This window comes from Streptomyces glaucus (assembly GCF_039533365.1).
Classification (GTDB): domain Bacteria; phylum Actinomycetota; class Actinomycetes; order Streptomycetales; family Streptomycetaceae; genus Streptomyces; species Streptomyces glaucus.
Map to the genome: position 1 here is coordinate 56,541 of NZ_BAAATK010000008.1, position 114,483 is coordinate 171,023.

The 114,483-nt window shown below is 74.8% G+C and carries 95 protein-coding genes and 1 pseudogene (1 of these 96 cut by a window edge); 47 read left to right on the forward strand and 49 right to left on the reverse strand.

What is annotated here, in order from left to right:
• The 4 genes in view from ABD363_RS08435 to ABD363_RS08450 are tightly spaced (each overlapping or abutting the next) and all read right to left on the reverse strand, a layout consistent with a single transcriptional unit that may run on beyond the window.
• Window positions 1–317: the 5' portion of a GTP-binding protein gene (locus ABD363_RS08435; protein ID WP_344601249.1), read on the reverse strand. It extends 274 nt beyond the left edge of the window; 317 of the gene's 591 nt are visible here — the first part of the coding sequence; its start codon is at window positions 315–317; the stop codon falls past the left edge of the window.
• Window positions 298–699, reverse strand: a complete 402-nt coding sequence (locus ABD363_RS08440; protein WP_344601250.1) for a DUF742 domain-containing protein — start codon at window positions 697–699, stop codon at window positions 298–300. Before ABD363_RS08440 ends, ABD363_RS08435 begins: the two co-directional genes overlap by 20 nt.
• Window positions 696–1,142, reverse strand: a complete 447-nt coding sequence (locus ABD363_RS08445) for a roadblock/LC7 domain-containing protein (protein WP_344601252.1) — start codon at window positions 1,140–1,142, stop codon at window positions 696–698. Before ABD363_RS08445 ends, ABD363_RS08440 begins: the two co-directional genes overlap by 4 nt.
• Window positions 1,139–3,445, reverse strand: a complete 2,307-nt coding sequence (locus ABD363_RS08450) for a sensor histidine kinase (protein ID WP_344601254.1) — start codon at window positions 3,443–3,445, stop codon at window positions 1,139–1,141. Before ABD363_RS08450 ends, ABD363_RS08445 begins: the two co-directional genes overlap by 4 nt.
• 824 nt (window positions 3,446–4,269) lie before the next feature.
• Here ABD363_RS08450 and trpA point away from each other — a divergent pair.
• A complete protein-coding gene (gene trpA / locus ABD363_RS08455) occupies window positions 4,270–5,109 on the forward strand; it encodes a tryptophan synthase subunit alpha (protein ID WP_344601256.1) in 840 nt (279 codons plus the stop codon).
• A 146-nt stretch (window positions 5,110–5,255) separates the two neighbouring features.
• Here the strand turns inward: trpA and ABD363_RS08460 are convergent, their stop codons facing one another.
• The 4 genes from ABD363_RS08460 to ABD363_RS08475 all read right to left on the reverse strand — a co-directional run bounded on the left by ABD363_RS08460 (window position 5,256) and on the right by ABD363_RS08475 (window position 16,335).
• A complete protein-coding gene (locus tag ABD363_RS08460) occupies window positions 5,256–6,362 on the reverse strand; it encodes a diiron oxygenase (protein WP_344601258.1) in 1,107 nt (368 codons plus the stop codon).
• Between the two features lie 22 nt (window positions 6,363–6,384).
• Complete coding sequence (locus ABD363_RS08465) at window positions 6,385–7,758, reverse strand: hypothetical protein (protein WP_344601260.1); 1,374 nt, start codon at window positions 7,756–7,758, stop codon at window positions 6,385–6,387.
• The gene (locus tag ABD363_RS08470; protein ID WP_344601262.1) at window positions 7,755–15,158 is read right to left on the reverse strand and encodes an SDR family NAD(P)-dependent oxidoreductase; all 7,404 of its coding nucleotides are present in this window, start codon (window positions 15,156–15,158) and stop codon (window positions 7,755–7,757) included. The genes ABD363_RS08465 and ABD363_RS08470 overlap by 4 nt, the downstream gene beginning before the upstream one ends.
• 304 nt (window positions 15,159–15,462) lie before the next feature.
• Window positions 15,463–16,335 carry a short-chain dehydrogenase/reductase gene (locus ABD363_RS08475; RefSeq protein ID WP_344601264.1) on the reverse strand — a complete coding sequence of 291 codons (873 nt, stop codon included), beginning with the start codon at window positions 16,333–16,335 and terminating at the stop codon, window positions 15,463–15,465.
• Between the two features lie 588 nt (window positions 16,336–16,923).
• On the opposite strand from ABD363_RS08475, the gene ABD363_RS08480 reads away from it, so the two are divergent.
• The 3 genes from ABD363_RS08480 (at window position 16,924) to ABD363_RS08490 (ending at window position 22,864) form a co-directional block, all read left to right on the forward strand.
• On the forward strand, window positions 16,924–19,737 hold the full coding sequence (locus tag ABD363_RS08480; RefSeq protein ID WP_344601265.1) for a SpoIIE family protein phosphatase: 2,814 nt from the start codon (window positions 16,924–16,926) through the stop codon (window positions 19,735–19,737).
• 111 nt (window positions 19,738–19,848) lie between these two features.
• Complete coding sequence (locus ABD363_RS08485) at window positions 19,849–21,144, forward strand: glycosyltransferase (RefSeq protein WP_344601267.1); 1,296 nt, start codon at window positions 19,849–19,851, stop codon at window positions 21,142–21,144.
• A gap of 346 nt (window positions 21,145–21,490) precedes the next feature.
• Complete coding sequence (locus ABD363_RS08490; protein ID WP_344601269.1) at window positions 21,491–22,864, forward strand: MFS transporter; 1,374 nt, start codon at window positions 21,491–21,493, stop codon at window positions 22,862–22,864.
• Between the two features lie 59 nt (window positions 22,865–22,923).
• On the opposite strand, the gene ABD363_RS08495 is transcribed toward ABD363_RS08490, so the two are convergent.
• The 6 genes from ABD363_RS08495 to ABD363_RS08520 all read right to left on the reverse strand — a co-directional run bounded on the left by ABD363_RS08495 (window position 22,924) and on the right by ABD363_RS08520 (window position 29,482).
• Window positions 22,924–24,870, reverse strand: a complete 1,947-nt coding sequence (locus ABD363_RS08495) for a helix-turn-helix domain-containing protein (protein ID WP_344601271.1) — start codon at window positions 24,868–24,870, stop codon at window positions 22,924–22,926.
• Window positions 24,871–24,943: 73 nt separating this feature from the next.
• Window positions 24,944–25,744, reverse strand: coding sequence for a 3-hydroxybutyrate dehydrogenase (locus ABD363_RS08500; protein WP_344601273.1), 801 nt, complete (start codon window positions 25,742–25,744; stop codon window positions 24,944–24,946).
• A gap of 54 nt (window positions 25,745–25,798) precedes the next feature.
• Window positions 25,799–26,278 carry an NUDIX hydrolase gene (locus ABD363_RS08505; protein WP_344601275.1) on the reverse strand — a complete coding sequence of 160 codons (480 nt, stop codon included), beginning with the start codon at window positions 26,276–26,278 and terminating at the stop codon, window positions 25,799–25,801.
• A gap of 68 nt (window positions 26,279–26,346) precedes the next feature.
• Window positions 26,347–27,957, reverse strand: a complete 1,611-nt coding sequence (lnt, locus tag ABD363_RS08510; RefSeq protein ID WP_344601277.1) for an apolipoprotein N-acyltransferase — start codon at window positions 27,955–27,957, stop codon at window positions 26,347–26,349.
• A 103-nt stretch (window positions 27,958–28,060) separates the two neighbouring features.
• Window positions 28,061–28,606, reverse strand: coding sequence for a hypothetical protein (locus ABD363_RS08515; protein WP_344601279.1), 546 nt, complete (start codon window positions 28,604–28,606; stop codon window positions 28,061–28,063).
• Window positions 28,607–28,696: 90 nt separating this feature from the next.
• Window positions 28,697–29,482, reverse strand: coding sequence for a glutamate racemase (locus tag ABD363_RS08520; protein WP_344601281.1), 786 nt, complete (start codon window positions 29,480–29,482; stop codon window positions 28,697–28,699).
• Between the two features lie 39 nt (window positions 29,483–29,521).
• Between ABD363_RS08520 and ABD363_RS08525 the strand changes: the two genes are divergently transcribed.
• A complete protein-coding gene (locus ABD363_RS08525) occupies window positions 29,522–30,715 on the forward strand; it encodes a glycosyltransferase (protein ID WP_344601283.1) in 1,194 nt (397 codons plus the stop codon).
• 19 nt (window positions 30,716–30,734) lie between these two features.
• On the opposite strand, the gene ABD363_RS08530 is transcribed toward ABD363_RS08525, so the two are convergent.
• Window positions 30,735–32,003: a TerD family protein gene (locus ABD363_RS08530; protein WP_344601471.1), complete on the reverse strand. Its 1,269-nt coding sequence runs from the start codon at window positions 32,001–32,003 to the stop codon at window positions 30,735–30,737.
• Between the two features lie 317 nt (window positions 32,004–32,320).
• On the opposite strand from ABD363_RS08530, the gene ABD363_RS08535 reads away from it, so the two are divergent.
• The 3 genes from ABD363_RS08535 (at window position 32,321) to ABD363_RS08545 (ending at window position 36,385) form a co-directional block, all read left to right on the forward strand.
• Window positions 32,321–32,785 (forward strand): DUF6643 family protein, encoded by a 465-nt coding sequence (locus ABD363_RS08535; RefSeq protein WP_344601285.1) that lies wholly within the window; start codon window positions 32,321–32,323, stop codon window positions 32,783–32,785.
• A gap of 39 nt (window positions 32,786–32,824) precedes the next feature.
• A complete protein-coding gene (locus ABD363_RS08540; protein ID WP_344601286.1) occupies window positions 32,825–33,652 on the forward strand; it encodes an MOSC domain-containing protein in 828 nt (275 codons plus the stop codon).
• 294 nt (window positions 33,653–33,946) lie between these two features.
• The gene (locus ABD363_RS08545; RefSeq protein ID WP_344601288.1) at window positions 33,947–36,385 is read left to right on the forward strand and encodes a right-handed parallel beta-helix repeat-containing protein; all 2,439 of its coding nucleotides are present in this window, start codon (window positions 33,947–33,949) and stop codon (window positions 36,383–36,385) included.
• Here the strand turns inward: ABD363_RS08545 and ABD363_RS08550 are convergent.
• Window positions 36,355–38,739 carry a hypothetical protein gene (locus ABD363_RS08550; protein WP_344601290.1) on the reverse strand — a complete coding sequence of 795 codons (2,385 nt, stop codon included), beginning with the start codon at window positions 38,737–38,739 and terminating at the stop codon, window positions 36,355–36,357. The two genes, ABD363_RS08545 and ABD363_RS08550, sit on opposite strands and share 31 nt — an antisense overlap.
• 325 nt (window positions 38,740–39,064) lie before the next feature.
• Here ABD363_RS08550 and ABD363_RS08555 point away from each other — a divergent pair, with 325 nt between their 5' ends.
• On the forward strand, window positions 39,065–39,889 hold the full coding sequence (locus ABD363_RS08555) for a DeoR/GlpR family DNA-binding transcription regulator (RefSeq protein WP_344601291.1): 825 nt from the start codon (window positions 39,065–39,067) through the stop codon (window positions 39,887–39,889).
• A 262-nt stretch (window positions 39,890–40,151) separates the two neighbouring features.
• On the opposite strand, the gene cds1 is transcribed toward ABD363_RS08555, so the two are convergent.
• Window positions 40,152–41,312, reverse strand: a complete 1,161-nt coding sequence (cds1, locus tag ABD363_RS08560; RefSeq protein WP_344601292.1) for an L-cysteine desulfhydrase Cds1 — start codon at window positions 41,310–41,312, stop codon at window positions 40,152–40,154.
• A 400-nt stretch (window positions 41,313–41,712) separates the two neighbouring features.
• On the opposite strand from cds1, the gene ABD363_RS08565 reads away from it, so the two are divergent.
• From ABD363_RS08565 to ABD363_RS08585, 5 genes are all read left to right on the forward strand, one after another.
• Window positions 41,713–42,036 carry a hypothetical protein gene (locus ABD363_RS08565; protein ID WP_344601294.1) on the forward strand — a complete coding sequence of 108 codons (324 nt, stop codon included), beginning with the start codon at window positions 41,713–41,715 and terminating at the stop codon, window positions 42,034–42,036.
• Window positions 42,037–42,219: 183 nt separating this feature from the next.
• Complete coding sequence (locus tag ABD363_RS08570) at window positions 42,220–42,762, forward strand: ATP-binding protein (RefSeq protein ID WP_344601296.1); 543 nt, start codon at window positions 42,220–42,222, stop codon at window positions 42,760–42,762.
• 254 nt (window positions 42,763–43,016) lie between these two features.
• Complete coding sequence (locus ABD363_RS08575) at window positions 43,017–43,604, forward strand: TetR/AcrR family transcriptional regulator (RefSeq protein WP_344601298.1); 588 nt, start codon at window positions 43,017–43,019, stop codon at window positions 43,602–43,604.
• A gap of 9 nt (window positions 43,605–43,613) precedes the next feature.
• Window positions 43,614–44,198: a DUF4865 family protein gene (locus ABD363_RS08580; RefSeq protein ID WP_344601300.1), complete on the forward strand. Its 585-nt coding sequence runs from the start codon at window positions 43,614–43,616 to the stop codon at window positions 44,196–44,198.
• Window positions 44,195–45,124, forward strand: a complete 930-nt coding sequence (locus ABD363_RS08585) for a phosphotriesterase family protein (RefSeq protein ID WP_344601302.1) — start codon at window positions 44,195–44,197, stop codon at window positions 45,122–45,124. The genes ABD363_RS08580 and ABD363_RS08585 overlap by 4 nt, the downstream gene beginning before the upstream one ends.
• 398 nt (window positions 45,125–45,522) lie before the next feature.
• Here the strand turns inward: ABD363_RS08585 and ABD363_RS08595 are convergent, their stop codons facing one another.
• Both ABD363_RS08595 and ABD363_RS08600 read right to left on the reverse strand, forming a co-directional pair.
• The gene (locus ABD363_RS08595; protein WP_344601304.1) at window positions 45,523–46,761 is read right to left on the reverse strand and encodes an ROK family protein; all 1,239 of its coding nucleotides are present in this window, start codon (window positions 46,759–46,761) and stop codon (window positions 45,523–45,525) included.
• A gap of 37 nt (window positions 46,762–46,798) precedes the next feature.
• A complete protein-coding gene (locus ABD363_RS08600; RefSeq protein WP_344601306.1) occupies window positions 46,799–47,449 on the reverse strand; it encodes an alpha-ketoglutarate-dependent dioxygenase AlkB family protein in 651 nt (216 codons plus the stop codon).
• 68 nt (window positions 47,450–47,517) lie between these two features.
• Here ABD363_RS08600 and ABD363_RS08605 point away from each other — a divergent pair, with 68 nt between their 5' ends.
• The 3 genes from ABD363_RS08605 (at window position 47,518) to ABD363_RS08615 (ending at window position 51,458) form a co-directional block, all read left to right on the forward strand.
• The gene (locus tag ABD363_RS08605; protein WP_344601308.1) at window positions 47,518–48,651 is read left to right on the forward strand and encodes a methyltransferase; all 1,134 of its coding nucleotides are present in this window, start codon (window positions 47,518–47,520) and stop codon (window positions 48,649–48,651) included.
• Between the two features lie 95 nt (window positions 48,652–48,746).
• Window positions 48,747–50,570 (forward strand): glycoside hydrolase family 15 protein, encoded by a 1,824-nt coding sequence (locus ABD363_RS08610; RefSeq protein WP_344601310.1) that lies wholly within the window; start codon window positions 48,747–48,749, stop codon window positions 50,568–50,570.
• Window positions 50,571–50,798: 228 nt separating this feature from the next.
• Entirely contained in the window at window positions 50,799–51,458 is a 660-nt protein-coding gene (locus tag ABD363_RS08615; protein ID WP_344601312.1) for a phosphatase PAP2 family protein, read from the forward strand.
• A 43-nt stretch (window positions 51,459–51,501) separates the two neighbouring features.
• Here ABD363_RS08615 and ABD363_RS08620 read toward each other — a convergent pair whose 3' ends face one another.
• From ABD363_RS08620 to ABD363_RS08630, 3 genes are read right to left on the reverse strand one after another with little or no spacing between them, the layout of a single operon-like run.
• A complete protein-coding gene (locus ABD363_RS08620) occupies window positions 51,502–52,275 on the reverse strand; it encodes a cupin domain-containing protein (RefSeq protein WP_344601314.1) in 774 nt (257 codons plus the stop codon).
• Window positions 52,269–53,192 carry a DUF6807 domain-containing protein gene (locus tag ABD363_RS08625; RefSeq protein ID WP_344601315.1) on the reverse strand — a complete coding sequence of 308 codons (924 nt, stop codon included), beginning with the start codon at window positions 53,190–53,192 and terminating at the stop codon, window positions 52,269–52,271. Before ABD363_RS08625 ends, ABD363_RS08620 begins: the two co-directional genes overlap by 7 nt.
• The gene (locus ABD363_RS08630) at window positions 53,189–54,301 is read right to left on the reverse strand and encodes a Gfo/Idh/MocA family protein (protein WP_344601316.1); all 1,113 of its coding nucleotides are present in this window, start codon (window positions 54,299–54,301) and stop codon (window positions 53,189–53,191) included. The genes ABD363_RS08625 and ABD363_RS08630 overlap by 4 nt, the downstream gene beginning before the upstream one ends.
• Window positions 54,302–54,622: 321 nt before the next feature.
• Between ABD363_RS08630 and ABD363_RS08635 the strand changes: the two genes are divergently transcribed.
• Window positions 54,623–55,195, forward strand: a complete 573-nt coding sequence (locus ABD363_RS08635; RefSeq protein ID WP_344601318.1) for an AMIN-like domain-containing (lipo)protein — start codon at window positions 54,623–54,625, stop codon at window positions 55,193–55,195.
• Between the two features lie 11 nt (window positions 55,196–55,206).
• Here ABD363_RS08635 and ABD363_RS08640 read toward each other — a convergent pair whose 3' ends face one another.
• Window positions 55,207–55,986, reverse strand: a complete 780-nt coding sequence (locus ABD363_RS08640; RefSeq protein ID WP_344601320.1) for a response regulator — start codon at window positions 55,984–55,986, stop codon at window positions 55,207–55,209.
• Window positions 55,987–56,315: 329 nt separating this feature from the next.
• On the opposite strand from ABD363_RS08640, the gene ABD363_RS08645 reads away from it, so the two are divergent.
• The 3 genes from ABD363_RS08645 to ABD363_RS08655 are packed head-to-tail and all read left to right on the forward strand — an operon-like array spanning window position 56,316 to window position 59,318.
• Complete coding sequence (locus ABD363_RS08645; RefSeq protein ID WP_344601322.1) at window positions 56,316–57,299, forward strand: Bug family tripartite tricarboxylate transporter substrate binding protein; 984 nt, start codon at window positions 56,316–56,318, stop codon at window positions 57,297–57,299.
• Entirely contained in the window at window positions 57,296–57,823 is a 528-nt protein-coding gene (locus ABD363_RS08650) for a tripartite tricarboxylate transporter TctB family protein (protein ID WP_344601324.1), read from the forward strand. Before ABD363_RS08645 ends, ABD363_RS08650 begins: the two co-directional genes overlap by 4 nt.
• Window position 57,824: 1 nt before the next feature.
• Entirely contained in the window at window positions 57,825–59,318 is a 1,494-nt protein-coding gene (locus ABD363_RS08655) for a tripartite tricarboxylate transporter permease (RefSeq protein ID WP_344601325.1), read from the forward strand.
• Between the two features lie 52 nt (window positions 59,319–59,370).
• Here the strand turns inward: ABD363_RS08655 and htpG are convergent, their stop codons facing one another.
• From htpG to ABD363_RS08670, 3 genes are all read right to left on the reverse strand, one after another.
• The gene (gene htpG, locus ABD363_RS08660; RefSeq protein WP_344601326.1) at window positions 59,371–61,290 is read right to left on the reverse strand and encodes a molecular chaperone HtpG; all 1,920 of its coding nucleotides are present in this window, start codon (window positions 61,288–61,290) and stop codon (window positions 59,371–59,373) included.
• A 358-nt stretch (window positions 61,291–61,648) separates the two neighbouring features.
• A complete protein-coding gene (locus tag ABD363_RS08665; protein WP_425577955.1) occupies window positions 61,649–62,344 on the reverse strand; it encodes a class F sortase in 696 nt (231 codons plus the stop codon).
• Between the two features lie 118 nt (window positions 62,345–62,462).
• Window positions 62,463–63,227: a hypothetical protein gene (locus tag ABD363_RS08670; RefSeq protein WP_344601327.1), complete on the reverse strand. Its 765-nt coding sequence runs from the start codon at window positions 63,225–63,227 to the stop codon at window positions 62,463–62,465.
• 496 nt (window positions 63,228–63,723) lie between these two features.
• Here ABD363_RS08670 and ABD363_RS08675 point away from each other — a divergent pair, with 496 nt between their 5' ends.
• From ABD363_RS08675 to ABD363_RS08685, 3 genes are all read left to right on the forward strand, one after another.
• Window positions 63,724–65,178, forward strand: coding sequence for a glyceraldehyde-3-phosphate dehydrogenase (locus ABD363_RS08675; RefSeq protein ID WP_344601329.1), 1,455 nt, complete (start codon window positions 63,724–63,726; stop codon window positions 65,176–65,178).
• Window positions 65,179–65,353: 175 nt separating this feature from the next.
• On the forward strand, window positions 65,354–66,520 hold the full coding sequence (locus ABD363_RS08680; protein ID WP_344601475.1) for an MFS transporter: 1,167 nt from the start codon (window positions 65,354–65,356) through the stop codon (window positions 66,518–66,520).
• 382 nt (window positions 66,521–66,902) lie between these two features.
• Window positions 66,903–67,766 (forward strand): AfsR/SARP family transcriptional regulator, encoded by an 864-nt coding sequence (locus ABD363_RS08685; RefSeq protein WP_344601330.1) that lies wholly within the window; start codon window positions 66,903–66,905, stop codon window positions 67,764–67,766.
• A 29-nt stretch (window positions 67,767–67,795) separates the two neighbouring features.
• On the opposite strand, the gene ABD363_RS08690 is transcribed toward ABD363_RS08685, so the two are convergent.
• Entirely contained in the window at window positions 67,796–68,524 is a 729-nt protein-coding gene (locus tag ABD363_RS08690; protein WP_344601332.1) for a TetR/AcrR family transcriptional regulator, read from the reverse strand.
• Between the two features lie 404 nt (window positions 68,525–68,928).
• On the opposite strand from ABD363_RS08690, the gene ABD363_RS08695 reads away from it, so the two are divergent.
• Window positions 68,929–69,378, forward strand: coding sequence for a nitroreductase family deazaflavin-dependent oxidoreductase (locus ABD363_RS08695; RefSeq protein WP_344601334.1), 450 nt, complete (start codon window positions 68,929–68,931; stop codon window positions 69,376–69,378).
• Here ABD363_RS08695 and ABD363_RS08700 read toward each other — a convergent pair.
• A complete protein-coding gene (locus ABD363_RS08700) occupies window positions 69,368–70,600 on the reverse strand; it encodes a geranylgeranyl reductase family protein (RefSeq protein WP_344601336.1) in 1,233 nt (410 codons plus the stop codon). The genes ABD363_RS08695 and ABD363_RS08700 overlap by 11 nt on opposite strands.
• Before the next feature lie 242 nt (window positions 70,601–70,842).
• On the opposite strand from ABD363_RS08700, the gene ABD363_RS08705 reads away from it, so the two are divergent.
• The gene (locus tag ABD363_RS08705) at window positions 70,843–72,198 is read left to right on the forward strand and encodes a dipeptidase (protein ID WP_344601338.1); all 1,356 of its coding nucleotides are present in this window, start codon (window positions 70,843–70,845) and stop codon (window positions 72,196–72,198) included.
• Window positions 72,199–72,261: 63 nt separating this feature from the next.
• Window positions 72,262–72,966 (forward strand): MBL fold metallo-hydrolase, encoded by a 705-nt coding sequence (locus ABD363_RS08710; protein ID WP_344601340.1) that lies wholly within the window; start codon window positions 72,262–72,264, stop codon window positions 72,964–72,966.
• 28 nt (window positions 72,967–72,994) lie between these two features.
• Here the strand turns inward: ABD363_RS08710 and ABD363_RS08715 are convergent, their stop codons facing one another.
• The 3 genes from ABD363_RS08715 to ABD363_RS08725 form a co-directional block, all read right to left on the reverse strand.
• Window positions 72,995–74,038: an NUDIX hydrolase gene (locus ABD363_RS08715; RefSeq protein WP_344601342.1), complete on the reverse strand. Its 1,044-nt coding sequence runs from the start codon at window positions 74,036–74,038 to the stop codon at window positions 72,995–72,997.
• Window positions 74,039–74,182: 144 nt separating this feature from the next.
• A complete protein-coding gene (locus tag ABD363_RS08720) occupies window positions 74,183–74,389 on the reverse strand; it encodes a hypothetical protein (RefSeq protein ID WP_344601343.1) in 207 nt (68 codons plus the stop codon).
• A gap of 168 nt (window positions 74,390–74,557) precedes the next feature.
• Window positions 74,558–75,511, reverse strand: a complete 954-nt coding sequence (locus ABD363_RS08725) for an ROK family protein (RefSeq protein WP_344601345.1) — start codon at window positions 75,509–75,511, stop codon at window positions 74,558–74,560.
• A gap of 261 nt (window positions 75,512–75,772) precedes the next feature.
• On the opposite strand from ABD363_RS08725, the gene ABD363_RS08730 reads away from it, so the two are divergent.
• Window positions 75,773–76,849 (forward strand): LacI family DNA-binding transcriptional regulator, encoded by a 1,077-nt coding sequence (locus tag ABD363_RS08730; protein ID WP_344601347.1) that lies wholly within the window; start codon window positions 75,773–75,775, stop codon window positions 76,847–76,849.
• A 163-nt stretch (window positions 76,850–77,012) separates the two neighbouring features.
• Here the strand turns inward: ABD363_RS08730 and ABD363_RS08735 are convergent, their stop codons facing one another.
• The gene (locus tag ABD363_RS08735) at window positions 77,013–78,302 is read right to left on the reverse strand and encodes a DUF6986 family protein (protein WP_344601349.1); all 1,290 of its coding nucleotides are present in this window, start codon (window positions 78,300–78,302) and stop codon (window positions 77,013–77,015) included.
• A gap of 222 nt (window positions 78,303–78,524) precedes the next feature.
• Here ABD363_RS08735 and ABD363_RS08740 point away from each other — a divergent pair, with 222 nt between their 5' ends.
• Window positions 78,525–79,424, forward strand: a complete 900-nt coding sequence (locus ABD363_RS08740; RefSeq protein ID WP_344601351.1) for an endonuclease/exonuclease/phosphatase family protein — start codon at window positions 78,525–78,527, stop codon at window positions 79,422–79,424.
• 65 nt (window positions 79,425–79,489) lie between these two features.
• On the opposite strand, the gene ABD363_RS08745 is transcribed toward ABD363_RS08740, so the two are convergent.
• From ABD363_RS08745 to ABD363_RS08760, 4 genes are all read right to left on the reverse strand, one after another.
• Complete coding sequence (locus ABD363_RS08745; RefSeq protein ID WP_344601352.1) at window positions 79,490–80,452, reverse strand: electron transfer flavoprotein subunit alpha/FixB family protein; 963 nt, start codon at window positions 80,450–80,452, stop codon at window positions 79,490–79,492.
• Window positions 80,453–80,502: 50 nt separating this feature from the next.
• Window positions 80,503–81,291 carry an electron transfer flavoprotein subunit beta/FixA family protein gene (locus ABD363_RS08750; RefSeq protein WP_344601354.1) on the reverse strand — a complete coding sequence of 263 codons (789 nt, stop codon included), beginning with the start codon at window positions 81,289–81,291 and terminating at the stop codon, window positions 80,503–80,505.
• A gap of 218 nt (window positions 81,292–81,509) precedes the next feature.
• Window positions 81,510–82,019 carry a flavin reductase family protein gene (locus ABD363_RS08755; RefSeq protein ID WP_344601356.1) on the reverse strand — a complete coding sequence of 170 codons (510 nt, stop codon included), beginning with the start codon at window positions 82,017–82,019 and terminating at the stop codon, window positions 81,510–81,512.
• Between the two features lie 208 nt (window positions 82,020–82,227).
• Window positions 82,228–82,638, reverse strand: coding sequence for a TlpA family protein disulfide reductase (locus ABD363_RS08760; protein WP_344601358.1), 411 nt, complete (start codon window positions 82,636–82,638; stop codon window positions 82,228–82,230).
• Window positions 82,639–82,971: 333 nt separating this feature from the next.
• On the opposite strand from ABD363_RS08760, the gene ABD363_RS08765 reads away from it, so the two are divergent.
• The gene (locus ABD363_RS08765; RefSeq protein ID WP_344601360.1) at window positions 82,972–83,700 is read left to right on the forward strand and encodes a lysophospholipid acyltransferase family protein; all 729 of its coding nucleotides are present in this window, start codon (window positions 82,972–82,974) and stop codon (window positions 83,698–83,700) included.
• Between the two features lie 126 nt (window positions 83,701–83,826).
• Here ABD363_RS08765 and ABD363_RS08770 read toward each other — a convergent pair whose 3' ends face one another.
• The 4 genes from ABD363_RS08770 to ABD363_RS08785 form a co-directional block, all read right to left on the reverse strand.
• A complete protein-coding gene (locus ABD363_RS08770) occupies window positions 83,827–84,420 on the reverse strand; it encodes a transglutaminase domain-containing protein (RefSeq protein WP_344601362.1) in 594 nt (197 codons plus the stop codon).
• An 83-nt stretch (window positions 84,421–84,503) separates the two neighbouring features.
• Window positions 84,504–85,574 (reverse strand): threonine aldolase family protein, encoded by a 1,071-nt coding sequence (locus tag ABD363_RS08775; RefSeq protein ID WP_344601364.1) that lies wholly within the window; start codon window positions 85,572–85,574, stop codon window positions 84,504–84,506.
• Entirely contained in the window at window positions 85,571–86,329 is a 759-nt protein-coding gene (locus tag ABD363_RS08780; RefSeq protein WP_344601366.1) for an SDR family NAD(P)-dependent oxidoreductase, read from the reverse strand. Before ABD363_RS08780 ends, ABD363_RS08775 begins: the two co-directional genes overlap by 4 nt.
• A gap of 38 nt (window positions 86,330–86,367) precedes the next feature.
• Entirely contained in the window at window positions 86,368–87,765 is a 1,398-nt protein-coding gene (locus ABD363_RS08785; RefSeq protein WP_344601368.1) for a DUF6421 family protein, read from the reverse strand.
• A 260-nt stretch (window positions 87,766–88,025) separates the two neighbouring features.
• On the opposite strand from ABD363_RS08785, the gene ABD363_RS08790 reads away from it, so the two are divergent.
• Entirely contained in the window at window positions 88,026–88,709 is a 684-nt protein-coding gene (locus ABD363_RS08790; protein ID WP_344601369.1) for a glycerophosphodiester phosphodiesterase, read from the forward strand.
• Window positions 88,710–88,837: 128 nt separating this feature from the next.
• On the opposite strand, the gene ABD363_RS08795 is transcribed toward ABD363_RS08790, so the two are convergent.
• Window positions 88,838–89,377: a GNAT family N-acetyltransferase gene (locus ABD363_RS08795; RefSeq protein WP_344601370.1), complete on the reverse strand. Its 540-nt coding sequence runs from the start codon at window positions 89,375–89,377 to the stop codon at window positions 88,838–88,840.
• 81 nt (window positions 89,378–89,458) lie between these two features.
• On the opposite strand from ABD363_RS08795, the gene ABD363_RS08800 reads away from it, so the two are divergent.
• The gene (locus ABD363_RS08800; RefSeq protein WP_344601372.1) at window positions 89,459–89,860 is read left to right on the forward strand and encodes a VOC family protein; all 402 of its coding nucleotides are present in this window, start codon (window positions 89,459–89,461) and stop codon (window positions 89,858–89,860) included.
• Between the two features lie 98 nt (window positions 89,861–89,958).
• Here ABD363_RS08800 and ABD363_RS08805 read toward each other — a convergent pair whose 3' ends face one another.
• Both ABD363_RS08805 and ABD363_RS08810 read right to left on the reverse strand, forming a co-directional pair.
• Window positions 89,959–90,504 (reverse strand): MarR family winged helix-turn-helix transcriptional regulator, encoded by a 546-nt coding sequence (locus ABD363_RS08805; RefSeq protein WP_344601374.1) that lies wholly within the window; start codon window positions 90,502–90,504, stop codon window positions 89,959–89,961.
• Complete coding sequence (locus tag ABD363_RS08810) at window positions 90,501–92,198, reverse strand: FUSC family protein (RefSeq protein ID WP_344601375.1); 1,698 nt, start codon at window positions 92,196–92,198, stop codon at window positions 90,501–90,503. Before ABD363_RS08810 ends, ABD363_RS08805 begins: the two co-directional genes overlap by 4 nt.
• Window positions 92,199–92,371: 173 nt before the next feature.
• Between ABD363_RS08810 and ABD363_RS08815 the strand changes: the two genes are divergently transcribed.
• The 4 genes from ABD363_RS08815 to ABD363_RS08830 all read left to right on the forward strand — a co-directional run bounded on the left by ABD363_RS08815 (window position 92,372) and on the right by ABD363_RS08830 (window position 95,484).
• Window positions 92,372–92,923 carry a DUF5134 domain-containing protein gene (locus tag ABD363_RS08815; protein WP_344601377.1) on the forward strand — a complete coding sequence of 184 codons (552 nt, stop codon included), beginning with the start codon at window positions 92,372–92,374 and terminating at the stop codon, window positions 92,921–92,923.
• Window positions 92,924–93,063: 140 nt separating this feature from the next.
• Window positions 93,064–93,735: a phosphatase PAP2 family protein gene (locus ABD363_RS08820; protein ID WP_344601379.1), complete on the forward strand. Its 672-nt coding sequence runs from the start codon at window positions 93,064–93,066 to the stop codon at window positions 93,733–93,735.
• A 52-nt stretch (window positions 93,736–93,787) separates the two neighbouring features.
• On the forward strand, window positions 93,788–94,477 hold the full coding sequence (locus ABD363_RS08825) for an HAD family hydrolase (protein ID WP_344601380.1): 690 nt from the start codon (window positions 93,788–93,790) through the stop codon (window positions 94,475–94,477).
• Window positions 94,478–94,797: 320 nt separating this feature from the next.
• Window positions 94,798–95,484, forward strand: coding sequence for a TetR/AcrR family transcriptional regulator (locus ABD363_RS08830; RefSeq protein WP_344601382.1), 687 nt, complete (start codon window positions 94,798–94,800; stop codon window positions 95,482–95,484).
• Here the strand turns inward: ABD363_RS08830 and ABD363_RS08835 are convergent.
• A complete protein-coding gene (locus tag ABD363_RS08835; protein WP_344601384.1) occupies window positions 95,472–96,974 on the reverse strand; it encodes an LVIVD repeat-containing protein in 1,503 nt (500 codons plus the stop codon). The two genes, ABD363_RS08830 and ABD363_RS08835, sit on opposite strands and share 13 nt — an antisense overlap.
• Window positions 96,975–97,170: 196 nt before the next feature.
• Here ABD363_RS08835 and ABD363_RS08840 point away from each other — a divergent pair, with 196 nt between their 5' ends.
• Window positions 97,171–97,824, forward strand: coding sequence for a DUF305 domain-containing protein (locus tag ABD363_RS08840; protein ID WP_344601386.1), 654 nt, complete (start codon window positions 97,171–97,173; stop codon window positions 97,822–97,824).
• 10 nt (window positions 97,825–97,834) lie between these two features.
• Here ABD363_RS08840 and ABD363_RS08845 read toward each other — a convergent pair whose 3' ends face one another.
• The gene (locus tag ABD363_RS08845; RefSeq protein ID WP_344601477.1) at window positions 97,835–98,281 is read right to left on the reverse strand and encodes a DUF6214 family protein; all 447 of its coding nucleotides are present in this window, start codon (window positions 98,279–98,281) and stop codon (window positions 97,835–97,837) included.
• 248 nt (window positions 98,282–98,529) lie between these two features.
• Here ABD363_RS08845 and ABD363_RS08850 point away from each other — a divergent pair, with 248 nt between their 5' ends.
• Together ABD363_RS08850 and ABD363_RS08855 are read left to right on the forward strand one after the other, a co-directional pair.
• Window positions 98,530–99,873 (forward strand): FAD-dependent oxidoreductase, encoded by a 1,344-nt coding sequence (locus ABD363_RS08850; RefSeq protein ID WP_344601387.1) that lies wholly within the window; start codon window positions 98,530–98,532, stop codon window positions 99,871–99,873.
• Between the two features lie 127 nt (window positions 99,874–100,000).
• Complete coding sequence (locus ABD363_RS08855) at window positions 100,001–101,401, forward strand: nucleobase:cation symporter-2 family protein (protein WP_344601389.1); 1,401 nt, start codon at window positions 100,001–100,003, stop codon at window positions 101,399–101,401.
• On the opposite strand, the gene ABD363_RS08860 is transcribed toward ABD363_RS08855, so the two are convergent.
• Window positions 101,321–101,680 carry an ArsR/SmtB family transcription factor gene (locus ABD363_RS08860; RefSeq protein WP_344601391.1) on the reverse strand — a complete coding sequence of 120 codons (360 nt, stop codon included), beginning with the start codon at window positions 101,678–101,680 and terminating at the stop codon, window positions 101,321–101,323. The genes ABD363_RS08855 and ABD363_RS08860 overlap by 81 nt on opposite strands.
• 121 nt (window positions 101,681–101,801) lie before the next feature.
• Here ABD363_RS08860 and ABD363_RS08865 point away from each other — a divergent pair, with 121 nt between their 5' ends.
• Window positions 101,802–102,881: an NADH:flavin oxidoreductase/NADH oxidase gene (locus tag ABD363_RS08865; RefSeq protein WP_344601393.1), complete on the forward strand. Its 1,080-nt coding sequence runs from the start codon at window positions 101,802–101,804 to the stop codon at window positions 102,879–102,881.
• 47 nt (window positions 102,882–102,928) lie between these two features.
• Here the strand turns inward: ABD363_RS08865 and ABD363_RS08870 are convergent, their stop codons facing one another.
• Window positions 102,929–104,242, reverse strand: a complete 1,314-nt coding sequence (locus ABD363_RS08870; RefSeq protein WP_344601395.1) for an extracellular catalytic domain type 1 short-chain-length polyhydroxyalkanoate depolymerase — start codon at window positions 104,240–104,242, stop codon at window positions 102,929–102,931.
• Window positions 104,243–104,948: 706 nt separating this feature from the next.
• On the opposite strand from ABD363_RS08870, the gene ABD363_RS08875 reads away from it, so the two are divergent.
• From ABD363_RS08875 to ABD363_RS08895, 5 genes are all read left to right on the forward strand, one after another.
• A complete protein-coding gene (locus ABD363_RS08875; RefSeq protein ID WP_344601397.1) occupies window positions 104,949–105,752 on the forward strand; it encodes a pectate lyase in 804 nt (267 codons plus the stop codon).
• 245 nt (window positions 105,753–105,997) lie between these two features.
• On the forward strand, window positions 105,998–107,152 hold the full coding sequence (locus ABD363_RS08880) for a WD40/YVTN/BNR-like repeat-containing protein (RefSeq protein ID WP_344601399.1): 1,155 nt from the start codon (window positions 105,998–106,000) through the stop codon (window positions 107,150–107,152).
• Window positions 107,153–107,276: 124 nt separating this feature from the next.
• Window positions 107,277–107,954, forward strand: a complete 678-nt coding sequence (locus tag ABD363_RS08885) for a uracil-DNA glycosylase (RefSeq protein ID WP_344601401.1) — start codon at window positions 107,277–107,279, stop codon at window positions 107,952–107,954.
• Entirely contained in the window at window positions 107,951–108,952 is a 1,002-nt protein-coding gene (locus ABD363_RS08890) for an N-acetylglucosamine kinase (RefSeq protein ID WP_344601402.1), read from the forward strand. The genes ABD363_RS08885 and ABD363_RS08890 overlap by 4 nt, the downstream gene beginning before the upstream one ends.
• A gap of 232 nt (window positions 108,953–109,184) precedes the next feature.
• Complete coding sequence (locus ABD363_RS08895) at window positions 109,185–110,108, forward strand: sirohydrochlorin chelatase (RefSeq protein ID WP_344601404.1); 924 nt, start codon at window positions 109,185–109,187, stop codon at window positions 110,106–110,108.
• A gap of 160 nt (window positions 110,109–110,268) precedes the next feature.
• Here ABD363_RS08895 and ABD363_RS08900 read toward each other — a convergent pair whose 3' ends face one another.
• A complete protein-coding gene (locus ABD363_RS08900; protein ID WP_344601405.1) occupies window positions 110,269–111,300 on the reverse strand; it encodes a lactonase family protein in 1,032 nt (343 codons plus the stop codon).
• A 283-nt stretch (window positions 111,301–111,583) separates the two neighbouring features.
• Window positions 111,584–112,855, reverse strand: a pseudogene (locus tag ABD363_RS08905) (FUSC family protein); the annotation flags it as partial.
• 303 nt (window positions 112,856–113,158) lie between these two features.
• On the opposite strand from ABD363_RS08905, the gene ABD363_RS08910 reads away from it, so the two are divergent.
• Both ABD363_RS08910 and ABD363_RS08915 read left to right on the forward strand, forming a co-directional pair.
• A complete protein-coding gene (locus ABD363_RS08910) occupies window positions 113,159–113,635 on the forward strand; it encodes an Lrp/AsnC family transcriptional regulator (protein ID WP_344601407.1) in 477 nt (158 codons plus the stop codon).
• Between the two features lie 64 nt (window positions 113,636–113,699).
• On the forward strand, window positions 113,700–114,386 hold the full coding sequence (locus ABD363_RS08915; protein ID WP_344601409.1) for an HAD family hydrolase: 687 nt from the start codon (window positions 113,700–113,702) through the stop codon (window positions 114,384–114,386).
• The last annotated feature ends 97 nt before the right edge of the window (window positions 114,387–114,483 follow it).

Sequence of the window (114,483 nt, forward strand, 5' to 3'; positions counted from 1 at the left end):
CCCAGGGCGCCGTGCACCAGGTCGTTCCACATGAACCAGAAGCGTTCCTGGCCGGGGGTGCCGAACAGGTAGACCACCAGGTCGTCGCTGATGGTGATCCGCCCGAAGTCCAGGGCGACGGTGGTGGTGGTCTTGGCGTCGATGCCGACCAGGTCGTCCACGCCGACGCTGGCACGGGTCAGGTATTCCTCGGTGTGCAGGGGGGCGACCTCGCTGACCGCGCCGACCAGGGTGGTCTTGCCCACGCCGAAACCGCCGGCGATCAGGATCTTCACGGCCTGGGCCGTCTGCGCCGGATCAGAGCCCGCGAAGCCCATCTCTCACCGCCTCAAGGATCGTCATGTCGGGGAGGGCGCCGTTGTGCGCGAAGGCCAGGGGCGGCCGGGCCCGTACCCGGCCGGCGTCGATCAGGTCGCCGACGAGGATCTTGGTCACCGACACCGGCAGGTCCAGCCCGGCGGCGATCTCGGCCACCGCGACGGGCCTGCGCGCGCACAGGCGCAGGATGGTGCGGTGTTCCGGCTGCAGGGCGGACCGGCCGGCCGCGGTGTCCGTGCCGGGCGCGGTCCGTGCCGTGATCAGAGTGATCAGGGTCAGGTCGTCGCGGCCGGCGGTGGTACGGCCGCCGGTGATGGTGTAGGGACGGACCAGCGGTTCGTCGGCCTCGTCGTCCTCCAGGTCCTCCGTCCAGTGCCTCATGCGCCGGCCCCGGGGGCCGCGGGCGGGGACGGGTCGGACCGCGGGATGCGCGCGTCGGTGCCCAGCTTCTGGCCCACCTGCTGGACCAGGGTGTGCATGGCGACCGCCATCACTTCGGCGTCGACCTCCTGGGAGGCGACCACGGCCAGGTGGGTGCCTCGGCCGGCCGCGGTGACGAACAGCCACAGATCGGCCATCTCGACGATGACCTGGTGGACCGGTCCGCCCTGGAAGAGCTGTCCGACGCCACGGGCCAGGCTCTGCTGGCCGGTGGCGATCGCGGCCAGGCGCTCGGCGTCGGAGCGCTCCACGGTCCTCGAGCGGCTGATCACCAGGCCGTCGTCGGACAGCACGATGGCATGCCGGGCGCCGGCGACCTGGTCGACCAGTCCGTCGAGGAGCCAGTCCAGGTCTGCGTCGGTGGCGGTGGTTCGCTGAGTCATCCTCGGTCTTCCGTCGTGAGCGGTTCGGGCTGGTCGGTGCCGGGCGCGGGCGGCCGCGCGCCGGCGGCGCGGTTCTTGCGGGACTGCCGCTGGAAGGCGCCGATGGTGGCGCCGGAGCGGGCCGGGGCGCCGGGCGGGGCCGGGGCGGCCGTGGGGTCCGGCGGGGCCGGCGCGCGCAGTTCGGCCACCAGGCTGGCCTGGCGCGTCCGGCGGGGCAGCGGTGCGGGCCCGGTCTGCGGGTCCGGGGGGCCCGCGGGGGCCGGTGCCTGCGCGGTGACGTCGGCCATCGCCTGTCCCCGCGACCGCACCGGCAGGCCGTCCGGGCCGTCCGCGGGGCGGGGGCCGTCCGCGGGGCGGGGGCCGGCGTGCCGGTGCCGCGGGGAGGGGGGAGCGGCGTCGTCCGGCGGCGGGCCGCCGGCCGCGTCCGGCACCGGCCGGGGCCGCTCGGCCACGAGGTCCTGCGGGACGAGGACGATGACGCGGGTGCCGCCGAACGCCGACGGCCGCAGTTCCACCTGCAGGCCCAGGGTCTTCGACAGGCGGGCCACCACGTACAGGCCCAGGCGCACGTCGTCGGCGCGGGTCATCACGTCCATCTGCGGGGGCGCCTGCATCAGGGCGTTGGCGGCCTCGTACTGCTCGGCCTCCATGCCCAGCCCGCGGTCCTCTATCTCCACCGCGATGCCCCGGCTGACCGGCGTCGCCTTGATCTCGACCGGAGCCGGCGGCTTGGAGAACGCGGTCGCGTTCTCCATCAGCTCGGCCAGGATGTGGATCAGCGGTCCCACCGCCCGCTCGGAGATCCACGGCCGGCCCTCGACGTCGATCTCGATGCGCCGGTAGTCCTGGACCTCGCCCTGCGCGGCGCGCAGGACGTCCAGCAGCGGCACCGGTCTGCGCCAGCGGCGCCGGGGCTGGCCGCCTGCGAGGATCACCAGGTTCTCCTCGTAGCGGCGCAGCCGGGCGGTGAGGTGGTCCAGGTCGAACAGGCCCTCCAGCACCTGCGGGTCCTCGTGCCGGCGCTCCAGCTGGTCCAGCTTCTTCAGCTGCAGGCCGATCAGCAGCTGGGTGCGGCGCGCGATGCGCTGCAGCAGCCGCTCGAAGCCGCGGTGCTGCTCCGCCTGGCGCACCGCGGTGTGCACCGCGGTGCGGCTGGCCAGGTTCAGCGCCCGGCTCAGCTGGCCGAACTCGTCCCGGGCCGGGGACAGTTCCGGCACCTCGGCGTCCACGTCCACGTCCTCGCCCTGTTCGAGCCGGGCGACCACGCGCGGCAGCCGCTGTTCCAGGTCCTGCGCCTGGCCGTGCACGGCCAGGATGCGCCGGCGCAGGAGCGTGGTCAGCCGCCAGGTGACCAGCACGACCAAGGCGACCGCGAGCAGGCCCAGGGCGGCGGTGGAGTACAGGTACAGCCTCAGTTCCTGCACGGCGGCGGCACCGGCGGCGTTGGAGACCTGGCTGTGCACGCCGATGAGCTGTTCGAGACGGGCGAGCGAGGCGTCCGTCGCGGTCCGCCACTGCCGGGCGCGGGCCGGGGACAGCGCGATGCCGTCGCCGTCGGCGGCCTGCAGCCGCTCCTCCAGCGCGACCCGCGTCTTCCACGCCTCGCTCCGGGTCATCGCCGTGTACAGCCGGCTCTCCTCGGCGCTCAGGTTCGGCGCCACGCGCGACTTGAGCAGGTACTCGTGGGTGCCGACGGCGTCGACGACCAGGTCGTAGTCCTCGGCGGACAGCCGGCCCGAGGCCCAGCCGCGAGCCAGCACCGCGTCCTCACGGCCGATCATGTCCACGACCCCGTTCAGGTCGAGCAGGACCTCGGACAGGCCGGTCACCTCGCCGTTGGCGCCGTGGGAGATCGCCGCGAAGACCCTGGTGCCGGCTTCGATGGCCTCGGTGTAGTAGGCGAACGCCCGGTCCTCGTCGGCGGTCCCGGTGTCCACCGCGCGGCGCTCCTGCGCGAGCCGGCCGGTCACCCGCACGGTCCGGGAGATCGCGGCGGCCAGGCCGCGCTGGCCGTCCCTGGTGTCGGCGGAGGTCAGCGGCTCGAAGGCGCGCAGGGCGCGGTCGGTGACCGCGCGCTGCCGGATCAGGGCGGTCCGGGACGCCCGGGGGGAGGCCAGCGCCTCCTGGGTGAGCCGCCGTTCCCGCTCCAGGGAGTTGAACAGCGCCGCGTTCAGCGGGCCCACGGTCGTCTTCAGGTCGTGCTGGACGGACTGCTCCCGGTACTCGCCGCCCAGTTCGTACGTGGCCAGGCCCCACAGCGAGACCAGTGCCACGCTCGGCACGAGCAGCAGCACCAGCAGCACCGTGCGCAGCGGCAGACGCCGTTCGCCGGCCGGCCGCGGCCGCCTGTCCGCCGCACCCCTCCGTCGGCGGCCGGTCCGCGCACCGCCCGTTCCGCGCCGTCCGCCCCTGTTCGATCCGCTCACCCGCAGGACACTCTCCTCGTCACTGGTCAGCCGCACCTGTGACGAAAAAGCGCCAGACAGTAGCGGTTGGTGGCCTGATATTAGCCATACAGCGCACGGACGCCGAAAATGCATTCGATGCGACAAGGGAATACGGCCTGCAGAAACGGGCTTATCGCCCGGTAACGGAAGATCCACTCCCTGCATTTCTCGCCACACCGGCCGACCCGGCCGGCACCGCCCGAGCGTCGACGCCGGCCCGTGCGGCGACGGGAGGGGCGACCCCTTCGGACGGCGCCCGCGGCACGGCGGCCGAGCGGGCCGCCCGCTCGCCGGGGACCCGCCGCGCGGGCACGTGCGCGGGCCTTCCGGGGGGCGCCGCCCCTCCACACGCGGCGGAGGAGCACGCCCGAAGCCGCATCCGGTTCGCCGCGCCGTCGGCGCCCGCGCCGGCGACGAGACGCCCGCGCCGGGGACGAGACGGCCACGGCCCGCCGCGGCCCGCCGGCCGGATCCGCGACACGGCCGAAGTCCTCCGGCACGACCGGCGCGCGGCCCGGCGGACCGCGCCCGCCAAGCCGTCGTCACGCGGTCGCGCGCCCCCGTCGATACCGGCGCAGGGCCCCATTCCGGGCGGCACCGCCACGCACACCCCCGTACCGCCGTTAGTGCGGTGCCGCCCGCTTTCCGGCGGCCCAGCATCGTCGGACACGAAAGACACCATGCCCACCCCTGCTCAAGCCCTCCAGAACGTCCTCGGCCGGCCGCACTGCGGCCTCGGCGTGTTCGTCCCCGCCGGCCTGTACCCGCCGGCCGCCGAACGCCGGACCCTCGCCCGTCTCGCCGCGGCCGGCGCCGACCTGTTCGAAGTGGGCCTCCCCCACCACACGCCCTTCCTCGACGGACCCGTCATCCGGTCCGCCTACCGCCGCGTCCTGGACGGAGGAGCCGTGCTCGACCGCACCCTCCACGCGGTCGAGCACGCCGCCGGCCACGCACCGGCCGTGGTCATGACCTACTGGGAACCCGTCCGCCGCCACGGCCCCGAGAGACTGGCCCGCTCCCTGCGGGAAGCCGGCGCCGCCGGCGTGATGGTCGTCGACCTGCCCGACGAGGAAGCCGGCGCCTGGCACCGGCTCACCGCCACGCTCGGCCTCACCGCGCCGCGCCTCGCCCTGCGCACGACTCCCCCGCGGCAGCTGGCCGCGATCGCCGCGCACGCCTCCGGCTGGCTCTACGCCCCCGCCAGCGCCGCCCCCACCGGCTACCGCGGCCCGCTCGACGTGCCGGCCCTGGCCGCGGCCGTGCGGCGCCTGCGCCGGGCCGGCCCGCTCCCGGTCGTCTCCGGCGTCGGCATCTCCACGCCCCGCCGCGCGGCCGACGTCGCCCCCCTGGTCGACGCCGTCGTGATCGGCACCCCCGTCGTCCGCGCGCTCACCCAGGGCCCCTGCCAGGCGGGCGAACTCGTCGCCTCCTTCGCCCACGCCCTCCGCCCGACGCCCCGCGCGTACCCCGCCGTCCACTCCCCGCACCGCCGGGTCCCCCAGCCGGCTCCGAGCTGACGCCGCCCGCCGGCGCTCCCCGCGGACCGCCGGCGGCGAGGACCCCGCCCGCCTCGGCGAACGCACCACCGCCGGCCGGGCCCGGCCGCACGGACGCCGTCCCGCCGTCCCCGGCGCCGGCGCCGTGCCGCCGGGCCCACCGGCGGTCACCGGTCCGTGTCCTCCCCCAGGGCGATCATCTCGGTGATCTCCGCGGCGCGCGCCGCCTCCTCGGCGGCGAACCGTCGCGCGTCCAGCGCCTCGGCGATCTCGTCGTCCTGGCGCATCAGCCGGTCCAGGTCGCTCTCCCGTACGTCCCCGTCGCACAGTTCGGCGAACGCCTCCCGGACCTCGGGGCTCCACAGCCCGATGTCCCTGACGCAGGGCGCGATCCGGGAGAACAGCGCCCGGCGGAAGGCACGCAGGCCACCGCTCTCCTCCGTGATGCGGACGGCCGCGGCACGGGGCACGCCGAAGTTCTCCAGCACCTCGGTGCCGCGCAACCGGTTCCGCATCAGGTGGCAGCCCTCGATGACGAACTCCTCGCGCTCGGCCAGTTCGCCCGCGCTCAGGCCGCGGTAGTGGTCCCTCAGGGCCATGCGGCCGAAGGCCACGTGGCGGGCCTCGTCCTGCATGACGTAGGCGAGCAGGTGCCGGGGAAGGGGCTGCCGGGTGGTGTCCCTGAGCAGTCCGAACGCCGCCAGCGCCAGCCCTTCGACGAGGACCTGCATGCCCAGGTACGGCATGTCCCAGCGGGAGTCGCGCAGCGTGTCGTCCAGCAGCGTGCGCAGGCTGTCGCCGACCGGGTAGCTCAAGCCGATCTTCTCCCGCAGGAAGCGGGAGAAGATCTCGACGTGGCGGGCCTCGTCCATGGTCTGGGTCGCCGCGAAGAACTTGGCGTCCAGGCCGGGCGTGGTCTCCACGATGCGGGCCGCGCAGATCATGGCGCCCTGTTCGCCGTGCAGGAACTGGCTGAACTGCCAGGCGGCGAAGTGCCGCCGCAGTTCGCCTCGCCGCTCGGGTCCCAGGCGCTCCCAGTACGGGGTGCCGTGCAGCGGGAGCGCCTCGTCGGGGGTGCCCAGCGGGTCGTCGGGGTCCACGTCGAGACGCCAGTCGATCCGGCGTACGGCGTCCCACTGCCGGTCCTTGCCGCGCTGGTAGAGCGCGAGCAGTCGTTCGCGGCCGTCGTCGTACTCCCAGGAGAAGGTGCTCGCCGCGCCGGCGGGCACGGTCCAGTGGCCGGCGGCGGACGGGGGCGGGGCGGGAGAGGTCACGAGCGCGGTCCTCCTTCCGGTGTCACAGCGGCTGGTCGACGTGATCGGGGGTGTAGCGGACGGCGTGGGCGTAGGCGTCCAGCAGTCCTTGCAGCGGGCGTTCGGGCAGGCCGGGCTTCCACAGTTCCACCGCCATCTCGCCGTGGTAGAGCATCGGCCAGCGGACGTACAGCCGGGGGTCCGCGGCGTCGTTGACGGCGCGCGACCGGGCGACGGTGTCGGCCGCCACGTCGGCCATCAGGTCCGTCCCGCAGCCGAAGCCGTACGGGTACAGCTCCCGGTTGGGCGGTACCGACTCGATGACCGCGGCGTCGGCCCGGTCGACCCCCACGTGGGCGTGCACGCCGCCGCGGATGAGCGGGGCGGTGCGTTCGCCGTCGGGGTCCACGACCCAGTGCCCGCTCGCCGACCGGCCCAGACGGACCGTGGGCACGGAGGAGAGCAGGGCGCACACCTCCCATGCCTCCACCGAGGGCCCCTTGGGGACGAGGCCCTCCGGGGCGAGGACCCGCAGGCGGTCGCCGCGGCTGCGGGGGTGGAGCACGGTCACCTCGTCCTCGCGCAGGTCCCGCTTGTCGACGTCCCAGCTGCCGGAGGCGGTGACCACGACGGCGTCGAGGCCGGGGTCGTAGAGGAACAGCATGCCCTCGCTGAGGCGCTTCCAGCCGAGGTACTCGCGGTACAGCGAGGCGAGGCCGGCCGAGACGTAGCGGTCGATGCGGACCGGTTCGGGGAGCAGGCCGAGCCGGCCCATCCGCCGCCCGGCCGCCGCCAGGTGTCCCGGTGCCTCGGAGGCGGCCCAGGCGGTGGCGGGCAGGGCGTCGCGGACCACGTCGTAGCGGTCGCCGACGTCCCGGGCGCAGGCGGCGGTGACCAGCCGGTCGCGGATCCGGTCGGCCGGCTGTCCGGTCTCGGTGGGATGGCCTCCTTCCAGGGTGAACAAGGTGGCTTCCCGCCCGTCGCGGCTGACCAGGACCGCGCGGGGGGCCGCGGTCCGCGCCATGACGGTCCGCCCGATCCCGACCGCCTCGGTGTGCCGCAGGCCGGCGAGGCGTTCGGGAACCTGGGCGATCACCACCGTCCGGCGCGAGCCCACGCGCAGCCCGAGTTCGCCGCAGGTCCGGGCGCTCAGCGGTGGGCTCTGCTCGGGAACCCGGTCGGGCAGGGGCCGCGGGCCGGCGGGGATGTGCGTGACGATCAGCAGCAGGTCGACGTCGCCGTGCGACGATTCCACGACGGCGTGTCCCTGTTCCTCGAAGGCCGCGGTGAGCTGGCGGACGAAGACGCCCAGCGCGGTGTCGTCCGGGTGGGGCCGCCCGGCGACCTGCACCACCAGCGGCCGCCACCACGGCAGTTCGTCGAGCCGCACCGCCGGGCGGTCCTGCGGCCCGGTCATCGGGCGCCTCCGGCGACCAGCGGCAGGACACGGCGCGCCAGGTCGTCGAGGCAGCTCGCCGCCATCAGTTCCAGCGCGGGGATGTTGCATCCCAGCGCGCGGTCCACGGCGACGGAGAGTTCGACGACCATGAGCGAGTCGAGTCCCAGCTGGTCCAGCTTGCAGGTGCGGTCGACCCGCTCGGGGGTGGTCTGCGCGACCTCGGCCACCAGCGCCGCCAGCTCCGCGGAGACCGCCTCGACCGCCTCGTCGCCGGAGAGCGCGGCGAGCCTGGAGCGCAGCGCCTCGGCGCGGCTGACCCCCGCGCGGCCGGCGGCTTGCCGGCACGCGGCGAAGGCCGGCCGGTTCAGCCCGGCGAGCAGCTGTCCCATCCTCTCCCAGTCCACCCGGCCGAACACCCCCACGTGGGGCCCGTGCCCGAGCTGCCTCTCGAACGCCTGCCAGATCTCCGCCGGCGTGACCGAGCCGAACCCCATGCGGTGCAGCGTCTGTTCGAAGCCGGTCCGGACGACGAAGCCGGTCTCGGCGACGCCGCCCAGGGCCTGGGCGGACCCGGGCAGGCCCTGGGCGCGCCGTCGCCGGACCAGGGCCTCCAGGTAGGCGTTGGCGGCGACGTAGGCGCTCTGGAGCTTGTTGCCGCCGAGGGCGGCCACGGAGGAGCACACGTGGAAGAAGTCCAGCTCGCGGTCGAGGGTGAGGTCGGACAGGACGGCGGCCCCGCGCACCTTGGGGTGCAGGACGGCGTCGAAGCGTTCGGCCGTCAGCTGGGCGAGCGGGGCGTCGTCGAGGACCATCGCCGCGTGCAGGACGCCCCGCACCGGATGTCCCGCGCCGTCCGCGTCGGCGATCGCCTGCCGCATCGCCTCGCGGTCCGCCACGTCCGCGGCGAGCGCCGTCACCCGCGCCCCGGCCGCCGCGAGCCGCTTCAGCAGCGCCGGCGCCTCGGGGGAGTCCGCGCCGCGCCGGCCGACCAGGACGAGGTGCCGGGCCCCCCGTCGCACCAGGTGCTCCGCCAGCGCCGCCCCGAGTCCGCTCAGGCCCCCGGTGACCAGGTAGCTGCCGGTGGCGTCCGGGGCGGCCGGCGACACCGGCTGTTCCACCGGGACCGGCTCGCCCAGTTCGATGACGATCTTGCCCAGGTGGTGGGAGTGGCGCAGGGAGCGGAACGCCTCGGGCACCGCGTCGGCGGGGTGGACCTGGTGGGGCAGCGGCCGGTAGCGGCCGTCGGCGACCCGGCGGCACAGTTCGGCGAACTCCTCGGCCGCGACCTGCGGCAGCTGCTCCGGCAGGGCCGCCACGTCGACGCCGAAGTAGGCGATGTTGCGCCGGAAGGGGCCCAGCAGGAGGGGGGTGTTGGCGTAGAGGTCGCGTTTGCCGAGTTCGACGAACCGGCCGCCGGGGCTCAGGCACTCCAGGCCGCGCGCGATGGCCTCGCCCGCGAGCGAGTTCAGCACCACGTCGACGCCGCGGCCGTCGGTCAGCTCGCGGACGTCCTCGGCGAAGCGCAGGTCCCGCGAGTTCAGGACGTGCCGGACACCGAGCATCCGCAGCAGGTCGCGCTTGGCCGGGGCTCCCGCGGTCGCGATGACCTCGGCGCCCGCGGACCACGCGTACTGCAGGGCGGCCAGGCCCACTCCGCCGGCCGCCCCGTGGACCAGCACCCGCTCTCCGGCGCGCAGGCGGGCCAGCCGCTCCAGCCCGTACTGGACGGTGAGGAAGACGGCGGGCAGGGTGGCCGCCTCGGCGAAGGACATCCGCTCCGGGACCCGGCCCAGCTGCTCGGCCCGGACGACGACGTGCGAGGCGAACCAGCCGGCCCCGCTGCCGAAGACGCGGTCCCCGGGGGCGAGGCCGGTCACTCCCGCTCCGACGGCGACCACTTCGCCGGCGCCCTCCAGCCCGAGGGCGGGGCCCCGGAGACCGGGTACCGGCCGGTCGTCCGGGATCAGCCCGGTGGCGAGCATCACGTCGCGGTAGTTCAGGGCGGCGGCCCGTACGGCGACCAGCACCTCGCCGGCCGAGGGAACGGGGACGTCGTACGGTTCCCAGACCAGGCGGTGGGCCATGCCGGGGTCGCGCAGGCTCAGCCGGTATCCGTCGGCCCGCCGGCAAACCGGCGGCGCGGCCGTGGTGAGCCGGGGGACGAAGCGGCCGCCGCCGGTCAGGACGATCTCCCGTTCGGCCCCGGGGTCGTCCAGCTCGGCGAGCAGCCGCGCCGCGTCCCGGCCGGTGTCCCCCGAACGCTCCAGCGAGATCATCCGCACCTCGATCGCGGGGTGCTCGCCGGCGACGGTGCGGCCGAGCGCCCAGAGGGCGGCGGCCTCGGGCGCCCGGGGGCGCTCCGGGGCCGGGAAGAGACCGGTCGGGGGCAGGACCAGCCACAGCGAGGCCTCCCGGCAGGTGCCGAGGGCGGCCACCACGTCCCGGACGCGGCAGGCGGCACGGGTGATCGCGGCGGCCGGGTCGGGCGCCGGGGCGGCGGAGCCGGCCGGTCCGGCCTGGTCCGCGGGATCCAGCAGCAGGACCGCGCGCACACGGTGGTCCGGCCCGGACGGCACGGTCGCGGCCCAGTCCGGCCCGTCGAGCGGCAGGGACCGGGTGCCGAGCGCCTCGGCGAGCCGGCCGGAGAGCGCGTCGGGGCCGTCCGCCGCCACCAGCCACCGGCCGGCCGGCGGCGGCGTGGCGGGCGGCGGGCAGGGGGACGCGGGTGCGGTCGCGCGCCGGGCGAGGATCACCGAGTCGCTCGCGCGCTCCACGTCCGGCGCCTCCCCGGTGCAGGCCACGGCGTCGAATCCGTGCGCGCCGAGCAGCGCCTTCCACTGCTCGCGGGTCAGCAGGGGGGAGTCCTGCCGCAGGTCGGTGTCCGTGTAGTCCCAGTAGTCGTCCAGCACGCCGAAGAAGGTGGACACCCAGTCGCTGTCGTGGCTCTCCAGCGCCAGCAGCACGCCCCGGTCGGCGAGCAGCACGGCGAGCCGGTCGACGGCGGCGCCCAGGTCCTTGGCGGTGTGCAGCGCGTTGGCGGCGACCACCACGTCGAACTGGTTCGCGTGCATGCCCTGCCCGGCGGAGTCGTGGTCGAGATCGAAGGTGGCGTACTCGACGAAGTCGTACGCGGCGAACCGGGCCTTCGCCTTCGCCAGGAAGCCGGCCGAGCGGTCGGTGAACAGGTAGCGGGTGCGCTCGGGAGGCAGGACGGGCAGCAGCGCGCCGGTCATGCCGCCGGTCCCGGCGCCCACTTCCAGGACGCGCAGCGGCCGGTCGGCGGGCCACTGCTCGGCCATCGCGCCCAGCAGCTTCCCGGCGTAGGCGTTGTGCAGGCGCAGGTGGGGCGCGGTGCCGTAGAGCTGGGTGAGGAAGTGCTGGTCGGCCTCGCCGAAGAGGACCTCGCGGGGATCGTCCGCTCCGCGCAGCAGGCGGGTGAGGCGCAGCCCGCAGCGCAGCCCCGGCAGGGTCAGGGTCAGCGCGTCGGGCAGGTCGGCGAGAAGGGGGCGGATCCGGTCCAGCGGGTCCGCTGCGGTCGTCCCTCCGGTCAGCCGCCAGCGGTCGTGAGCGGTCCGTTCGGCGAGGCCGAACGCGCACATGGTCGTGGCCAGCCGGCGGAGGTAGGGCCGGTACTTCGGCAGCGCGCCGGCTTCGCACAGGTCGTCGAGCCCGAAGTCGGTCCTGCCCGGCAGGAGCGTCTCGACGGCGCGCCGGGCGAACAGCGCCGCGATCTGGCCGGTGCGGGCCGTCACCTGCTCGTAGCGGTCGTCGACGCGGTCGCGCAGGCGCGCCCGGGCGGGGGCCGTCCGTGCCATCAGCTCGGCGGGAGCGGGCAGCCGCACCGGGGCGGCGGCGCCCCGTGGCGCCGCCCGGAGCACGAGTTCCTGCAGTGCGGCGGGGGTGCCGCCGTGCTGGTCGAACCGACGCAGCCGGCAGCCTTCCAGCTCCATGCAGACCCGGCCGTCCCGGTCCGTCAGCGACACGTCCCAGACGGCTTCCCGGCCGGTCGCCCCGACCAGCCGCAGGTGCAGGTGGCCCTCGGGGGCCGGCGGGTGCCACAGGCGCACGGCCGCCAGCTGGACGGGCAGGAAGAGCGCCTCCCCCGCCGCCCCGGCCAGGAGCGGGGCTCCGGCCTGGAGGGCGCCGTCGGTCACCACCGGGTGGGCGAGGTAGCCGTCCGTGCTCTGGTCGGTGCGGTAGGAGGCGAGCAGTTCCCCCTCGCCGAGCCGGAACTCGGTGAGGACCTGGAAGGCTGGACCGTGCGTGATGCCGCCGGCGGCCAAGCCCCGATAGTGCGCGGCGGCGGGCACGGGGTCGGGGTGGAGCCGGTCGCGCAGCGCGGCCAGGTCGAGGGGGGCGGGCGCCGGCCGCAGCAGGCGGCGTACCCGTCCTTGCGCGTGGTGCTGCCAGGGCGCGTCCGGTCCGGTGCGGCCGGCGATGGTCACGGTCCCGGTCCGCGGTTCCAGGCCCGTCTGGAGCAGCAGGTCGTCGGTGCTGTCCTCGCCGGGCAGGACGCAGGCGCTGGTGAGAGAGAGGTCGGTGACTTCCAGCACGGTCGTGTCGAGGAGGTGACGGCCTGCGGCGAGCGCGATCTCGAGGTGTCCGGTGGCCGGCAGCACGGTGGTCCGGCCGACCCGGTGCTCGGACAGCCACGGGCTGCGCACCGTGCTCAGCACGCCGTGCCAGGCGGGTCCGGCCGTGACGGCGCGCTGGCCGAGCAGCGGGTGCAGGGACACGCCGTCGCCGGCGATGCCGGACCACCAGCCGGGCTCGGCCTCCCAGTACCGCTCCCGCTGCCACGGGTAGGCGGGCAGTTCCACCGGCGGGACCGGCCGGGGGAAGTGCCCGTCGGTGTCGACCGCGGCCCCGGCGGCCAGCAGGTGGGCGACGGTTCCCCTGAGGGCCGCCGGGCCGTCGGCCCGGCGGGAGCCGGTCTTCACCACCGCGGCGGGCGGGGAGCCGCCCCGGGTCAGCCGGCGCAGGTAGGGGCCGAGGACGGAGTGCGGGCCGATCTCGACGAAGACGTCGAAGCCCTGGGCGGCCAGCGCCTCGACGGCCGGCGCGAACCGCACCGGCTCGCGGACGTTGCGCCACCAGTACTCGGCGTCCAGCGGGCCGGCCTCCAGGACGCTGCCGGTCACCGTGGAGGCGAACGGCAGCGTGGGTTTCGCGGACGTCAGGCCGGCCAGGCCGGTGAGCAGCGCCTCCCTGATCGGGTCCATCGCGGCGCTGTGAAAGGCGTAGTCGAGATCCAGTTCGCGCGCGAACACCCCGCGCTCCTGCACGTGCCGGCTGAGGAGCGCCACGTCGGCGCCCGGCCCGGCGACCGTGGTGTCGGTCCTGCTGTTGACGCCGGCCAGTTCGAGCCGGCCGCCGTAGGGGGCGAGTTCGGCCGCCAGCTCCTCCTCGCCCAGTCCGACGGCCGCCATGCGCCCCGTGCCGGCCGTGGTCTCCTGGGCCCGGCTTCGCGCGGCGACCACGCGGGCGGCGGACGCCAGGTCGAGCGCTCCGGCCACGCAGGCCGCGGCGATCTCCCCGACGCTGTGACCGACGACGGCCTGGGGCCGCACTCCGTGCGCGCGGAGCACCTCGACGACACCGAGCTGATAGGCGAACAGCAGCGGCTGGGCCGTTCCGGTGGACTTCAGCCGCTGCGCGTCGCCCGCCGCGAGCGCGTCGACCACCGACCATCCCAGCAGGTCGTCGAGGACGCCCGCGGCCCTCTCCACGGCCTGCCGGAAGACGGGGTCGGCGCGCAGCAGCTCGGCGCCCATGCCGGGCCACTGCGATCCGTTCCCGGTGAAGGCGAACGCCACCCGGCCGTGCGCCACCGTCCTGGCCGTGGCCGAACCCGGCGCCGGGCGTTCGCCGCGGGCGGCCGCCGTCAGGGCGGACGCCGCCTCCTGCGCGGTCTCGGCCAGCACCACGGTGCGGTGGTCGTGCCGGGCCCGGCGGCGCGTCGTGGTGTGGGCGATGCCGTAGAAGGCGCCCGGGTCGGCTTCCTCCAGGCGCTCGGCCAGCCGGCCGCACGCCTCGGCGAGGGCGCTTGGGCCCCGGGCGGTGACCATGACGGGCAGCGGGCCCCCGGCCGCCGCCCGCGGGCCGGGGCCGGGGCCGGGGCCGGACGGGGCGGGGCCCAGCAGCACATGCGCGTTGGCGCCGCCGAAGCCGAACGAGTTGACACCGACGACCGCGTCGGGGGACACCTCGACGCGGTGCGGCCGGACGGTGGGGGCGAGGTTGAGCTCGTGGAAGCCGATGCGCGGGTTCAGCGGCTCGGCGTGCAGGGTGGGCGGCACCAGGCCGTGCCGCAGCACCAGGATGGCCTTCAGCAGGCCGGGCACCCCGGAGGCCGGTTCCAGGTGGCCCAGGTTGGTCTTCACCGAGCCGATGGGCAGGGGCCCGACGGTGCGCCGGGTCCCGAGTGCGCGGCCGATGGCCTCGCACTCGACGGGGTCGCCGATCGCGGTGCCGGTCCCGTGGGCCTCCATGTAGACGAGGCGGTCCGGGTGCACCGACGCCGCGGCGTAGGCGGCCGTCAGGAGGCTCTGCTGCGCCTGCCCGTTCGGCAGGGCGATGCCGGGGGTGCGGCCGTCGTTGTTGGCGCCGCTGCCGAGGATGACCGCGTGGACGCGGTCGCCGTCGGCCAGGGCGTCGGGCAGCCGTTTGAGCAGCAGCAGGCCGCCGCCCTCGGAGCGGACGTAGCCGTCCGCGTCCGCCGAGAAGGCCCGGCACCGGCCGGTGGGCGACAGCATGGACGCGGCGGAGAAACCGGCGAACACGCGGGGGTCCAGCAGGATGTTGATGCCGCCCGCGAGGGCCATGCGGGTGCGGCCGGCGCACAGGTGCTCGTAGGCCCGGTGGACCGCGGTCAGGGCCGAGGAGCAGGCGGTGTCGAGCGCGAAGCTCTCCCCGTGCCAGTCCAGCAGGTGCGAGATGCGGTTGGCGGTGTTGGCCAGGGCGATGCCCGTCATCGAGTGGACGTCGCCCCGGGCGGGCCGGGCCTGCGCGAGACGGCCGAAGTCGTGGCTGGAGCAGCCGACGAAGACCGCGCCGTCGGTGCCCGCGCAGTCGGCCGGGTCCACACCGGCGTCGTCCAGCGCCTCGACCGCCAGCTCCAGCAGCATCCTCTGCTGCGGGTCCATGTGCTGTGCTTCTCGCGGGGAGATGCCGCGGAAGTACTCGCAGTCGAAGCCCTGGATGTCCGGCAGGAAGCCGCCGGCCACGGTGTAGGACCGTCCGGGCCGGCGCCGGCCGCCGTCCAGGAAGTCCGCCGCGTCGAACCGGTCCGGCGGGGCCTCCCCGATCAGGTCGTCCCCCTTGACCAGGGCGGTCCAGAGTCCGTCCAGGTCACTGATGCCGCCCGGTAGTCGGCAGGCGGTGCCGATCACGGCGACGGCTTGAGCCAGCTCGGCCATGGAACTCCTCACGGTGAAGGTCGGAAGGTCGGAAGGGGGCCGCCGGGTGTGTCCGGCGGCCGGCCGGCCCATCGGGAACCCGTGCGCTCGACCGGTCCGCACCGCCGCTTGCGCGTGGGGCGTGCCGGCCGGTGTGCTCGGCGCCGAACACGAGGGAGGCGGTGTTCCGGCGGGTGCGCCGCCACTCCTCCGCCGTGCGGAGGACGAGGAGGACCTCGTAGTCCCCGCAGGGGACGGACGCCGGGGCGGCGGCGAGCAGCGGCATGGTGATCTCCAGCACGCCCTCGCCCGGCCGCGGGGGGCCTCATGCGTCGTCCGCGGGAGCGGCCCCGGACAGCCCGTCCTCGAGCGCTCGCAGCAGCGGCCGGAATCCGGGGTTGCGGATCAGGAGGCGGTCGCAGAGGGGGTTGACCACGCCGCGCAGGATTCCGACCGGCTGCCAGCGACGGGGCACCGTGATGCTCGCGGTACGCCGCTCGATCCCCGTCACCACGCGTCGCGCGACGGCTTCCGCGGGAATCGCCGCGGCGAAGGAACCGGGAAAGCAGGCCTCGCGCATCCTGGTGGCCAGGTCGTCCCCGCCGAAGGCCGGGCGGGCCATCCCGGTCCGCACCCACCCCGGGTAGAGGACGCCGGCGGTGGCCCCGTGGGGGCTCAGCTCCACGCGCAGAGCACGGGCGAGCTGCTCGACCGCGGCTTTGGAGGCCGCGTAGGCGGAGTTCACCGCGCCGTTGACGTAGGCGTAGACGGACGCGTTGACCAGCACATGACCGCGGTGGGCGATGATCTGGGGCAACGCCGCCCGCACGGTACGCCAGGCGCCCAGGAGGTTCACCTCGATCACGCGCTCGAACACCGCCGGGTCGACGGTGGCGATGGTGGCGGGGCGCGCCGGGGCGATCCCCGCGTTGGCGAACACGACGTCGAGCCTTCCGAAGCGGTCCACCGTACGGGCCACCGCGTCGTCCAGCGCCGCCCGGTCCGTCACGTCCACGCCCAGGGACAGCGTTCCCTCTCCGCCCAGTTCGCGCGCGAGCGCCGCGACCGAGGAAGCAGTGCGGCCGGCCAGCGCCAGGTTCGCGCCCCGGGCCCGCAGCGCCCTCGCACAGGCCGCGCCGATGCCGCCGGCGGCGCCGGTGACGAGCACGGTCCTGCCGGCGAGTGGGTGACGAGGCACGGGCGACGTCCTCATCCGCGCAGCCGGCGGTCCGCGCCGGAGGCCGTCGGCGCCGTGGCCCCGGGACGGTCCGGCAGCGCCCCGTGCCCTCGCCGCCGCCGTGCGGCGCCCGCCGCCCCGCGAACCAGCGGGTGCTGTTCCTCGTGCGGAGTCGGACGCATGCCGCCCCCCTGCCCTTTTCGTCGCTTCGCCTGGACTGCGGCCCGCGTGACCCGGGGAGCACCGAGGTGGCGGCCGCTCCGCGCCGGTCACCGTCCCATCGTCGAAGGGAGGAACCGGCCGTCGTGCGGCGATCGGCCCCTTCGGCCCCGATGGGATGAATCGGGGGCACAGGGGGGCACAAGGCAGCACAGCCGGGCGCACGTCGGCCGCCCCTGCCGGATCCGGCCGAGGGCCGGCGGACACGCGCGCGCTTTGCCCGCCGTCCCGCGGAGCCGCCGGCCGGCGCCGCCCGCGGCCTCGCGCCCCGTTCGACGGGCGCGTCCCCGGAGCCGGGCCCGGCCCCTTCGTCCCCGTCCGCTCCGGAACACGCGCGGCCGGGCGCTCCCACCGAAGCGGGCATCCCATTTGTCCGATTATCCTGGCTCTGTGGGGTCGTATCCAACGTCTTCGGGCAACGATCACGGCGAGCGGGCGCTGCCGGTCACCGCGGTACGTCCGGAGATCCTCGCTTCCTGGCGGCGCTCGCAGTCCCTCGGCATCGACCGCGAGCGGGCGGCCCTGCCGATCGACCGCGACCTGGATCCCGACTCCCGGCTGATCAGGGCCGCCGCGCCGGTGCTGGACCGCCTGTGCGAACGCTTCTCGGGCATACCGGTGACCGTGGCGCTGGCCGACTCGCGGGCGAACATCGTGGACCGGTGGGGCGACCCGGTGGGGCTGGAGCTGATGGACGCCGCTTCCCTGGTGCCGGGCGCCAACGTCGACGAGCGGTTCATGGGGACCAGCAGCGTCAGCATGGTGCTGAGCACCAGGGCGCCGTTCGTGGTCGTCGGCCACGAACACTTCCTGCACGACCTCAAGGAGCTGACCTGCATGGCCGCGCCGGTGCGCGACCCGGTGGGCGGCGCCGTGCGGGGCGCGGTCAACCTCTCCGTGCCCCGGGAGCTGGCCGAGCCCGGCATGGCGCTGGTCCTGCAGCAGGCCACCGAACGCATCGAGGAGCGCCTGCTGGAGCTGAGCACGGCCCGCGAGCTCGAGCTCATGCGCTCCTTCCGCCGGGCCAGGGAACGCGGCGGGCACGCCGAGCTGGAGCTCGGCTCGGGGAAGCTGTCCCGGCTCGGCGGACCGGCGCCCCGGCTGGCCGCGCAGGAGCGGCTGATCCTGCTGGAGCGTGCCGTCGAGCTGATCTCCTCGGCGGACGAGACATTCGCCGAGGTGCCCCTCGCGGGCAGTCGCACGGCGGTGCTGCGCCGCCGGGAGCTGCACCACGGCGACGCCGAGGGCGCGGCGGTCGAGGTCAGCTTCGAAGACACCCGCGGCACGGGCGCACCGGGCCCGGCCACCGCGACCGCCCCCGACGGCCGCCGTGTGCCGCTCCTGCACCGTCCCGCCGGGACGGCGGGGGCGGACGCCCCCGGCGCACCGGGGGGAGCGCACGCCGCCGGACCGGCCGACGCGTGGCTGCTGCTCGTGGGCGAGCCCGGCGTCGGCCGGCTCGCCGCCGAGGCGCGCGGGCGGCTGTCCCTGCTGAACGAGGCGGGCGTCCGGCTCGGCACCACCTTGGACATGCGGCGTACCGCCGAGGAACTGGCGGAGATCGCCGTGCCGTGCTTCGCCGACCTGGTCGTCGTCGACCTGGTGGAGAGCGTCCTCGCGGGCGAGGAGCCGCGGCCCGGACGGCTGCGCCCCGGCGCGGCGCTGCGCCGGGTGGCCGCCTGGCCGGGCCGGGACTTCCGCGACACCGCGGCCGGCGGCGTGGACGAGCCGGTCGGCTACCCCGCCGGCACGCCCCAGGCCCGGTGCCTGGAGACCGGGCAGCCGGGCACGGACTCGGTGGTGACCGCCGCCCTGGCCGACCGGGTGCACCCCGTCGACCTGCTCGGCGAGGGCGAGCACTCCTACCTGGGCGCTCCGCTGTCCGCGCAGGGCTCCGTCCTGGGCCTGGCGGGGTTCTACCGCCGCGGCAGGACGAGGCCGTACGAGGAGGACGACCTGACGCTGGCGGGCGAGCTGGCGGCCCGTGCCGCGATCAGCGTGGACAACGCCCGCCGCTACCGCCGGGAGCGCCACGCCTCCCTCACCCTGCAACGCAGCCTGCTGCCGCACGTCCTGCCCCGGCTGAGCACCGTCGAGCTGGCCTCCCGCTATCTGCCCGCGGACGCCAGGGCGGGCGTGGGCGGGGACTGGTTCGACGCGATCCCGCTGTCCGGGATGCGCGTGGCGCTGGTCGTCGGGGACGTGCCCGGGAACGGTCTGCAGGCGGCGGCGACCATGGGCCGGCTGCGTACGGCGGTGCGGACGCTGGCCGGGCTGGACCTGCTGCCCGAGGAGGTGCTGGCCCATCTGGACGACCTGGTCAGCCGCACCCCCGACGAACCGGCCGGCGAACAGGACCCCGCGACCGGGGCGACCTGCCTGTACGCGATCTACGACCCGGTGTCCTGCAGCTGCACGGCCGCACGGGCCGGTCACCCGCCGCCCGCCCTGCTGACGCCCGACGGGACGGCAGAGCTGCTCGACCTCCCCGCCGGTCCACCGCTCGGGCTCGGCGGGATCCAGCCGTACGAGTCCGCCACCGTCGGCCTGCCCGCGGGCAGCCTGCTGACGATGTACACCGACGGCCTGCTCAAGGAGAGCCGCGGCTACGGGGACACCGACGCGCGCACCGGGCAGCTGCTGGCCCTGCTGAACCTCGCCGGCCCGGCGCTGGAGGACATCTGCGACCGGGTCGCGGACACCTTCCCGCCCGGCGGCCCGTACGACGACGTGGCCCTGCTGCTGGCCCGGGTGCACGCGCTGCCCGAGCAGCAGGTGGCGTCCTGGGAGCTTCCGTCCGAGCCCTCGGCCGTGGCGCGGGCCCGGGCGCTCACCCGTGCCCAGCTCGCCGCCTGGGGCATGCCGGAGCTGGACTTCAACACCGGGCTGGTGGTCAGCGAGCTGGTCACCAACGCCGTGCGGTACGGCGGTCCGGGGCCGGTGGGCCTGCGGCTGCTGCGCGACGACTCGCTGATCTGCGAGGTCTCCGACCGCAGCAACACCTCCCCGCGCATCCGGCGGGCGGCCACGACCGAGGAGGGCGGACGCGGCCTGTTCCTCGTGGCGCAGTTCACCAAGAGCTGGGGCGCCCGCTACATGCCGCAGGGCAAAACCGTGTGGGCCGAGCAGATCCCGCAGCCGGAGCAGCCGGCGCCGGAGACGGACGAGCAGGCGCTGCTGGCCATGTTCGACGACCCCGGCTGACCCGCCGGCCGGCACCGCGGCCGAAACCGGACGGCGGTTCCGGCGGTCTTGCCCGGCGTCCGGGCCCGGTGCGAGACTTCGGAACCGCTTTCACCGGTAAAGGAGTCGGACTTGTCACCCGCGGAAAGAGCGTTACGGCCCCTGACCGTCCTCTTCGCGCCGGAGAGCGCGTACGGGCCGACGAACAACTGCGTGGGGATCGGGGACGTCCTGCGCCGCCGGGGGCACCGGGTGGTGTTCGCCGCGGAGACGTCCTGGAAGGGCCGTCTCGCACCGCTCGGCTTCGAGGAGGAACTGGTCGACCTGGCCCCGCCGCCCGCACAGCCCCAGGACGCGGGCCAGTTCTGGAAGGACTTCGTCCGCGACACCGCGCCCGAGTTCCGGAAGCCGACCATCGAGCAGCTGGACACCTGGATCAAGCCGGTGTGGGAGGAGCTAATCTCCGGCGCCCGGTACTGCGAACCGCGGCTGAAGGAGATCATCGACCAGGTCCGGCCGGATGTGATCGTCGAGGACAACGTCGTGTGCTTCCCGGCATTGACCACGGCGGGCGTCCCTTTCGTGCGGATCGTTTCGTGCAACCCGCTGGAGATGAAAGGCGAGCACGTCCCGCCGCCGTTCTCCGGGTACCCGACCGGGGACCGGAGCGGGTGGGAGGAGTTCCGCGCCGCGTACGACCGCACTCACCGGAGCCTGTGGAGCGACTTCAACGCCTGGGTGACCGAGCAGGGCGCGCGCCCGCTGCCCGACCTGGAGTTCATCCACGAGGGCGACCTGAACCTGTACGTCTATCCCGAGGCGGCCGACTACACGGACGCCCGTCCGCTGGGCCCCGCCTGGCACCGGCTGGACTCCTCGGTCCGCGAGACGCGGGAGAGGTTCGCGCCGCCGCCCGGCCCGGCCGGCGGCGGCGCGCTGATCTACTTCAGCCTCGGCTCGCTCGGCTCGGCCGACCTGGACCTCATGCGCAGGGTCATCGCCTCGCTCGCCCGCACCCCGCACCGCTACATCGTCTCCAAGGGCCCGCTGCACGAGGAGATCGAGCTGCCGCCGAACATGTGGGGCGAGGAGTTCCTGCCGCAGCCCCGGATCCTCCCGCTCGTCGACCTCGTCATCACGCACGGCGGCAACAACACGACCACCGAGGCCCTCCACTTCGGCAAGCCCATGATCCTGCTGCCGCTGTTCTGGGACCAGCACGACAACGCCCAGCGCATGGCCGAACTGGGCTACGGCGTCCGGCTGGACCCGTACCGCTTCACCGACGCCCAGCTCCACGGCGCGATCGACCGCCTGCTCGGCGACACGGCCCTGCGGCGCGCTCTCACCGAGGTCGGCGAGACGATCCGGGCCCGCAACGGGCTGCACGAGGCCGCGGATCTGATCGAGCGGGCCGCCACGGGCTGACCCCCACCGGCCCCCGCGCGCCCCGGGCCCCACACCCCGGCCGCTCACGCCCCGCGCACCGCGCACCGGCGGGCGGCGTCCCCCGGCCGCCCGCGCCCTCGCCCAGGGACCCGAGGCCGTCCTCCCGGACGGACCGACCGCGCCCCCTCCCCGGCCACACCTCCCGAGCAGCGCGCGTCCCGGCCTCGCTCGGGTCCCTGAAGCGCCCTTCCCCGAGCCGGCATGGTGGCCGCGCGCATACCCGGTCCCCGAACTGTGGTGCCCCGCCACATGTGAGCCTGACCTGCGTGTTCCTACGGTGTGCCGACACGTACCCGTCCCCACCGCACACGAGGAAGTGGCGCACATGGTCTCCCCGGCAACCGCTCCCCCGCCCCCCGGCAACCTCAAGCGCATCGTCGCCGCGTCCCTCATCGGCACCACCATCGAGTGGTACGACTTCTTCCTCTACGGCTCCGCCGCCGCGCTGGTCTTCAACAGGCTGTTCTTTCCCGAGTCCGACCCGCTCGTCGGCACGCTCCTGTCGTTCCTGACGTACGCCGTCGGCTTCGCCGCCCGGCCGCTCGGCGCGCTGGTGTTCGGGCACTACGGCGACCGGCTCGGCCGCAAGAAGCTGCTGGTGCTCAGTCTGCTGCTGATGGGCGGCGCGACCTTCGCGATCGGGCTGCTGCCCACGCACGCGGCCATCGGGACCGCCGCGCCCGTGCTGCTGACCGTGCTGCGGCTGGTGCAGGGTTTCGCGCTCGGCGGCGAATGGGGCGGGGCCGTCCTGCTGGTGTCCGAGCACGGGGACGCGCGGCGGCGCGGGTTCTGGGCGTCGTGGCCGCAGACCGGCGCGCCGGCGGGGCAGTTGCTGGCGACCGGCGTGCTGTCGCTGCTGACCGCCGTCCTGTCGGACGCCGCCTTCGGCAGCTGGGGCTGGCGGATCCCGTTCCTGCTCTCCGGTGTGCTGGTGGCCGTCGGTCTGTGGATCCGGCTGTCCGTCGACGAGTCGCCCGTCTTCCGGCAGGCGCTGGCGCAGGCCGAGGCGCGCACGGCGGGTGCCGAGCGGACGCCGCTGGTGTCCGTGCTGCGCCACCACTGGCGCGACGTGCTGGTCGCCATGGGCGCGCGCATGGCGGAGAACATCAGCTACTACGTCATCACGGCGTTCATCCTCGTCTACGCCACCGCGTCGGCCGGCGTCTCCGAGCAGACCGCGCTCAACGCGGTGCTGATCGGCTCGGCGGTGCACTTCGCGGTCATCCCGGCGTGGGGCGCGCTCTCGGACCGGATCGGCCGGCGTCCGGTGTACCTGCTGGGCGCGGTCGGCGTCGGGCTGTGGATGTTCCCGTTCTTCGGGCTCGTCGACTCCGGGAGCTTCGGCGGCCTGCTCGTCGCCGTGACCGTGGGCCTGGTGCTGCACGGGGCGATGTACGCGCCCCAGGCCGCCTTCTTCTCCGAGATGTTCGCGACGCGGATGCGCTACTCCGGGGCCTCCATCGGCGCCCAGTTCGCCTCGGTCGCGGCCGGCGCCCCCGCCCCGCTGATCGCCACCGCGCTGCTGGCCGACCACGGCAGCTCCACCCCGATCGCGCTGTACGTGATCGCCGCGGCCGTCGTGACGGTGATCGCCGTGGCGGCGGGCCGGGAGACCCGTCACCGGGACCTCGCCGCGGTCGGCCCCTCCGCCGCCGGAGAGCCGGGGGCCGCCCGGGCCGCGGACGCGCGCACCGTCTGATCCCGCTCGCCCTGATCCTGCGCGCCGCCCGGCCCCCGTGCGCGCGTGGCGCGGCGGGGTCAGTGCCGTGCGGGGGCGGCCAGCCGGTGCAGGCGCAGGGCGAGCTGTATCTCCAGGGCGCGGGCGGGGTGCTGCCAGTCGGCGCCGAGGAGGCGGCCCACGCGTTCCAGGCGCTGGGCGACCGTGTTGACGTGGACGTGCAGCGCGTCCTTGGTGCGGGCGGGGCTCATGCCGCAGGCGAAGTAGGCCTCCAGGGTGCGCAGCAGCTCGGTGCCGCGGCGTTCGTCGTAGGCGGCGACCGGGCCGACGGTGCGGTCGACGAAGCCGGTGATGTCCCGGTCGCCGGCCAGCAGCAGGCCGAGGAAGCCGAAGTCCTCGGCGGCGGCGCCGTCCCCGGACCGGCCCAGCAGCGGCAGGACGTCGAGGCAGCGCCGGGCCTCCGCGTACGCGGCGGCCACGGTGTCGGGCCGGGCGGCGAGGTCCTCGACGGGGGCGGAGGCGCCGACGGTGACCGGTTCGTGGACGGCCGTGCCCAGCTGGCGGGCGGTGCGGCGGGCCACGGCGGTGGCGGTGTCGCCGGGGTCGAGGGGCAGCAGCAGGACGGTGCCGCCGTCGCGGGCGGCGGACAGGCCCTGCCGGGTCGCCGCGAGGTGGGCGGCGGCGGCCCCCAGGCGTCTGCGGGTGTCCGCCTCCTGGCCGGCGTCGGCGGCGGTCCCGTCCAGGCGGGCGGCGAGCACGACGTGGGTGGCGTCGAGATCGGCGTGCAGCCGCGCGGCGCGGTCGCGCAGCAGGCGCGGGTCGCGGTCGCGGGCGTCGAGGAGGTCGTCCAGCAGTTCGCCGCGGACGCGCTGTTCGGCCTCGGCGGCCGAGCGCCGGGCGAGCAGCAGCAGCGAGGTGACCATGGCGGCGCGTTCCAGGGTGCGCTGGTCGACGGGGTCGAGTCCCGGGTGGCCGCACAGCACGAGCGCGCCGAGGAGCTCGCCGCCGGCGGCGACGGCGGCGATCCAGTCGTCCCCGTGGCGCACCGCGTGCCCTTCGGCGCGGGACGCCTCCAGGGCCCGGGCCGGTGCGGCGGTGGCCTCGGCGAACTCGACGGTGCCGTCGAGGACCTGGGAGACGGCGGCGGCCACGTCGTGCACCCCGCCGCCGCGCAGGACGAGTTCGGCGAGCCGGTCGTGCACGTCGGAGGCCCGCTCGATGACCGCGCTGCGGTCACGGATGATCTCGTTGGCCCGTTCCAGGCCGGCGAGGGCCGAGCGGGTCTCGGCCAGCAGGTTGGCGGTGTCGATGGCGGCCGCCGCGAGCGCGGCGAACGAGCCGAGCAGGGCGATCTGCTCCCGCTCGAAGACCCGGGCCCGCCGGTCGGCGGCGAACAGCACCCCGATGACGTGGTGCCCCAGCATCAGCGGCACCCCGAGGATGGCCACGAGCCCCTCGTCGCGCACGCCCGCGTCGATGGTGCGGGTGTGCCGGAAGCGGTCGTCCTGGAAGTAGTCCTCGGTGACGTAGGGGCGGGCGGTCTGCGCGACCAGGCCGCCGAGCCCCTCGCCCATGCCGAGCCGGAGCTGCTGGAAGCGGGCCGCGACCGAGCCCTCGGTGACCCGCATGTAGGTGTCGCCCCTGGCCGGGTCGTTCAGGCTGAGGTAGGCCACGTCCGTGCCGAGCAGAGACCGGGCGCGCTGCACGATCGCCCGCAGTACGGCGTCCAGGTCGCGCAGTCCGGCCAGGTCGTGGGCGGTCTCGAAGAGCGCGGACAGCTCCGCCTCGCGCCGGCGCCGTCCCTCCAGTTCCGCGCGCACCCGCAGCGCCAGCAGCTTGGCGTCCTCGAGCGCGGCGATCCGCTCGGCCGGCCGGCCCTCGGCCCGGGCGAGCAGCACCGGCTGCTCGTAGGCGTCGGCGGACGCGCCGCGGGCGAGCAGCTCCAGGAACGGCGTCTCGGCGCTGCCGGCGGGCGCCGGGGCGCCGGCGGCCGGGCGCCGGGCGGACTGGACGTGATCGCGGGACATGTCCACAGGATCGCTCACGAGCGCACCGCTGCGTCAGCCTTGTGGACGACTCGGCGGACCATCGCGGGCTCGTTCAGTGCGCGGTCCAGCCGCCGTCCAGGACCAGGGAGGCGCCGGTGACGAAGGACGCCTGCGGGCTGCACAGGTACGCCACGGCCTCGGCGACCTCGGCCGGCTCGATGAGCCGTTTGACGGCGCTGTCCCGCAGCAGCACCTCCGTCAGGACGCGCTCCTCGGAGATGCCGTGCGCCCGGGCCTGGTCGGCGAGCTGCCGCTCCACGAGCGGGGTGCGCACGTAGGCGGGGTTCACGCAGTTGGAGGTGACCCCGTGCGGGGCGCCTTCGAGGGCGGCGGTCTTGGACAGTCCTTCCAGGCCGTGCTTGGCGGCCACGTACGCCGCCTTGTAGGCCGAGGCGCGCAGGCCGTGCACGGAGGAGATGTTCACGATGCGGCCCCAGCCCTGCCCGTACATGTGCGGCAGGGCGCTGCGGATGAGCCGGAACGGCGCCTCCAGCATCACGGTGAGCACCGTGTGGAAGACGTCCGGCGGGAACTCCTCGATGGGCCGCACCAGCTGCAGCCCGGCGTTGTTGACCAGGATGTCGGTGCCCGCGGCGGCGAGCTCGGCGGCGTCCAGGTCGGTGAGGTCCAGCACGTGCGGTTCGACGGCGCCCGCCAGGCCCGCGGAGTGCGCGGCGAGCGCGTCGAGGCCGGCCGTGTCCCGGTCGACGGCTCTGACCTCGGCCCCGGCGGCCGCCAGCCGCAGCGCGCAGGCGCGGCCGATGCCTCCGGCGGCGCCGGTGACGAGGGCGGTGCGGCCGCCGAGGTCGAGCGGGGCAGCGTGGGGGGCCGGGGGGACGCTGGGCGAGGTCATGGTCCGACCCTAGGCGGCGACCGCGCCCCGCCCCATGTGGTCGGGCCCCACAGTTCAGCAGGATCCAGTGGGGTCGAACCATGCGGGTGCGTCGGTCAGGGCCTGCTTGATCCGGAAGAGCCCGGGCTCGTTCAGCTCCGGCAGGGCGTCCACCGCGAACCAGCCCACCTCCAGCGACTCGTCGTCGTTGACCCGCGCCTCGCCGCCGACCGCCCGGCAGCGGACGGTGATGTCCATGTACTGGCAGACGTCGCCGTTGTCGTAGGTGATCGGGTCCAGGGCCTGGACGAGGACGATCCGCTCGGCGGCGCAGCGCACCGCGGTCTCCTCGTACACCTCGCGCACGGCGCAGGCGGCGGGCTGCTCCCCCGGTTCCGGGATGCCGCCGATCACCGACCACCTGCGGGTGTCGGACCGCCGGTGCAGCAGTACTCTGCCCGCCTCGTCGAAGACGAGGGCGGTGACTCCGGGGAGCCACAGCAGCTGGTGTCCGGCGGAGGCGCGCAGTGCGCGGATGAAGTCAGGAGTGGCCATGGCCCCGACCCTAACGGGCGGTCCGCGCGGCCTCCGGCGACTTCGGGGGACGTGCGGCGGGCGTACGGCTACGCGTCACCGGCGCGTCGCCCGCGCATCCCGGCGGCGACGGCCAGGCCGAGCCCGCCCGCGGCGAGCAGCACCAGGGCGGTCTCGGGCAGGACGCCCAGCTGCGTGGCGGGTGTCCTCGAGGAGCGCAGCGGCACCTCCTGGACCAGGGAGTCCGCCACGAACATGCCGGTCCGCCGGGTGATCGTGCCGTCCGGCAGGATGATCGCGCTGACCCCGCTGGTCACCGGCACGGTGACGGTCCGGCTGTGCTCGACGGCGCGGACGCGGGACATGGCGAGCTGCTGGTAGGTCATCTCGCTGCGGTCGAAGGTGGCGTTGTTGCTCGGCACCGAGATCAGCTGCGCGCCGTCGGTGACCTCGGAGCGCACGGCCCAGTCGAAGGCGGCCTCGTAGCAGGTGACCAGCCCGACCCGGGCGCCGGCCATGGTGAACACGCCCGGTTCGGTGCCCCGGCTGAAGTCCTGGCGGACCATCGACGTCCACGTGTCGTTGATCGCCCCGATGAGCGGGCGCAGCGGCAGGTACTCCCCGAAGGGCTGGATCTGCCGCTTGTCGTAGGTGTCGACGGGGCCCTCGGCCGGGTCCCACAGGATCTGCTCGTTGAGCAGCCTGCCGTCGCGCTCGACGACGGCGCCGACCGAGATCGGCACACCGATCGCCTTGGCCGCCGCGTCGATGACGGCGCGCGCGTCGGCGTTGGCGAACGGGTCGATGTCGGAGGAGTTCTCCGGCCAGAGCACGAAGTCGGGCCGGGCGACCCTGCCGGCCCTGACCTCGGCGGCCAGGCGTTGCGTCTCGCGCGCGTGGTGGTCGAGCACCGCGCGGCGCTGGGCGTTGAAGTCGAGGCCCGCGCGGGGCACGTTGCCCTGGACGACGGCGACGGTCACGGAACCGTCCTCCGCCCGGTCGCCGACCAGCGGCCGGGCCGCCACGGCCCCCGCCACCGGCACGGCCGCGGCGCACAGGGCGAGGGCCGCCGCGCCCCGCCGTACGGCCCGGGTGCGCCGGGCCCCGACGGCGAGGCGCACGCACTCGTACAGGCCGAAGCCGCACAGGACGACGGCGAAGCCGAGCACCGGGGTGCCGCCCACCGCGGCGAGCGGCAGGAAGACGCCGTCCGCCTGGCCGAACGCGATCTTGCCCCAGGGGAAGCCGTGGAAGGGCACGCGTGCGCGTGCCGCCTCACCGGCGATCCACATCCCGGCCGCCCACACCGGCCAGGCAGGCAGCTTCGACACCGCGGCGATGCCCGCGCCGGCCAGCGCGACGAAGAGCGCCTCGATCGCCACCAGCGCGAGCCACGGCCCCGGGCCGACCTCCACTCCGGTCCACACCAGCAGCGGCAGCAGGAAGCCGAGGCCGAAGAGGTAGCCGAGGCCGAGGCCCGCCTTCCAGCCGCGGCCGCGCAGCACCCGGCCGAGGACCGCGAAGGCCGGCAGGGCGAGCCACCACAGGGTGCGCGGCGGGAAGCTGAGGTAGAGCAGCGCTCCGGAGAGCGCGGCGGCGACGGCGGGGACGAGGCGCAGGAGCCGCGCGCCGCGCGCGGTGGGCACGACCCGCGGCTGCAGCCGGTCCGACTCGCCGGCGGAGGTTGCGGTGACGGTCACTCCGGGAGTCTACGGCGGGCGGTCTCACCGCGGACAACGCGGTCCGCGGGGCCCGCGCCGCCCGCCGGCGCGGGCATGACGGACGTACGGCCGCGCGGCGGCCTCAGCGGGCGGGGCCGGGCGTCCGCGGCCGCAGCCGGTCCCGGATCACGCGCACGGCCGCCTCCGCGTCGTCCACGGTGATGGTGAAGGTGTGGCCGTCCCACAGCTGGAGGGCGACGCCCTCGCCGCGCCGGACGACGACCGCGGTGCCCCTCTCGGGCCGCCAGCGGTAGCCCCAGCCGCCCCAGTGGCGCGGGGTGACGTGCGGGACGAACTCGGCGCCGGCGACCTGGGACAGCGGGATGCGGCGGCGCGGCACGCCGATGTGGCCGCAGCGCACCTCGAGGCACTCCCTGTCCACCCGCAGGGCGACGTGCACGAACGCCAGGGTGCCGAAGAGGACCAGCAGCCCGGCCGCGATGCAGCCGACGACGGCCATGACGAGCGGGGCCGCGCCGGAGGTCCACGCGGGGTCGACGGCCAGCTCTATGCCCAGCGCCATGCAGCCGGCCCCGGCGAGCGCCGGCAGCCACTGGATCCGGTTGGTGGCCCGTCCGGTCCAGACCTCGGGGTCCGGGGCGTGCGGGCCGTGACGGCGGTGCCTCATGCTTACGAGGTTACTCAGCTTTCACCGCGTCGGCGCATCGTCACGCGGAGTGATCACGTCCGGGGTGCGGCGGCCGGGGCGGTCCGCCGCTCACCGGGTCGCGGCGGTCTCCCCCAGGAGCCGGCCTTCCGCGTAGGCCAGGGCGGCCGCGGGCAGCGCGCCCTCCCGGCCGCTCAGCAGCACCGTGAGCGTGCCCGCGGCGCCGGCGTCGGGGGCGGGCTGCGCGCCGATGCGGCGCAGCGCCTGGGCGGCGACCGCGCCCGCGGAGCCGTGCAGCACCAGGGGCGGGCGGCCGGGGCGCTGGACGGCGGCCCGGATGCGTTCGGCGACCAGCTCGTAGTGGGTGCAGCCGAGGACGACGGTCGTGACGTCGTCGGGGGTCAGGGCGGCGGCCGCGGCGACGGCCTCGGCGACGGCCGCCTCGTCCGCGTGCTCCACGGCCTCGGCCAGCCCCCAGCAGGGCACCTCGGTGACGGTCACGCCGGCGGCGAAGTCCCGGATCAGGTCGCGCTGGTACGGGCTGCCGGTGGTGGCGGGGGTGGCCCAGATCGCGACGGGGCCGCCGCCGGCCGCGGCGGGCTTGATCGCCGGGACCGTGCCGACGACCGGCAGGCCGGGTTCCAGGCGGGCCCGCAGCGCGGTCAGGGCGTGCACGGTCGCGGTGTTGCAGCCGACGATCAGGGCGTCGGGCCGGTGCGCCGCGGCCGCCTCGGCGACGGCGAGGGCGCGCTCGGTGAGGTCCTCGGGGGTCCTCGGCCCCCAGGGCATGCCGTCGGGGTCGAGGGAGAGGACGAGATCGGCGTCGGGGCGGAGACGCCGTACCGCGGCCGTGGCCGCCAGCAGACCGATTCCGGAGTCCATGAGCGCGATCTTCACCCGGCCACGATAGACGATGGGGCCTCTCGGGCCGCTCCCGTGGGGCAGACTGCGCACGTGAGCGCCGTTGGGTGGACCGCCGCCGTATCACTCGCCTCCTGGCTGTGGCTGCTGCTGTGCCGGGGCATGTTCTGGCGCACGGACGTCGGGCTGCCGCCGCGGCGGGAACCCGACGGCTGGCCACCGGTGTGCGTCGTGGTCCCGGCCCGTGACGAGGCGGCCGTCCTGCCCCGGACCCTGCCGACGCTGCTCGCGCAGGACTACCCGGGGCGGGCGGAGGTCTTCCTGATCGACGACGGCAGCTCGGACGGGACCGGACGGCTGGCGCGCGAGCTGGCGCGGCGCCACGGCGGGCTGCCCCTCACCGTGGACTCGCCCGGCGAGCCGCCGGCGGGCTGGACCGGCAAGCTCTGGGCCGTGCGCCGCGGCATCGCCCTGGCCCGCGCGCGGTCCCCCGAGTACCTGCTGCTGACGGACGCCGACATCGCCCACGCCCCGGACAGCCTGCGGCAGCTGGTGGCCGCGGCCCGCACCGGGGGTTTCGACCTCGTCTCGCAGATGGCCCGGCTGCGGACGCGGAGCGGGTGGGAGCGGCTCCTCGTGCCGGCCTTCGTCTACTTCTTCGCGCAGCTGTACCCGTTCCGCCTGATCGCCAGGGAGACGGCGCGGACGGCGGCCGCCGCGGGCGGCTGCGTGCTGCTGCGCGCGGCGGCGGCCGAGCGGGCGCGGATCCCGGACGCCGTCCGGGGCGCCGTCATCGACGACGTGGCGCTCGCCCGCGCCGTCAAGGACGGCGGCGGCCGTATCTGGCTGGGACTGGCGGACCGGGTGGACAGCCTGCGGCCCTGTCCCCGGCTGCGCGACCTGTGGCGGATGGTCTCCCGCAGCGCGTACGCGCAGCTGCGGCACAGCCCCGTGGTGCTGGCCGGGACGGTCGCGGGGCTCGCGCTGGTGTACCTGGTGCCGCCGCTGGCGGTGTGCGCGGGCGTCGTCACGGGCGGCGCGGCGGCCGCGGCCATGGGCGGCCTGGCGTGGCTGGTGATGGCGGGGACGTACCTGCCGATGCTGCGCCACTACCGGCAGCCGCCGTGGCTCGCCCTCCTGCTGCCGTTCACGGCGCTGCTGTACCTCCTGATGACGGTCGACTCCGCCGTGCGGCACCACCGGGGGCGCGGTGCGGCCTGGAAGGGCCGCACCTACGCGCGTCCGGGCGCCGTGCCCGACGAGAGCTGACCGTCCGCCCCGGCGGGGGTCACTTGCGGCCGGGCGTCCAGGTCATGCCCCAGCCGTAGGCGCGGTCGACGGTCCGCTGCGGGCTGACGCCGCGCTCGGGCACCAGGTAGCGGGCCTCGCGCCGGACCACCAGGTCGGTGCCGGTGCTGGTGATCAGCGCGAGGGCGCACACCGTCGAGGGGACGGTGCACTCGTCGAGCGAGAACTCGATCGGGGCACCGTACTGCGGCCGGAGGGTGACCGTGGCGTGCAGGCCGGCGAAGGAGCGGGCGCCCTCGTAGAGGGTGACGAAGACGAGGATGCGCCGGAACGCCTGCCGGTGGTCCAGGTTGACGGTGAGGTTCTCACCGGTCGCCACGGCACCGGTGCGGTCGTCGCCGTCCAGGTGGATGTACGGGGGGTGGTGCAGTGCCCCGAAGGCGTTGCCGAGGGCCTGGACGACCCCCTTGCTGCCGTCCGTCAGTTCGTACAGGGCGCACAGGTCGAGATCGAGGTCGCTGTGCGGCGCGGCCGAGCGGCCCAGCTTGGCGGCCCAGCCCGGGAACTGCCTGCGCGCCTGCCAGTCGAGGTTCACCCGCAGGGCGCCCGCGGTGCCGCCCTGCCCGGTCAGCGAGACCGACGGGGCCGCCTTGGTGAGCGTCACCTTGGTGAGGCGGACCGGTTGCGGGGGCGGTGCGGCCGGCGGCGTCGCCGGAGGCGCCGGCGGTGTGGCCCGCGGGGGCGGGGCCGCCGCGGGCGAGGGCGGCCCCGCGGCCGGGGCGGCGTGCCGGGGTCCGTCCACCGTGATGCCGTAGTCCGTGGCCAGGCCCTCCAGGCCGCTGTCGTAGCCCTGGCCGACGGCGCGGAACCTCCAGGCGCCCTGCCGGCGGTAGAACTCGCCCAGCACGAAGGCGGTCTCCACGGTCGCGCCCGGGTTGTCGAAGCGGGCCGCCACCGTGCCCCGGGCCGCGTCCCGGACCTCGATGTACAGCTCCGGGACCTGTCCGAACGCCCCGCCGTCCGCGGAGGCGGCGAGGATCACGGTCCCGACCGCCGGCTCCACGCGCGCGAGGTCCACGAGGAGGCTGTCGGTCACCCGGCCGTCCGCCGTGCGCTTGCCCTCGTGCCGGACCGCGCCGGAGGGGTGCACCGGCTGGTCGCAGAAGACGAAGTCCCCGTCGGAGCGGACCCTTCCGCCCGTCAGCAGCAGGGCGGAGGCGTCCGCGTCGGGCACCCCCGGGCCGGTCCGCCAGCCCAGTTCCACCCGCAGTGCCGTAGCCGGCACCGGCGTGTTCGATCCTTTCGGCATCGACATGACCGCCCCCTCGCGTGTCACCGCGCCGGGCCATCCGGCAGCCCGGCGCTCCAGTCGCCCGGCACGTACCCGCGGACAGCCCGGTGCCCGCGGCGGCGGACTCCCACGGGGAACGCGCGAACGCGCCGGAACATCCCCGGCCGACCGCCGGTAACCCGCCCGGAACTCGGCCTTTACACGACAACTGATCTGCGTGTCGTCCCTTTTCACCGAATTCGCTCACATTGGGGGTTCCACGTCATCACGGACACGGAAAACAACCCTCTTATCGGTCTCCCCAACCAGCACATCGTGGGCTTAACTTATGTGCCATGACCTCCCCCCGCTCCACCTATGGTGGCGGCTACTACTCCGCCTCCTTCCCGGACACCCCGATCTACGACTCGCTCGTGGCCGAGCGGGGCACCCCGCAGATCGCCCCGATCCGGGTCCCCGCGCCGTACGACACGCCGAGCAGCCAGCTGCCCGCGCTCCCGTCGGCACTGCCCGCCCTCCCGGCGGCCCCGGCCCAGCCCTCCTACGGCTATCCGCAGCAGGCTCCGCAGCCCGCGCCGCCGCAGCAGGCGCCCGCCGCCTACATCCCGCAGCAGGCGACGGCTCCGCGCGGCTACCCCGGCCCGCAGCAGCCGCAGCAGCCGCGTCCGCCCGCCGCCGCCCCCGCGGGTTACGCCGCCGCCCCCGCGGGCTACGAGGCGATGCGCCCCGCGGCTCCCCGGCCGGCTCCGGCGCCGTACCAGGATCCGTACGGCAACCAGCAGCAGTACCGCGGCTACTGAGCCGCTCCGGGTCGTCGTGCCGCCTGACACGATGACCCCATGGGGAACGCGCGACTGCGGTCGATCCACGTCCATCCGGTCAAGGCGCTGCGGGGCCCGGCGCTCCGGGAGTGCGCCGTGGAGCCCTGGGGACTGGCCGGAGACCGGCGCTGGGCGCTGATCGACGACGGGGGAAGGGTCGTCACGCAACGCCGGCAGCCGCGCCTCGCCCTGGCCGCCGCCGAGCCCCTGCCCGGCGGCGGCGTGCGGCTGTCCGCTCCCGGCATGCGGCCGCTGACGGTGCCGGTTCCCCGGCCGGCCGGCACGGTGCCGGTGGAGATCTTCCGCGACAGGATCGAGGCGGTGCCCGCCGAGGACGCCGCCGCGCACGCCTGGTGCAGCGCCTGTCTCGGGACAGGCGTGCGGCTCGTGCACCTGGACGACCCGGCCGTGCGGCGGCCCGTCGACCCGCAGTACGCGCTGCCGGGCGAGACCGTCTCCTTCGCCGACGGCTACCCGCTGCTGCTCACCACGACCGCCTCCCTCGACGCCCTCAACTCCCTGATCGCGCAAGGGAGGCACGCGGACGAGGGCCCGGTGCCCATGAACCGCTTCCGGCCCGGCGTCGTCGTGGCGGGCACCGCGGCGTGGGCCGAGGACGGCTGGTCCCGCGTCACCATCGGCGAGGTCGCCTTCCGCGTCGCCAAGAGGTGCGGGCGGTGCGTGGTGACCACGACCGACCAGGGCACCGCCGAACGCGGCCGGGAGCCCCTGCACACCCTCGGGCTGCACCGCCGCCTGGACGGCGCGCTGGTCTTCGGGCTGAACCTGGTGCCCTGCTCCCGCGGCACAATCCGGGTCGGCGACCCGGTCACGGTCCTCCCGTAGCCGCCCGGCGAGGCGGCGAGGCACGCCGTCCTCGACACAGCCGGCGCCGGGCCCCGCCGCCGGCTGCGTCGAGGCCGTCCGGCGGCTGATCGTCCGGCGCACGGTCCGCCGCGGGTACGCCCGCGGGGACCGGGCGCGGGACCGCGCGGGACCGGACCGGGGCAGGACGGGCACCGGCAGCCGGCGACCTGCCGCCTCCGGTCAACCCGCCGCCCGTGCGCACGCTACGGTGGACCGGCCGAACCGATCGGCGACAACTCGCGCAGTACGACGAGGTGGGGGCACAGCAACGCCATGGCACAGGGCACGGTCCAGGTGACGCACACCGGCACGTCGCGGTGGCGGCGCCGCACGGGTGAGTACGCATCGCTCGCCGCCGCTCTGGAGGCCGCGGCCGACGGTGACGTGCTCACCATCGCCCCCGGCACCTACCGGGAGAACCTGGTCGTCCAGCGGGCGGTGACCCTACGCGGCCCCGAGGGCTCCCCCGGCTCGGTGCGCATCGCGCCCGTGGACGGGGTGCCGCTGACGGTGCGCGCCTCGGCGGTGGTCCACGACCTGCACGTGGAGGGCCAGGACGCCGCCGCGCCGGCCGTGCTCGTCGAGGAGGGGACGCCGGAGCTGACGGACGTCCGCGTCGTGACGCGCTCCGCCACCGGGATCGAGGTGCGCGGCAGCGCCCGGCCGACCGTGCGGCGCTGCACCGTCGACAACGCGGGCGGCATCGGCATCGCCGTCCTGGACGGCGGGGGCGGGGTGTTCGAGGACTGCGAGGTCGTCGCCGCCGGCCAGGCGGGCGTCGCGGTGCGCGGCGGCGCCCACCCCCGGCTGGAGCGCTGCCGCGTGCACCACGCCTCGGGCTCGGGCCTGACGGCGACGGGCGAGAACTCCGCGCTGGAGGCCGTGGGGTGCGAGGTGTACGAGGTGCGGGGCAGCGGCGTCCAGGTCACCGGCCGGGCCACCGCGCACCTCACCGACTGCGACGTGCACCGCACCACCGCCGACGGCGTCACGCTCGACACGGACGCCGTGCTCACCCTCGCCGACTGCCGTATCCACGACATCCCGGAGAACGCGGTCGACCTGCGCTCCCGTTCGGTGCTGACGCTGACCCGCACCAGCGTGCGGCAGTTCGGCCGCAACGGCCTGTCGGTGTGGGACCCGGGCACGCGGGTGGACGCCAACCAGTGCGAGATCTTCGACAGCACCGGCGACTACCCCGCCGTGTGGGTCAGCGACGGCGCGACCGCGGTCCTCGACTCCTGCCGGGTGCACGACGTGCCGGACGCCCTGTTCGTCCTCGACCGCGGTTCCCGCGCGGACGTCGTCGACAGCGATCTGTCGCAGGTGCGCAACACGGCCGTGTCGGTGAGCGACGGCGCCACCGCGCAGCTCGACGACTGCCGCATCCGGGACGCGGCGACCGGCGCCTGGTTCCGCGACCACGGCAGCGGCGGCACCCTGAACAACTGCACCCTGGACGGCACGCAGACCGGCGTGATCGTCACCAAGGGCGCCGACCCCACCGTCGAGCGCTGCACGGTCGACTCCCCCGCGGAAGCCGGCTTCTACGTCTCGGCGGGCGGCCGCGGCAGCTTCCTGCACTGCCGGGTGACCGGCAGCGGCGGCTACGGCTTCCACGTGATCGACGGCTGCCGCACCACGCTGCGCAAGTGCCGGACCGAGCGGTGCGCGCGCGGCGGGTACGAGTTCGCGGACGGCGGGCCGGACGCGAGCCCGGACGCGGGTCCGCTCGTGGAGGACTGCACCAGCGACGAGAGCGGCGGCCTCAGGCCGCCCGCGGCGCGCGAGACGGCCGTGCAGACGGTGAACCGGTCGCCGGGGCTGCTGGGGGTGATCCCCGGGCAGCGCAGCACCGAGCAGGAGCCGCTGCTCACGCCCGCCGAGCCGGAGAAGCCGGTGCGGACGCCGCAGGACGTGCTGGGTGAACTCGACGCGCTGGTGGGCCTGGAGAGCGTCAAGCGCGAGGTGCGCGCCCTGACCGACATGATCGAGGTGGGCCGGCGCCGGCAGCGGGCGGGTCTGAAGGCGGCCTCCGTCAAGCGCCACCTGGTCTTCACGGGCTCCCCCGGCACCGGCAAGACCACGGTCGCCCGCCTCTACGGCGAGATCCTCGCCTCCCTCGGCGTGCTGGAGAAGGGCCACCTGGTGGAGGTGTCCCGCGTCGACCTGGTCGGCGAGCACATCGGCTCCACCGCGATCCGCACCCAGGAGGCGTTCGAGAAGGCGCGCGGCGGGGTGCTGTTCATCGACGAGGCGTACGCGCTGTCGCCCGAGGACGCGGGCCGCGACTTCGGCAAGGAGGCCATCGACACGCTGGTGAAGCTGATGGAGGATCACCGGGACGCGGTCGTGGTGATCGTCGCGGGCTACACGGCGGAGATGGAACGGTTCCTTTCGGTCAACCCGGGTGTCGCCTCCCGCTTCTCACGGACCATCACCTTCGGCGACTACGGCCCCGAGGAACTGCTGCGGATCGTGCAGCAGCAGGCGGAGGAGCACGAGTACCGGCTCGCGCCGGGCGCGGACCGGGCGCTGCTGGAGTACTTCGCGGCGATCCCCAAGGGCCCCGCGTTCGGCAACGGCCGCACCGCGCGGCAGACCTTCGAGGCGATGGTGGAGCGGCACGCGAGCCGGGTCGCCCAGCTGGACGACCCCAGCACGGACGACCTGACCCTGCTCTACGCCGAGGACCTGCCCGAACTGCCCTGAGCGCCGTCGGCGTCCGCCTCGGACCGCTGCCCGGTGCGGCGCGGGGCGGGCACGCCGGGGCGCAGCCGGGCCAGCAGCCGCTGCCGCTCCTCGGCGAACGCCGGGTCCGCCTGGTAGTCGGAGTGGCCCAGGATCGGCGCGGGCAGCGGAAGGCGCTCGGTACGGCCGTACGCCAGCGGGTCCTTCAGCGGTGCCCGGTCCACTTCGGGGCCGCGGTCGCCGGGCAGGCGCACCGGGCCGCCGATGGGGTCGGTGAGCCGGTACAGGTTGCGCCAGCAGTCGACGTCGTGGTGCAGGGAGGTCAGCGCGGCCGGCCCGAAGTGGGCCGGGAACCAGCGGCCGTACAGGCGCTCCAGCGGGGAGCCGTAGGTCAGCAGGGCGACGCGTTTGCGGTCGGGGGCCGCCAGTTGCCAGGCCGCCGCGGCGGCGAGCACGCTGCCCTGGGAGTGCCCGGAGATCACCAGCCGGCCGCCGGTGGCGCGGGTCCAGGTCGCGATCCGCCAGGTCAGGTCGGGGACCGCGCGCTCGGCGTAGCAGGGCGGTGCGAAGGGGTGGGCGGCGCGCGGCCAGAAGGTGCCGACGTCCCACAGGATGCCGATGGTGCGGCGGGCGGAGGCGTCCTTGTAGGCGCGCCTGCCCCAGGTGACGAACAGCAGGAAGCCGAGGCCGACCAGCCAGGAGCCCAGTGCCTGCGCGGTCTCGGCGGCGCCGTGCGCGAAGGCGTACGTCCCCTCGGCGGCCTCGGCCGGCACCTCGTCGGTCGTCAGGGCGCCCACCAGTGCCGCGGTGCCCAGCAGCAGGGTCGTGGCGGAGGTGACGGCGACGAGGAGGGGGCCCCGGTCGGTGAGCGCGGCCATCGCGCGGGCGCGGGCGATGCTGCGGGTGCGTCCCGGGTCGCCGGGCTCTCCCTCGAGACCGGCCTCCACGGCGGTGCGTTCGGCGCGGGCCAGCCGCACGGTGCGCCGGGCCAGGACGCCGCACAGCACCAGCAGCACCGCCAGCAGCAGCGGGATCACGGATGCCTGCCAGGTCAGCAGGACCGGTGGTCCGTCCAGGGACGCGCCGGTGCCGTCCAGCCAGTCGGACACCCGCTGGGCGACGCCGCCGGACATCACGCCGCCCAGGGCGCAGGCCAGCAGGGCGACCGCGGGTCCGCCGAGGCCCCGCATCGCGGCACGCGGGTCGGGACGGGTGCGGTGCAGCGCGTGGGCGACCACGCCGAGGGCGACCACGAGCAGCCCCTGCGCCAGGGCGAGCGCGCCGAAGGCGGCGTCCCCCGGCAGCCGGCCGGCCGACTCCCAGCCGGGGCGCGCCCATCCGGCGTACACCAGCGCGAGCAGGAGCAGGCCGAGCGCGGCGAGCGGCAGCCGGCGCACGAGCCGCTCGTCGAGTTCCCGGTCCAGGCGCCGCTCGCTGCGGCCCCGGCGGGAGACCACCGCGACCACGGCGACCGCGCCCGCCGCGAGCGCCGCCGTCAGCAGCCACCCCAGCGTGTCGAGGACGGCCGGGCCGCCGGGCCGGCGGTCGAAGCGGGCCGCCGCCGAACCGACCGCGGCGGCCACCGTCAGCAGCCCGGCGGCGGTGTGCGCGGCGCGCAGCCGGGCCACCAGGCGGCGGCCGTACCAGAAGCCGGGCCGGCCCAGTGCGGTGCGGCCGGTGTCGTCGTCGGGCTCGTCGCCGCGGTCCATCGGCTGCTGGGACTCGTACGCGTTCCAGGTGCGCAGGGAGAGGTACCACAGCAGGCCGGTGAGCGCCGCCGGCACCAGGGCGGCGAGGGCGAGCCTGCGGCCGGGCGGGCTCCACCAGCCGCCGCCGGAGACCTGGGGCGACAGGAAGCCGAGCCAGGAGTGCCGCTCGGCGCACGCGAGCGTGCCCGCGCACTGCCAGGCGGTGAGGTCGAGGGCGACCTCGCAGGCGGCCGCGACCAGCAGCACCGTCAGGGACAGCCCGGCGAGCCGCACCAGCAGCCCGTACAGGCGGACCGCGCGCCGGCGGCCGTGGGCGGCGGGCCGCATCCAGTGGGCGAGGTTGACCACCATGAACGGCAGCAGCAGCAGCCACAGGGCGCGCGAGCCGTTGCCGGAGGTGAGGTTGCACCAGACGTAGGCCTCGGGCACCGGTTCGCCCCGGTGGTCGCCGGGCCGCTGCTCGGCGTCGGCGTCCTCGGCGCGCCGGAAGACGGCCGCCGTGTCGTCGCCGGTGATCCGCACGGTGCGCGGGTCGTTCAGCATCTCCTGCGGGGTCGTCCCGCCCACGCCGTGGACCAGGAGTTCCAGCGCGGTCCCGGCTTCCCGGTGCTCCGGGGCGGGCTCCTCCGGGCCGCCCGCCGCGGCGCGTTCCTGCGTTCGTTCCACTGCTTCCTCGTCCCCCGTGACGCCCCGTCGGCTGTGTGGTGCGCGCACAAGGATCTCCGCCGGCGGCGGCCGCGTACACCTGTCGGCACCGAATCTCCCCGATCCGTGTGACAAGTGAGACAGGGATGTTGCACGGGTGTCATGTGCGCGTCGGGCGGCCGGTGGCGCGGCCCGTGGCGGGGCGTGCGAGGATGGGACGTCCGCGCACCGGGGCCGGGAGCGAACGCCCTCGCCGACGGGGGTCCCCCGCCCGGGCGGAGCCGGGTCCCGGGGAAGGTGCGCCGGGCGTGTCGGACGGCTGTGAGGCGAAAGGACCGGAGCGTACGTGAGCGAGAATCAGAACCTCCTCGCGGAGCAGCGGCGCGCCCTGATCCTCGACGAGGTCCGCCGCCGGGGCGGTGTCCGGGTCAACGAACTGACCCGCAAGCTCGGCGTGTCGGACATGACGGTGCGCCGCGATCTCGACGCCCTCGCCCGGCAGGGCGTGCTGGAGAAGGTGCACGGCGGCGCGGTGCCGGTGGTCGAGGCGAGCACGCACGAGCCGGGCTTCGAGGCCAAGTCGGGTCTGGAGCCGACCGCCAAGGAGGACATCGCGCGGGCCGCGGCCCGGCTGGTCGCGCCGGGCGCGGCGATCGCGCTGTCGGGCGGGACGACGACGTACGCGCTGGCGCACCGGCTGCTCGACGTGCCGGACCTGACGGTCGTGACCAACTCGGTGCGGGTCGCCGACGTCTTCCACGCGGCGCAGCGCAGCTCGGGTCCCCGGCAGGGCGCGGCCACGGTGGTGCTGACCGGCGGGGTGCGCACCCCGTCCGACTCGCTGGTGGGGCCGGTGGCCGACCAGGCGATCGCGGCGCTCCACTTCGACCTGCTGTTCCTCGGGGTGCACGGGATATCGGTCGAGGCGGGCCTGTCGACGCCGAACCTCGCGGAGGCGGAGACCAACCGGCGCCTGGTGCAGTCGGCCCGGCGGGTCGTGGTGGTCGCCGACCACACCAAGTGGGGCGTGGTGGGGCTGAGCTCGTTCGCGAAGCTGGAGCAGGTCGACACGCTGGTGACCGACGCCGGTCTGGAGGCCGCGGCGCGCGAGGAGATCGCGGAGCATCTGCGGGTGATCGTGGCGGGCGAGCCGGAGGCCGGGCAGGACTGACCCCGGGGGCCGCGGGCCGGGGACCGGCCGCGCGGCCCGGCGGCTGACGGTCCGTCATCCAGGGTGGCCCGGGGCCGTGGGTCCGTGAGGGGTCCGTCCATGAGTCACCGTCTGCGCCCGGTGGGGCCCGGCTTCGTCCGGGCCGCTCCCGCACGGCTCGTCCTCGCCCGCCCGGTCCCCGCCGTCCCCGGGGCGGCCTTCCGCGCGCTCGCCGACGACGTGCCGGGCCGGGCGGGGCCGGAGCGCGCCTTCCGGGACGCCGTCACACGCCTGGACCGGCGCCTGGGCGGCCGGTGGGCCGGCCGGGCCAGACGCCTGTGCGCAGCAGCGACTCGATCGTCGCCGCGTAGGGACCGATGTCCAGGCCCTGCGCGGCCAGCCACGTGTCCGAGTAGTACTTGTCGAGGTACCGGTCACCGGGGTCGCACAGCAGCGTCACCACGCTCCCTGTGCGCCCCTCGGCCACCATCTCGGAGACGATCTTCAGCGCGCTCCACAGCCCGGTGCCGGTCGAGCCGCCCGCCTTGCGGCCGATGGCCCGCTCCAGGGCCCGCACCGCGGCGACGGCGGCCGCGTCGGGCACCTTCATCATCCGGTCGACGGCGCCGGGCACGAAGCTCGGCTCCATGCGGGGCCGGCCGATGCCCTCGATGCGGGAGCCGCAGTCGCAGGTGACGTGCGGATCGCCGGTGGTCCAGCCCTCGAAGAAGCAGGAGTTCTCCGGGTCGGCGACGCAGACACGGGTGTCGTACTGCTGGTAGCGGACGTAGCGCGCGAGGGTGGCGGAGGTGCCGCCGGTGCCGGCCGTGGCGACGATCCAGGCGGGCTCCGGGAACCGCTCCAGCCTGAGCTGGCGGAAGATGGACTCGGCGATGTTGTTGTTGCCGCGCCAGTCCGTGGCCCGTTCGGCGTAGGTGAACTGGTCCATGTAGTGACCGCCGGTCTCGGCCGCGAGGGCGGCGGCGGCCTCGTACACCCCGCGCGGATCGTCCACGAAGTGACAGCGCGCACCGTGGAACTCGATCAGGCGGATCTTCTCGGCGCTGGTCGTGCGGGGCATCACCGCGACGAAGGGCACACCGATCAGTTTCGCGAAGTACGCCTCGGAGACGGCCGTCGAGCCGCTGGACGCCTCGATCACCGGGCGGTCCGGCCGGATCCAGCCGTTGCACAGCCCGTAGAGGAAGAGCGAGCGGGCGAGCCGGTGCTTGAGGCTGCCGGTCGGGTGGGTCGACTCGTCCTTGAGGTAGAGGTCGACGCCCCACCGCTCCGGGAGCGGGAAGCGCAGCAGATGTGTGTCGGCCGAGCGGTTGGCGTCGGCCTGGACCCTGCGGACGGCCTCTTTCAGCCATGCCCGGTAGGCGGGGTCGGTGCGGTCGACGTCCAGGGTCTCACCGGTGCGGGTCTGCTGGTCGGTGCTCACGACGGGCTCCTCACGCTGCGCTCCGACGGCGCGTCGCGCGGCCGGCACACCGATGATAGACACCTCTCTCACCCTTCTCACCTGCATAAACGCTTCTTTGAGCGCCTCAAAGGCACCCTGCGGGACATGCCTTCGAGCGCCCCGAAGGCGCCCTGGGGCAAGGGGGGTGCACGGCCCCGGGGGCGCGTTCACGCGTGTGCTCCGTTGCGCCGGTCGCGAGCGCGTCGTGCGGACTGGTGCTCCACGCCGGGGGCGGGCAGACTGCGATCCGGGCGGGACGAAGGTCCCCGACGGGGGCGCACACTGGATCACGAGACCACGAGCACGACGCGAAGCGCCGGACCCGGCCCCGGACGACGGGGCGGTCCGGCCCACGACGAGCACAAGGGGGCAGGGCGGCATGGCGGAGCCGGAGTTCACGGCCACGGGGGTACGGATCGACAAGCGGCTGCGCTCGCTCACCCGGGCCGGGCAGGTCCGGATCGACAAGGGCCGGGTGGAGCTGCTCACCAGCTACGGCAGCGAGATCGACAGCGCGCCGGTGCAGGCGGTCCGCGCCTCCCAGCCCTGGTACGCCCCCGAGGGCCGGGCCCTCGCGGACCTCAACGGCAACCGCTACCTGCTCACCCTGGGCGAGCACGACCCCGCTCCGGGCGAGCCGGGCCCGCCCGCGGCGCGCCGGTTCGTCGAGGCCGTGCGCAGGGCAGCCGGGCACAGCGGTTGAGATGTCCGTGAGTTGCGGTACCGAACCCCGTGCGTCACGCTGGTCTCACGTCACTCTGGGTCTACCGGCGATAACGCTGCGAACCAGCCCGCCGGCCACGACAGCGGGTGGAGGCTTGACGCAGACGCCCCGCTGGATCCGTACTCCGTGTTCTTCCGGACCTCACGTCGGGGAGTCGCAGCCGTGATCAGTCACCCAAGCAGGCACTGCACGGTGGAGCTCCAAGCCCTGCCGTCGCGGATCGGCCAGGTCCGCAGAATCGTATCTGCGCAGTTGCGCTACTGGCACCTGGATTCCCTGATCGACCGGGCGACGCTCGGCGTGACGGAGCTGTTGACCAACGTCCACCTGCACGCCCGGCCCGACAAGACGTGCACCGTGGAGATAGAGCTGCTGCTCGACCGGCTCAAGGTCTCGGTGCGCGACCACGACCCGCGGCTGCCGGTGGCCGAGGACCCCGGGGACATCGCTCCGCTGGCGACCCGCGGGCGCGGGCTGGCCATGGTGGCCGCGCTGAGCGAGAGCTGGGGCGTGCTGCCGGACGGCGACTCGGGCAAGGTCGTCTGGTTCACCCTGCCCACCCCCGCGGCCGCGCGGACCGGCCCGGCTCGCCCGCCGCGACGCGCGGCCGGGGAGAAGCCCGCGCACCCGTTCGCCGAGGTCGGGGAACCGGCCGAGCTGCACAGCCCGCACCACGCTCCCGCCCGGTCCGTCGTTGCCGGCTGACCGGGCGGTGACCCTCTCCCGCCCCGTCCGCGACGGTCGTCCGCGGGACGTGCGCCGCCCCGGCGACGGCCCTCGGGCGGGCCGCCGCGCCGTCGCCGTCCGCCCGGGCCGGGTGCGCCGCCGGTGACGCTCGGGGACCGGCTCCGGCAGGGGGCGCGGGCCGTGGCGCGGCCGGCGGCGGTGCGCGCCCCGCGGGGAGCGGGCGGGCGCCCCGGCCCCGCTCCCACCGGAGGTCGATTTCTGTAACTACCAGTATGTACAGTGTGGGTGTGAACACTTCCGAGCGACTGATCGAGTCCACCCGGGAGCTGCTGTGGGAACGCGGCTACGTGGGCACCAGCCCCAAGGCGATCCTGGAGCGCGCGGGCGCCGGGCAGGGCAGCATGTACCACCACTTCACGGGCAAGCCCGATCTGGCGCTGGCCGCGATCCGGCGGACGGCCGAGGAGATGCGGGCCGTCGCCGAGGGGGTGCTCGGCGGCGGCGGGACGCCGTACGAGCGCATCGAGGCGTATCTGCGGCGGGAGCGTGAGGTGCTGCGGGGCTGCCCGATCGGCCGGCTGACGATGGACCCGGACGTGATGGCCAGCGCCGAGCTGCGCGCGCCGGTCGAGGAGACGCTGAACTGGATCCGGCGGCGGATCGCCGGGATCGTCGAGGAGGGCAAGGAACAGGGCCAGTTCGCGTCCTCGCTGGACGGCGAGGAGATCGCGGCGGCCGTCCTCGCCACCGTCCAGGGCGGCTACGTCCTCGCCCGCGCGTCCGGTTCGCCCGCCGCCTTCGACACGGGCGTGCGCGGACTGCTCTCCCTGCTCGCCCCGCCCCGCTCCCCCGCCGCGTAGAGGATCCCCGTGCACGCCATGCAGTACGAACTCACCCTGCCCGCCGACTACGACATGGACGTCATCCGCCGCCGGGTCGCGTCGCGGGGACACCTGCTCGACGCCTGGGACGGGCTCGGCGTCAAGGCGTACCTGGTACGCGAACGCGGCGTGGCCGGCTCGCCGGTCAACCAGTACGCCCCCTTCTACCTGTGGAACTCCGCGGCGGGCCGGAACGCCTTCCTCTGGGGCGGCGGTTTCCAGGGGATCTGCGACGACTTCGGCCGGCCGCCGGTGCGGCAGTGGACGGGGGTGGCGTACGAGGAGGGCGCCGCCGTCGGCGCCGCCGCGCGGGTGGCGGTGCGGCGGCGGCAGCGGGTGCCCGAGGGGGTGCCGCTGTCCGGGGTGATGGCGGACGCGGTGCGCGAGACGGGCCGGCTGGCGGCCGGGAAGGGGGCGGTGCTCGCGGCGGCGGCCGTGGACACCAGCCGCTGGGAGCTGGTCCACTTCTCGCTCTGGGAGGACGCCGCGCCCGGGATCGAGGGGGAGGTCTTCCGGGTGCTGCACCTGTCGGCGCCGGAACGGGACCGGCTGCCCCGGGGACGTCAGTGGTGAGCGCGGTCCGCACGGTGCTGGGCGACGTGCCGCCGGAGCACCTGGGCGTGTGCGACGCGCACGACCATCTGTTCCTCGGCAGTCCGCAGCTGCCCGGGCAGGAGCTGCGGAGCGTGCCGGCGGCGCGGGCCGAACTGGCCGCCTTCCGGGAGCTGGGCGGCGGCACGGTGGTGCAGTGGACGCCGTACGGGCTGGGGCGGCGGGCCGCCGATCTGCCGCCGCTGTCCCGGGAGACCGGCGTGCACGTGGTGGCCGCGACCGGGCTGCACCAGGCCGTCCACTACGACGAGGAGACGCTCGGCGCCCTGCGCGGCCGGCTCGCGGAGGTCTTCGTCACCGAACTGACCGCCGGCATCGGCACGTCGGGGGTCCGCGCGGGGTTCGTCAAGGTCGCGGGCGGCTTCCACGGCCTCGACGCGCACGCCCGGTGGACCATGACGGCGGCGGCCGAGGCCCACCGTGCGACGGGGGCGCCCATCGCCGTCCACCTGGAGCTGGGCACGGGCGCGCCGGACGTGCTGGAGCTGCTGTGCGGGCGGCTGGGGGTGCCGCCGCACCGGGTGGTGCTCGGGCACCTCAACCGCTGCCCCGATCCCGTGGTGCACCGGTGGGTCGCCGAGTCCGGCTGCTACCTGGCGTTCGACGGCCCCTCCCGCGCCCATCACGCCACGGACCAGCGGATGCCGGAGGCGGTGCAGGCCCTCGCCGAGGCGGGTTTCGCCGACCGGCTGCTGCTCGGCGGCGACACCACGACCGCCGCGGCACGCTCGACCGGGGACGGCCCGGGGATGCCGTATCTGCTGCGCCGGCTGCGGCCGCGGCTGGAGGCGGCCCTCGGCACGGAGGTGGTGGCGCGCGTCCTCGTCGAGAACCCGGCGCGTGCCTTCGCCGTCGACTGGTCCCCGCCCGGCGAGGAGCACCGCTGACCTGTCCCTCGTCCGCATCGACGCGCCCGGCGCCGGGCCCGGCCGGCTCGACGCGCCCGGCCGGGCCGTGCACGACGCCCTGGTGGAGACGCCCGGCATCCCGCCCGACGACCCGCTTCCAGGTGCCGGCCGGCCGCGACGGCGCCCACGGCACGCTGCGCCACGGCGACTGCCCCGGGGCGCGCCGCGACGCCGGCGTCGTGCACGTCGCGATCACCATGCGCTCCGGCCGCACGCCCGAGCGGAAGCGGACGCCGTACCGGCGGATCGCCGAGCTCGCCGAGGAGTCCGCCGGACCGGGCCGCGGAACGTGTTCGTCGCCGTGCCGGGGAACGGTCCGGCCGGCTGGTCGCCGGGGCGCGGGGACGCGCGGTGCCCCGCCCCCGGCGGCCCGGGGGTCAGGTGAGGGCTCCCAGGGGGTCGTCCAGGACCGGCTGCCAGGCCAGTTCGGCCGCGCCGACCAGGCTGTTGTGGTCGAGGGTGCAGGCCAGGATGGGGACGCCGCCGCTGCGGCCCCACAGGCTGCGGTCGGCGACGACCGCGCGCAGCCGGTCCGGATCGGTCTCCAGGAGGGTGCGGTGCAGGCCGCCGAGGATGATCCGGTCCGGGTTGAGGATGTTCACCAGGCCGGCGAGGCCGAGGCCGAGGCGGTCGATCAGGGTCTCGGCGGCGGTGCGGACGGCCGGATCGGCGTAGTGGCCGCGGATCAGGTCGTCGGCCTGCTGGAGCAGGGACACCTCGGGGCCCGGCTCGCGGCCCGCGGCCGTGAGGAGGGCGAGCGGGTCGGCCTCCACGTCCAGGCAGCCGCGGCTGCCGCAGTGGCAGGCGCGGCCCTCGGGGTTGACGGTGAGGTGGCCGACCTCCAGGGCGAGGCCCGAACTGCCGGTGTGCAGGCGGCCGTCGAGGACCAGCGCGCCGCCGACGCCCCGGTGGCCGGTGGCCACGCACAGCAGGTCGCGGGCGCCGCGCCCCGCCCCGTGCCGGTGCTCGGCGAGCGCGGCGAGGTTGACGTCGTTGGCCGCGAACGCGGGGCCGTCGATACCGGCGGCCCGCACCTGCTCGGCGAAGATCTCCCGCACGGGCGCGCCCGCCGGCCAGGCCACGTGCAGCGGGTTCAGCGCCAGCCCCTCCGGTTCCGCCACCGCCGACGGCACGGCGAGTCCCGCGCCGACGCAGCGCCGCCCGGTCCGCCGCAGCAGCTCCGCGCCCGCCTCGACGACGGAGCCGAGCACCTTGGCCGGGTCGGCGTCGACGACCTCGCAGCCGGGCGCGGTGGCGACGATCCGGCCGCCGAGGCCGACCAGCGCCGCCCGGAAGCCGTCGGCGTGGATCTGCGCGGCCAGCGCCACGGGCCCGTCCTCGGCGACCGCGAGCCGGTGCGAGGGCCGGCCCTGCGAACCGGCCGCCGCGCCGGGCCGGGCGTCCACCCGGATCAGGCCCAGCGCCTCCAGTTCGGCCGCGACCGCACCGGCCGTGGCGCGGGTCACCCCGAGTTCGGCGGTGAGCACGGCCCGGGTGGGGGCGCGTCCGGTGTGCACGAGCTCCAACGCGGGCCCGAGCGCCCCGCGCCCCCGGTCCAGCCGCGTCCTCGAGGTGGTTCCGTCCCCCGCCGGCCGGGGGTCCGCCTTGCCGCTCATGAGGGCGAGTCTCCCATGATCCGCGGGGGGCGGCGGCCTACGGGCCGCCGACCCGCAGCGTGATGTTCAGCCGCCCCGTCAGCCCCAACTCGGGCGGCGCGGTGCCCGGGTGGACCTTCGGCACGCCGTGGTACGCGAGCCGGGACGGTCCGCCGAAGACGAACAGGTCGCCGCTGCGCAGCTCGACGTCCGTCCAGGGCCGGGCGCGGGTCGCGGTGTTGCCGAAGCGGAAGACGCAGGTGTCGCCCAGGCTCAGCGACACCACCGGCGCGGGGGAGTTCTCGTCGGCGTCGCGGTGCATGCCCATGCGGGCGTCCGCGTCGTAGAAGTTGATCAGCGCGATGTCGTACGCGGCCGCCGCGGCCTGCCCGGGGCCGAGCGCGTCGGCCACCGCGCGGCGGCCGAGGTCGCCCAGCCACGCGGGGAACGGCTTCACCGGGGCGCCGTCGCCGTCGACGGCGGTGGCGGCGTAGCCGTACGGGTACCAGTGCCGGCCCAGGCACACCTGCCGGGCGGTCATCGTGCCGCCGCCGGGGGTGCGGACCGTGCGCAGCCCGGCCGGCGGGCGCGCCCACTCCCGGCAGGCCGCCAGCAGCCCGGACTGGCCGGCGGCGTCCAGCCAGTCCGGCAGGTGCACGGCGCCGGGCGCGACCTGCGTCCGGGTTCGGGGGAACAGCTCGGCGTCCATGGCTCCCATCCTGCCCGGCCCGCGCCGACCTGCGGCTCGGCTAGCCTTGACGCACGATGAGCGACCGTATGACGACACCGTGGGGCGAGCTGGCGCTGGCCCGTTTCCCCGAGGACCCGCGCGAGCGGCTGCGGGCCTGGGACGCCTCCGACACGTACCTTCTGCGGCACCTCGCGGAGCGGGAGATCCCCCTGTCGGGCACGGTCGTGGTCGTCGGGGACCGCTGGGGCGCGCTGGCCACCGCGCTCGCCGCGCACCGGCCGGTGCAGATCACCGACTCCTTCCTGGCCCAGGAGGCGACCCGGGCGAACCTCGCCCGCAACGGCGTCGAGCCCGGCACGGTGCGGTTGCTCACCACGCAGGACCCGCCGCCCGGCCGGATCGACGTCCTGCTGGTGCGGGTGCCGAAGAGCCTGGCGCTGCTGGAGGACCAGCTGCTGCGGCTGGCGCCCGGGGTGCACGCGGGCACGGTCGTGGTCGGCACCGGCATGGTGAAGGAGATCCACACCTCGACGCTGCGGCTGTTCGAGCGGATCCTCGGCCCCACCCGGACGTCGCTCGCCGAGAAGAAGGCCCGCCTCGTCCTGTGCGCCCCGGAGCCGTCCCTGGAGCGGCCCGCCAACCCGTGGCCGTACGCCTATCCGCTCCCCGACGGCATCGGCCCGGTCTCGGGGCGCACGGTCGTCAACCACGCGGGCGTCTTCTGCGCCGACCGGCTGGACATCGGCACCCGGTTCTTCCTGCGGCACCTGCCCGCCGGCCTGGCCGGCCGGCGGGTGGTGGACCTGGGGTGCGGCAACGGAGTCGTGGGGACGGCGGTGGCGCTGGCCGACCCGGGGGCCGAGGTGCTGTTCGTGGACGAGTCGTTCCAGGCGGTGGCCTCGGCGGAGGCGACGTGGAAGGCGAACGCGGCGCCGGGGCACGCCGAGTTCCGGGTCGGGGACGGGCTGGCGGGGGTGCCGGCCGGCAGCGTCGACGTCGTGCTCACCAATCCGCCGTTCCACTCGCATCAGGCGACGACCGACGCGACCGCGTGGCGGATGTTCACCGGCGCGCGGCGCGCCCTGCGGCCGGGCGGCGAGCTGTGGGTGGTCGGCAACCGGCACCTGGGATACCACGTGAAGCTGCGGCGGCTGTTCGGGAACAGCCGGCTGGTCGCCAGCGATCCGAAGTTCGTGGTGCTCAGAGCCGTGAAGGAGTAGCCGGCCCGTCGTCCGCAGGCGGGCGCGAGGCCGCGGGGACCCGTCGGAGGGGTCCTAAGCTGGGGTTGAGGCGCGAGCCGGCAGGGGAGGCCCCGATGGACGGAACACCGACCGGTCGGACGGGGCGCTACCTGCCGATCGCCGAGCACGGCCTGATCGGCGACCTGCGCAGTGTGGCCCTGGTGGGGACCGACGGCACGATCGACTGGTACTGCTGCCCGGCCTTCGACGCGCCCAGTGTCTTCGCCTCGCTCCTGGACGCCGAGCGCGGCGGCCGCTTCGAGCTCGCGGTGGCCGGGCCGGCGCGGACGAAGCAGTTCTACTTCCCCGACACCAACGTCCTGATCACCCGGTTCTTCACCGAGGAGGGGGTCGGCGAGGTGCAGGACTTCATGCCGGTCGGCGGCGGGCCGGTGGAGGCCGAGCGGCACCGGCTGATCCGGCGGGTGCTGTGCGTGCGCGGCTCCCTGCCGTTCCGGGCGCGGGTGGCGCCGCGGTTCGACTACGGCACCCGTCCGCACACGGTCCGCCTGACCGGTGACACGGCGGTGTTCGAGTCCGCCGGACCGGCCCTGGCGCTGACGGCGACCGTGCCGCTGGAGGCCGACGGCCCGGACGCGCGGGCGGACTTCAAGCTCGCCCAGAGCGAGTCGGCGGTGTTCGCGCTGGACCAGGTCGGCGGCGCCGTGGCGCCGCGCCGGTGCGCGCGGGCCGAGGCGGAGGAGCAGTTCGCGGCGACGGTGGCGTACTGGCGGCGCTGGCTGTCCGCCTCGCGCTACCGCGGCCGGTGGCGGGAGCACGTGCACCGTTCCGCCCTCACGCTCAAGCTGCTCACCTACGCGCCCACCGGGGCGATCGTCGCGGCCCCGACGACGAGCCTGCCCGAACGGGCCGGCGGCGAACGCAACTGGGACTACCGGTACGTGTGGGTGCGCGACGCGGCGTTCTGCGTGTACGCGCTGCTGCGGCTGGGCTTCACCGGTGAGGCCGCGGCGTTCATGGACTTCGTGACCCGGCACATCAGTCCGGGCGACGGCAGATCGTCGGGGCCGCTGCAGATCATGTACGGCATCGACGGCCGCACCGACCTCGCCGAGCGGGAACTGGGCCATCTGGAGGGGTACCGGGGAGCGGCGCCGGTCCGCGTCGGCAACGCCGCCGCCGACCAGCTCCAGCTGGACGTCTACGGCGCGCTGATCGACTCGATCTACCTCTACGACAAGTGGGCCGAGCCCATCTCCAGCGGCCAGTGGGACGACGTGTGCGCGCTGGTGGACTGGGTCTGCGAGCACTGGGACCAGCCCGACGAGGGCATCTGGGAGACCCGCGGCGGCCGCCGGGACTTCCTGTACTCGCGGCTGATGTGCTGGGTGGCGATCGAGCGGGCGATCCGGCTGGCCAACCGGCGTGGCCTGCCCGCGGACCTGCCGCGGTGGCAGGAGTGCCGCGACACCGTCTACCGGCGGATCATGCGGCGCGGCTGGTCCGAGGCGCGGCAGGCGTTCGTCCAGTACGAGGGCGGCGACGTGCTGGACGCGGCGGTGCTGATGATGCCGCTGGCGAAGTTCATCGCGCCGACCGACCCCAAGTGGCTGTCCACCCTCGACGCCCTCGGCCAGGACCTGGTGTCCGACTCGCTGGTGTACCGGTACGACCCCCGGACCAGCCCGGACGGGGTGCGCGGCGACGAGGGCACGTTCTCCCTGTGCTCGTTCTGGTACGTGGAGGCCCTGACCCGGGCCGGCCGGCTCGACGAGGCGCGCCTCGCCTTCGAGAAGATGCTGACGTACGCCAACCACCTCGGCCTGTACGCCGAGGAGATCAGCCACACCGGTGAGCAGCAGGGCAACTTCCCGCAGGCCTTCACGCATCTGGCGCTGATCAGCGCCGCGTTCAACCTGGACCGGGCGCTCGGCTGACGCCCGGTGCCCGGGGCCGCCGCGCAGGCGGCTTCCCGCGGTGACGTCGAGGGCCGGTCCCCCCGGTGCCGCGCGGGCCGCCCGGAGCGCGTCCCCGGCGTCGCGCGGGCGGGCCCCGGCCGCCTCACCGGGCAGGTCCCGCGAAACGCCGTCCGCGCCGCCCGCGTGACGCCGGCCGGGCACCGGCTCGTGGCAGGGTGTGCGGGAACGCTGTGGAGGAGGAGCACCGTGACCGAACCGACCGACGCCGACGGCGACACCACCGGCCCGCTCCCGGCCGAGGCGTCCCCCCCGGCCGGGCCCCGGCGCGCCCTGTCCGCCGTACTGCGCGATCTGCGGGCCGTGGACGGCGCCCTGTACGCGGCCGTGGCCGCCACCCCCACCCCCACGCTGGACCGCGCCCTGCGGCGTCTGTCGCACGCGGCCGACCACTCCAAGATCTCGCTGTCCATCGCCGCCGCCCTCGCCCTGGGCGGCCCCCGGCCCCGCAGGGCCGCGCTCTGCGGGGTCGGCGCCGTCGCCGTCGCCTCGGCCTCCGCCAACCTGCTCGGCAAGCGCCTGGTGCGCCGGGCCCGGCCCGACCGGGAGGCGGCCCGGGTGACCGTGGACCGGCACGTGCCCATGCCCACGTCGGCGTCGTTCCCCTCCGGCCACACGGCGTCGGCGGTCGCGTTCGCCACCGCCGTCGGGGTGGTCCTGCCCGCCGCGGCGGTGCCGCTCGGGGCACTGGCGGGCGCCGTCGGGTACTCCCGCGTCCACACCGGCGTGCACTATCCGGGCGACGTGGTCGCCGGCGTCGTGCTGGGCATCGCGAGCGCCGCCACCGCGCTGACGGCGGTGGCGGCGACCGAGGTGCCGGGCGGACGAGCCGTCGGCCGAAGGCGCTGACGGTCCGGCGGCGGATCCGCGCCGTGCCGGCGCGGGCGGCCCCTCAAGCCCCCCGTCGTCCGTCGTGGTGGGGCGGCGTGGTCCCCGGCAGGGCGTACTCGTCACGGCGCCCGCACATCCCGAAACCGCCGAGCCGGGTGGGCACCGCCGCGTACGCGCTCGCCTCGCCGAGGTACGCCGGATCGCCCTGCGCCAGTGCGTCGAGCTGGGCGCCGGTGCGCTCGGCGGCGGCCAGCGCGCCGGCCCGCCACAGCTCGCGCCAGGCCGGCACCCGGTCGCGGACGAGCCGGGCGGCGGCGCGCTGGAACTCCCGGCAGGGGCCGTCGTCGCCCGCCGTCAGGGCCGCGCGCAGGGCGAGGTAGCCCTCGACGGCGAGGTCCCGGCGGCGCCGGGCGGCGGCCTCCGTCCCCGGTCCCGTGCCCGGCGGCAGGGTGGCGGCCGCCGCGTAGCGCTCCGGGTCGGCGAGCACGTCGGGCGGGAAGGTGAAGACGGCGTCCCCGGCCTCGGGCAGCCCGCTGTTCTGCATCAGCACGGTGACGCGCAGGCCGCCGCCCTGCACCATGCGGTGCACGGTGCCCGGCGTGAACCAGGCGACCGAGCCCGGCCGGAGCGGGATGTCCCGGTAGCCGTCGGGGCTCAGCGTCTGCACCGCGCCCCGGCCGCCGGTGACGACGTACGCCTCGGCGCACACCAGGTGCAGGTGCGGGCTGCCGCCGCACACGCCGTCGGCGGCGGCCCAGTCGTAGGCGCTCAGGTGGGACAGGCCGACGGCGCCCGGCAGCGGGTGCGGCGGCGCGGGCCGGGCGGCGCTCACCACGGCAGCCCCTCCAGGTGGGCGGCCACCCGGAAGGGGTCCCAGGCGCCGTCGGCGACGACGATCCGGTAGCGGTAGGCGAAGGACTCGCCGGGCGGCAGCGCGAACTCCTCGAAGAACGCCCAGGAGAACGCGACCGTCGGGAACGGCTCGGACCGCACGAACCAGTGCGACGGGTGGATCGCGCCGTCCGCGTCGAGGTTCTCGGGCGCGTGCGCGAAGACGAGCGTGGAGTGCCCGTCGGTCCCGTCGTGCTCGGCGGTGAACGCCAGCCACGGCCCCTGGCTTCCCATCAGGTCCTCCGCGCCGGCGCCGTCCGGGGCGAACACCTTCCCGCCGGTGAAGTCCCGCGGGCCGCGCCACTGCAGCCCGGTGTAGCCGGCCATCTCCCGCCCCGCGGTGGTCGGGGAGCCGAACACCAGCGGCTCGTCGCGGATGTTGGTCAGGCGGATCGACCAGTCCAGCGCCCAGGCGCCGGCCCGCTCGTCGACCGAGTGGAGCACGATCCCGCGTTCCTCGCGCGCCCACTCCCGGCCGCCGTTCTCCACCCAGGTGAGGTCCTCGGCGAGGGTGAGCCGGTCGTCCTCCGCCTCGAACACGGGGAAGCCGTCGTGCCGCATCGAGCCGACCCGCTCGGGCAGGGCCAGGTAACCCCGGCCGTGCACGTAGGAGTTGCCGCCCCAGAAGTTCTGCCCGGACAGATGGCTGGCCGTCATCTGCAGGCCCTTGTGCCAGCGGTGGTCGTTCGGGCGGTAGCCGGTCACCGTGTGTCCGGCGAGGGTGCGCACCGGGTGGGCGTAGGGCTTGCGCGACTCGAACGGCTCGGGGTCGGGGCGGTAGACGTAGCGCAGGATCTCGGTCCCGCCCGCCGCCACCGCGATGTGCTCGCCGTGGACGTGGCTGATCCGCAGGGTGCTCATGCGCGCTCCTCGGGGGCCCAGCCGGGGTGCCCGCCGTGCATCGCCGGGTAGAAGGGGTCGCCGGGCCCGATCTCGCCCGCGTGGACGGGGCGCCCGGTGAACGCCGCCTTGTAGAGGGCGGCGGCGAACTCCAGGGTGGCGCGGGCGTCCGGCCCGCTGCCCGGCGGCCTGCGGCCGTCGTCGTACGCGTCCAGCAGGGCGCCGAGCTGGGCCGTGTGCGAGCTGGGCACGTCGGCGGCGGGGGCGCGCCAGGCCGCGACGCGCTCGGGGGCCACGTGCGGCGCCGGGGTGTACCTCCAGTCGTCGTTGCGGTGGCCGTACAGGTGGGTGAGCTCGACCGTGGCGTCGGCGCAGTCGATCCGGACGCGGCTCACCTCGTCCGGGGACAGCACGCTGTTGACGACGGTGGCGAGGGCGCCGTTCGCGAACCGCACGAGGGCGGTGGAGACGTCCTCGCTCTCGGTGTCGTGCACCAGGCGCGCCGCCATGGCCCGCACCTCCGTCCACTCCCCCAGCAGGTGGAGCAGCAGGTCGTACTGGTGGATCCCGTGCCCCATCGTCGGGCCGCCGCCCTCGGTGGACCACCGCCCGCGCCACGGCACCGCGTAGTACGCGGCGTCCCGGTGCCAGGTGGTCTGGCAGTGCGCGACCAGCGGGGCGCCCAGCTCACCGCGCGCGATCAGCTCGCGGGCGTGCACGGCGCCGGAGCCGTAGCGGTGCTGGAACACCACGGACGCGTACGCCCCGGACGCCTCCTCGGCCGCCGCGATCTCGTCGTACTCGGCGAGCGACAGGCACAGCGGCTTCTCGCACAGCACCCAGGCGCCCGCCTTCAGCGCCGCGACGGTCTGCTCCCGGTGCAGCGCCGGCGGCGTGCCGATGAGCACCAGGTCGGGCCGTACGGCGTCCAGCATCGCGCTCATCGACGTGTACCCGGCGACCTCGCCGCCCGCCAGCTCGCGGAAGGCGTCGAGCCGCCCCGGGTCCACGTCGACGGCGGCCACCAGCTCCACCCGGCCGGAGTGGGCTCTGAGCGCGGACAGGTGGCTGCCGCTGACGATGGCGCCGGTGCCGACGACGGCGACGCGGCGGGCGGGGAGCGGGGACATGCGGTCCTCCTCGGACGTCCGGCGGACATCAAGTGTAGAAAGCGCTTGCATCCGGAGGTGACCCTAGGTGCCCGGCGATGGCCGGAACAACCCCCCGGCGGCGATTCCGGGACGCCGGGGCCCTCGGGGCCGGCCGGCGATCCGGCCCGGCACCCGCGCGGCACCCGCCCGGGCCGGGCGTGCGGCACGCCGGGGATCCGCGCCCCGGCCCGCGGCCGCCGTCCGGAAATCACCGGCGGCCCGGTGCAACCCTTCGGCCGGCCCGGATGTCTCACCCGACAACAGACGCACAACGGAACCACACGCTCTTCGGGGGACATCGTGATACGAACCAGAACGACCTGGGCAGCTCTCGTCCTGGCGGGCGCCGCGCTGGGAGCGGCCGCCCTCCCGGCCCACGCCGCCCCCGCCACGACGGCCGTCTGCCCCACCGGCTGGGGCAGCCTCCCAGAGACGGACAGCTCCGCCACGGCCGAGCCGGTCACCCAGGTCAGGACCGGCCGGCACGCCTGCTACGACCGGCTCGTCATCGACGTCCCCGGCGCGGCCCGCGACGACCTGGGCTACTCCGTCCAGTACGTCGACCGCGTCCAGCAGGACGGATCGGGCCGGCCGGTCCCCGTCGACGGCGGAGCCGTCCTCGAGGTGCGGGTGGCGGCGCCCGCCTACGACCCCGGCACCGGCACGCCGACGTACCCCGCGCAGGTGGGCCACCCCCTGCCGGGCGTCGACCTCACCGGACACCGCACGTTCCAGGACGCCCGGTTCGCCGGCAGCTTCGAGGGCGAGACCAAGTTCGGGCTCGGCGTCCGGGCCCGGCTGCCGTTCCGCGTGACGCCGCTGGACGGGCGTGTCGTGGTGGACGTGGCCCACACCTGGACCGCCTCCGGCTGACCCCGGGCGGTTCAGGAACCGCTGCCGGCCCGCGCCCCGTCGCCGGCCCGGCGTCCCGCGCCGGGTTCGCGGAACCGGTAGCGGCGCTCGGGCCGGCCCGTCGTGCCGTAGCGCAGGGACACCTCGGCGCTGCCGACGGCGTGGAAGTGCTCCAGGTAGCGGCGGGCGCTGACCCGGGAGACGCCGGTCAGGGCCGCGCACTCGGCGGCGGACAGGGTGCCGTCCGCGGCGCGCAGCGCGCGCTCGACCAGCTCGGCGGTCTCCACGCTCATGCCCTTGGGCAGCGCGTCGGGGACCGCCGGGCCGGCCGCCTCGGCCAGGACCCGGTCGACGTCGGCCTGGCTGCGCACGACGGCGGCGAGCAGCCGGCCCCGCCGCACGGCGTAGCGCTCCAGCCGGGCCCGCAGATCCGCGAACTCGAACGGCTTGAGGAGGTAGTCGACGACCCCGCGGCGGACGGCGCCGCGGACCGTGTCGGCCTCCCGCGCGGCGCTGACGACCATGACGTCGCAGTCGTGCCCGGCGGTGCGCAGCCGGGGGATGACGTCCAGGCCGAAGGCGTCCGGCAGGTACAGGTCGAGCAGGACCAGGTCCGGGTGGAGGGCGTCGGCGGCGCGGGCCGCCTCCTCGCCGGTCTGGGCGACGCCGACGACCCGGAACGGCTCGACGCGGTCGACGAAGGCGCGGTGGACCCGGGCCACCATGAAGTCGTCGTCGACCACGAGCACGTCGATCGCGCCGGCACCGTACGTGTCGCCGCCCGGCGTGTCGCCGCGGGACGTGTCGCTCATCGTGGCGCTCCTTCCGCCACCTCGCCGGCGAGGTGGCTGACGGTCGTGCGTGCGGCGGCCGCGGCCCGTCGGGGCGCCGGCCGCCGGGATCTTCCCCACCGCGACGTTCGCAGACCGGCCGGGCGAGCGCCAGACCGCCGCCGGACCCGCCCGTCCGCGCCCGGCGGAAAGGGGGGACGGACGCCCGCGCGGCGACCACAACGACCACAACGTCCGTTGGTTCCACAAGCGAGACACCTCGCCGGCGCGCGGGCACCATGTGGCCCGCGTCACCCTCCCCGCAGGACCCTCGTACCCCTCGACCCCCGGACCGACAGGTGGTGGCACTCGTGCGCCTGCGTACCCCCCTCGCCCTGCTCGGGGCCGCCGTGCTCGTGTTCGCGGGGCCGCCGCTGCTGACGGCGGGCGAGGACGCCGACACCGGCACGCGGATCCCCGGCCTGCGCTTCATGGTCCCCAACACGCCCGGCGGCGGCTACGACGTGACGGCCCGTACGGCCGCCAGGAACGCCGAGGACGCCGGGCTGACCCACTCGATCGAGGTGTTCAACCTGCCCGGCGCCGGCGGGACCGTGGGGCTGAGCCGGCTGGTGAGCGAGCACGGCAACGGGAAGCTGGCGATGTCGATGGGCCTCGGCGTCGTGGGCGCCGTCCGTTCCAACGACGCGCCGAAGACCCTCGCCGACACCACCCCGATCGCCCGGCTCACCGAGGAGCAGAACGTCGTGGTGGTCGCCGCGGACTCCCCGTACCGGACGATCGACGAGCTGGTCGGCGCCTGGCGCGAGGACCCCGGCGGGCTCCCGGTGGGCGGCGGGTCCTCGCCCGGCGGGCCCGACCACCTCGCGTCGATGCTGACGGCGCGGGCCGCCGGGATCGCCCCGAAGCGGGTCAACTACGTCCCGTTCGACGGCGGCGGCGAACTGCTCGCCTCGGTCCTCGGCAGCAAGGTCGCCTTCGGCGTCTCCGGCGTCGGCGAGTGCCTCGACCAGATCAGGGCGGGTGAACTGCGCCTGCTCGCGGTCACCGGCCCGCGGCGCGTCCGCGGTCTCGACGCGCCCACCCTCCGGGAGGCGGGCTACGACGTGGACTTCACCAACTGGCGCGGCGTGGTCGCCCCGCCCGGCCTGTCCGACGCCGAGCGGAGCAAGCTGGTCCGCCTGTTCGAGGAGCTGCACCGCTCGCCGGAGTGGCAGGGGTCGATGCGGCGGAACGGCTGGGACGACGCCTTCCTCACCGGTGAGGAGTTCGGGGCCTTCCTGGACGCCCAGGACGAGCGCGTGGTGTCGGTGCTGAAGGAGCTGGGACTGTGACGACGCGAACCGGCCGCCCGCCGGCCGGCCGCCGCTCCTGGCTGCGCGACAACTCCGAACTGGGCGTGTGCGTCCTGCTGCTGGCGCTCGGCGTGCTGGTGCTGACCGACGCGCTCGCCATGGACGTCGACGTCGCCCGGCGCGGCCCGGTCGGGCCGCGGACCGTCCCGGTGGCCGTCGGCGCCGGGCTGCTCGTCGTCGCCGCCCTGCTCGCCGTCGACGTGCTGCGCGGCGGCCGGGGCCGGGCGGAGACCGGCGAGGACGTCGACCTGTCGGAGCCCGCCGACCGGCGCACGGTGCTGCTGCTGACCGGGGTGTTCCTCGGCGCGGCGGTCCTCATCGAGCCGCTCGGTTTCCCGGCCGCGGGCGCGCTGCTGTTCTGGGGCGCCGCCTTCGCGCTCGGCAGCCGCCGGACCGACCGGGACCCCCTCGTCGCGGCCGTCCTCTCCCTGGTCACCTACGCGGTCTTCGACAAGCTGCTCGGGGTTCCGCTGCCCGGCGGCCCGCTGATGGGAGTGCTGTGACATGGACGCCCTCACCTCCCTGCTGGACGGCTTCGGCACCGCCCTCACCCCGCTCAACCTGCTGTGGGCGGCGATCGGCGTGCTGCTCGGCACGGCCATCGGCGTGCTGCCCGGCATCGGCCCGGCGATGGCGGTCGCGCTGCTGCTGCCGGTGACGTACGGGCTCGACCCGGTCGGCGCGTTCATCATGTTCGCGGGCATCTACTACGGCGCGATGTTCGGCGGCTCCACCACCTCGATCCTGCTCAACACGCCCGGTGAGAGCGCCGCCGTGGTCGCCGCCCTGGAGGGCAACCCGATGGCGCGGTCGGGGCGGGGCGCGCAGGCGCTCGCGGCCGCCGCGATCGGCCACTTCGCGGGCGGCACGATCGGCACCGTCCTGCTGGTCGCGCTCGCCCCGACGGTCGCCGGCCTGGCGGTGGACATCGGCGCGCCGGACTACTTCGCCCTGATGGTGCTGGCGTTCGTCGCGGTGACGTCGGTGCTGGGCGCGTCCCGGGTCAGGGGACTGGCATCTCTGCTGATCGGGCTGACGCTGGGCCTGGTGGGCCTGGACGGGATGACGGGGCAGCAGCGGCTGACGTTCGGCTCGCTGCACCTGGCCGACGGCATCGACGTGGTGATCGTCGCGGTGGGCCTGTTCGCCGTCGGCGAGGCCCTGTGGGTGGCGGCGCACCTGCGGCGCGGCCCGGGCGAGCCGATCCCGGTGGGCCGTCCCTGGCTGAGCCGCGGCGATGTGCGCCGGACCTGGAAGGCGTGGCTGCGCGGCCCGTTCATCGGCTTCCCGTTCGGCGCGATCCCGGCGGGCGGCGCGGAGATCCCCACCTTCCTGTCGTACGTCGCGGAGAAACGGCTGTCGAAGCGTCCCGACGAGTGGGGCAGGGGCGCGATCGAGGGCGTCGCGGGACCGGAGTCGGCGGCGTCGGCCTCCGCGGCGGGCACGCTGGTGTCCATGCTGACCCTCGGCCTGCCCACCACGGCGGTCACGGCGGTGATGCTGGCCGCGTTCCAGCAGTACGGCATCCAGCCCGGCCCGCTGCTGTTCGAGCGGGAGGCCGACCTGGTGTGGGGCCTGATCGCCTCGCTCTTCGTCGGCATGGTGCTGCTGCTCGCGCTCAACCTGCCGCTGGCGCCGGTGTGGGCGCGGCTGCTGCGCATCCCGCGGCCGTACCTGTACGCGGGGATCCTGTTCTTCGCGGCGGTCGGCGCGTACGCGGTCGGCGGCGAGGTGACCGACCTGGTGATCCTGCTGGTGATCGGCCTGATCGGGTTCGGCATGCGGCGCTACGGCCTGCCGGTGCTGCCCGCCGTCCTGGGCGTCGTCCTCGGGCCGGGCGCCGAGCAGCAGCTGCGGCGCGCCCTGCAGATCAGCGACGGCAGCGTCACCGGGCTGGTCGACACGCCGTTCGCGGTGACGGTGTACGGGACGATCGTCGTCCTGCTGGCCTGGCCGGCGCTGCGGCGGGCCGTGACGCGCGGGCGGTCCGGGGCCTGACCCGCTCGCCCGGCGCGGGGGCGCGGCCCGGTGCGGGCCGCGCCCCGGGTGGTCACAGGGTGCGCTCCAGCCGGTCCGTGACCAGCTTGACGAAGCGGGCGGGTTCCTTCGGCTGCCCGCCCTCGGCGAGCACCGCGAGGCCGTGCAGCAGCTCGGCGGCCTCGACCAGGTCCGACCGGTCCTCGCGCTCCTTGTACGCCTCGTTCAGCCCCTTCACCAGCAGGTGGCCGGGGTTGAGTTCGAGGATCCGCTTGGCCTTCGGCACCTCCTGGCCCATCGCCCGGTACATGTTCTCCAGCGCCGGGGTGAGGTCGTGCGCGTCGGAGACGACACAGGCCGGGGAGACGGTCAGGCGCGACGACAGACGCACCTCCTTGACGTCCTCCGCCAGCTGCTCCTTCATCCAGCCGAGCAGACCGGCGTACTCCTCGTTCTGCTTCTCCCGCTCGCCGCCGTCCTTCTCGTCGCCCTCGGCGTCGAGGTCGATCTCGCCCTTGGCGACGGACCGCAGCCGCTTGCCCTCGTACTCGCCGACGGTGTCGGCCCAGACCTCGTCGACGGGGTCGGTGAGCAGCAGCACCTCGATGCCCTTGGCCCGGAACGCCTCCATGTGCGGGGAGTTCTCGATGCTCTGCCGGCTGTCGCCGGTGATGTAGTAGATGTCCTCCTGGCCGTCCTTCATCCGCTCCACGTACTGCTGGAGCGTGGTCGGCTCGTCCTCGGAGCGGGTGGTCGCGAACGACGCGACGGCGAGCAGGGCGTCGCGGTTCTCGGAGTCGGTGACCAGTCCCTCCTTCAGGACGGCGCCGAACTCCCGCCAGAACGTGGCGTAGCGCTCCGGGTCCTTGGCCATCATGTCCTTGACGGTGGACAGGACCTTCTTCGTCAGGCGGCGCCGCATCGCCTGGATGTGCCGGTCCTGCTGGAGGATCTCCCGGGACACGTTGAGGGAGAGGTCCGCCGCGTCGACGACGCCCTTGACGAAGCGCAGGTACGGCGGCAGCAGCTCCTCGCAGTCGTCCATGATGAAGACGCGCTTGACGTACAGCTGCACGCCGCGCTTGAAGCCCTGCGTGAACAGGTCGTGCGGGGCGTGCGACGGGAGGAACAGCAGCGCCTGGTACTCGAAGGTGCCCTCGGCCTGGAGCCGGATGGTCTCCAGCGGGTCGCGCCAGTCGTGGCTGATGTGCTTGTACAGCTCGTGGTACTCGTCGTCGGACACCTCGTCGCGCGAGCGCGCCCACAGCGCCTTCTGCGAGTTCAGCGTCTCCGGCTCGGGCGTCTCGTCCCCGTCGGCGTTCCCGTCGGTCTTCTCCGGGACCAGCCTGACCGGCCAGGTGATGAAGTCCGAGTACCGCTTGACGATCTCCCTGATCTTCCAGGTGGAGGTGTAGTCGTGGAGCTGGTTGTCGGGGTCGGCCGGCTTCAGGTGCAGGGTGACCGAGGTGCCCTGCGGCGCCTCGTCGACCGTCTCCAGCGTGTACGTGCCCTCGCCGCGGGACGACCAGCGGGTGCCCCGGCTCTCGCCGGCGCGCCGGGTCAGCAGGGTCACCTCGTCCGCCACCATGAAGGCGGAGTAGAAGCCGACGCCGAACTGGCCGATGAGGCCCTCGGCCCCGGCGCCGTCCTTGTCGTCCCCGGCCTCCTTCAGTTCCTGGAGGAACTTGGCCGTGCCCGAGTTGGCGATCGTGCCGATGAGCCGGCCGACCTCGTCGTACGACATCCCGATGCCGTTGTCCCGCACGGTGAGGGTGCGGGCGTCCTTGTCGACCTCGATCTCGACATGCAGGTCGGACACGTCGGCGTCGAGGCTGTCGTCGCGCAGCTTCTCCAGGCGCAGCTTGTCCAGCGCGTCGGAGGCGTTGGAGACGAGTTCGCGCAGGAAGACATCCTTGTTCGAGTAGACCGAGTGGATCATCAGCTGGAGCAGCTGACGGGCCTCGACTTGGAACTCAAACGTTTCGGTCGCCATGGTTCGCGATTACCTCACAGGTCACTGGGTCTCCGGAACAGGTGGTTGTCACTGTAGGACACCCGGTCAGGGGGAAATGCCGGTCTTCGGCGCTCTCCCCGGACTCCGGCGGCTCCCGGAGGACTCCCACGGCTCCTGCGGCCCTGCGAACTGCGCGGTTCCGCGATCCCCTCGACTCCGCGACCCCTGCGGCTCCCCCGCCTCCCGCGGCCCCTGCGGCTCCGCGATCCCCGCGACTCCTGCGACCCTGCGCCGCCGCGGCGGAACGAACGGGCGGCACATCCCGCGCCCCGCGCCCCGCGCCCCGCGCCCCGATCCTGTCGGACGCCGCCCCGGCCGGGGAGGGCGGACGGGCGCGTCAGACCAGGTGGGCGAAGACCACCAGGTTCTCGGTGTAGTCCTTGGCCGCGCGGTCGTAGTCCCCCGCGCAGGTGATGAGCCGGACCTGCGCCTGGGGGGTGTCGGCGTACACCCGCTCGTCGGGGAAGCGGTCCTTGTCGAACGACTCCACGTCGTCCACCACGAAGGACGCCCGGCGCCCGTCCGCCCGCTCCACGTGGAACCGGTCGCCTTTCCTGAGCTTGTGCAGGTCGACGAAGACGGCGGCCGACGTGGCCGTGTCCACGTGCCCGGCGATGATCGACGTGCCCGCCTCGCCGGGGGAGGCTCCCCCGGCGTACCAGCCGACGAGGTTGACGTCGTCGGCCGGAGGGGCTTCGAGCTCGCCCGAGCGGCCGATGCCCAGGCGGATGAAGGGCGCGTCGACCGAGATCTTGGGGATGAGCAGCCGGGTCGGTCTGGACCGGGGCAGCTGCTTCCCCGCCGGGCGCGCGGTGGGCGAGCCCGGCGCGGCGGGCGAGGCCGCCGCGACGGGCGGCGGAGCGTGCGGCGCCCGGCCGGAGTCGGGCGACCTGTCCTCGCCACCGAGCAGGCCCATCGCCAGCACCAGGGCGGCCGCGCCCCAGAGCAGCGTCGTGCCGGTGCGGGATTTCTGCTGCGGCGGCGCCGGATCGCCGTCGGCGGAGGAAGGAGGAGCGGAGGGAAGGGCTGCCATCGGTCACCATCTCACTCGGGCACGACAGGGGGCACGACACGCGGGGGACGGGCCGGGCCCGCCGCGACGCGACGCGCGCGTGCGGCGGACCCGGTCGTCAGGGCGTCGGGCGTCGATGTCACGCGGCGTTCTGAGCCGCCTTCTTGCGCCTCAGCGCGTACAGGCCGGTGCCGGCCACCGCCAGGGCGGCCAGCCCGCTGGTGGTGACGTTCTGCTGGGAGAGCGCGCCGCCACCGGCGTGCACCCCGCCGCGCGGCTTGTCGTGGTCGGAGTGCCCGGAGCTCTTCTCGTGCCCCTTCTCGTAGTCCTTCTCGTGGTTGTCGTTCCAGGAGTCCTGGCCGTTCTCGTCCTTCTTGTCCTTGTAGCCCTCCTCGTCGTGCTTCTCGTACTTGTCGGTGTCCCAGTCGTCGCTGTTCACCGCCGCCAGAGCTCCGCCGCCCGTGTGGATCCCGCCGCGGGGCTTGTCGTACTTGTCGTCCTTGTCGTCCTTCTTGCTGTAGGAAGTGTCTTCGTGCTTCTCGCTGGAGGAGCCGTCCTCGTGCTTCTCGCTGGAGGAGCCGTCTTCCTTCTTCTCGTCGGAGGACGTGTCCTCGTACTTCTTGTCGGAGGAGGTGTCCTCGTACTTCTTGTCGGACGACGTGTCCTCGTACTTCTTGTCGGACGAGGTGTCCTCGTACTTCTTGTCGGAGGACGTGTCCTCGTACTTCTCGCCGGACGACGTGTCCTCGTGCTTCTCGCCGGAGGAGGTGTCCTCGTGCTTCTGGCTGTAGGAGGTGTCCTCGCGGTCCTGGTCACCCGCCACCTGGGCATAGGCGGCGGATCCGGTGATCACCAGGGCGGCCGTGGCCGTCGCGGTGGCGAGCAGCATGCGGGCAGAACGCATCTGAGAGTTCCTTCCGTGGCGCACGGGCAGCTGAAGCCACATCAGCTGGTGTGACCCGAGGCCTTGGCTTGATCCACCGTCAGTCATTCCGGGCTCGCCCACCATTCGAGGCGCGCAGTCGGGTTACACCCGCGGTCCGGCGGGGGCGCCGGGGCCCGTGCCGGATTCCGCGTCCGCGCACCCGCCCGGCCCGCCCCGGACACCGGCACACGGGTGAAGACGCCCCTCTTCCCGACCCGCACGCCCGCACACGGGGAAGACTTCCTTGCCCTGCGCCGCCCCGCCCCGTCGGACGGAGGCGTCGCGCCCGCGTCTCCGGCCGGCCCGTTCCGGGGCGCCGGGCGGGTGGCGCCCGGGGGAACGCGGGGGGCCGCCGCGGAGAACAGGAACAGGACGGCACCCGAACGGCCGATCACAGGTGAGCGGACCCCTGCACGAAGGGGCGATCGATCATGTGGTTAGCATATGAGCGCTGCCTAGCTCGAAAGATAAGCCTGTGACTGTCAACGAGGACTCGTTCACCCACTGGAAGTACCGCGAGGAGATCGCGGAGTCGATGATCCCGATCATCGGGAAGCTGCACCGGGAGCGGGACGTCACCGTCCTCCTCCACAGCCGTTCCCTGGTGAACAAGTCGGTGATCAGCATCCTCAAGGCCCACCGGTTCGCCCGGCAGATCGCCGGCGAGGAGCTCTCGGTCACCGAGACCCTGCCGTTCCTGCAGGCGCTCACCACGCTCGATCTCGGCCCCTCGCAGATCGACATCGGCATGCTCGCCGCGATGTACAGGACCGACGGCCGCGGCCTGTCGGTGGCGGAGTTCACCGCCGAGGCCGTCGCGGGTGCCACGGGCGCCAACAAGATCGAGCGCCGTGCGCCGCGGGACGTCGTGCTCTACGGATTCGGCCGCATCGGCCGTCTGCTCGCCCGCCTGCTGATCGAGAAGTCCGGCTCCGGCAACGGGCTCAGGCTGCGGGCCGTCGTCGTCCGCGACAGCGGCGGCCGGGTCGCCGAGGACCTCGTCAAACGCGCCTCGCTGCTGCGCCGCGACTCCATCCACGGCCAGTTCCAGGGCACCATCACCGTCGACGAGGCGAACGGCACGATCGTCGCCAACGGCAACGAGATCAAGGTGATCTACTCCGACGACCCGGCGTCGGTGGACTACACGGCGTACGGCATCAAGGACGCCATCCTCATCGACAACACCGGCAAGTGGCGCGACCGCGAGGGCCTGTCGAAGCACCTGCGCCCCGGCATCGCCAAGGTCGTCCTGACCGCGCCGGGCAAGGGCGACGTCCCGAACATCGTGCACGGCGTCAACCACGAGACGATCAAGCCGGACGAGCGGATCCTGTCCTGCGCCTCCTGCACCACCAACGCGATCGTCCCGCCGCTGAAGGCGATGGCGGACGAGTACGGCGTGCTGCGCGGCCACGTGGAGACCGTCCACTCGTTCACCAACGACCAGAACCTGCTGGACAACTACCACAAGGCCGACCGCCGCGGCCGCTCCGCGCCGCTCAACATGGTCATCACCGAGACCGGCGCCGCCTCGGCCGTCGCCAAGGCGCTGCCCGACCTCAAGGCGAAGATCACCGGCAGCTCGATCCGCGTACCGGTGCCGGACGTCTCGATCGCGATCCTCAACCTGCAGCTCGCGCGCGAGACCACCCGCGAGGAGGTCCTCGACCACCTGCGCAACGTGTCGCTGACCTCGCCGCTCAAGCGCCAGATCGACTTCATCAGCGCCCCCGACGCGGTCTCCAGCGACTTCATCGGCTCGCGCCACGCCTCGATCGTCGACGCCGGCGCCACCAAGGTCGAGGGCGACAACGCGATCCTCTACCTGTGGTACGACAACGAGTTCGGCTACTCCTGCCAGGTCATCCGCGTCGTCCAGTACGTGTCCGGGGTGGAGTACCCCACGTACCCGGCCCCGGCGGTCTGACCGGGCGCTCCGGCCCGGGCACGGGTTCCGCCGTGCTCCCGCCGTCGGCGGCGGGAGCACGGCAGCCGGGCCGGGTGCGCCCGGCGGACGGTCCGTCCCCTCTCTTGCCCCGCCCCGGCACCTCTCCTAGCCTGATTTTGTGCCGCCGATAAACAAAGCCTGTTCGCACAACGTCGTGCCGGGCACGGGCCACCTCACCCGGCTCCGTATCGCTCTCACCGCCTTCTTCGCCCTCGACGGCTTCGTCTTCGCCGGCTGGGTCGTCCGCATCCCCGCCGTCAAGGAACAGACGGGCGCCTCCGCCAGCACCCTCGGTCTCGCCCTCCTCGGCGTCTCCGCCGGAGCCGTGGTCACCATGACGCTCACCGGACGCCTCTGCCGCCGCTACGGCAGCCACTCCGTCACCGTCGTCTGCGCCGTCCTGCTCTCGCTCAGCGTCGCCCTGCCCCCGCTCACCCACTCCGCTCTCGCCCTCGGCCTCGTCCTGCTGCTGTTCGGCGCCGCCTACGGCGGGATCAACGTCGCGTTCAACAGCGCCGCCGTCGACCTGGTGACCGCACTGCGGCGGCCGGTCATGCCCAGCTTCCACGCGGCCTTCAGCCTGGGCGGCATGATCGGCGCGGGGCTGGGCGGCCTGGTCGCGGGCTCCCTGTCCCCCGCCCGCCACCTGCTGGGCCTCACCGTCGTCGGTCTGCTCGTCACCGCGGTCGCGGGACGCGCCCTCCTGCGCGTCGAACCCCCGGTGCCCGCGGAGCGCACGCCGTCCGGGAAGGACCGGCCGCGCCGCCCGGACGCCCGCACCCGTGGCCTGGTGACCGTCTTCGGCCTGATCGCCCTGTGCACCGCGTACGGCGAGGGGGCGCTCGCCGACTGGGGCGCCCTGCACCTCGAGCAGGACCTGGGCGCCTCCCCGGGAGCCGCCGCCGTCGGCTACTCCTGCTTCGCCCTGGCCATGACGCTGGGCCGGCTCAGCGGGACGGTGCTCCTCGAACGGCTCGGCCGGACCCGGACCGTCGTCGCGGGCGGTGCCACCGCGGCGGCCGGGATGCTGCTCGGCGCACTCGCCCCTTCCCTCTGGGCGGCCCTGCTCGGATTCGCGGTCGCGGGGCTCGGCCTGGCCAACCTCTTCCCCGTCGCCGTCGAACGCGCGGGCAGCCTCGCCGGCCCGAGCGGGGTCGCCACCGCCTCCACGCTCGGGTACGGCGGCATGCTGCTCGGGCCGCCCGCCATCGGGTTCATGGCGGACTGGTTCTCCCTGCCGGCCGCGCTCACCAGCGTGGCCGTGCTCGCGGCCGTGGCCGCCGCCATCGGCTTCGCGACCCGGCGGGCGACGACGGGCTGACCCTCCGCTCCCCGGCCCGCGGCCTCCCCGAGCCGGGCGCCCGCGGCACGGACGGATCACCGGTCGTCCTCCTCGGCGGCCTGCGGCAGCACGGCGCGCACCGGTTCCGTGCCGGGGCGTCCCAGCGCGAGAGGTCGAGGTCGTCCTGGGCGCCGGCGCCGTACGCGCCGCGCCCCGGGAAAGCGGTCGGAAAGCCGGCCGGCACGGTACGGCTGTGGTGCACGGCCGGACGGCCGAGCCGGGTGAGCATGGCGGGGGCCTTGCGTCGGGGCCTTCCTCGGGATTTCCCCAGGTCCTCGAAGGCTGGGCCCGGTGTCCGTACCCCGTCGGCACGGCCCCTGGAAGATCCACTGGAACGCGGCGCTCGGGATACGCTCGACGCATGGGCGAGGGGACGACGGGGACGGGAACGACGGGAGCGGAGACGGCCGGGACGGGGGCGGACGGCACGGAGACGGCGGGGGCGGACGGGACGGCGCACGGCCTGCGCTGCGAACTGCTCGGCCCGCTGCGCGCGTTGCGCGACGGCGTCGAGATCCCGCTCGGTCCGCCGAAACAGCGTGCGGTGCTCGCCGTGCTGCTGCTCCAGGAAGGCCGCTCGATCTCGTACGACGGCCTGGTCGAGGCCGTGTGGGGCGGCGCGCCGCCGGTGCATGTGCGCAACCTCGTGCAGAAGTACGTCTCCGGGCTGCGCCGCGCGCTCGGTGACGGGGCGGAACTGGTCTGGACGGGCAGCGGTTACCGGCTCACCGGTGTCCGGGCCGACGACCTGCTGCGGCGCCGGGCCCTGGTGGACGAGGCGCGGGCCGCGCGGGACGCCGGGGACCTGCGCCGGGCGGGCGAACTCGCCGGGCGGGCGGAGGCGTTGTGGCGCGGCGAGTTCGCCGAAGGGCTGCAGGCGCCCTACCTGGCGGCGGAGCGGCTGCGCTGGGCCGAGAAACGGCTCACCGTCCTCGAAGCCCGGCTGGCCGGCCAGATCGAGCTGGGCCGGCCCTTCGAGTACGTCCACGAACTCGTCCGGCTCGTGGCGGCGCACCCGCTGCGGGAACGCCTCGTGGAACTGCTGATGCTCGCGCTGTGCCGCGCCGGCCGCCCGGCCGACGCCCTCACCGCCTACGAGGCGGCACGCCGGCGCCTCGCCGAGGCGATGGGCACGGACCCGGGGCCCGCGCTGCGGTCCCTGCACGCCCGGATCCTGCGCCAGGACCCGGCGTTGCTGCCGACGCCGCCGGTGGCGGTGGGGTGACGGGAGCGGGGGCCGACGGGTCCGGTGCCTTACGAGGCGGCGCCCTTCGCGGCCCGGCCCTTCTGCGGGTACACCAGCCCCACGCCGTGCGCGAGCTGGGCCACGGCGTGCCGGAAGAACGCCTCCCGTTCCTCCACGATCCGGTTGAACTGGCCGAACAGCTCGAACCCGACCAGCCCGTACAGCTGGGCCCACGCCGCGACGAGCGCCGTCACCACCTCGGGCGGCAGGTCGGGCGCGAGTTCCACCGCCATCCGCTCGGCCTCCGGGCGCAGTTCGGCGGGCAGCGGCGGCTTGGCCAAGCCGAGGCCCCGATGCGCGTCGCGGACGATGCCGACGAGGAGGAGGCCGACCCGGGAGGCGGCGGGGACGGTGGTGCGGGGCGCGTTGTAGCCGGGCACCGGCGACCCGTAGATCAGCGTGTACTCGTGCGGATGGCCGAGCGCCCAGTCCCGCACCGCCTCGCACACGGCGACCCACCGCTCGGCGGGGCCGGCGTCGGCCACCGCGTCGTGCGCCGCCTCCGCGGCCTCGCCGAGCGAGTCGTAGGCGTCGGTGATGAGCGCGGTCAGCAGGTCGTCACGGCTGGGGAAATAGCGGTACAGCGCGGAGGAGGCCATGCCGAGTTCCCGGGCCACGGCCCGCAGCGACAGCTTGGTGGCGCCTTCCGCCGCGAGCTGTCTGCGCGCCTCCTCCTTGATGGCCGCGGTGACTTCGATCCTGGCGCGGGCGCGCACGCCGTGTGCGGTGCTGGTCATGTGAGGCAGTGTGCCACGAAGTCGGAGCAGTGCACGCAAAGGAGAGCGGCCGACGCGAAAGTGAGCACTGCTCTTGTGTCGAGGCATTCGCTTGCCGCAGACTGACAGGGAAAGAGAGCAGCGCTCACAGAAAAGATCGCCGCTCACACAAAAGAGCGCTGTCTACGTAAGGGAGCACTGCTCACCCAGAGGGGCAGCGCTCACGGAGAGGGCGACACCCGCGGAAGGGAGCGGTACTCACGAACAGCGGGCACGCCGAACGAGAGAACGCCGCCCACACGGGAGAGCACCGGCATTCCTCCGGAGCGCCGCTCACCCGACGGAGCGCCGCTCACCAGAGCACGGCTCACCCACCAGACCAGCGCTCACCCACCAGACCAGCGCTCACCCAGCCAAGGAGCCCCATGTCCACCCACGTCAGAAAGCCCGGCTGGTTCACCGTCAAGGTCCTCAACCGCGCCGTCGCCTGGCTGAGCCGCCGCGGCATCAGCGTCTGGGGCTCCCGGATCCTGGCCGTCCGCGGCCGCAGGAGCGGCCAGTGGCGGACCACCCCCGTGAACCTGCTGACGGTGGACGGGCGGCAGTACCTCGTCGCCCCGCGCGGCCACGTCCAGTGGACGCACAACATGCGGGCGGCGGGCGGCGGCGAGCTGCGCCTCGGCAAGCGCGTGGACACGTTCACCGCGACCGAGGTCGCCGACGACGACAAGCCGCCGCTCCTGCGGGCCTACCTCAGGCGCTGGAAGGCGGAGGTCGGGGTGTTCTTCGACGGCGTCGGCCCGGACTCCTCCGACGCCGAGCTGCGCCGGATCGCGCCCGACCACCCGGTCTTCCGGGTCACGGTCAGGAGGTGACGCGCTCGTCCGCGGGGCGGCGGTCCAGCGCGGTCAGGGCACGCTGGGCCAGCGGATGGCTGCGGACGAGCTCGCCCAGCGACGTCGAGCCCTGCGTGATGTCCTTGAACGCCTTCCACGCCGGCCGGAAGCCGGTCAGCACGGCGTGGAAGAGACCGGGCCGCCGTTCGAACACGGTCAGCATCCGCTTGCCGACGCTCATCTCCACGCCGAGCCCCGCCTTGACGGCGAACGCGTAGTTGAGGGTCTGCCGGCGCGCGTCCACGGCGTCGTGCGCCTCGGCGACCCGGACGGCCCACTCGCCCGCGAGCCGGCCCGACCGCAGCGCGAACGAGATCCCCTCGCGCGTCCACGGCTCCAGCAGCCCCGCCGCGTCGCCGCAGACCAGGACCCGGCCGCGCGACAGCGGCGAGTCGTCGGCACGGCACCGGGTCAGGTGCCCGGAGGAGATGCTCGGTTCGAAGCCGGCGAGGCCGAGCCGCCCGATGAAGTCCTCCAGGTACCGCTTGGTCGCCGCGCCCTCGCCGCGCGCCGAGATCACACCGACGGTCAGCGTGTCCCCCTTGGGGAAGACCCAGCCGTAACTGCCGGGCATCGGGCCCCAGTCGATGAGGATCCGCCCCTTCCAATCCTCGGCGACGGTGTCCGGCACCGGGATCTCCGCCTCCAGGCCCAGGTCCACCTGGTCGAGCTTGACCCCGACGTGCGCTCCTATCCGGCTGGCGCTGCCGTCCGCGCCGACGACGGCCCGCGCGAGCACGACCTCGCCGCCCTGCAGCACGACGGCGACCGTGCGCCGGTCCGGCACCGCCGACCCGTGCTGCTCGACCCGTGAGACCGTCACGCCGGTGCGCAGCTCGGCGCCCGCCTTCTGCGCGTGCTCGACGAGCTGCTGGTCGAACTCGGGCCGATTGACCAGCCCGAACAGCATCTGCTTGGAGCGCCGGGTGCGGGTGAAGCGGCCGTTGTGGGAGAACGTCACCGCGTGCACGCGGTCCTTCAGCGGCAGTTCGAAGCCGGGCGGCAGCGCATCGCGCGAGGGGCCGATGATGCCGCCGCCGCACGTCTTGTAGCGGGGCAGCTCCGCCTTCTCCAGCAACAGCACGCGCCGTCCCGCGACCGCCGCCGCGTAGGCGGCCGAGGCCCCCGCGGGTCCCGCGCCGACCACGACGACGTCCCACACCTGCCGCGCGTCGTCCGCCGAAGAGTTCTCGCTGCTCACGATGGTCTACTGCTCCGATCCAACCGCATGCCTCCCCCAAGCTCCCGGCATCGCCCGAGCAGGGGGCACCCCATCTGTCACCCGCATCCTACGGCGGCCGTCGTCACAGGCCGCTGTGGGAGGATCGGCAGCGCGGCTGCCTGCCCATCGGCACGCGCCCACCCCGCACGATCACACAAGGACAGAAGTTACTCACGGAAGTAACTCATCGGTACAACGTCGCACCCACGAGGAGCGTGCCCATGTCGTCGAATCCGGTCGCCGAGACCGTCGCCTCGCTGATGCCCAGGGCGCGGGCGGAGCTCACCGAACTGGTGGCCTTCCCGTCGGTGGCGGACTTCGACCAGTTCCCCAGGAGCGGGAGCGAGGACGCCGCGCGGTGGATCGCGGACGCGCTCACCGCCGAGGGCTTCACGGACGTGGCCCTGCTCGACACCCCGGACGGCACGCAGTCGGTCTACGGCTACCTGCCCGGCCCCGAGGGCGCGAGGACGGTCCTGCTCTACGCCCACTACGACGTGCAGCCGCCGCTGGACGAGGCCGCCTGGACCACCCCGCCCTTCGAGCTGACCGAACGCGACGGGCGCTGGTACGGGCGCGGCGCCGCCGACTGCAAGGGCGGCGTGATCATGCACCTGCTGGCGCTGCGCGCGCTGAAGGCCGACGGCGGCGTGCCGGTGCACGTCAAGGTGATCGTCGAGGGCTCGGAGGAGCAGGGCACGGGCGGTCTGGAGCGGTACGCGGAGGAGCACCCCGAGCTGCTGGAGGCCGACGCCATCGTGATCGGCGACGCGGGCAACTTCCGGGCCGGCCTGCCGACGGTCACCTCCACCCTGCGCGGCATGACCCTGGTGCGCGTCCGCATCGACACGCTCGAGGGCAACCTGCACTCGGGCCAGTTCGGCGGCGCGGCCCCCGACGCGCTGGCCGCGCTGATCCGCGTACTGGACTCGCTGCGCGACGAGGACGGTTCCACGGCGATCGACGGGCTGGCCGCGGACGCCGTGTGGGAGGGACTGGGGTACGAGGAGGAGCAGTTCCGCAAGGACGCCAAGGTGCTCGACGGGGTCGGGCTGATCGGCTCCGGGACGGTCGCGGACCGCATCTGGGCGCGTCCGGCCGTCACGGTGCTCGGCATCGACTGCCCGCCGGTCGTCGGCGCCACGCCGTCGGTGCAGGCCGGCGCCCGCGCGCTGATCAGCCTGCGGGTGCCGCCGGGCGTGGACGCGGCCGAGGCGACCAAGCTGCTCCAGGCGCACCTGGAGGCGCACACGCCGTGGGGGGCGCGGGTACAGGTGGAGCAGATCGGCCAGGGCCAGGCGTTCCGCGCCGACACGACCAGCCCGGCGTACCGGGCCATGGCGGACGCGATGGCGGTGGCGTACCCCGGGCAGCGGATGCAGTACGCCGGCCAGGGCGGCTCGATCCCGCTGTGCAACACCCTCGCCGCGCTCTATCCGCAGGCGGAGATCCTGCTCATCGGCCTGAGCGAGCCGGAGGCGCGGATCCACGCCGTGGACGAGAGCGTCTCCCCCGAGGAACTGGAGCGGCTGTCGGTGGCGGAGGCGCTGTTCCTGCGCAACTACGCGACGAGCTGAGTTCCGCTCTGCTCTCGGCCGAAGCCCCTCGCCCGCGGGCGGGGGGCCTTCTACGGTCGTCCCATGGACGTCGTCGAACTCCTCCCCCGTCTCCGTCTGCTGCGCTTCCCGGTCGGCCAGGCCTACCTGTGGCGCGACGGCGAGACGCTGACGCTGATCGACGCCGGTCCGGCGGGCTCCGCCGCCGCGATCGCCGAGGCGGTGCGCGGGGCCGGGCCGGTGCGGCGGGTCGTACTCACCCACTTCCACGAGGACCACGCGGGCGGGGCGGGCGAGTTCGCGGCCCGCAGCGGCGCCGAGGTGCTGGCCCACCGCCTGGACGCCCCCGTCGTGCGGGGCGAGGTCCCCGGCCCGCCACCGGTGCTGGAGGACTGGGAGCGCCCGATCCACGAGGCGGCGCTCGCGCTCCTGCCCGCGGGCGGCTTCCCCCGGCCTGCCCGCGTCACGGAGCTGTCCGGCGGCGACGTGCTCGACTTCGGCGGCGGAGCGCACGTCGTCCACGTGCCCGGCCACACGCCCGGCAGCATCGCGCTCCATCTCCCGCGCCACGGCGTGCTGTTCACGGGGGACACCGTCGCCGCGTCGCCGGCCGACGGCAGCGTCCTGCCGGGCGTGTTCCATCTCGACCGGGACCGGGCCGTCGCCTCCTTCCGCCGGCTGGCGGAACTCGACTCGGACGTGGCCTGCTTCGGCCACGGCGACCCGGTGGTCGGCGGCGCGTCCGCGGCGCTGCGCGCGGCGGCGGCCCGGTACGGCGTCACCCCCTGAGCCCGCCGGCCCCGGCCCGCCGAAGACGTCACCCGACCGGAACGCCTGCCTCCAGGTACAGCGCCGCGCCGCGTTCCCGGGCCCGCAGGGCCCAGCGCAGGCGTTCGTAGCGGACGGGCGGCAGGAGGTCGGCGGCCTCCTCCTCGGTGACGAAGCGCCAGTCGCGCAGCTCCGGGCCGGGCAGCAGCAGCCGGCCGGCCTCCGCGGAGTCCAGGCGGCCGCCGTCGAACAGCAGGCGCAGCCCGCCGAAGCCGGGCGGCGCGGGCGGCTCCCAGTCGACGACGAGCAGGCTCGGCACGTCCTGGAGCCGGATCCCGGTCTCCTCGACGACCTCGCGCATCCCGGCGCGGGCGGGCGCCTCGCCGGGTTCCACGACGCCGCCGGGGAACTCCCAGCCGGCCTTGTAGGTGGGGTCGACGAGCAGCACCCGGTCCCGCTCGTCGAAGAGGAGGACGCCGGCGGCGAGCGTCTCGGCGGTGGGCTCGGGCGTCTGCACGATCTCGCAGGCGGGCACGGATCCGTCGCCGACCGCTTCGGCGATCCGGGCGGCGGTCTGGTACGGGGTGAGGGAGCTGGTGTCGATCGGGTGGGCGTCGGCGGTGAGCCAGGAGGCGAGGGCGGTCCGGTACGGCTCGATGTGGTCGTAGGACCACTGCCGTATGCGCAGTTCGCCGTCGGGCGGGTCCGGCGGGACCTCCCGGCCGGCTATTCGCTCCCGCAGTATCGTTTCGGCCGGTGCGAGGAGAATGTGCCGGACGGCGATCCGGCGGGCGGCGAGACCGCCGAAGATCTCGTCGCGGTACTCCTGGCGCAGCAGGGTCATGGGAACCACGAGGGTCCCGCCCAGTTCGGCGAGCATCGCCGCCGCCGTGTCGATCACGAGGCGGCGCCAGATCGGGAGGTCCTGGAAGTCACCGACCTCGGCGAGGTGCTTGGGCGGCAGCAGGTGGGTGAGCGCTCCTCCGATGACCTCGGGGTCGAAGAGCGTGCTGTTCGGGATCAGCTCGATCAGTTCCCGTGCGGTGGTCGTCTTCCCCGCACCGAACGCGCCGTTGATCCAAACGACGGTCACGGTTCCCCCTCTTCTCTTGGCCCCCTGTGGCTTGCCCGCTCCACCCTGCCACGGAAACCAGCCCCAGTTGAGAGCGCGGACACACGGCGCCGGCGCCCCCGACCGCGGGGCGCCGGCGCCGTGTGTCCCGGACCCGTGGGCGGGTCAGTCCCCCTGCCCGCTCCGCCGCCCGTCGGGGGCGCCGTGGTCCAGGGGCAGGCCGTCGGCGGCCACGGTGCGTCCGAGGTCGCCGACGGTCCTGTCGACGTCGACGCCGCCCAGGGGCTCGGTCAGGGCGTGGGAGGGGGTGACCGCCGCGACGACGAAGCCGGTGGCGAGGGAGGCGATGGCGAGCATGCTGCGCTTCTTCATGCCGGGTTCAACTGCGCGAGCGGCCGGGAGTCACGGCCCGGCACCCGCACGGCGGCCGCCCGGCCCGCCGGCCCACCGCCCCGCAAGCCCTGCCGCCCGGAGCCCGGAGCCCGTGAGGAGCCCGGAGCCCGGAGCCCGGAGCCGGGGAAGCGTCCCGGCCGAGGGGTCTCAGACGCCGGCCGCGGTCACGCCCGGCGTCCTCGCCAGCGCGGCCGAGGCCGCCCCCACCAGACCCGCGTCCGTGCCCATCCGCGCCGGCGTCACCGTCAGGCGCTGGACGAAGGAGAGGGTGGCGTAGTCGGCCAGGGCCCTGCGCAGCGGGCCGAAGAGCACCTCGCCCGCCTTGCCCACTCCCCCGCCGATCACCGCGATGTCGATCTCGACCAGGGTCGCGGTGGCCGCGATGCCGGCGGCCAGCGCCCGGGCGGCCCGCTCGAAGGAGGCCACGGCGACCGGGTCGCCGGCCCGGGCGGCGGCGGCCACCGCGGCGGCGGAGGTGTCGCCGTCCGGGCCGGGCCGCCAGCCGTCGTCCAGGGCGCGCCGGGCGATGTTGGGGCCGCTCGCGATCCGCTCCACGCAGCCGCGCGACCCGCACGGGCACGGATCGCCGTCGAGGTCGACGCTGATGTGGCCGATGTGGCCGGCGTTGCCGGTCGGGCCGGGATGCAGCCGGCCGCCGAGGACCAGGCCGCCGCCGACGCCGGTGGAGACCACCATGCACAGCGCGTTGTCGTGGCCCCGGGCCGCGCCCTGCCAGTGCTCGGCCGCCGTGATCGCCACGCCGTCGCCGATCAGCTCGACGGGCAGGTCGCCGGCCGCGGCCCGGACCCGTGCGACGAGCGGGTAGTCGCGCCAGCCGGGCACGTTCACCGGGCTCACCGTGCCCGCGGAGGCGTCCACCGGGCCCGCGCTGCCGATGCCGACGGCCGCGGCACGGCCCCACAGCGGGGAGGCGGCCAGTTCACCGAGCACCTCCTCGACGGCCCGCATCACGGTCTCGCCGTCCTCCCGCGCGGGCGTGGCACGCTGCGCGCGCACCAGGATCCGGCCGTGGCCGTCCACCAGTCCTCCGGCGATCTTGGTGCCGCCGATGTCCAGCGCGGCCACGAGGTCGGTGTGCATCAGTGTCGGATCTCCCCGTCAACCATGAGAAACCAAGAGGGAACAGCAGGCCGGTCTCGCGGTGATGACGCAGGCCGGAGATTGCGGTGGACAGTGTCCCCGCTTCTGACAACGTTGTCCAGGCTCTATGCTCGACGCCACATCCTCATACAAGCCCACGGGCGGCGCATCCCCGTGCGGGGACGCACCCCGTCGAGCGGCGCGTCCCCGTGGGCCGACATCCCGATGGGCGGACGCGCCCCGCTGGCCGGACGCGTCCCCGTGGACGACAGGACAGGACACCGCACCGTGCCCGACACGCCCCGCCGAGCCGACCGTCTCCCCGCGACCCGTTACGGCAACCGTCCGACCATGAAGGACGTGGCCGCCCGTGCCGGGGTCGGACTCAAGACCGTCTCACGGGTGGTCAACGGGGAACCGGGCGTCACGCCGGAGACGGAGCGCCGCGTCCAGGAGGCCATCGAGGCGCTGGGCTTCCGCCGCAACGACAGCGCCCGGGTGCTGCGCAAGGGCCGCACGGCGAGCATCGGACTGGTCCTGGAGGACCTGGCGGACCCGTTCTACGGGCCGCTCAGCCGGTCGGTCGAGGAGGTGGCCCGCGCCCACGGCGCCCTGCTCATCAACGGCTCCAGCGCCGAGGACCCGGACCGTGAGCAGGAGCTGGTGCTGGCGCTGTGCGCGCGGCGGGTGGACGGGCTGGTGGTGATCCCGGCCGGGGACGACCACCGGTACCTGGAGCCGGAGCTGAGGGCGGGCGTCGCGACGGTGTTCGTGGACCGTCCGGCGGGCGGGATCGACGCGGACGTGGTCCTGTCCGACAACTACGGCGGCGCCCGTGACGGCGTGGCCCACCTCATCGCGCACGGGCACCGCCGGATCGGGTTCATCGGCGACATGCCCCGCATCCACACCTCCGCCGAGCGGCTGCGCGGCTACCGGGCGGCCATGGAGGACGCGAGCATACCGGTGAAGGACTCGTGGATCTCCCTGGGCGCCACCGACCCGGAGCGGGTGCGCCGGGCGGCCGAGGAGATGCTGTCCGACACCGATCCGGTCACCGCGGTCTTCGCGGGCAACAACCGGGTGACGGTCACCGTGATCCGGGTGCTCGCCGCGCACGCCCGCCCCGTCGCCCTGGTCGGCTTCGACGACATCGAGCTCGCCGACCTGCTGCAGCCGGGGGTCACGGTCGTCGCCCAGGACGCGGCGGCGCTCGGCCGCACCGCCGCCGAGCGCCTGTTCCGGCAGCTGGACGGCAGCCTGGTCACGCCCGAGCGCATCGAACTGCCCACCCGGCTGATCACCCGCGGCTCGGGCGAGCTGCCGCCGGCGGACTGAGCGGACGGTACGGGGCCGGTCCGGTCCCTCGGGGCGGGTGCCGGGGCGCCTGTCCGCGCTCCCCGGGCGGCACCGCCGCCCCGTCCCCGCGGGCTCGGGCCGGTCGCCGCGCGGACCACGGGGCGGGCGCGCCGGCCCCCGGCAGGCCGCAGCGGCGGGTCCGCTACCCGGCCGGGGCGCCGCGCCGGGGCGCCGCAAAACCCTCCAGGCCGGCGCGGGTCAGTCCGGTCAGCCGGGCCACCTCGGCGATGTCGAGCGCCCCGCAGTCCAGGCCCCGCAGCAGATAGCCGCCGAGGGCCCGGGCGGTGGCGGGCTCGTCCATCACCTCGCCGCCGGCGCGGCTCGCGTAGCGGGCGAGGCGGTCGGCGGCCTGCTCGAAGCCCTCGCGGTAGAAGGCGAAGACGGCCGCGTAGCGGGTCGGGAGGTGACCCGGGTGCATGTCCCAGCCCTGGTAGTAGGCGCGGGCCAGGGCCCGGCGGGTGAGGCCGTAGTGCAGGCGCCAGGCGGCGTGCACCTGCTCGGTGGGGCCGACGGGCAGGACGTTGGTCGAGCCGTCCGACACCCGCACCCCCGTCCCCGCGGCGGCGACCTGCATGACGGCCTTGGCGTGGTCGGCGGCCGGGTGGTCGGCGGCCTGGTGGGCGGCGGAGACGCCGAGGCAGGCGCTGTAGTCGAAGGTGCCGTAGTGCAGGCCGGTGACACGGCCCCCGGCGGCCTGGATCATGCGGGCCACGGTGGCGGTGCCGTCGGCGGCGAGGACGGCCTGGCTGGTCTCGATCTGGATCTCGAAGCCGAGGCGGCCCGGCTCCAGGCCGTGCGTCTCCTCGAAGGCCGCCAGCAGCCTCGCCATGGCGGTGACCTGCTCGGCGTAGGTCACCTTCGGCAGGGTGAGGACGAGCCCGCCGGGCAGGCCGCCGGCCTCCATCAGGCCGGTGAGGAAGACGTCGAGGGTGCGGATGCCCCGGGCGCGCACCGCCGCCTCCATGCCCTTCGTGCGGATGCCCGTGTACGGGGGCGCCGTCCCCGTCCGGTACGCCTCGGCGACCAGCCGGGCCGCGCGGGCGGCGGACTCGTCCTCCTCGGCGTCGGGGCGGTTGCCGTAGCCGTCCTCGAAGTCGATCCGCAGGTCCTCGACCGGCTCGCGCTCCAGTTTGGCGCGCACGCGCGCGTGCACCGGTTCGGCGAGTTCGTCGTCGAGTCCCAGGACGGCGGCGAACGACGCGGCGTCCGGGGCGTGTTCGTCGAGGGCGGCCAGGGCTCGCTCGCCCCAGGAGCGGATCGTGTCGGCGGCGAAGACGTCGCCGGGGACGTAGACGGTGTGGACGGGCCGGCGGGTGCCGGGGTCTCCGGGGTAGCGGCGCTCCAGTTCGGCGTCGACCGGCGCGAGGGCGGCGTCGATCTCCTCGCCGACGGCGTCCGCGAGGCTCGTCGTCACCTTCTCCTGTTGCCCCATCCCACACCCTCCCGTTTTCCGCTTTACGGAATAAGCAATCCGTAAAGCGAAGCTATCGGGCGGTCTTCCCGCCGGTCAACACCGTCTTACGCCGCGGGCCACTCCACCATCCCGGCATGTTCACGCCCCTCTGACACCTTTTCCCGCCGGGCCGCGCGGCCGGCGCCCCGCGTGCCGCAGCACCGCACGACCCGCCCGGAAGCCGCCGCAGAAGGAGCACCCGTGCCCGACCACAGCCGAGTCACACGCCGCCTGAGTCTGAAGACCGCCCTGGCCGGCGCGGTCGCCCTGCCGCTCTCCGGCACGGCGCCGGCGTCCGCGTCCGCCCCGGCGGACCGCGGCAGCCGCCTGCGGGTCATGTCGTTCAACCTGCGCTTCGCGAGCACCGCCGAGCCCCACAGCTGGGCCGTCCGCAGACCGGTGATGCGTGAACTGCTGCGCCGTGAGCGCCCGCACGTCATCGGCACCCAGGAGGGCCTCTACCAGCAGCTGCGCGACATCGAGGCCGACCTCGGACCGCACTACGACTGGATCGGCACCGGGCGCGCGGGCGGCAGCCGCGACGAGTTCATGGCGGTCTTCTACGACACCCGCCGCCTCGCCCCGCTGGAGTACGACCACTTCTGGCTCTCCGACACGCCGGACGTGATCGGCTCCAACACCTGGGGCGGCGGCTCCGTCCGCATGGTCACCCGGGTCCGCTTCCGCGACCGGCGCGACGGCGACCGGGAGTTCCACGTCCTCGACACGCACCTGGACAACGCGAGCCCGTACGCACGCGCGCGGGCCGCCGCCCTCGTCGCCGAGCGGATCGCCGGACTCGGCCGCTCGCTCCCGCTGGTGGTGACCGGCGACTTCAACGTCGCGGCCCACAAGGACCCGGTCCACGACACCCTGCTGGGCGCCGGCCTCGTCGACACCTGGGACGCGGCGGCCGAGCGCGGCGCGCTGTACGGCACCTTCCACGGCTACCGGCCGCTCACCCCCGGCGGCGACCGCATCGACTGGATCCTCGCCACGCCGGGCGTCACCGTGCACCGGGCGTCGGTCAACACCTTCTCGCGCGACGGGCAGTTCCCGAGCGACCACCTGCCCGTGCAGGCCTCGCTGACCCTGGGGTGAGCACCGACGGCCGAGGCCCCCGCGACCGTCCGTGGTCGCGGGGGCCTCGTGCCGGCGTACGGGGATCAGCCCTTGCGGGCCTTGATCTCCTCGGTGAGCTGCGGGACGACGTCGAACAGGTCGCCGACGACGCCGTAGTCGACCAGGTCGAAGATCGGGGCCTCGGGGTCCTTGTTGATGGCCACGATGGTCTTCGAGGTCTGCATGCCGGCCCGGTGCTGGATCGCGCCGGAGATGCCGGAGGCGATGTACAGCTGCGGCGAGACGGACTTGCCGGTCTGGCCGACCTGGTTGGTGTGCGGGTACCAGCCGGCGTCGACGGCGGCGCGCGAGGCGCCGACGGCCGCGCCGAGGGAGTCGGCGAGGGCCTCGATGACCGCGAAGTTCTCCGCGCCGTTGACGCCCCGGCCGCCGGAGACCACGATCGCGGCCTCGGTCAGCTCCGGACGCCCGGTCGACTCGCGCGGGGTACGGCCGGTGATCTTCGTGCCGGTCGCCTGCGCGGAGAAGGTCACCTCCAGCGCCTCGACCGCGCCCGCGGCCGGGGCGGCCTCCACGGCCGCGCTGTTGGGCTTGACCGTGATGACCGGGGTGCCCTTGGTGACGCGGGACTTGGTGGTGTAGGCGGCGGCGAAGACCGACTGGGTGGCCACCGGGCCCTCGTCGGACGCCTCCAGGTCGACGGCGTCGGTGATGATGCCGGAGCCGATGCGCAGCGCCAGGCGAGCGGCGATCTCCTTGCCCTCGGCGGAGGACGGGACCAGCACGGCGGCCGGCGAGACGGCCTCGTACGCGGCCTGCAGGGCGTCCACCTTGGGGACGACCAGGTACTCGGCGTACTCGGCGGCGTCGTGGGTGAGGACCTTCACCGCGCCGTGCTCGGCGAGGACGGCGGCGGTGTCGGCGGCGCCGCCGCCGAGGGCGACGGCGACCGGCTCGCCGATGCGGCGGGCCAGGGTCAGCAGCTCCAGGGTGGGCTTGCGGACGGCGCCGTCCACGTGATCGACGTAGACGAGGACTTCAGCCATGGGATTGCTCTCCTGCTCGATGACTTCGGGGGCGGTCGGCGGATGCGGGCTCAGATGAACTTCTGGCTCGCGAGGAACTCGGCGAGCTGCTTGCCGCCCTCGCCCTCGTCCTTGACGATCGTGCCCGCGGTGCGGGCCGGACGCTCCGTCGCGGAGTCGACCGCGGTCCGGGCGCCCTCCAGGCCGACCTCCTCGGCCTCGATCTCCAGGTCCTCCAGGTCCCAGGACTGAACCGGCTTCTTCTTGGCCGCCATGATGCCCTTGAAGGACGGGTACCGGGCCTCGCCCGACTGGTCGGTGACCGACACGACCGCCGGCAGGGAGGCCTGGAGCTGCTCGGAGGCGGCGTCGCCGTCCCGGCGGCCCTTGACGACGCCGTCCTCGACCGACACCTCGGAGAGCAGGGTGACCTGCGGGACGCCCAGACGCTCGGCGAGCAGCGCGGGCACCACGCCCATGGTGCCGTCGGTGGAGGCCATGCCGGAGATCACCAGGTCGTAGCCGGCCTTCTCGATCGCCTTGGCCAGCACCAGGGAGGTGCCGATGGCGTCGGTGCCGTGCAGGTCGTCGTCCTCGACGTGGACGGCCTTGTCCGCGCCCATGGACAGCGCCTTGCGCAGGGCGTCCTTGGCGTCCTCCGGGCCCACCGTCAGGACGGTGATCTCCACGTCGTCGTCGGAGTTCTCCGAGATCTGCAGCGCCTGCTCGACGGCGTACTCGTCCAGTTCGGAGAGCAGACCGTCCACGTCGTCCCGGTCGACGGTCAGGTCATCGGCGAAGTGCCGGTCGCCAGTGGCGTCGGGCACGTACTTCACGGTGACAACGATCCTCAAGCTCACGCCGGCTCTCCTACTGCATCGTCATTTCGGTGCTGCCTCTTGCAAGCAGCATAGGCGCCTCAAGCGGCCGATCCCGGTCGGGGCGACCCCTGCTCCAGCCGAGATATTACTCGCCAGTACACCCAGTTCGTTCCCGCTAAGCAAGCGCTTTGAACTGTGACCTGTGCAACGCAGCGTAACCGGAACCGGACGGTCCCGCAGCGGGGGACGAACGGGGATCAGTCGCGCAGGCCGTGGAAGCGTCCCTGGTGGTACAGGAGGGGGCGGCCGGTGCCGTTGGGGTCGCCGAGGCGGACCTCGGCCAGCACGATCCGGTGGTCCCCGGCGGGGACGCGGCCGACGACGCGGCAGACCAGCCAGGCGAGGACGCCGTCGAGGACGGGCACGCCCTCGGGGCCCTCGCGCCAGACGGTGGGCGCGCCGAAGCGGTCGGCGCCGCTGCGGGCGAAGGTGGCGGCCAGCTCCCGCTGGTGCTCGCCGAGTATGTGGACACCGACGTGGTCGGCCGTGGAGACGGCGGGCCAGCTGGAGGCGCCGGTGCCGATGCCGAAGGAGAGCAGCGGGGGCTCGGCGGAGACGGAGGTGAGGGAGGTGGCGGTGAAGCCGACCGGCCCGGCGTCACCACGGGCGGTGATCACGGCGACCCCCGCGGCGTGCCGCCGGAAGACGGAGCGCAGCAGGTCGGGGCCGGCCGGCGGGGCGGCGTCGAGGTCGGGTGTGGCCGTCATGGGGTCGTCCTCCTTCCAGGGGTGGCCAACGGGGCCGCGGCTGCTCAGCGGTCCGGACAGCACGCGCTCACGGCGCGGGCGGGACCGGTGCGCGCCCGCCCGGGGAGAAGGAGGTGCGAGGACATGCGCTCAAGCTGACGGCAGGCGGCACGCGCAGTCAAGTTCGTCCCGGCATCCGAAAGGCGCCCCCCGGTCCGCACGGCCGGTCTCACACGGCCTCCCCGAGCGCGGCGATCACGTCGGCCTTGCGCGGCCGGCCGGTGGCGCGCCGCACGATCCGGCCGTCGGCGTCGAGGACCAGCACGGTCGGCGTCCTGAGGATGTCGAGCCGGCGCACCAGACCGAGGTGGGCCTCGGCGTCGATCTCGACGTGGGTGACGCCCGGGACCATGCCGGCCACCTCGCCGAGGATCCGCCGGGTCGCCCGGCAGGGGGCGCAGAAGGCGCTGGAGAACTGCACGAGCGTGGCGCGTTCGCCGAGCTGCGTGCCCAGTTCGGCCGCATCGAGCCGCTTGCCGTCGTCCTGTCCGCGCACCCGCGTTCTTCCCTTCCGTCGCCGCGGCGCCCCGCGGGCGCCCGCCGCCGCGAGCACCGGCACGCACGCCACCAGTCCCGTCATCGTCCGGTTCAGCGTTCGCGGGACCGCGGAGATTCCCGGCTCACCGGAGGGCCTCCCGCGGAATGCCCGGTCCCCACGGACGCCGGGGTGCGGCGGGCGCGGCCCGGGTGCGAAGTGCGGGCGTCCACGCGGCAGGTGACGACCCGTACGGAGTAAGGGGGACATAAGGGTTGTAGGGCGACGTGACGAGAATCTCGCGGTTCACCGGCGCTCAGGCTGGCTACACGGCCGCCGATGGGGCACCATCTGCGACAAGCCGTAAACCTACGGCTGCGTAACTTTCCAACTGGGAGCCCCCTTCCCAGGCAGAGCAAGGAAGGGTCCACCCCGCCCATGGCAGAACTCGTCTACCGCCCGGTCATCGGTCTCGCCCGCACGCTGTTCAAGGTGTGGGACCTGAGGATCGACTGCCGGGGATCGGAGAACATCCCGCGCTCGGGCGGCGCAGTGCTGGTGAGCAATCACATCAGTTACCTGGACTTCGTCTTCAACGGGCTGGCGGCGCTGCCGCAGAAGCGCCTGGTGCGTTTCATGGCCAAGGAGTCGGTCTTCCGTCATCGGATCTCCGGTCCGCTGATGCGCGGGATGAAGCACATCCCCGTGGACCGCGAGCAGGGCGAGGCGGCGTACGAGCAGGCGCTGCGCTCGCTGAGGTCGGGTGAGATCGTCGGGGTCTTCCCCGAGGCGACGATCTCGCAGTCGTTCACCCTGAAGAGCTTCAAGTCCGGTGCCGCGCGCCTGGCCCAGGAGGCGGGCGTCCCGCTGGTCCCGATGGCGCTGTGGGGCACGCAGCGGCTGTGGACCAAGGGACACCCGCGCAACTTCAGGCGCAGCCACATCCCGATCACGATCCGGGTCGGCGAGGCCGTGGAGGCCACCCGCGACCAGTACGCGGGCGCGATCACCCGGCGGCTGCGCGAGCGGGTGCAGGAGCTGCTGGAGAGCGCCCAGCGCGCCTACCCGGTACGGCCCAAGGGCCCGGAGGACATGTGGTGGATGCCGGCCCATCTCGGCGGTACGGCGCCCACGCCCGAGGAGATCCGCGCCGCCGAGGCGCACTGACTCCCGCGCCCGGCCGGCCCCGTCGACGGTCCCGCCGGCGGCCCGCGCCGGGGCCGCACTCCTCCGGCCGGGCGCCGGGAGCGCGTGCCGTCGGGCGGGGCCGGCGCGGTCGTGGTGCGTCCCGCCTCAGAGCGCGGCCGGCAGCGCCCGCCACAGGGACGGCCGGTCGGGGGCGGCCTTGAGGGCGCCGAGCACGGCCGGGTGCGGTTCGGCGTACAGGACCGGGTAGTCCGTCTCGCCCGCCTCCGGATCGGGGATCCAGGCCAGCCGCTCGCCGTCGAGGGAGAACCGGGCGTCCACTCCGGGCTTGTTGCCGCGCGGGTCCTGCCGGTGCCAGGCGCCGTTGAACCGTACGGCGACCAGGCCGTGGACGGCGTGCCCCGAACCGTCGCCGTGGGCCAGTCGCTGGTAGCACAGCGCCGTCGGGATGTCCTCGGCCCGCAGCAGCGCGGCCAGCGCGTGGGCCTTGGCGTAGCAGATGCCGGTGCCCTGCTCCAGGACGTCGGAGGCCCGCCAGGTGACGCGGTGGTCGCCGGAGTCCTGCGAGTGCGCGATGGCGTCGCGGACGAACTCGAACGCCACACGCGCATACTCATACGAGTCCGCCACCTCCCTGGCAAGTCCGTCGGCTGTCTCCCGCACGCGCGGATGGTGATGGTCGATCGCCTCATCGGCGGCCAAGTAGGCGGACAGGTCGGGGGTTTCCTGGATCAGCTGCATGTCCGCAGAGCATAGGCATGCAACCGATCAAGGGTCAATCAATTTTCGATCGGTCGCATACTTATGCAGTCATTGCCGGTGGCTCAGCGGGCCGCCTCCTCCTTGAGGGCCGCCACGAAGGCGTCGACGTCCTCCTCGGTCGTGTCGAAGGCGCACATCCACCGCACGACGCCCGCGGCCTCGTCCCAGAAGTAGAAGCGGAACCGCTTGCGCAGACGCTCGGCCACGTCGTGCGGCAGACGGGCGAAAACCGCGTTGGACTGCACGGGGTGCAGGATCTCCACCCCGTGCACCGCGCGCACGCCCTCGGCGAGGCGCTGGGCCATCTCGTTGGCGTGCCGGGCGTTGCGCAGCCACAGGTCCTTGGCGAACAGCGCCTCCAACTGCACCGACACGAAGCGCATCTTGGAGGCGAGCTGCATCGACAGCTTGCGCAAGTGCTTCATGTGGCGGACGGCGTCCTGGTCGATCACCACGACGGCCTCGCCGAACAGGGCGCCGTTCTTCGTGCCGCCCAGGGAGAGGATGTCGACGCCGGCCGCGTTGGTGAACGCCCGCATCGGGACGTCCAGGAAGGCGGCGGCGTTGGCCAGCCGGGAGCCGTCCAGGTGCACCCTCATGCCGTGCGCGTGGGCGTGCTCGCACAGGGCCCGGATCTCCTCCGGCGTGTAGACCGTGCCCAGTTCGGTGGTCTGGGCGATCGAGACGACCTGCGGCATCGCGCGGTGCTCGTCGTCCCAGCCGTACGCCTCCCGGTCGATCAGCTCGGGGGTGAGCTTGCCGTCGGGCGTGGGGACGGTGAGCAGCTTCAGACCGCCGACGCGCTCCGGCGCGCCGCACTCGTCGACGTTGATGTGCGCGCTCTCGGCGCAGATCACCGCGCCCCAGCGGTCGGTGACCGCCTGGAGCGCGACGACGTTGGCGCCGGTGCCGTTGAAGACCGGGAACGCCTCGGCGGTGGCGCCGAAGTGGCTGCGCGCGACACCCTGGAGGTGTTCCGTGTACACGTCCTCGCCGTACGAGACCTGGTGCCCGCCGTTGGCGAGGGCCAGGGCGGCGAGCACCTCCGGGTGGGCCCCGGCGTAGTTGTCGCTGGCGAAGCCACGGACGCCCGGGTCGTGGCGGCGCCGGGCGTCGGTCTTCGGGGGGTTCACGGCTTCTCGGTCAGCCACAGACGGTTTCCGTTCACTTCCGCGGCGGGCCTCTCCCAGACTCCGGCGATGGCCTCGGCCAGGTCCCTGACGTCCGTGAAGCCCGCGAACTTCGCGTTGGGGCGGTCGGCGCGCATCGCGTCGTGCACCAACGCCTTCACCACCAGGATGACAGCCGCGGAGGTCGGCCCCTCGGCGCCCTCGGCGATCCCGGCCTTGCGGAAGTAGTCGGCCAGGGCGAGCGTCCACGTCTCGGCGGCGGCCTTGGCGGCGGCGTAGGCGGCGTTGCCCGCGGCGGGTCTGCCGGCGGCGGCGGCGCTGATCAGGACGTAGCGGCCGCGGTCGCTGCGCTGCAGCGCCTCGTGGAAGGCGAGGGAGGTGTGCTGCACGGTGCGCACCAGCAGCAGTTCCAGCAGGTCCCAGTCGTCGAGGCTGGTCTTGGTGAAGGTCTCGCTGCCCCGCCAGCCGCCGACGAGGTGGACCAGGCCGTCCACCCGGCCGAAGTCCTTCTCGACCCGGGCCGCCCACTCGCGGGCCGACGTCAGGTCGAGCAGGTCGACGGTGTCACCGGTGACGGTCGCCCCGCCGTGCGCGTAGCTCGCCGCGTCCACGGCCTCGGCCAGCCGCTCCGGGTCGTTGTCCGCGCCGACGACGGTCGCCCCCGCCTCGGCGAGCCTGAGCAGCGTCGCGCGTCCGGCGGGTCCTCCCGCACCGGCCACCGCGATCACCGCGCCGCTGAGCGCCCCGTTCCCCGCCATGTTCCTCGCCTCCTGGGCAGTGTGGTCGGTGCCGTCGTTCACGCGGCGGCCCGCTCGGCGCCGTCCGCCGTGATCCCCCGGGTGGAGGCGATCACGTTCTTCAGCTTCTTGGACAGGGCCTCGTAGAACATGCTCAGCGGAAACTCGTCCGGAAGCACGTCGTCGACGAGTCTGCGCGGCGGCTGCGTCAGGTCCAGGGCGTCGGGGCCCTTGGCCCACTTCGAGCCGGGGTGCGGGGCGAGGTAGGTGGAGACCAGCTCGTACCCGGCGAACCAGTGGACGAGCTTGGGGCGGTCGATGCCGTCGCGGTACAGCTTCTCGATCTCGGCGCACAGCTGGTTGGTGACCTGCGGGGCGCGTTCCCAGTCGAGGGAGAGCCTGTTGTCGGTCCAGCGGACCACGTCGTGCCGGTGCAGGTAGGCGAAGAGCAGCTGGCCGCCGAGGCCGTCGTAGTTGCGGACGCGTTCGCCGGTGACCGGGAAGCGGAACATGCGGTCGAAGAGCACCGCGACCTGGACGTCACGGGCCTGCGGGACGCCTTCCCCGGCCAGCTTGACGGCCTCCTTGAAGGCGGTGAGGTCGCAGCGCAGCTCCTCCAGGCCGTACATCCAGAACGGCTGGCGCTGCTTGATCATGAACGGGTCGAACGGCAGGTCGCCGTGGCTGTGGGTGCGGTCGTGGATCATGTCCCACAGCACGAAGGCCTCCTGGCAGCGCTTCTGGTCGTGGACCATCGCGGCGACGTCCCGGGGCAGTTCCAGGCCGAGGACGTCGACGGCGGCGGCGGTCACGCGGCGGAAGCGGGCGGCCTCGCGGTCGCAGAAGATGCCGCCCCAGGTGAACCGCTCGGGGGCCTCGCGCACGGCGATGGTCTCGGGGAACAGGACGGCGGAGTTGGTGTCGTAACCGGCCGTGAAGTCCTCGAACGCGATGCCGCAGAACAGCGGGTTGTCGTAGCGGGTGCGCTCCAGCTCGGCCAGCCAGTCGGGCCAGACCATGCGCAGCACGACCGCCTCCAGGTTGCGGTCCGGGTTGCCGTTCTGGGTGTACATCGGGAAGACGACCAGGTGCTGCAGGCCGTCCCGGCGGTTCGCGGCGGGCTGGAAGGCCAGCAGCGAGTCGAGGAAGTCGGGCACCCGGAAGCCGCCGTCGGACCAGCGGCGCAGGTCCTCCACCAGGGCCTCGTGGTAGGCGCGGTCGTGCGGCAGCAGCGGGGACAGCTCCCGGACGGCGTCGGCGACCTGCCGGACGGCGAGTTCGGCGTCGGCGGGGTCCGGGGCGTCCTCGGCGTCGAAGTCGATCGATCCGTCCTTGGACTGCCAGGGCCGGATCCGCTCCACGGCATCCTTGAGCACGGGCCACGCCGGGTGCTCCACCACCCTGACTGCCGGAGGAACCTCTACCTCCGCGCCCACCTGCACAAGAATTTCCGTCATGTCCCACCCTCCACAGGAGAACCTCTCGTAAGGAGACCGTATACACACGAGGTTTCCCCCAGCAAGAGGAGTCTCGGGAAATCGTCCTGCTCAACCCCACCCCCCACCGCACTTTTTCCTGTCGATTGCCGGTACGGCGGTGACTACGGTGCCCGGCACCCCTGGCGGTCCGGATCCGCGTGTACACCCGGGACGGGCCCGGGCGGGGCCGTTAGGCTGCGGATCCGCCACCGCAGCCGTCGACGGAAGCGAGTTGAGCTGTGAACCTCCTCATCATCGGTCACCGCGGAGTCATGGGTGTGGAGCCCGAGAACACCCTGCGGTCCTTCGTCGCCGCCGAGCGGGCCGGTCTCGACGTCGTCGAACTCGATCTGCATCTGAGCAAGGACGGCGCGCTCGTCGTCATGCACGACGCCGAGGTGGACCGGACGACCGACGGCACCGGCGCGATCGCCGAGAAGACGCTCGCGGAGCTGCGCGCCCTGGACGCGGGGAAGGGGGAGCGGATCCCGGTCTTCGAGGAGGTGCTGGACGCCGTGTCGGTGCCGCTGCAGGCCGAGATCAAGGACGTGGCGGCGGCCCGGGCCCTGGCCGAGGTGATGCACGCGCGGAACCTGGCGGACCGGGTGGAGGTGTCCTCGTTCCACGACGCGGCGATCGCCGAGATCACCCGTCTGGTGCCGGGCGTGCGGACCGCGCTCGTCGCCGGCCGCTACGGCCCCGAGGTCGTGGACCGCGCGATCGAGGCCGGCGCCCGGACCGTCTGCCTGAACATCCGCCGGCTCACCCTGGAGGTCGTGGAGTACGCGCGCAAGGCGGGCCTGGGGATCATCGGCTGGGTGGTGAACACCCAGGACCACCTGCGTCTGGTCCGGGCCCTGGAGCTGGACGGCGCGACCACCGACTACCCGGGGATCGAGCGCGCCGGCCGCTCCACGGCCTGACGGCGGCGCCCGGGCGCCCCGGTGGGTTCCCGTGCCCCGCGCCGGCGAGGGTCGTGGTCCGGGCGCCGGGGGCCGTCGTGCCACTGCGCGCGGCCCGGCCGGGTGCCGGACGACGCGGGACGATACGCCTAGGCCAGTTCCTTGACCAGCAGCTCGAACCGCAGGTCGGGCCGCTGCGGAACGCCGAAGCGCTCGTCGCCGTACGGGAACGGGGTCATCCGTCCCGTACGGCGGTAGCCGCGCCGCTCGTACCAGGCGATGAGCTCCTCGCGTACGGAGATCACGGTCATGTGCATCTCCTCGACGCCCCATGTCTCGCGGGCCTGCCGCTCCGCCTCCGCGAGGACCGTCTTGCCGAGGCCGCCGCCCTGGAGCCGCGGGCTGACCGCGAACATCCCGAAGTAGGCGTGGTCGCCGCGGTGTTCCAGCTGGCAGCAGGCGACGATCCGGCCCTCCCGCTCGACCGTCAGCAGCCGGCTGCCGGGCGACTCGACGACCTCCAGCACGCCCTCGCGATCGGTCCGCCGTCCTTCCAGGATGTCCGCCTCGGTGGTCCACCCGGCCCGGCTGGACTCCCCGCGGTACGCCGACTCGATCAGCGCGACCAGTTCGTCCACATCGGCGGCGGTGGCGTCGCGGAACGTCGGCCCGGCGGTGGGGATGCTCATGGGGTGTCTCCGAACTCCTGGGTGTTCCTGGGCGCGGCTCGGCCGGGAAAGAGGGTAACCCTGCCGCTAGGCTCCGGGGGCATGGTGCATGTGCTCAGCAGCCGGATCCTGCTCCGCCCCACCGATCCCGAACGCTCCCGGGCCTTCTACGGCGAGCAGTTGGGCCTCGCCGTCCACCGCGAGTTCGGCACGGGGCCGGAGCGGGGCGTCGTCTACTTCCTCGGCGGCGGCTTCCTGGAGGTCTCGGGCCGGGCCGATCCCTCCGCCGGCCCGCCGTCGCCGGCCGTGCGGCTGTGGCTGCAGGTCGAGGACGTGACCGCGGCGCACGAGGAACTGCGCGCGAAGGGCGTCGAGATCGTCCGGGAGCCGGTGCGGGAGCCGTGGGGGCTGGTGGAGATGTGGATCGCGGACCCGGACGGCACGCCGATCGTGCTGGTGGAGGTGCCCGTCGACCACCCGCTGCGGTACCGGCCGGGGATCTGAGGCCACCGGGGCGGTTCCGCGCCGCGCCGCCGCCGGCTACGGCCGGGCCGGGGCGCCGCCGCTCGGTCCACGACGTGCTCCGAGCGGGGCCCGCGGCCTCAGCCCGGCACGCCCGGGCGGCCCTCCAGCCGGGCCAGGAGCCGGCCGAGCAGGGCGGCGAGTTCCCCCTGGTCGGAGGCGTCCAGGCCGGACAGGACGGCGGTCTCGTAGGCGAGCTGTCCGGGCAGGACGCCGTCGACCAGGGCGCGGCCGGCGTCGGTGAGGCGGACGTGGGCGACGCGGCGGTCGCGGGTGTCGCCGCGGCGCTCCACCAGGCCGCGCTCGGTGAGCTGCTTGAGGCGCTTGGTGACGGCGGCGCCCGAGGAGAAGGTCTCGCGGGCCAGCTCCCCGGGGGTCAGCTCGTGCCCGGTGCGGCGCAACGCGCCGAGCAGGTCGAACTCCGGGCGGCTGAGCCCGGCGCGGCGCAGCGGGGCGTCCTCGGCCTGCTGGAGGAGGGCGGCGCAGCGGTTGATGCGGCCGATGATCTCCATGGGGCCGGTGTCCAGGTCGGGGTGGACGGCCCGCCACTGCCGCACGACCTTGGCGACGGTGTCGCCGGGCGTCGCGTCCGTCGGGGTCCCTGTCCGTCCGTGGGGTGCCGTCATGGCCGTACGTCCTCCGTCTTCTGCGCTGTCGTGCCCGCGCGCGGGCGGTGTCCCTGGCGGCGTACCGTCGCGGCGAGCGTACGGTGTCCGGACTGCTCGGCGCGCACGACCCTCTCCTGGGGCAGGGCCCGCTGCCACCACTCCCCGGCCGCGGCGTCGGCGGTGGCCCGCAGATCGACCAGGGCGGCGGCGAGGGCGCGGCGGGCGGACTCCAGGGCGCCGGGCGCCGGGTCCGGCCGGGCCAGCAGGCGGGCGGCGTGCTCCCGGGCGCGGTCGGCGGCGTCCAGCGCCCGCTCGACCCGGTCGGCCGCGCGCCGGTTGGTGACGGCGAGGGCGGCGGCGAAGCCGACCAGGGCGCCGACGAGGGTGTCCGCGATCCGCTCGGTGATCAGCCGCCCGGGCTCCTGGTATCCGGCGAACTCGGTGATGAGCAGCGCCATCGGGGTCACGCACACGCTGCCGAGCCAGTAGTTGCGGCTGATGAGGGCCTCGGCGCCGAAGTTGAAGGCGAGACAGCACAGCACGAGGGCGGCCGGTCCGAGGTGGGTGAGCGGGGTGACGGCGGCGAAGAGGAGGACGCCGGCGAGGTTGCCGACGACGCGCTGGACGGCCCGGTTCCAGGTGAGGGTGATGTTGGCCTGGTAGAGGGAGGCGGCGGTGACCAGGGCCCAGTAGGGGCGTCCGATGCCGAGCGCGAGGGAGGCGTACCCGGCCAGGGCGCAGCCGAGGGCGGTGCGCGCGGCGATCGGGGTCAGCGGGCCGAGCCGCTGCCACAGCGGCTGCCGTCCGGTGGCGCGTTCGGCGTCCATGCCGAGGAGTTCGTCGGCGGCCTGCGGGTCGTCGTCGGCCTCGGGGACCGGGCCGGTGCCGCGCAGGGCGCGCGCCCAGGCGCGCAGCCGCTCCGGATCGGTGTCCGCGGGGGCGGCGAGGGCGACCTCGGCGCGGACGACGAGGCGTTCCAGGGCGCGCCGGGTCGCGGCGCGGCCCCGGGCCGGCGGCACCGACAGCAGCGTCTGCCAGGCGGCGTGCACGGCGGCGTAGGCGGCGGCGCGGGCTGCCCGGGCACGGCCGTCGTCCCCGGTTCGGTGGGCCTCGGCGCAGGCGGCGGTGGCGTTCAGGGCGTGGGCGGTGGCGCGGCGCTCCGGGCCGTGGGGGCGGACCAGTCCGGGCGCCATGCCGACGAGCCAGGCCCAGGCGCCCGCCGCGGCGCCCAGCGCGAGGTGGCCGGGGACCTGGGCGAGGGTCTGCGGTGCGAACAGGGCGGCGGAGCTGATGAAGGTGAGGACCACGTTGCCCGGCGGCCCGACGCGGGTGGCGTCGCACAGCGCCTTCTGCGCGGCGGCCAGCAGGGCCCCGACGGTGACGAGGACGACGGCGTCGCGGGTCAGCGACGCCGCGACCAGTGCGACGGCGACGCCGCCGAGCATGCCGAGCACGACCCGGGCGAGGACGCGGGCCCGGGCGGCGTAGGGGCGGTTGTGGGCGTACAGGGCGCACAGGGACCCGGCCATCGTGTACATGGCCAGGTCGAGGCGGCCGAGCGCCAGCAGGGCCAGGTTGGGCGGGGCGACCGCGGCGACCGAGCTCAGGGCGGGTTTGAACCAGATGTCGGAGGGGCGGCCCGGACGCAGTACGCCGGCGAGCGGGAGGCGTCGGACGAGCGGGGTGTCCGGGGTGGGGGTCGCACTGCTCATGACCATTACCTTAGCAAGTGTTTTACACGTGAAAGAAATGTCGCGGCCGGCGGCCCGGACGAGTACCCCGGTGCACGCGCTCCGCCGAACGCTCCCCGCGCACCCCCTTGCGCTCGCGTGTCCCCCGCACGGTCCGGGCATCCCTTGACCGAACGCCGAGCGGGGAGGCGCGGATGCACGGACCGGCTCCGTCGGGCTGGCTGCTGGTGGCGCTGTGCGCGGCGGCCGGCGCCTACTGCCTGCTGCGGATGCGCGGCAGCGCCGGGGAGGAGCGCCGCGCCGCGGGCGGCGAGGCGCTGATGGGCTTCGGCATGGCCGCGATGGCGGTGCCCGGCACGGTGTTCACCCCGCCGTCGTGGGCCTGGCCCGGCTACGCCGTCGTGTTCGGCGCGGCCGGGCTGCACGCCGGGTGGGCGGCGCGGACCCGCCCGCACCACCTGCACCACCTGGCGGGCGCCGCGGCCATGGTCTACATGGCGGTGGTGATGGCGTCCTCCCCCGCGGGGGCGCACCGCCACGGCGGCTCGGGGATCCCCCTGGTCACCGGGACGCTGCTGCTCTACTTCGCCGGGTACGTGCTGCTGACCGGCGTGCGGCTGGTGCCGGCCGCCGCCGCGCCGGGCGGCGGTACGGCGGCGGCCGGATGGGCGGACCGGCCGGAGCTGGCCCGGGCGTGCCGGCTGTCCATGGGGATCGCCATGGTCACCATGCTGCTGGCCCTCTGAGACCGGCGAAAGCGCCGCGTCCGCGGCGCCCCGGCCGGCGCCGTGCGCCCGCCGGTCCCGCCGGCTCCCGCACCGGGGCGGCGGGCACCGGGGTAGACGGGTGGTGGCCCCAGTCCCTCTCAGTCGGTGAGGATCGCACCATGCACACCCAGCCCGTCGAGTCACCGCCCCGCACGCCCCGGCGGCGCGCCGCCGTCCGTTCCGCCTGGGCCCTGGCGCTGGGCTCGGGCCTGCTGCTCGCCCTGGTCGCGGCCGAGTGGCGTCCGCTGCTCGCCCTGGACGGCGGCATCTCCCGCACCACCCACCGCTGGGCGGTCGACGAACGCGGCATCACCCAGGCGTGCCGCATCCTGACCGACTGGGTCTGGGACCCGTGGACGATGCGCCTGCTGTGCGCCGGCGTCGTGCTGTGGCTGGCCCGGCGGCCCGCGGCCCGCTGGACGGCCGGGTGGCTGGCGGTGACGTGCGCGCTCGGCACCCTGCTGCAGCAGGGCCTCAAGGCGGCCGTCGGCCGCCCCCGCCCGGTCTGGCCCGACCCCGTGGACACCGCGCACTACGCGGCCTTCCCCTCGGGCCACGCCATGACCGCCGCGGTCGTGTGCGGCCTGCTGCTGTGGCTGCTGCACCACTACGGCGCCGGTCGCGCCGTGTTCCGCGCGGCGCTGGCCGTGGCCGCGGTCTCGGTGGCCGGGGTCGGGCTGACCCGGGTGTGGCTCGGCGTCCACTGGCCCTCGGACGTCGTCGGCGGCTGGCTGCTGGGCGCGCTGGTGGTGACGCTGGCGGTGCTGGTCCACCGGCGCCGGCGGGTGTGAGCACGGCGGCGATCCGCTCCCGGGGCGGCGCACGGCCCCGTAGGATCCCCCCATGCCCGCCGTTCTGTTCGACTTCTCCGGCACCCTCTTCCGCGTCGAGTCCGCCGAGTCCTGGCTGCGCGCGGCGCTGGCCGGGACCGGTACGACGCTCGACGAGCCGGAACTGGTCCGGACCGCGCGGGCCCTGGAGGCGGCGGGCGCGCTGCCCGGCGGCGCGGCTCCCGCCCGGATCCCGGACCACCTCGCCGCCGTCTGGGAGGACCGGGACCGCAGCCGTGAACTGCACCGGGCCGCGTACACCGGCCTGTCCCGCCAGGTGCCGCTGCCCTCGCCGCGGCTGCACGACGCGCTGTACGACCGGCACATGACGCCGGCCGCGTGGACCCCCTACCCCGACGCCGCCGAGGTGCTGCGCACGCTGCGCGGGCGCGGGGCCGCCGTCGGGATCGTCAGCAACATCGGCTGGGACCTGCGCCCGGTCTTCCGCGAGCACGGCCTGGACCGGTACGTCGACGCGTACGTCCTGTCGTACGAACACGGCGTCCAGAAGCCGGACCCGCGGCTGTTCGCGACCGCCTGCGCGGCCCTCGGCGCCGAGCCGCGCGACACGCTGATGGTGGGCGACAACCGGCGGGCCGACGGGGGCGCCGCGGCGCTGGGCTGCGGGGTGCACTTCGTCGACCACCTGCCCGTGGCCGAGCGGCCGGACGGGCTGCGGCCGGTGCTGGACCTGGTGGGCTGAGCCCGGAGCCGCCGGGCGGCCCCGGTGTCCCGTGCGGGATCCGCCGGGCGCGCTCCCCGCCGGTACGCCCCGGCCTCGATCGGCCGCCCGCTCCGAGGGCGCGGCGGCCGCCGCACGGCCGAAGAGCCCGGGTCCGCCGACGGGGCACGGGGACGGCCCCGGCGGGAAGCGGCCCGCGGACACCGCTGACGAGCATGACCGTCCGCCCTGGACGATCCCCCGCGTCGCCCAGGGCGGACGGCAGTTCCGAGTCGGACCCGGAAGGCCCGTGGAGCGCTGAGTATAGTTGGCTGGCAGCCAGTCAACGCAGGAGTTACAGCATGTCCCCTCGCAGCGCCTCGGTCAATGAAGAGTTGCGGAGGCGTTCGAAGGAGCGGCTCCTGCAGGCCGCGGTCGAGCTGGTCCGCGAGCGCGGCTACGAGGCGACGACGCTCGGCGACATCGCCGACCGGGCGGGCTCCGCGCGCGGCCTGGTGTCGTACTACTTCCCCGGCAAGCGCCAGCTCCTGCAGTCCGCGGTGCACCGTCTGATGCACCGCACCCTGGAGGAGGCCCTGGAGCGCGAGCCGCGCACCGGGGACGGCCCGGAGCGGCTGGCGCGGGCCATCGACGCCATCCTGGGACTCGCGCGGGACGAGCCGGTGCTGATGCGCCAGCACATGGCCGGGCTGCTGCAGGAGCAGGGCTTCCTGCAGTGCCCGGAGCAGCGGCGCCTGGCCGAGCTGCTGCGGGACACGGTCGCCCGGCACGGCTCCCGCGACGTCGACCACGACTACCCGATGCTGCGCGCCCTGCTGATGGGCGCCGTCTACGCCGCGCTGGTGCCCGGGGTGCCGATGCCCGTGCCGGCGCTGCGCGCCGAGCTGTTCAAGCGCTACCGGCTCGACTGGGAGATGGGCGCCCCGCCGGACGCCGAGGCGCCCGGCGGGACCTGCGACACGGATCTGTCGCGCTTCTTCGCGACGGGGGCGGCGGCCGAGTATCCGCCGGGCCGTCAGTCGAAGTAGTCCGGCTGCGTCTGCACGTTGAGCTCGCTCAGCCGGACCCGCTCGGCCGGGGCCGTGCGCCGGTCGTCGATCTTCAGGACGTCGAGGCCCTTGGCCATGTCGTTGGAGTAGACGTAGCCGTTGTAGTAGTACGCCGACCAGGAACCGGCGACGGCGATCCGGTCGGTGCTCAGCGGGCCGCGCTCGAAGTAGGCGATCTCCTTCGGGTGCTCGGAGTCGGTGAACTCCCAGACGGAGACGCCGCCCTGGTACCAGGCCTGGACCATCAGGTCGCGGCCCTTGACCGGGATCAGCGAGCCGTTGTGGGCCACGCAGTTCTCGGTGGCCGCCTGGTGGCGCGGGATCTTGTAGTAGCTGCGGAAGACCAGCTTGCGCGCGTCGCCCTTGCCGACGATGTCGTAGATGCCGTCGGCGCCGCGGTTCGGGCCGACCGCCGCGTCGCAGGTGGCCGCCCCGCCGCCGCCCAGCTCGTCGGTGAAGACGACCTTGTCCGCCTTCTGGTTGAAGGTCGCCGAGTGCCAGAACGCGAAGTTCACGTTGTCCTGCACCTGGTCGATGACCTTCGGGCGCTCCGGGTCCTTGATGGAGAACAGGATGCCGTCGCCCATGCAGGCGCCCGCGGCCAGGTCCTTCGAGGGCAGGACCGTGATGTCGTGGCAGCCGGTGGTCTTGGAGACACCCGGGTTGACGGGCGCGCCCGGGTTGCCGCCGCCGTCCGGTCCCTCACCGGGGAACAGCACCGGGAAGTCGATGACCGCGGCCTTCTCGGGGGCGTTGCGCGGCACCTTGATGATGGAGATGCCGTCGTGGGGAGGCTGGCAGTCGGGGTAGGCGGCGCTCGGCGCGTACGAGGAGACGTAGACGTAGACGTTGCGGCGTTCGGGCACCAGAGTGTGGGTGTGCGAGCCGCAGGCGGTCTCGACGGCGGCGACGTACCTGGGGTTCCTCTTGTCGCTGATGTCGAAGACCTTCATGCCCTCCCACGAGGACTTCTCGGTCGCCGGCTGGGTGGTGCTGTTGCAGCTGCTGTCGCTGCGCGAGGAGTCGGTGGACAGGAACAGCAGGTTCCCGGAGACGGAGATGTCGTTCTGCGAGCCGGGGCACAGCACCTGGGCGACCGTCTTCGGCGCCTTCGGGTTGGCGATGTCGAAGATGCGGAAGCCGTCGTAGTTGCCCGCGAAGGCGTACCTGCCCTGGAAGGCCAGGTCCGTGTTGGTGCCGGGCAGGGCGTCCTTGGGGATGTTGGCGAGGTGCTCGATGTTGGCGGAGTGGACGATCTCGTCCTGTCCGGGTATCCCGCCCTCCGCGACGGCCTCCCGCACCTGGGCCCGCGTCTTCGGGGACACCTCCTTCGACGTGGCCGGGGCGTCCCCGGGGTCGGGGGTGGCGACCGCCGGTCCGGCCGTCAGCAGCGCGGCCAGCAGCCCGGCGACGGTCGCGCCGGCTCCCAGGCGTCTGCGCCGTGTGCGGGGATCGTTCGACAGGATCACTGCTTCCTCCCTGGTTCCGTCCGCTCGGGAACGGTGTAGGCACCCACGAAGTATGGTCTTGGACATGCACATACCAACAGGAGGCAACACAGTCGCAATCAAGTTTTTCGATGATTGATTCCGGCACCCGAACGGGCAGAAACAGTCACGGCACTCACGAGGTGCCCTCCCCACCCGCCTGCCACAGGAGGCTTCCGTGCTCTTCCGCCGCACGTCCCGCGCCCGCTTCGCCGCGGCCTCACTGGCCGTCCTGGCCGTGCTGGGGCTCGGGGCCTGCGACTCCGGGCCGGACCCCGACACGGCCGGGAGGAGCGGGCCCTCGGTGCTCGTGCCGGGCCGTCCCGGCGAGGCGAACCGCACCCTGTCGGCCGACGACGCCGAACGGCGGCGCGCCGACGACGACTCCCCCAACTCGGCGGACGTCGCCTACGCGCGGATGATGATCGCGCATCACTCCCAGGCCCTGGAGATGACGGAACTGGCCCCGGAGCACGCCGGGTCGACGGGGGTCAAGCGGCTCGCCGAGCGCATCGCCGCCGCACAGGGGCCCGAGATCAAGGCCATGCGGAGCTGGCTGAAGACGTACGGCGAGAAGGAGTCCGGCGGCGGGCACACGCACGCCGCGATGCCCGGGATGGCGACCGAGGCCCAGCTGAAGAAGTTGCGCGCCGCACGCGGGAAGGCGTTCGACCAGCTCTTCCTGACGCTGATGATCACGCACCACGAGGGCGCCGTCGCGATGGCCACGGACGTCAAGGCGCAGGGCAACAACGTGCGGATCGAGGAGATGGCCGACGACGTGGTCGCCCAGCAGACGAGCGAGATCACCCGCATGCGCGGCCTGCTGTGACGGCGCGGCCTCAGCGCCGTGCGTGACGGGGCGCCAGCAGGCCCGCGTCACGCGCCCGGCCGATCAGCCTGAACGCCCCGCGGCGGCTGCGCCCGGTCGCGCACATCACCGCAAGCACGGGGTCGGCGCCCCGCTGCTGGGCCGCGCGGTACTCCTGCGCGACGAGCCACCGCTCCTGGCCGCCGCGCGGCCGCGCGGCGGGCCGGGCGTGCCGCGAGGCGGCGGGCGGGCCGGCCCCGCACGCCTCGGCCAGCGGCCCCTCGATCCACTCGGCGAGCACCGCCAGGTCGTCGAGGGAGAGCGCCGGCCGCGCCCGGACGTCCTCGACGGTCAGGCACCCGGCGGACACCACGGCGAGCGCGTCGACCCGGGCGCCGTCGGCGAACGCCAGCCGCACCTCGAACCACGTCGTGGTGGCGCCGCCCTCCCGCACCGTCCACGCGGGCCGCACGGACACCTCGCCGTCCGCCGGGCAGCGATCGGAAAGATCGAGAAAGGATGCTTCCAGCACACGCGGAACGTATCCGCATGATCACATTCCATACGAACGACACACGCGTTCCCCGGCGCGCACAGCACCCTGTCAGCGGAGCGGCCCTGCCGACGGAGCCGGAGCGGTGCGATCCTGGAAGCACCAGCGGTCTCCTGCGGACCGCCCGGGCACCTCCGGGCGGTCCGCGGGCGCTCCCCGGAAGGAGTTCCGCCGTGCTGCGTGTCGCCGTCGTCGGCTCCGGGCCCAGCGGGTGCTACACCGCCCAGAGCCTGGTCCAGCGGGAACCCGAGGCGTACGTCGACGTCCTGGACCGGCTGCCGTGCCCGTACGGCCTGGTCCGGTACGGCGTGGCGCCGGACCACGAGAAGATCAAGTCCTTGCAGGACAGCCTGCGCGCGGTCCTGGAACACGAGCGGGTGCGGTTCCTCGGCGGTGTGCCGATCGGTTCCCGGGGGGTGCCGGCGGCCCGGCTGCGGGAGCTGTACCACGCGGTGGTGTACTGCGTGGGCGCCGCCGCCGACCGGCATCTGGGCATCCCCGGCGAGGACCTGCCGGGCAGCTGGTCGGCGACCGAGTTCGTGTCCTGGTACAGCGCGCATCCGGACGCCGCCGACGACGGTTTCGTCCGGGACGCGCGGCAGGCGGTGGTCGTCGGCGTGGGCAACGTCGCCGTGGACGTCACCCGGATGCTGGCGCGCGGCCCGGCCGAGCTGAGCTGCACCGACATGCCGCAGGCGGCGCTCACCGCGCTCGCCGCCAGCCGGGTGACCGACATCCACATGGTCGGCCGGCGCGGCCCCTCCCAGGCCCGCTTCACCACCAAGGAGCTGCGGGAGCTGGGCACGCTGCCGGACACGGACGTGGTGGTGGACCCGGCGGAGCTGGCCCTGGACCCGGACTGCGCCGACCCCGCGGCACTGCCCGGCGCCCGGCGCCGCAACGTCGAGGTGCTGCGCGGCTGGGCCGGGGCGCCCGCCTCCGGCGCCGCCCGCCGGATCCGGCTGCGCTTCTTCCTGCGCCCCGTCGAGCTGCTGGCCGACGGGGGCCGCGTCGGCGCCGTGCGTTTCGAGCGGACGGCACCGGACGGGCGCGGCGGGGTGACGGGCACCGGGCGGTACGAGGAGATCGAGGCCCAGCTGGTGCTGCGGTCGGTGGGCTACCGTGGGGTGCCGCTGGAGGGGCTGCCGTTCGACGCGGACCGCGGCACCGTGCCGCACCTGGCCGGGCGGGTGCTGCGCGCGGGGGTCGTGGCGCCGGGCGAGTACGTGGCCGGCTGGATCAAGCGCGGCCCGACGGGGGTCATCGGCACCAACCGGCCGTGCGCCAAGGAGACGGTGCTGTCGCTGCTGGAGGACGCCCCCGTGCTGGTGCGCAGGGACGTGCCCGGGGATCCGCTCGCGGCACTGCGGGCCGAGGGGATCGAACCGGTCGGGTGGGCCGGGTGGCGGGCGATCGAGCGGGCCGAGGCGGAACTCGGCGCCTCACTCGGGCGGGGCGTGGTGAAGCTGCCGGACTGGGACTCCCTGCTGGCGGCGGCGCGGGCGGCCGCCCCGTAGCGGGACCGGCGGGCGTCCGGCGGACCGGACACACGGCGGCAACGACCCGGAAATCAACAAATTGTTCACACCGCTTACGGTCTCGTGCTGTCCGGATCTCCCCGCCCGCCCCCGCTCTGGAGCGCCCATGGCAACGACCGCGCCCGTGCCTCCCGTCGCCCATCCCGTCGACGAGGTCCCGCCCGTGCGGCAGCTCGCCGCCTTCGGTCTGCAGCACGTGCTCGCGATGTACGCGGGCGCGGTGGCCGTTCCGCTGATCGTGGGCGGGGCGATGAAGCTGTCCGCCGCGGACCTGGCGTATCTCATCACCGCCGACCTGCTGGTGTGCGGCATCGCCACGCTCGTCCAGTGCGTGGGCTTCTGGCGCTTCGGCGTGCGGCTGCCGGTCATGCAGGGGTGCACGTTCGCGGCCGTGTCGCCGATGGTGCTGATCGGGACGACGGGCGGCGGACTGCCCGCGATCTACGGCTCGGTGATCGTCGCCGGGCTCGCGATCGTGCTGCTGGCGCCGGTCTTCGGCAGGCTGCTGCGCTTCTTCCCGCCGCTGGTCACGGGCACGGTGATCCTGATCATCGGCGTCTCGCTGCTGCCGGTGGCGGGCGACTGGGTCGCGGGCGGAGCCGGCGCGGCGGACTTCGGTGAGCCGGGGAACCTGGCGCTCGCGGCCTTCGTCCTGGTCGTGGTGGTGGGCGTGCAGCGGTTCGCGCCGGTGTTCCTGAGCCGGATCGCGGTGCTGATCGGCATCGCCGCCGGGCTGGCGGCCGCGGTGCCGTTCGGGTTCACGGACTTCGGCGGGGTCGCGGACGCCGGCTGGGTCGGGATCAGCACGCCGTTCCACTTCGGCGCGCCCGTGTTCGAGGCGTCGGCGGTCGTCTCGATGCTGGTGGTGGCCCTGGTGTCCATGACGGAGACGACCGGCGACTTCATCGCGGTCGGCGAGCTGACGGGGCGGAAGGCCGAGCCGCGGTCGCTGGCGGACGGCCTGCGCGCCGACGGCCTGTCGACCGTTCTCGGCGGCGTCTTCAACACCTTCCCGTACACCGCGTACGCGCAGAACGTCGGCCTGGTCGGCATGACCCGGGTGCGCAGCCGCTGGGTGGTCGCCGCCGCGGGCGGCATCCTGGTCCTGCTCGGGCTGCTGCCCAAGCTGGGCGCGGTGGTCGCGGCGATTCCGGCGCCGGTGCTGGGCGGGGCGGGCCTGGTGATGTTCGGGACGGTGGCCGCGAGCGGGCTGCGCACCCTGGCCCGGGTCGACTTCCGGGGCAACCACAACCTGACGGTGGTGGCCGTCTCGGTCGCGGTGGGCGTGCTGCCGGTCGGGGTGCCGGCGGTCTACGAGAAGTTCCCGGACTGGTTCCAGACGGTGATGAACAGCGGCATCAGCGCGGGCTGCGTGACGGCGATCGCGCTGAACCTGCTCTTCAACCACCTGCCGGCGCGGGCCGGTTCAGCCGGTGCCGAGCCGGGCGGCCTGACGGGCGGCGGAGACGAGCACGCTGTCCAGAAGCCCCGGGAAGAGGTCGTCTAGGTCGTCCCGGCGCAGGCCGTTCATCTTGGCCGTGCCCCGGTAGACCTGCCGGATCACCCCGGCCTCGCGCAGTACCCGGAAGTGGTGCGTGGTGGTGGACTTGGTGACCGGCAGAGCGAAGTGCGAGCAGGAGAGCTCGTCGCCGTCGGCGGCGAGCTCGCGCACGATCCGCAGCCGCATCGGATCGGCGAGCGCGTGCAGCACGGCCTCCAGCCGGATCTCCTCGCGCGCCGGGTGCGGCAGGTCACGGCTGCTGATCGCGGGGGTGGCGGGGGTCACGGTGGCTCCAGTTCGTCCGGGGGCACTCCATCGTACGAGAGGTATCGTAGTTTGACATCTCCCGTACTACGAGGATTACCGTACGAGGAGTTTCCCGGCCCGCGACGAACGGAGCACCGCCGTGACCGCCCTCTTCGAGCCCCTCACCCTGCGTGAGCTGACCATTCCGAACCGGGTGTGGATGCCCCCGATGTGCCAGTACTCCGCCGCCCCGGAGGGTCCCGCGACCGGCGTCCCCGGCGACTGGCACCTCACGCACTACGGGGCCCGCGCGGCCGGCGGCACCGGCCTGATCATCGTCGAGGCCACCGGGGTCTCGCCGGAGGGCCGGATCTCCCCCTACGACCTCGGCATCTGGAACGACGCCCAGGTCGAGGCGTTCCGCCGGATCACGCGCTTCCTCACCAGCCAGGGCACGGTGCCGGCGATCCAGCTGGCGCACGCCGGACGCAAGGCGTCGACCGACCGGACCTGGACGGGCGGCGCGCCGCTCGGCCCGGACGCGCTGGGCTGGCAGCCGCTGGCGCCCAGCGCGCTCGCGTTCGACGAGCGCCACCCGGTGCCCGCCGAGCTGACCGCCGGGCAGATCCAGGAGATCGTCGGGCAGTTCGCGGACGCGGCCCGCCGGGCCCTCGCCGCCGGCTTCGAGGTCGCCGAGATCCACGGCGCCCACGGCTACCTGATCAACAACTTCCTCTCCCCGCACTCCAACCACCGCACCGACGCCTACGGCGGCTCCTACGAGAACCGCACCCGCTTCGCCCTCGAAGTCGTCGACGCGGTGCGGGAGGTGTGGCCGGACGACAAGCCGCTGTTCTTCCGGATCTCGGCGACCGACTGGCTGGACGAGGGCGGCTGGACGCCCGACGACACCGTCCGCTTCGCCCGCGACCTCCAGGCGCACGGCGTCGACCTCCTCGACGTCTCCACCGGCGGCAACGTCTCCGGTGTCCGCATCCCCACCGGCCCCGGCTACCAGGTGCCCTTCGCCGCGCGGGTGAAGGCCGGGACCACGCTGCCGGTCGCCGCCGTCGGCCTGATCACCGAGGCCGAGCAGGCCGAGAAGATCCTGGTCAACGGGGAGGCCGACGCGGTGCTCCTCGGGCGCGAGCTGCTGCGCAACCCCTCGTGGGCGCGGCAGGTGGCGCGCGAGCTGGGCGGCGAGGTGCACGTGCCGGACCAGTACCACCGGTCCGTCTGATCCCGGGCGCCCCCTCCGGCCGTGCGCCGGAGGGGGCGCCCGGGCCGTCAACCGGTCGTGCAGGCCGTTCCGTTGAGCGTGAAGGCGCGCGGCGCCGCGCTGTCGCCGGTGTGGCTCGCCTGGTAGCCGACGGTGACGCTCGCGTTCGGGGCGAGCGTGCCGTTGTAGGCGGCGTTCGTGGCGGTCACCGCGCCGGAGGCCGGGGTGTAGGTGGCGCCCCAGCCGCCGGTGACGGTCTGCCCGGCGGGGAGGGTGAAGCCGAGCTTCCAGCCGTTCACCGCGGTCGTGCCGGTGTTGGTGATCGTCACGGAGGCGGTCAGGCCCGTGCTCCAGGCGTTGGTCGTCACGGTCACCCTGCAGGCGCCGGCCGGCGGCTGGGGCGCGGGGCCCGAGGCGTCCAGGCCGAAGAAGGCGAGCACGCGGGCGCCCATGCCGGGGGCGTAGAGGTTGTGGCCGACGCCCTGGAGGCTGATGGCCTCGACGGGGGCGCGGTCACCGGTGCCGCCGTAGCGGGTGCGGGTCCAGCCGGGCTGCGGGGTGTCGGTGGCGGCCGGGGCCTGGCCGACGCCGTGGACGTTCGTCCACTGCTTGATCTCCTCCCCGAAGTTGGGGTAGCGCAGCACGTCGTCCTGGGTGCCGTGCCACAGCTGCATCCGGGGCCGGGGGCCGCTGTAGCCCGGGTAGGAGCCCCGGACCAGGTCGCCCCACTGCTGCGGGGTGCGCGTCACGGTGCCGCCGGCGCAGGCGCTGTTCCATTCCGAGCCGTCGGTCGTGGCGAAGCAGCCGAACGGGACGCCCGCGAAGGCGGCCCCGGCGGCGAACACGTCCGGGTAGTTGCCCAGCAGCACGTTGGTCATCATCGCGCCGGAGGAGATGCCGGTGGCGAAGATCCTGCCGGTGTCCGCGTCGTAGGCGCGCACGACCCAGTCGACCATCGACCTGATGCCGACCGGGTCGCTGCCGCCGCCCCGGCGCAGCGCCTGGGGCGAGGAGACGTCGAAGCACTTGCCGGCCCGGGTGGCCGAGGGGTAGACGACGATGAAGCCGTAGCGGTCGGCCAGGGAGGCGTACTCGGTGCCGGAGTACATCGCCGGGCCGGAACCCGTGCAGTAGTGCACGGCCACCAGGACCGCCGGGTTCTCGGTGACGCCGTCCGGCACGTACAGGTGCATCCGCAGGTCGCTGGGGTTGGCGCCGAAGTCCGTGACCTCGGTGAGCGTCGCGGCGGGCACCTGGGCGCGGGCGGCGGCCGGGGGCGCGGCCAGGGCCACCGCGGCGAGCAGCGGGGCCAGTGCCGCGAGGAGCGCCGCGAGCAGGGGGCGCAGCGGTCCGCGGGCGGGGGTGTGGGGGGTGGGGTGCACGTCCTGTCCCTCTCTGGTCGCGGCTCCGGGACGTGGTGCGGCGACCGGTCGACGGAAGGGAAACGTCCGGACGAGCATCGTGACATGGACACGGCTGCCATGGAAGCGCTCCCACCCCACGAACCCGGTCGGCCGCGCCGACCGGGGCCGACCGGGGATCCGTTGCGCGAGGCGTTGACTAGAAAGCGCTTGCCCTCTACCGTCCGTTCAGCAGTGTGACCCGTCGGGGCCGTCGAACGCTTGGCGCCGACGCCCGCTGGGGCCTCCTCACCCCGAGGAAGTGCACTCTTCGGATCCGAGAGGGCTCCATCCCGGTCACCCTGCTCCGCGCGGCAAGCACCATGGCGTACGAAGTTCACGTACATGACCCGTAGGCGATCCCGAAGGGACCCACTCGCATGCGTGCCCACCCCCCACGTACCCACGCGCGAAGTTCCCCGCCGGACGCCTTCGGAACGCCTTCCGCCCGACGAGGGCCGCGACCGCCGCGCACCGCGGCGGCGCCGTCGGCGGACACGCCGGCCCGCGCGGCGGGGATCCCGGCGGAGCCGTGACCGGGATCCCGCGGGCCGGCGCCCCCGCCGGCCCGCCCCACGGCCACCCGGCCGGCCCGCCCTCTCCGCCGCCGCCCCGGTGGCGCGGGACGCGGGCGCCGGAAAGCCACGACACCCCCGACAGACTCGACAAGGACAGAAGGAATCGGGACATGACTTCTGCGACTCCTCCGCGCGCCCGCGGGCGCGCGCTGACCGGAGCACTGGCCACCCTCGGCCTCTCTGTTGGCATGATCATGACCACAAACGCCTCCCCGGCGAGCGCCGCCACCTGGCCGACCGCGAAGGGCAGCCAGGCGGTCTCCTCCACCATCTCCCTGTCCGGCACCAAGGACTACGGGATGACCCGCCTCTACGGCACCGGCGACCTGGGCAGCGGCGGCCAGGACGAGGACCAGGGCCCCCTCCTGAAGCTGGCGGCCGGCACCGTCCTGAAGAACGTCATCATCGGCTCCCCCGCCGCGGACGGCATCCACTGCGAGGGCAGCTGCACGCTGCAGAACGTCTGGTGGGAGGACGTCGGCGAGGACGCGGCGACCTTCAAGGGCTCCTCGTCGTCCAACGTCTACACCGTCTCCGGCGGCGGCGCGAAGGAAGCCAGTGACAAGGTGTTCCAGTTCAACGGCGCCGGCACGCTCAACGTGTCGAACTTCGCGGTGCAGAACTTCGGCACCTTCGTCCGCTCGTGCGGCAACTGCTCCACGCAGTACAAGCGGACGATCAACCTCAACACGATCGAGGCGACGTACAAGGGCAGCCGGCTCGTCGGCATCAACACCAACTACGGCGACAGCGCGACCCTGAGGGCCGTCACCATCGTCGGGGACAGCGGCAGGAAGATCGTCCCCTGCCAGAAGTACATCGGCAACGACGACGGCGACGAGCCGACGACGAACGGCAGCGGCCCCGACGGCACCTACTGCAAGTACGCCTCCTCCGACATCACCTACAAGTGATCCCCCCGGGGACCCACGAGTGATCCCCCCACGAGGAGGGCGGCCGTACCGGGCGTCCCCGCACGGCGCTCCGTACGGCCGCCGCGCCGCGTCCGGCCCCGGACGCGGCGCACCCGTCCGGCGGCCTCCCGCCGGCCCCGCGCACCGCGCCGGCCACCGCGTCGGGGGCGCGGACCGCTCCGTACGGTGACCTGTGCCGACACTCCTGTGACCTGCCCCGACGCTCCGTCCGGAGGTGACTGTCAGTGCCGGGGTGCAGACTGGCCGGTGTCCGGGACGAAGACGTCGACGAGGACGTCGCGGAGGTGATCGGCATGACCGAGGTACTGCTCGCCGTGGGCACGCGCAAAGGCCTCTTCATCGGGCGCCGGCGGGACGGCGCCTGGACGTTCGACGAGAGCCCCTGTTTCACCGCGCAGGCCGTGTACTCGGTCGCCGTCGACACCCGCGGCGACACCCCGCGGCTGCTGGCCGGCGGCGACAGCTCGCACTGGGGCCCGTCGGTGTTCCACTCCGACGACCTGGGCCGGACCTGGACCGAACCGCCCCGGCCGGCCGTCAGGTTCCCCAAGGACACGGGGGCGTCGCTGGAGCGGGTGTGGCAGTTGCACCCGGCCGCCGCGGAGCCGGACGTGGTCTACGCGGGCACGGAACCGGCCGCGCTGTACCGCTCCGAGGACCGCGGGGAGAGCTTCGCGCTCGTCCGCCCCCTGTGGGAGCACCCCACGCGGTCCCGGTGGATGCCGGGCGGCGGCGGGGAGGGCCTGCACACCGTGCTCACCGACCGGCGCGACCCGAAGGCCGTGACGGTCGCCGTCTCGACCGCGGGCGTGTTCCGCACCACCGACGGCGGCGCGAGCTGGGCGCCCTCCAACTCCGGCGTCTCGGCGGTGTTCCTGCCGGACCCGCATCCGGAGTTCGGCCAGTGCGTGCACAAGGTCGCCCGGGACGCGGCCGACCCCGACCGGCTGTACCTGCAGAACCACTGGGGGGTGTACCGCAGCGACGACGCGGGCGCGCACTGGACGGACATCGGCGAGGGCCTGCCGTCCACGTTCGGCTTCGCGGCGGCGGCCCATCCGCACCGCGGCGGCACCGCGTACGTGTTCCCGGTCAACGCCGACTCGGACCGGGTGCCGGCCGGCCGGCGATGCCGGGTCTACCGGACGGCGGACGCGGGCGGCAGCTGGGAGCCGCTGTCGGCGGGCCTGCCCCGCGAGGACCACTACGGCACGGTGCTGCGCGACGCCCTGTGCACCGACGACGCGGACCCGGCCGGCGTGTACTTCGGCAACCGCAACGGCGAGGTGTTCGCGTCGGCCGACGACGGCGACAGCTGGCGCCTGCTCGTGTCGCACCTGCCGGACGTGCTGTGCGTGCGGGCCGCGGTCGTCGCATGAGCCGCCCGGCGAGTCCCCGGACGGGCCGGCCGGCCGCCCGCCGGGCAGGTCGCCGGGCGGGTGCGCGGACCGGCCCCGGCCACCGGTTGATCACCGCTGCCCGGACGGCAGTAGGGTGACGCCCGTGGCACCACGACCGTTGCATGAGATCGTCGAAGCGGGCTGGGCGAAGGCCCTGGAACCGGTGGCCGGGCGGATCGCCGCGATGGGGGACTTCCTGCGCGCGGAGATCGCCGCGGGACGCACCTACCTCCCGGCCGGCCCGAACGTCCTGCGGGCCTTCCAGCAGCCCTTCGACGACGTCCGCGTCCTGATCGTCGGACAGGACCCCTACCCGACCCCGGGGCACGCGGTGGGGTTGTCGTTCTCGGTCGCGCCCGACGTGCGTCCGCTGCCCGGCAGCCTCATCAACATCTTCCGGGAGCTGACCGCCGACCTGGGCGTGCCCCAGCCGTCCAACGGTGATCTGACGCCGTGGACCGAGCAGGGCGTGCTGCTGCTCAACCGGGCGCTCACCACGGCCCCGCGCAGCCCCGGCGCCCACCGCGGCAAGGGCTGGGAGGAGGTCACCGAGCAGGCCATCCGCGCCCTGGCCGCGCGCGGCAAGCCGCTGGTGTCCATCCTGTGGGGCCGCGACGCCCGCAATCTGCGTCCGCTGCTCGGCGACCTGCCCGCCGTGGAGTCCGCCCACCCCTCCCCCATGTCCGCCGACCGCGGTTTCTTCGGCTCCCGCCCGTTCAGCCGCGCCAACGACCTGCTGGTCCGGCAGGGCGGACAGCCGGTGGACTGGCGCCTGCCGTGACCGGGGCGGGGGCCGGGGACGGCTCCGGCTACCTCGCCGTGGACTCGGGCGGCTCCGGTCTGCGGGTCGTCGCCGGAACCGTCGGGCGGGGCCCCCTGGCCCGGCGCGCGTCCCCGGAGCCCGTCCGCACGGGTGCGCGGGGGATCGATCCCGGGCACCTGAGGGAACGGCTGCTGCCCCTGGCACGGGCGCTGGCGGCCGAGACCGGGGTGGTGCGGCCGGCGGCGGTCGTCGTGGGGGCCGCCGGGTTCGCCACCCTGGGCGACGCCCTGCGCGCCGAGCTGCCGGGGGCCCTGGCGCGGGAGCTGGGGGTGCGGACCGTCGCGCTCGCCGCCGACGCCGTCACCGCGTACGCCGGGGCTCTCGGGGCACGGCCCGGTGCCGTGGTCGCCGCCGGCACGGGGCTGATCGCGATCGGCACCGACCTGGTCCGCTGGCGCCGCGCGGACGGCTGGGGGCATCTGCTGGGCGACTGCGGGGGCGGCGCCTGGATCGGGCGGGCCGGACTGGAGGCCGCGCTGCGCGCCCACGACGGACGGCAGGGCGGTTCGGCCCGGCTGCTGGCCCGCGCCGAGGAGCGGTTCGGGCCGGTGCCGGGGCTGCCCGCCCTGCTGTACCCGCGCCCGGACCGCCCCGCCGTCCTCGCGTCCTTCGCCCCCGAGGTGGCCGCCTGCGCCGGGGACGACCCGGTGGCCGCGGACATCCTGCGGCAGGCCGCCCGGCACATGGCCGACTCGATGGCCGCCGTCTGCCCGGCCGGGGACGAGCCCCGCATCGCGGTCACCGGCGGCCTGCTGCGGATGGGCGCCCCCCTGGCCGCACCGCTGGACGAGGAACTGGCGAGGCGGCTGCCGCACGCGCGGCGGGTGACGGCCGACGGCGACCCGCTGCACGGCGCCGTACGGATCGCGACGGATCTGGCGTCCGGTGCGCTCACCCTGCCGGACGACCCGGCGATGCTGCACGTGGTCACCGCGCCCGGCGACCGGGCCCCCTGATTCCCCGCCGGCCCCAGGCGGACCCCGGCCCGCCCCGGTCGCCCCGCGGCCGATCCGCTCGTCGGCCCCACCCGCCCCTCCCCCGCTCCCCGGGGTGATTCCTCGCGGTGGCCGCTCCCGGCCCGCACATCGCCCAATCCGGACGTAACTCATCAGACAAAACCGGACGGATACCGCTCACCTGCACCCTCCCCGAACAAGGGAGCCCAGGAAGCCAGTAACATGCGGCGCCATGAGCTCCCCCACTGGGCCCGCGTCCGGCCTGCCAGTACGAATGCCGCGCCCCCGCCAGCCCGGACGGCACCGCCGTCCCGAACCCCTGGTGGCTCCCGAGGGCGCGCCCGCGCTCGTCCTCGCCGTACCGGGCACGCCCAGCAGCGCCACGCGCGGCCTCGCCGAGGAGGTCGTGAGCATCGCCCGCTCCGAGCTGCCCGGCCTGGACGCCCGCATCGGGTACCTCGACGGGGACGGCACCGACTTCCCCACCCTGCAGTCCGTGCTCGCGCGCGCCGCCGACGAGCGCACCGCCCGCTACGAGCAGGCGCTCGCCGCCGGGCTGGAGGCGAAGGAGCCCGAGGGCCCCGTCGCCGTCGTCGTGCCGCTGCTGGCCGGCCCGGACAGCGCGCTGCTGCGCCAGGTCCGCCAGGCCGTGATGGACAGCCGGGTCGCGGCCGAGCTGACCGATGTGCTGGGCCCGCACCCGCTGCTCGCCGAGGCCCTGCACGTGCGCCTGTCGGAGGCCGGGCTGGCGCGCGCCGACCGGGCCCGCCTGTTCACCGTGGCGACCGCCGCGGACGGCATCATCCTGGCCTCCGTGGGCGGCGAGGAGGCCGTGCAGGCGGCCGGGATCACCGGCATGCTGCTCGCCGCTCGCCTCGCCGTGCCGGTGATGGCGGCGGCCCTGGACCAGGAGGGTTCGATCGCCTCCGTGGCCGAGCAGCTGCGCTCGGCGGGCTCGCAGCAGCTGGCGCTGGCGCCGTATCTGATCGGCCCCGAGATCGACGCGTCCCTGATCGAGGAGGCGGCCAAGGAGGCGGACTGCCCCGCGTCCGAGGCGCTCGGTCCGTACCCGGCCATCGGCAAGCTCGCCCTGGCCAAGTACACGACGGCGCTGGGCATCACCCCGCAGCAGCCGCAGGGCGTGCCGGCCCGCTGAACGCGCGCGGGCGCGACCGCCGTACGACCCGAAAGGGCCCGCTCCCGGAGCGGGCCTTTCGTCGTGCGCGGGTTCTCCGTCGCGCAGGAGTTCCTCGCCGTGCGCGCGTCCTCCGGAGGAGGCGCCCGCCGCCGAGCGCGCCGGGGCGGTGCGGGCCGGTTCAGCCGAGGACCACGCAGGAGGCCGCGGGCACCTCGACCGAGCCGCCGCGCCGCGGTGTGCCGGTCGCGGGGTCGAGCGCGAACCAGGTGACGTTCCCGGAGCGCTCGTTCGCCGCGTACAGGAAGCCGTCCGCCACGGTGATCGCCCGGGGCCAGTGGCCGCCGCAGGGCACCGTGGCGAGCAGCCGCAGCCCGTCCCCCTCGACGGCGAACACGGACAGGACGTCCTCGCCGCGGGTCGCGGTCCACACGAAGCGGCCGTCGGGCGAGACGGCGATGCCCGACGGATAGGCGTCGCCGGCCGGGGCGCCCGGCAGCACCGGTGTCTCGGTGAGCGGCCGCAGCGAGCCGCCGGCGGCGTCCCAGCGGCAGACGGTGACGGTCGGAGCGAGTTCGTTGAGCACGTACGCGGCCCCGCCGCCCGGGTGGAAGGCCAGGTGCCGGGGGCCGGAGCCGGGCCGCAGCGCGATCTCCCGGTGCACGCGGAGGGTGCCGTCGGCCGGCGCGCACACCCGTACCGAGTCGGTGCCGAGGTCCACGCTGACGGCCCAGCGTCCGCTCGGGTCGGGCTGCACCTGGTGGGCGTGCGGGCTCCGCTGGCGCGAGGTGTGCGGGCCGGAGCCGGTGTGCCGGAGGACCCCGGAGGCGGCCCGGGCGAGGGTGCCGTCGGCGCGGACGGGGACGGCGGTGACGCTGCCGGAGCCGTAGTTGGCGGTCAGGACGTGTCCGGCGAAGAGGCTGAGGTGCGTGGGCCCGCTGCCGTGGACGGACACGGGCGGCCCGGCCGGCTCGGGCCGGTCGCCGGACACGCGGTACGCGGCCACCGCGCCCTCGGCCGTCTCGCTGACCGCGTAGAGCGTGTCCCCGCCGGGCGCGAGGGCCAGGTACGAGGGGTCGGGCACGCCTTTCACGCTGCTCAGGACGGTCAGCGCCCCGCTGTCGGGGTCGACGGCCGCCGTCACGATCCCGGGGCCGCCGGCCGCCGTGAACGATCCGATGAACGCTCGTCGCCGTCTGCCGCCGTTCGCCACCGCTGTCCCCTCTCGTCCGGTGCTGTGGGGCCGACGGTAGCAGTTAGGTCTAGACCAGACCGGGGAGACGGTCCTTCCGGCGGGATTCCCGGGCGCCGGCCGACGGGGCCCGAGGAGGCCCACGGGCGCAGCCGCCGGTGCCGGTCCGGGCGGGGCGCGCCGCCCGCCGGGCCGGGCGCGGTCAGGCGGGTCCGGGCGCGCCCGAGGCCACCGGGACGCGGTCGTGGCGGCGTCCGCCGGTCCGGCCCTGCCCTTCTTCGGGCGCCGCCGCCCCGCGGCCCTCGGCGATCTCGACCAGGCCCCGGATCTCCCGGGCGCAGTCGTCGAGCAGGGCGAGCACCCGGCGGGCGCGCCGCTTGCGCTCCCGCATCGGGTTCAGCGGGTGCACCAGCGGGGCGACGGAGAGCCGTACCCGGCCGAGCAGCTGCTCCAGCTCCGCCAGGCGCGTCACCGGGTCGGCGGTCGGAGAGCCCGCCAGACGGGCGGCGGCCTCGGCGGCGCAGGCGTGGACGCAGCGCAGGGCCCGCCGGATCCAGGCGTCCGTGACGGCGTGGGTGGTGACGGGCAGCACGAAGAGCACGGCCAGCGCGGCGCCGAGCGCCCCCACGGCGGTCTCGGCGAGCCGGACGGCGAGCAGGCCGGGGTCGAGCACGCCGAGCAGCCCGTAGAGCAGCTCGGCGAGCAGGGTCACGCAGAGCATCATCCAGGTGTAGGACACGGCGGCCGTGTAGAAGATGCCGAAGACGCACAGGGCGGCGAGCACGGCGGTCGGCACGGGCGCCCCCTGCACGGGCAGGGCAACGACCAGGCCGAGACCGATGCCGAGGACGGTGCCGAGGACCCGGCGGAAGCCGCGGACCAGGGTCTCGCCGCGCGAGGTGGTGTTGACGAAGATCCACCAGGTGGCGCCGACGGCCCAGTACCAGCGCTGGCCGGACACGAGCTGGCCCACCACCAGGGCGAAGCCCGCGCCGGCGGTCGCCTGGACCGCCTGGCGGGTGGTCACCCGGGCGAGGCCGGTGCCGCCGGGCGGCGGGGCGGGCACGGCGGGCGGCGGCAGCCGGCGCTCGTAGCACCACAGTCCGAAGCGCACTGCGGCGGCGGCGAGCACGGACAGCAGGACGGAGGCGTACAGCTCGGGCAGCCGGTCCGTGGTCGCGTGCAGGAACTGCGCCACGAAGAAGGTCATGAACGCGAAGACGCCGAGGCTGTGCCCGCGCGGGCCCCAGCGCCGCGCGTACACGCCGGCGCCGACCACGGCGAGGAAGACGAGGTCGCGGGCGACCGGGTGGTCGTGCAGTCCGGCCGCGGCGGCCAGCACGGGCAGGCCGACGGCCGGGAGCAGGGCGGTGGTGACCGCCTGGCCGCGGACCGTCGCGTCGGTGACGGTGAACAGGGCGAGCAGCGCGGCGAGCCCGCCGGTGACGACACCGGCGAGGGAGTGTCCGGCCAGGCCGCAGACGACGACGGCCAGCCCGATGCCGAGAACGGCCCGCGCGGCGAAGCGCAGCCGCGTCCGCCCCGGGTCCGGAGCCGTGAACACCCTCTTCAGCACTGCTTACCGCCCCCTTCGGGCGCCGGCCGGGCACCGGTACGGCCCGGTTCGGCTCTGACATGGATCCGGCATGAGAAAGGCGCCGCGGGGTCCGCAGCGCCATCGACGCGTCCATATCAGCATTCCTGCCGCCACTGGCTCAAGGGCTCTCTTTTTCACTGAGCCATTGGCACAGGAAATTCCTTTCCGGGAGGGCCACGGGCGAGCCAACGGCCCACGGCGGGCGGCCGGCTCCGCCCGCACCCCGGTGAGCCGTTGGTACAGTCGCCGGTGATCGTCGAGGGGCGAGGAGGCCGGGCCGCCGTGACCGTGGACGAGCTGGACACCCGCATCCTGCGGCTGCTGCTGGAGCAGCCGCGCACCAGCGTGCGCGAGTACGCCCGCATCCTCGGCGTCGCCCGCGGCACGGTGCAGGCCCGCCTGGACCGCCTGGAACGCGACGGGGTGATCACCGGCACGGGTCCCGCCCTCTCCCCCGCCGCGCTCGGCCACCCGGTGCTCGCGTTCGTGCACATCGAGGTCACCCAGGGGCACCTGGACGACGTGGGGGACGCGCTCGCCGAGGTCCCGGAGATCGTCGAGGCGTTCTCCATCACGGGCGGCGGGGACCTGCTCACCCGGGTCGTGGCGCGCGACAACGCCCACCTCGAGGACGTCATCCAGAAGCTGATCAGCCTGCCCGGCGTGGTCCGCACCCGCACCGAGGTGGCCCTGCGCGAACGCGTCCCGCACCGGCTGCTGCCGCTGGTGGAGTCGATCGGCCGCACCGTCCGGAAGTGACGTTCCCGGCGCCCGGGTCCCGGATGCGGCACCTGACCGCGCATGCCTTTGACATGCTGAGGTCATGAGCGAACTCGGCACCCTCTCGGTCCTTTTCGATCTCGACGGAACACTCGTGGACAGCGAGCCGAACTACTACGAAGCGAGCCGGCAGGTCCTCGCCGAGCACGGCGTCCCGGACTTCTCCTGGACGGAGCACCAGCGGTACGTCGGCATCAGCACCCGGGAGACGGTCACCGACTGGAAGGAGCGGTACGGGCTGCGGGCCCCGGTGGAGGAGCTGCTCGCCGCCAAGAACCGCCGCTATCTGGAACTGGCCCGCGCCTCCACCCCGGCCTATCCCGAGATGCGCAAGTTCGTCGAGCTGCTGGCGACCGAGGGGGTGCCGATGGCCGTGGCCTCGGGTTCGTCGCCCGAGGCCATCGAGGCGGTCCTGGGCGGCACGGGCCTGGACGCGTACCTCACCACGGTCGTCTCGGCCGACGAGGTCGCGCACGGCAAGCCCGCCCCCGACGTCTTCCTGGAGGCCGCCCGCCGTCTGGGCGCGCGCCCGGCCGACTGCGTGGTGCTGGAGGACGCCGCTCCGGGCGCCGTCGCCGCGCACGCCGCTGGGATGCGCTGCATCGCGATCCCGTACGTCGCCGAGCAGGCCGACGCACCGGAGTTCGCGACCGCCGGTCTGCTGCTGCGCGGCGGCCAGCGGGAGTTCACGGCCCGGGCCGCCCACGACTGGCTGCTGCGCTCCGCCTGATCCGGCCCGGGCCGCCGGACGGCGACGGGACGCGGGCACCGCCGCCCACCGGGGGGCGGTGCCCGCCGGCGGCGCCCACCGGCCCCCGCCGGCGGGC

Excerpts from the sequence above, each read along its gene's own strand:
- ABD363_RS08600 (WP_344601306.1), bottom strand. The coding sequence starts at position 47,449 with ATGGACGCCGAGCTGTTCCCCCGAACCCGGACGCAGGTCGCGCCCGGC.
- ABD363_RS08495 (WP_344601271.1), bottom strand. The coding sequence starts at position 24,870 with ATGTCCCGCGATCACGTCCAGTCCGCCCGGCGCCCGGCCGCCGGCGCC.
- ABD363_RS08540 (WP_344601286.1), top strand. The coding sequence starts at position 32,825 with ATGGGGAACGCGCGACTGCGGTCGATCCACGTCCATCCGGTCAAGGCG.
- ABD363_RS08565 (WP_344601294.1), top strand. The coding sequence starts at position 41,713 with ATGGCGGAGCCGGAGTTCACGGCCACGGGGGTACGGATCGACAAGCGG.
- ABD363_RS08755 (WP_344601356.1), bottom strand. The coding sequence starts at position 82,019 with ATGACGGCCACACCCGACCTCGACGCCGCCCCGCCGGCCGGCCCCGAC.
- ABD363_RS08625 (WP_344601315.1), bottom strand. The coding sequence starts at position 53,192 with ATGAGCACCCTGCGGATCAGCCACGTCCACGGCGAGCACATCGCGGTG.
- ABD363_RS08725 (WP_344601345.1), bottom strand. The coding sequence starts at position 75,511 with ATGCACACCGACCTCGTGGCCGCGCTGGACATCGGCGGCACCAAGATC.
- ABD363_RS08685 (WP_344601330.1), top strand. The coding sequence starts at position 66,903 with ATGGGCGAGGGGACGACGGGGACGGGAACGACGGGAGCGGAGACGGCC.
- ABD363_RS08825 (WP_344601380.1), top strand. The coding sequence starts at position 93,788 with ATGCCCGCCGTTCTGTTCGACTTCTCCGGCACCCTCTTCCGCGTCGAG.
- ABD363_RS08690 (WP_344601332.1), bottom strand. The coding sequence starts at position 68,524 with ATGACCAGCACCGCACACGGCGTGCGCGCCCGCGCCAGGATCGAAGTC.
- ABD363_RS08515 (WP_344601279.1), bottom strand. The coding sequence starts at position 28,606 with ATGAGGCACCGCCGTCACGGCCCGCACGCCCCGGACCCCGAGGTCTGG.
- ABD363_RS08505 (WP_344601275.1), bottom strand. The coding sequence starts at position 26,278 with ATGGCCACTCCTGACTTCATCCGCGCACTGCGCGCCTCCGCCGGACAC.
- ABD363_RS08770 (WP_344601362.1), bottom strand. The coding sequence starts at position 84,420 with ATGCAGCTGATCCAGGAAACCCCCGACCTGTCCGCCTACTTGGCCGCC.
- ABD363_RS08705 (WP_344601338.1), top strand. The coding sequence starts at position 70,843 with ATGTCGTCGAATCCGGTCGCCGAGACCGTCGCCTCGCTGATGCCCAGG.
- ABD363_RS08745 (WP_344601352.1), bottom strand. The coding sequence starts at position 80,452 with ATGGCTGAAGTCCTCGTCTACGTCGATCACGTGGACGGCGCCGTCCGC.
- ABD363_RS08695 (WP_344601334.1), top strand. The coding sequence starts at position 68,929 with ATGTCCACCCACGTCAGAAAGCCCGGCTGGTTCACCGTCAAGGTCCTC.
- ABD363_RS08470 (WP_344601262.1), bottom strand. The coding sequence starts at position 15,158 with ATGGCCGAGCTGGCTCAAGCCGTCGCCGTGATCGGCACCGCCTGCCGA.
- ABD363_RS08855 (WP_344601389.1), top strand. The coding sequence starts at position 100,001 with ATGGCAACGACCGCGCCCGTGCCTCCCGTCGCCCATCCCGTCGACGAG.
- ABD363_RS08875 (WP_344601397.1), top strand. The coding sequence starts at position 104,949 with ATGACTTCTGCGACTCCTCCGCGCGCCCGCGGGCGCGCGCTGACCGGA.
- ABD363_RS08610 (WP_344601310.1), top strand. The coding sequence starts at position 48,747 with ATGGACGGAACACCGACCGGTCGGACGGGGCGCTACCTGCCGATCGCC.
- ABD363_RS08595 (WP_344601304.1), bottom strand. The coding sequence starts at position 46,761 with ATGAGCGGCAAGGCGGACCCCCGGCCGGCGGGGGACGGAACCACCTCG.
- ABD363_RS08820 (WP_344601379.1), top strand. The coding sequence starts at position 93,064 with ATGCACACCCAGCCCGTCGAGTCACCGCCCCGCACGCCCCGGCGGCGC.
- ABD363_RS08535 (WP_344601285.1), top strand. The coding sequence starts at position 32,321 with ATGACCTCCCCCCGCTCCACCTATGGTGGCGGCTACTACTCCGCCTCC.
- ABD363_RS08830 (WP_344601382.1), top strand. The coding sequence starts at position 94,798 with ATGTCCCCTCGCAGCGCCTCGGTCAATGAAGAGTTGCGGAGGCGTTCG.
- ABD363_RS08575 (WP_344601298.1), top strand. The coding sequence starts at position 43,017 with ATGTACAGTGTGGGTGTGAACACTTCCGAGCGACTGATCGAGTCCACC.
- ABD363_RS08655 (WP_344601325.1), top strand. The coding sequence starts at position 57,825 with ATGGACGCCCTCACCTCCCTGCTGGACGGCTTCGGCACCGCCCTCACC.
- ABD363_RS08800 (WP_344601372.1), top strand. The coding sequence starts at position 89,459 with ATGGTGCATGTGCTCAGCAGCCGGATCCTGCTCCGCCCCACCGATCCC.
- ABD363_RS08670 (WP_344601327.1), bottom strand. The coding sequence starts at position 63,227 with ATGCGTTCTGCCCGCATGCTGCTCGCCACCGCGACGGCCACGGCCGCC.
- ABD363_RS08500 (WP_344601273.1), bottom strand. The coding sequence starts at position 25,744 with ATGACCTCGCCCAGCGTCCCCCCGGCCCCCCACGCTGCCCCGCTCGAC.
- ABD363_RS08915 (WP_344601409.1), top strand. The coding sequence starts at position 113,700 with ATGAGCGAACTCGGCACCCTCTCGGTCCTTTTCGATCTCGACGGAACA.
- ABD363_RS08720 (WP_344601343.1), bottom strand. The coding sequence starts at position 74,389 with ATGAAGAAGCGCAGCATGCTCGCCATCGCCTCCCTCGCCACCGGCTTC.
- ABD363_RS08815 (WP_344601377.1), top strand. The coding sequence starts at position 92,372 with ATGCACGGACCGGCTCCGTCGGGCTGGCTGCTGGTGGCGCTGTGCGCG.
- ABD363_RS08605 (WP_344601308.1), top strand. The coding sequence starts at position 47,518 with ATGACGACACCGTGGGGCGAGCTGGCGCTGGCCCGTTTCCCCGAGGAC.
- htpG (WP_344601326.1), bottom strand. The coding sequence starts at position 61,290 with ATGGCGACCGAAACGTTTGAGTTCCAAGTCGAGGCCCGTCAGCTGCTC.
- ABD363_RS08445 (WP_344601252.1), bottom strand. The coding sequence starts at position 1,142 with ATGACTCAGCGAACCACCGCCACCGACGCAGACCTGGACTGGCTCCTC.
- ABD363_RS08895 (WP_344601404.1), top strand. The coding sequence starts at position 109,185 with ATGAGCTCCCCCACTGGGCCCGCGTCCGGCCTGCCAGTACGAATGCCG.
- ABD363_RS08760 (WP_344601358.1), bottom strand. The coding sequence starts at position 82,638 with ATGACGGGACTGGTGGCGTGCGTGCCGGTGCTCGCGGCGGCGGGCGCC.
- ABD363_RS08440 (WP_344601250.1), bottom strand. The coding sequence starts at position 699 with ATGAGGCACTGGACGGAGGACCTGGAGGACGACGAGGCCGACGAACCG.
- ABD363_RS08805 (WP_344601374.1), bottom strand. The coding sequence starts at position 90,504 with ATGACGGCACCCCACGGACGGACAGGGACCCCGACGGACGCGACGCCC.
- ABD363_RS08735 (WP_344601349.1), bottom strand. The coding sequence starts at position 78,302 with ATGGGGCAACAGGAGAAGGTGACGACGAGCCTCGCGGACGCCGTCGGC.
- ABD363_RS08630 (WP_344601316.1), bottom strand. The coding sequence starts at position 54,301 with ATGTCCCCGCTCCCCGCCCGCCGCGTCGCCGTCGTCGGCACCGGCGCC.
- ABD363_RS08530 (WP_344601471.1), bottom strand. The coding sequence starts at position 32,003 with ATGCCGAAAGGATCGAACACGCCGGTGCCGGCTACGGCACTGCGGGTG.
- ABD363_RS08465 (WP_344601260.1), bottom strand. The coding sequence starts at position 7,758 with ATGACCGGGCCGCAGGACCGCCCGGCGGTGCGGCTCGACGAACTGCCG.
- ABD363_RS08765 (WP_344601360.1), top strand. The coding sequence starts at position 82,972 with ATGGCAGAACTCGTCTACCGCCCGGTCATCGGTCTCGCCCGCACGCTG.
- ABD363_RS08490 (WP_344601269.1), top strand. The coding sequence starts at position 21,491 with ATGGTCTCCCCGGCAACCGCTCCCCCGCCCCCCGGCAACCTCAAGCGC.
- ABD363_RS08780 (WP_344601366.1), bottom strand. The coding sequence starts at position 86,329 with ATGGCGGGGAACGGGGCGCTCAGCGGCGCGGTGATCGCGGTGGCCGGT.
- trpA (WP_344601256.1), top strand. The coding sequence starts at position 4,270 with ATGCCCACCCCTGCTCAAGCCCTCCAGAACGTCCTCGGCCGGCCGCAC.
- ABD363_RS08665 (WP_425577955.1), bottom strand. The coding sequence starts at position 62,344 with ATGGCAGCCCTTCCCTCCGCTCCTCCTTCCTCCGCCGACGGCGATCCG.
- ABD363_RS08785 (WP_344601368.1), bottom strand. The coding sequence starts at position 87,765 with ATGACGGAAATTCTTGTGCAGGTGGGCGCGGAGGTAGAGGTTCCTCCG.
- ABD363_RS08710 (WP_344601340.1), top strand. The coding sequence starts at position 72,262 with ATGGACGTCGTCGAACTCCTCCCCCGTCTCCGTCTGCTGCGCTTCCCG.
- ABD363_RS08545 (WP_344601288.1), top strand. The coding sequence starts at position 33,947 with ATGGCACAGGGCACGGTCCAGGTGACGCACACCGGCACGTCGCGGTGG.
- ABD363_RS08640 (WP_344601320.1), bottom strand. The coding sequence starts at position 55,986 with ATGAGCGACACGTCCCGCGGCGACACGCCGGGCGGCGACACGTACGGT.
- ABD363_RS08810 (WP_344601375.1), bottom strand. The coding sequence starts at position 92,198 with ATGAGCAGTGCGACCCCCACCCCGGACACCCCGCTCGTCCGACGCCTC.
- ABD363_RS08795 (WP_344601370.1), bottom strand. The coding sequence starts at position 89,377 with ATGAGCATCCCCACCGCCGGGCCGACGTTCCGCGACGCCACCGCCGCC.